107 protein-coding genes and 3 tRNA genes (2 of these 110 only partly in view) are annotated in these 113,523 nt (G+C 69.1%); 79 read left to right on the top strand and 31 right to left on the bottom strand.

Going from position 1 to position 113,523, the window contains the following annotated elements:
• On the bottom strand, positions 1–924 hold the beginning of the coding sequence (locus WFJ97_RS06595) for an efflux RND transporter permease subunit (protein WP_336640884.1). It extends 1,848 nt beyond the left edge of the window; 924 of the gene's 2,772 nt are visible here — the first part of the coding sequence; the start codon lies at positions 922–924; the stop codon falls past the left edge of the window.
• Between the two features lie 140 nt (positions 925–1,064).
• Here WFJ97_RS06595 and WFJ97_RS06590 point away from each other — a divergent pair, with 140 nt between their 5' ends.
• Positions 1,065–1,685 (top strand): TetR/AcrR family transcriptional regulator, encoded by a 621-nt coding sequence (locus tag WFJ97_RS06590; protein WP_336640883.1) that lies wholly within the window; start codon positions 1,065–1,067, stop codon positions 1,683–1,685.
• Between the two features lie 6 nt (positions 1,686–1,691).
• Here the strand turns inward: WFJ97_RS06590 and WFJ97_RS06585 are convergent, their stop codons facing one another.
• Positions 1,692–2,669 carry an o-succinylbenzoate synthase gene (locus tag WFJ97_RS06585; protein ID WP_336640882.1) on the bottom strand — a complete coding sequence of 326 codons (978 nt, stop codon included), beginning with the start codon at positions 2,667–2,669 and terminating at the stop codon, positions 1,692–1,694.
• 116 nt (positions 2,670–2,785) lie between these two features.
• Between WFJ97_RS06585 and WFJ97_RS06580 the strand changes: the two genes are divergently transcribed.
• The 9 genes from WFJ97_RS06580 (at position 2,786) to WFJ97_RS06540 (ending at position 11,223) form a co-directional block, all read left to right on the top strand.
• Positions 2,786–3,733 (top strand): 1,4-dihydroxy-2-naphthoyl-CoA synthase, encoded by a 948-nt coding sequence (locus WFJ97_RS06580; RefSeq protein WP_247632795.1) that lies wholly within the window; start codon positions 2,786–2,788, stop codon positions 3,731–3,733.
• Positions 3,734–3,742: 9 nt separating this feature from the next.
• Positions 3,743–4,885 carry an AMP-binding protein gene (locus WFJ97_RS06575; protein WP_336640881.1) on the top strand — a complete coding sequence of 381 codons (1,143 nt, stop codon included), beginning with the start codon at positions 3,743–3,745 and terminating at the stop codon, positions 4,883–4,885.
• A 32-nt stretch (positions 4,886–4,917) separates the two neighbouring features.
• Entirely contained in the window at positions 4,918–5,709 is a 792-nt protein-coding gene (locus WFJ97_RS06570) for a class I SAM-dependent methyltransferase (protein WP_336640880.1), read from the top strand.
• A 69-nt stretch (positions 5,710–5,778) separates the two neighbouring features.
• Positions 5,779–6,975: a sensor histidine kinase gene (locus WFJ97_RS06565; RefSeq protein ID WP_336640879.1), complete on the top strand. Its 1,197-nt coding sequence runs from the start codon at positions 5,779–5,781 to the stop codon at positions 6,973–6,975.
• Positions 6,972–7,607 (top strand): response regulator, encoded by a 636-nt coding sequence (locus tag WFJ97_RS06560; protein ID WP_247623233.1) that lies wholly within the window; start codon positions 6,972–6,974, stop codon positions 7,605–7,607. Before WFJ97_RS06565 ends, WFJ97_RS06560 begins: the two co-directional genes overlap by 4 nt.
• Before the next feature lie 130 nt (positions 7,608–7,737).
• Positions 7,738–8,499, top strand: coding sequence for an ABC transporter ATP-binding protein (locus WFJ97_RS06555; RefSeq protein WP_247632791.1), 762 nt, complete (start codon positions 7,738–7,740; stop codon positions 8,497–8,499).
• Positions 8,496–9,974 (top strand): ABC transporter permease, encoded by a 1,479-nt coding sequence (locus tag WFJ97_RS06550; protein WP_336640878.1) that lies wholly within the window; start codon positions 8,496–8,498, stop codon positions 9,972–9,974. The genes WFJ97_RS06555 and WFJ97_RS06550 overlap by 4 nt, the downstream gene beginning before the upstream one ends.
• 97 nt (positions 9,975–10,071) lie before the next feature.
• The gene (locus WFJ97_RS06545; RefSeq protein ID WP_336640877.1) at positions 10,072–10,698 is read left to right on the top strand and encodes a 2-phosphosulfolactate phosphatase; all 627 of its coding nucleotides are present in this window, start codon (positions 10,072–10,074) and stop codon (positions 10,696–10,698) included.
• A gap of 63 nt (positions 10,699–10,761) precedes the next feature.
• On the top strand, positions 10,762–11,223 hold the full coding sequence (locus WFJ97_RS06540) for a DUF3054 domain-containing protein (protein WP_336640876.1): 462 nt from the start codon (positions 10,762–10,764) through the stop codon (positions 11,221–11,223).
• Positions 11,224–11,234: 11 nt separating this feature from the next.
• Here WFJ97_RS06540 and WFJ97_RS06535 read toward each other — a convergent pair whose 3' ends face one another.
• From WFJ97_RS06535 to WFJ97_RS06520, 4 genes are all read right to left on the bottom strand, one after another.
• The gene (locus WFJ97_RS06535; protein ID WP_247623228.1) at positions 11,235–11,723 is read right to left on the bottom strand and encodes a SprT-like domain-containing protein; all 489 of its coding nucleotides are present in this window, start codon (positions 11,721–11,723) and stop codon (positions 11,235–11,237) included.
• Positions 11,724–11,777: 54 nt separating this feature from the next.
• Positions 11,778–12,305, bottom strand: coding sequence for a hypothetical protein (locus WFJ97_RS06530; RefSeq protein WP_247623227.1), 528 nt, complete (start codon positions 12,303–12,305; stop codon positions 11,778–11,780).
• Positions 12,306–12,397: 92 nt separating this feature from the next.
• Positions 12,398–13,258: a spermidine synthase gene (locus tag WFJ97_RS06525; protein WP_336640875.1), complete on the bottom strand. Its 861-nt coding sequence runs from the start codon at positions 13,256–13,258 to the stop codon at positions 12,398–12,400.
• Positions 13,259–13,290: 32 nt separating this feature from the next.
• On the bottom strand, positions 13,291–14,550 hold the full coding sequence (locus WFJ97_RS06520; protein ID WP_336640874.1) for an LCP family protein: 1,260 nt from the start codon (positions 14,548–14,550) through the stop codon (positions 13,291–13,293).
• Between the two features lie 180 nt (positions 14,551–14,730).
• Here WFJ97_RS06520 and WFJ97_RS06515 point away from each other — a divergent pair, with 180 nt between their 5' ends.
• The 12 genes from WFJ97_RS06515 to rpoC all read left to right on the top strand — a co-directional run bounded on the left by WFJ97_RS06515 (position 14,731) and on the right by rpoC (position 34,153).
• Entirely contained in the window at positions 14,731–16,020 is a 1,290-nt protein-coding gene (locus tag WFJ97_RS06515; RefSeq protein ID WP_247623224.1) for a sugar ABC transporter substrate-binding protein, read from the top strand.
• Positions 16,021–16,035: 15 nt separating this feature from the next.
• On the top strand, positions 16,036–17,010 hold the full coding sequence (locus WFJ97_RS06510) for a carbohydrate ABC transporter permease (RefSeq protein ID WP_247632785.1): 975 nt from the start codon (positions 16,036–16,038) through the stop codon (positions 17,008–17,010).
• Entirely contained in the window at positions 17,007–17,840 is an 834-nt protein-coding gene (locus WFJ97_RS06505) for a carbohydrate ABC transporter permease (RefSeq protein ID WP_247623222.1), read from the top strand. The genes WFJ97_RS06510 and WFJ97_RS06505 overlap by 4 nt, the downstream gene beginning before the upstream one ends.
• A complete protein-coding gene (locus tag WFJ97_RS06500) occupies positions 17,837–19,321 on the top strand; it encodes a glycoside hydrolase family 3 N-terminal domain-containing protein (protein ID WP_336640873.1) in 1,485 nt (494 codons plus the stop codon). Before WFJ97_RS06505 ends, WFJ97_RS06500 begins: the two co-directional genes overlap by 4 nt.
• A gap of 14 nt (positions 19,322–19,335) precedes the next feature.
• Positions 19,336–20,199: a MurR/RpiR family transcriptional regulator gene (locus WFJ97_RS06495; RefSeq protein ID WP_336640872.1), complete on the top strand. Its 864-nt coding sequence runs from the start codon at positions 19,336–19,338 to the stop codon at positions 20,197–20,199.
• 154 nt (positions 20,200–20,353) lie between these two features.
• The gene (locus WFJ97_RS06490) at positions 20,354–22,027 is read left to right on the top strand and encodes an ABC transporter substrate-binding protein (protein WP_336640871.1); all 1,674 of its coding nucleotides are present in this window, start codon (positions 20,354–20,356) and stop codon (positions 22,025–22,027) included.
• A gap of 118 nt (positions 22,028–22,145) precedes the next feature.
• The gene (locus WFJ97_RS06485) at positions 22,146–23,150 is read left to right on the top strand and encodes an ABC transporter permease (RefSeq protein ID WP_247623218.1); all 1,005 of its coding nucleotides are present in this window, start codon (positions 22,146–22,148) and stop codon (positions 23,148–23,150) included.
• A 34-nt stretch (positions 23,151–23,184) separates the two neighbouring features.
• Complete coding sequence (locus tag WFJ97_RS06480) at positions 23,185–24,135, top strand: ABC transporter permease (protein WP_247623217.1); 951 nt, start codon at positions 23,185–23,187, stop codon at positions 24,133–24,135.
• Complete coding sequence (locus WFJ97_RS06475) at positions 24,132–25,823, top strand: ABC transporter ATP-binding protein (RefSeq protein ID WP_336640870.1); 1,692 nt, start codon at positions 24,132–24,134, stop codon at positions 25,821–25,823. The genes WFJ97_RS06480 and WFJ97_RS06475 overlap by 4 nt, the downstream gene beginning before the upstream one ends.
• A gap of 47 nt (positions 25,824–25,870) precedes the next feature.
• The gene (locus tag WFJ97_RS06470; RefSeq protein ID WP_247623215.1) at positions 25,871–26,476 is read left to right on the top strand and encodes a hypothetical protein; all 606 of its coding nucleotides are present in this window, start codon (positions 25,871–25,873) and stop codon (positions 26,474–26,476) included.
• 219 nt (positions 26,477–26,695) lie between these two features.
• Positions 26,696–30,196: a DNA-directed RNA polymerase subunit beta gene (rpoB, locus tag WFJ97_RS06465; RefSeq protein WP_247623214.1), complete on the top strand. Its 3,501-nt coding sequence runs from the start codon at positions 26,696–26,698 to the stop codon at positions 30,194–30,196.
• Between the two features lie 81 nt (positions 30,197–30,277).
• Positions 30,278–34,153 carry a DNA-directed RNA polymerase subunit beta' gene (rpoC, locus tag WFJ97_RS06460; protein WP_247623213.1) on the top strand — a complete coding sequence of 1,292 codons (3,876 nt, stop codon included), beginning with the start codon at positions 30,278–30,280 and terminating at the stop codon, positions 34,151–34,153.
• Positions 34,154–34,232: 79 nt separating this feature from the next.
• Here rpoC and WFJ97_RS06455 read toward each other — a convergent pair whose 3' ends face one another.
• Positions 34,233–34,829 carry a hypothetical protein gene (locus WFJ97_RS06455; protein WP_336640869.1) on the bottom strand — a complete coding sequence of 199 codons (597 nt, stop codon included), beginning with the start codon at positions 34,827–34,829 and terminating at the stop codon, positions 34,233–34,235.
• Between the two features lie 75 nt (positions 34,830–34,904).
• On the opposite strand from WFJ97_RS06455, the gene WFJ97_RS06450 reads away from it, so the two are divergent.
• Entirely contained in the window at positions 34,905–35,831 is a 927-nt protein-coding gene (locus WFJ97_RS06450) for a carbohydrate kinase family protein (RefSeq protein ID WP_336640868.1), read from the top strand.
• A gap of 86 nt (positions 35,832–35,917) precedes the next feature.
• Positions 35,918–36,002 (top strand) — tRNA-Tyr (locus WFJ97_RS06445).
• A gap of 54 nt (positions 36,003–36,056) precedes the next feature.
• Here the strand turns inward: WFJ97_RS06445 and WFJ97_RS06440 are convergent.
• Positions 36,057–36,815 carry an SDR family NAD(P)-dependent oxidoreductase gene (locus WFJ97_RS06440; protein WP_336640867.1) on the bottom strand — a complete coding sequence of 253 codons (759 nt, stop codon included), beginning with the start codon at positions 36,813–36,815 and terminating at the stop codon, positions 36,057–36,059.
• A gap of 49 nt (positions 36,816–36,864) precedes the next feature.
• Here WFJ97_RS06440 and WFJ97_RS06435 point away from each other — a divergent pair, with 49 nt between their 5' ends.
• The 7 genes from WFJ97_RS06435 to WFJ97_RS06405 all read left to right on the top strand — a co-directional run bounded on the left by WFJ97_RS06435 (position 36,865) and on the right by WFJ97_RS06405 (position 41,714).
• Positions 36,865–37,356 (top strand): FBP domain-containing protein, encoded by a 492-nt coding sequence (locus tag WFJ97_RS06435; RefSeq protein WP_247623208.1) that lies wholly within the window; start codon positions 36,865–36,867, stop codon positions 37,354–37,356.
• 45 nt (positions 37,357–37,401) lie between these two features.
• Entirely contained in the window at positions 37,402–38,199 is a 798-nt protein-coding gene (locus tag WFJ97_RS06430; RefSeq protein WP_247632773.1) for an enoyl-CoA hydratase/isomerase family protein, read from the top strand.
• Positions 38,200–38,318: 119 nt separating this feature from the next.
• Positions 38,319–39,347: a hypothetical protein gene (locus tag WFJ97_RS06425; protein WP_336640866.1), complete on the top strand. Its 1,029-nt coding sequence runs from the start codon at positions 38,319–38,321 to the stop codon at positions 39,345–39,347.
• The gene (locus WFJ97_RS06420; RefSeq protein ID WP_336640865.1) at positions 39,344–40,147 is read left to right on the top strand and encodes an inositol monophosphatase family protein; all 804 of its coding nucleotides are present in this window, start codon (positions 39,344–39,346) and stop codon (positions 40,145–40,147) included. Before WFJ97_RS06425 ends, WFJ97_RS06420 begins: the two co-directional genes overlap by 4 nt.
• A gap of 201 nt (positions 40,148–40,348) precedes the next feature.
• Positions 40,349–41,464, top strand: coding sequence for a M23 family metallopeptidase (locus WFJ97_RS06415; RefSeq protein WP_336640864.1), 1,116 nt, complete (start codon positions 40,349–40,351; stop codon positions 41,462–41,464).
• A gap of 68 nt (positions 41,465–41,532) precedes the next feature.
• Positions 41,533–41,604: transfer RNA gene (locus WFJ97_RS06410), tRNA-Thr, on the top strand.
• Positions 41,605–41,640: 36 nt separating this feature from the next.
• Positions 41,641–41,714, top strand: a tRNA-Met gene (locus WFJ97_RS06405).
• 40 nt (positions 41,715–41,754) lie between these two features.
• Here WFJ97_RS06405 and WFJ97_RS06400 read toward each other — a convergent pair.
• The 6 genes from WFJ97_RS06400 to WFJ97_RS06375 all read right to left on the bottom strand — a co-directional run bounded on the left by WFJ97_RS06400 (position 41,755) and on the right by WFJ97_RS06375 (position 46,108).
• Complete coding sequence (locus WFJ97_RS06400) at positions 41,755–42,849, bottom strand: FUSC family protein (RefSeq protein WP_336640863.1); 1,095 nt, start codon at positions 42,847–42,849, stop codon at positions 41,755–41,757.
• On the bottom strand, positions 42,849–43,055 hold the full coding sequence (locus WFJ97_RS06395) for a CDGSH iron-sulfur domain-containing protein (protein WP_336640862.1): 207 nt from the start codon (positions 43,053–43,055) through the stop codon (positions 42,849–42,851). Before WFJ97_RS06395 ends, WFJ97_RS06400 begins: the two co-directional genes overlap by 1 nt.
• Entirely contained in the window at positions 43,052–44,089 is a 1,038-nt protein-coding gene (locus WFJ97_RS06390; protein WP_336640861.1) for an iron-containing redox enzyme family protein, read from the bottom strand. Before WFJ97_RS06390 ends, WFJ97_RS06395 begins: the two co-directional genes overlap by 4 nt.
• Before the next feature lie 99 nt (positions 44,090–44,188).
• Positions 44,189–44,626 carry an SRPBCC family protein gene (locus WFJ97_RS06385; RefSeq protein WP_336640860.1) on the bottom strand — a complete coding sequence of 146 codons (438 nt, stop codon included), beginning with the start codon at positions 44,624–44,626 and terminating at the stop codon, positions 44,189–44,191.
• A gap of 61 nt (positions 44,627–44,687) precedes the next feature.
• Positions 44,688–45,158 (bottom strand): heme-degrading domain-containing protein, encoded by a 471-nt coding sequence (locus WFJ97_RS06380; protein WP_247623200.1) that lies wholly within the window; start codon positions 45,156–45,158, stop codon positions 44,688–44,690.
• Positions 45,159–45,253: 95 nt separating this feature from the next.
• The gene (locus WFJ97_RS06375; RefSeq protein WP_336640859.1) at positions 45,254–46,108 is read right to left on the bottom strand and encodes an SDR family oxidoreductase; all 855 of its coding nucleotides are present in this window, start codon (positions 46,106–46,108) and stop codon (positions 45,254–45,256) included.
• A gap of 94 nt (positions 46,109–46,202) precedes the next feature.
• Here WFJ97_RS06375 and WFJ97_RS06370 point away from each other — a divergent pair, with 94 nt between their 5' ends.
• The 3 genes from WFJ97_RS06370 to truA all read left to right on the top strand — a co-directional run bounded on the left by WFJ97_RS06370 (position 46,203) and on the right by truA (position 49,148).
• Positions 46,203–46,568 carry a winged helix-turn-helix transcriptional regulator gene (locus WFJ97_RS06370; protein ID WP_247623198.1) on the top strand — a complete coding sequence of 122 codons (366 nt, stop codon included), beginning with the start codon at positions 46,203–46,205 and terminating at the stop codon, positions 46,566–46,568.
• A gap of 115 nt (positions 46,569–46,683) precedes the next feature.
• A complete protein-coding gene (locus WFJ97_RS06365) occupies positions 46,684–48,225 on the top strand; it encodes an APC family permease (protein ID WP_336640858.1) in 1,542 nt (513 codons plus the stop codon).
• An 80-nt stretch (positions 48,226–48,305) separates the two neighbouring features.
• Positions 48,306–49,148 (top strand): tRNA pseudouridine(38-40) synthase TruA, encoded by an 843-nt coding sequence (truA, locus tag WFJ97_RS06360; protein ID WP_336640857.1) that lies wholly within the window; start codon positions 48,306–48,308, stop codon positions 49,146–49,148.
• Positions 49,149–49,162: 14 nt separating this feature from the next.
• On the opposite strand, the gene WFJ97_RS06355 is transcribed toward truA, so the two are convergent.
• The 5 genes from WFJ97_RS06355 to WFJ97_RS06335 are packed head-to-tail and all read right to left on the bottom strand — an operon-like array spanning position 49,163 to position 52,341.
• A complete protein-coding gene (locus WFJ97_RS06355) occupies positions 49,163–49,690 on the bottom strand; it encodes a hypothetical protein (protein WP_336640856.1) in 528 nt (175 codons plus the stop codon).
• Positions 49,687–50,295 (bottom strand): hypothetical protein, encoded by a 609-nt coding sequence (locus tag WFJ97_RS06350; protein ID WP_336640855.1) that lies wholly within the window; start codon positions 50,293–50,295, stop codon positions 49,687–49,689. The genes WFJ97_RS06355 and WFJ97_RS06350 overlap by 4 nt, the downstream gene beginning before the upstream one ends.
• Positions 50,279–50,839: a hypothetical protein gene (locus WFJ97_RS06345; protein ID WP_336640854.1), complete on the bottom strand. Its 561-nt coding sequence runs from the start codon at positions 50,837–50,839 to the stop codon at positions 50,279–50,281. Before WFJ97_RS06345 ends, WFJ97_RS06350 begins: the two co-directional genes overlap by 17 nt.
• 9 nt (positions 50,840–50,848) lie before the next feature.
• Entirely contained in the window at positions 50,849–52,039 is a 1,191-nt protein-coding gene (locus tag WFJ97_RS06340) for a hypothetical protein (RefSeq protein ID WP_336640853.1), read from the bottom strand.
• Complete coding sequence (locus WFJ97_RS06335) at positions 52,036–52,341, bottom strand: hypothetical protein (protein ID WP_336640852.1); 306 nt, start codon at positions 52,339–52,341, stop codon at positions 52,036–52,038. Before WFJ97_RS06335 ends, WFJ97_RS06340 begins: the two co-directional genes overlap by 4 nt.
• A gap of 167 nt (positions 52,342–52,508) precedes the next feature.
• On the opposite strand from WFJ97_RS06335, the gene WFJ97_RS06330 reads away from it, so the two are divergent.
• The 5 genes from WFJ97_RS06330 to glmM all read left to right on the top strand — a co-directional run bounded on the left by WFJ97_RS06330 (position 52,509) and on the right by glmM (position 56,492).
• Positions 52,509–53,177 (top strand): endonuclease/exonuclease/phosphatase family protein, encoded by a 669-nt coding sequence (locus WFJ97_RS06330; RefSeq protein ID WP_247957582.1) that lies wholly within the window; start codon positions 52,509–52,511, stop codon positions 53,175–53,177.
• Positions 53,178–53,209: 32 nt separating this feature from the next.
• Positions 53,210–53,962 carry an MBL fold metallo-hydrolase gene (locus WFJ97_RS06325; protein ID WP_336640851.1) on the top strand — a complete coding sequence of 251 codons (753 nt, stop codon included), beginning with the start codon at positions 53,210–53,212 and terminating at the stop codon, positions 53,960–53,962.
• Positions 53,963–54,158: 196 nt separating this feature from the next.
• Complete coding sequence (rplM, locus tag WFJ97_RS06320; protein ID WP_102194388.1) at positions 54,159–54,605, top strand: 50S ribosomal protein L13; 447 nt, start codon at positions 54,159–54,161, stop codon at positions 54,603–54,605.
• Between the two features lie 27 nt (positions 54,606–54,632).
• Complete coding sequence (gene rpsI, locus WFJ97_RS06315) at positions 54,633–55,118, top strand: 30S ribosomal protein S9 (RefSeq protein WP_247623194.1); 486 nt, start codon at positions 54,633–54,635, stop codon at positions 55,116–55,118.
• Positions 55,119–55,133: 15 nt separating this feature from the next.
• Positions 55,134–56,492: a phosphoglucosamine mutase gene (gene glmM, locus WFJ97_RS06310; RefSeq protein ID WP_247623193.1), complete on the top strand. Its 1,359-nt coding sequence runs from the start codon at positions 55,134–55,136 to the stop codon at positions 56,490–56,492.
• Between the two features lie 71 nt (positions 56,493–56,563).
• Here glmM and WFJ97_RS06305 read toward each other — a convergent pair whose 3' ends face one another.
• Entirely contained in the window at positions 56,564–57,502 is a 939-nt protein-coding gene (locus WFJ97_RS06305) for a Ppx/GppA phosphatase family protein (protein ID WP_336640850.1), read from the bottom strand.
• Between the two features lie 36 nt (positions 57,503–57,538).
• Between WFJ97_RS06305 and coaA the strand changes: the two genes are divergently transcribed.
• The 5 genes from coaA to tsaE all read left to right on the top strand — a co-directional run bounded on the left by coaA (position 57,539) and on the right by tsaE (position 62,390).
• Complete coding sequence (coaA, locus tag WFJ97_RS06300) at positions 57,539–58,483, top strand: type I pantothenate kinase (protein WP_247623191.1); 945 nt, start codon at positions 57,539–57,541, stop codon at positions 58,481–58,483.
• Between the two features lie 62 nt (positions 58,484–58,545).
• A complete protein-coding gene (gene glmS, locus WFJ97_RS06295) occupies positions 58,546–60,393 on the top strand; it encodes a glutamine--fructose-6-phosphate transaminase (isomerizing) (RefSeq protein WP_336640849.1) in 1,848 nt (615 codons plus the stop codon).
• A gap of 52 nt (positions 60,394–60,445) precedes the next feature.
• Positions 60,446–60,805: a holo-ACP synthase gene (locus WFJ97_RS06290; RefSeq protein WP_247632760.1), complete on the top strand. Its 360-nt coding sequence runs from the start codon at positions 60,446–60,448 to the stop codon at positions 60,803–60,805.
• Complete coding sequence (gene alr / locus WFJ97_RS06285; RefSeq protein WP_336640848.1) at positions 60,802–61,908, top strand: alanine racemase; 1,107 nt, start codon at positions 60,802–60,804, stop codon at positions 61,906–61,908. The genes WFJ97_RS06290 and alr overlap by 4 nt, the downstream gene beginning before the upstream one ends.
• Positions 61,905–62,390: a tRNA (adenosine(37)-N6)-threonylcarbamoyltransferase complex ATPase subunit type 1 TsaE gene (tsaE, locus tag WFJ97_RS06280; protein WP_336640847.1), complete on the top strand. Its 486-nt coding sequence runs from the start codon at positions 61,905–61,907 to the stop codon at positions 62,388–62,390. Before alr ends, tsaE begins: the two co-directional genes overlap by 4 nt.
• Before the next feature lie 6 nt (positions 62,391–62,396).
• On the opposite strand, the gene WFJ97_RS06275 is transcribed toward tsaE, so the two are convergent.
• A complete protein-coding gene (locus WFJ97_RS06275) occupies positions 62,397–63,296 on the bottom strand; it encodes a tetratricopeptide repeat protein (RefSeq protein ID WP_336640846.1) in 900 nt (299 codons plus the stop codon).
• A gap of 80 nt (positions 63,297–63,376) precedes the next feature.
• Here WFJ97_RS06275 and tsaB point away from each other — a divergent pair, with 80 nt between their 5' ends.
• From tsaB to WFJ97_RS06245, 6 genes are read left to right on the top strand one after another with little or no spacing between them, the layout of a single operon-like run.
• Positions 63,377–64,000 (top strand): tRNA (adenosine(37)-N6)-threonylcarbamoyltransferase complex dimerization subunit type 1 TsaB, encoded by a 624-nt coding sequence (gene tsaB, locus WFJ97_RS06270; RefSeq protein WP_336640845.1) that lies wholly within the window; start codon positions 63,377–63,379, stop codon positions 63,998–64,000.
• Complete coding sequence (gene rimI, locus WFJ97_RS06265) at positions 63,997–64,488, top strand: ribosomal protein S18-alanine N-acetyltransferase (protein ID WP_336640844.1); 492 nt, start codon at positions 63,997–63,999, stop codon at positions 64,486–64,488. The genes tsaB and rimI overlap by 4 nt, the downstream gene beginning before the upstream one ends.
• Positions 64,485–65,552 carry a tRNA (adenosine(37)-N6)-threonylcarbamoyltransferase complex transferase subunit TsaD gene (gene tsaD / locus WFJ97_RS06260; RefSeq protein WP_336640843.1) on the top strand — a complete coding sequence of 356 codons (1,068 nt, stop codon included), beginning with the start codon at positions 64,485–64,487 and terminating at the stop codon, positions 65,550–65,552. The genes rimI and tsaD overlap by 4 nt, the downstream gene beginning before the upstream one ends.
• A complete protein-coding gene (locus tag WFJ97_RS06255; protein ID WP_336640842.1) occupies positions 65,549–66,043 on the top strand; it encodes a hypothetical protein in 495 nt (164 codons plus the stop codon). The genes tsaD and WFJ97_RS06255 overlap by 4 nt, the downstream gene beginning before the upstream one ends.
• A gap of 6 nt (positions 66,044–66,049) precedes the next feature.
• Positions 66,050–67,093 carry a hypothetical protein gene (locus WFJ97_RS06250; RefSeq protein ID WP_336640841.1) on the top strand — a complete coding sequence of 348 codons (1,044 nt, stop codon included), beginning with the start codon at positions 66,050–66,052 and terminating at the stop codon, positions 67,091–67,093.
• Positions 67,090–68,208, top strand: a complete 1,119-nt coding sequence (locus tag WFJ97_RS06245) for a hypothetical protein (protein ID WP_336640840.1) — start codon at positions 67,090–67,092, stop codon at positions 68,206–68,208. Before WFJ97_RS06250 ends, WFJ97_RS06245 begins: the two co-directional genes overlap by 4 nt.
• A 1-nt stretch (position 68,209) precedes the next feature.
• On the opposite strand, the gene WFJ97_RS06240 is transcribed toward WFJ97_RS06245, so the two are convergent.
• Positions 68,210–69,409, bottom strand: a complete 1,200-nt coding sequence (locus WFJ97_RS06240; RefSeq protein WP_336640839.1) for a class I SAM-dependent methyltransferase — start codon at positions 69,407–69,409, stop codon at positions 68,210–68,212.
• A 139-nt stretch (positions 69,410–69,548) separates the two neighbouring features.
• Between WFJ97_RS06240 and groES the strand changes: the two genes are divergently transcribed.
• Positions 69,549–69,845 (top strand): co-chaperone GroES, encoded by a 297-nt coding sequence (gene groES / locus WFJ97_RS06235; RefSeq protein ID WP_017203655.1) that lies wholly within the window; start codon positions 69,549–69,551, stop codon positions 69,843–69,845.
• A 54-nt stretch (positions 69,846–69,899) separates the two neighbouring features.
• Here groES and WFJ97_RS06230 read toward each other — a convergent pair whose 3' ends face one another.
• Positions 69,900–71,381 (bottom strand): polysaccharide pyruvyl transferase family protein, encoded by a 1,482-nt coding sequence (locus tag WFJ97_RS06230; protein ID WP_336640838.1) that lies wholly within the window; start codon positions 71,379–71,381, stop codon positions 69,900–69,902.
• A gap of 228 nt (positions 71,382–71,609) precedes the next feature.
• Here WFJ97_RS06230 and rarD point away from each other — a divergent pair, with 228 nt between their 5' ends.
• Entirely contained in the window at positions 71,610–72,545 is a 936-nt protein-coding gene (gene rarD / locus WFJ97_RS06225; protein ID WP_336640837.1) for an EamA family transporter RarD, read from the top strand.
• Positions 72,546–72,677: 132 nt separating this feature from the next.
• Positions 72,678–73,937: an ABC transporter substrate-binding protein gene (locus tag WFJ97_RS06220; protein WP_336640836.1), complete on the top strand. Its 1,260-nt coding sequence runs from the start codon at positions 72,678–72,680 to the stop codon at positions 73,935–73,937.
• A gap of 151 nt (positions 73,938–74,088) precedes the next feature.
• Here WFJ97_RS06220 and WFJ97_RS06215 read toward each other — a convergent pair whose 3' ends face one another.
• The 4 genes from WFJ97_RS06215 to WFJ97_RS06200 are packed head-to-tail and all read right to left on the bottom strand — an operon-like array spanning position 74,089 to position 78,074.
• The gene (locus tag WFJ97_RS06215; RefSeq protein ID WP_247623176.1) at positions 74,089–74,826 is read right to left on the bottom strand and encodes an ABC transporter ATP-binding protein; all 738 of its coding nucleotides are present in this window, start codon (positions 74,824–74,826) and stop codon (positions 74,089–74,091) included.
• Positions 74,823–75,839 (bottom strand): ABC transporter ATP-binding protein, encoded by a 1,017-nt coding sequence (locus WFJ97_RS06210; RefSeq protein ID WP_442928385.1) that lies wholly within the window; start codon positions 75,837–75,839, stop codon positions 74,823–74,825. The genes WFJ97_RS06215 and WFJ97_RS06210 overlap by 4 nt, the downstream gene beginning before the upstream one ends.
• Entirely contained in the window at positions 75,829–76,806 is a 978-nt protein-coding gene (locus WFJ97_RS06205) for a branched-chain amino acid ABC transporter permease (RefSeq protein WP_247623175.1), read from the bottom strand. Before WFJ97_RS06205 ends, WFJ97_RS06210 begins: the two co-directional genes overlap by 11 nt.
• Before the next feature lie 5 nt (positions 76,807–76,811).
• The gene (locus WFJ97_RS06200; protein WP_372491580.1) at positions 76,812–78,074 is read right to left on the bottom strand and encodes a branched-chain amino acid ABC transporter permease; all 1,263 of its coding nucleotides are present in this window, start codon (positions 78,072–78,074) and stop codon (positions 76,812–76,814) included.
• A gap of 390 nt (positions 78,075–78,464) precedes the next feature.
• Here WFJ97_RS06200 and guaB point away from each other — a divergent pair, with 390 nt between their 5' ends.
• From guaB to WFJ97_RS06160, 8 genes are all read left to right on the top strand, one after another.
• Positions 78,465–79,967, top strand: coding sequence for an IMP dehydrogenase (gene guaB / locus WFJ97_RS06195; RefSeq protein WP_247623174.1), 1,503 nt, complete (start codon positions 78,465–78,467; stop codon positions 79,965–79,967).
• A 200-nt stretch (positions 79,968–80,167) separates the two neighbouring features.
• Positions 80,168–81,211: a response regulator gene (locus tag WFJ97_RS06190; protein WP_247623173.1), complete on the top strand. Its 1,044-nt coding sequence runs from the start codon at positions 80,168–80,170 to the stop codon at positions 81,209–81,211.
• A gap of 1 nt (position 81,212) precedes the next feature.
• Entirely contained in the window at positions 81,213–82,199 is a 987-nt protein-coding gene (locus tag WFJ97_RS06185; protein ID WP_247623172.1) for an ATP-grasp domain-containing protein, read from the top strand.
• A complete protein-coding gene (locus tag WFJ97_RS06180; protein ID WP_336640835.1) occupies positions 82,196–82,909 on the top strand; it encodes a PHP domain-containing protein in 714 nt (237 codons plus the stop codon). The genes WFJ97_RS06185 and WFJ97_RS06180 overlap by 4 nt, the downstream gene beginning before the upstream one ends.
• Positions 82,906–84,396 carry a glycosyltransferase family 2 protein gene (locus tag WFJ97_RS06175; RefSeq protein WP_336640834.1) on the top strand — a complete coding sequence of 497 codons (1,491 nt, stop codon included), beginning with the start codon at positions 82,906–82,908 and terminating at the stop codon, positions 84,394–84,396. The genes WFJ97_RS06180 and WFJ97_RS06175 overlap by 4 nt, the downstream gene beginning before the upstream one ends.
• Complete coding sequence (locus tag WFJ97_RS06170; protein ID WP_336640833.1) at positions 84,393–84,536, top strand: hypothetical protein; 144 nt, start codon at positions 84,393–84,395, stop codon at positions 84,534–84,536. The genes WFJ97_RS06175 and WFJ97_RS06170 overlap by 4 nt, the downstream gene beginning before the upstream one ends.
• Positions 84,533–84,880: a response regulator gene (locus WFJ97_RS06165; RefSeq protein WP_336640832.1), complete on the top strand. Its 348-nt coding sequence runs from the start codon at positions 84,533–84,535 to the stop codon at positions 84,878–84,880. Before WFJ97_RS06170 ends, WFJ97_RS06165 begins: the two co-directional genes overlap by 4 nt.
• On the top strand, positions 84,877–86,676 hold the full coding sequence (locus WFJ97_RS06160; protein ID WP_336640831.1) for a sensor histidine kinase: 1,800 nt from the start codon (positions 84,877–84,879) through the stop codon (positions 86,674–86,676). The genes WFJ97_RS06165 and WFJ97_RS06160 overlap by 4 nt, the downstream gene beginning before the upstream one ends.
• A 63-nt stretch (positions 86,677–86,739) precedes the next feature.
• On the opposite strand, the gene WFJ97_RS06155 is transcribed toward WFJ97_RS06160, so the two are convergent.
• Entirely contained in the window at positions 86,740–87,870 is a 1,131-nt protein-coding gene (locus WFJ97_RS06155) for an FAD-dependent oxidoreductase (protein ID WP_336640830.1), read from the bottom strand.
• Positions 87,871–87,908: 38 nt separating this feature from the next.
• Between WFJ97_RS06155 and WFJ97_RS06150 the strand changes: the two genes are divergently transcribed.
• The 3 genes from WFJ97_RS06150 (at position 87,909) to WFJ97_RS06140 (ending at position 94,292) form a co-directional block, all read left to right on the top strand.
• A complete protein-coding gene (locus WFJ97_RS06150) occupies positions 87,909–89,024 on the top strand; it encodes a GuaB3 family IMP dehydrogenase-related protein (protein WP_247624720.1) in 1,116 nt (371 codons plus the stop codon).
• Between the two features lie 59 nt (positions 89,025–89,083).
• Positions 89,084–89,836, top strand: coding sequence for an SURF1 family protein (locus tag WFJ97_RS06145; RefSeq protein ID WP_336641862.1), 753 nt, complete (start codon positions 89,084–89,086; stop codon positions 89,834–89,836).
• Positions 89,837–90,035: 199 nt separating this feature from the next.
• Complete coding sequence (locus WFJ97_RS06140; protein WP_336640829.1) at positions 90,036–94,292, top strand: ExeM/NucH family extracellular endonuclease; 4,257 nt, start codon at positions 90,036–90,038, stop codon at positions 94,290–94,292.
• 80 nt (positions 94,293–94,372) lie between these two features.
• On the opposite strand, the gene WFJ97_RS06135 is transcribed toward WFJ97_RS06140, so the two are convergent.
• Positions 94,373–95,179, bottom strand: coding sequence for a DeoR/GlpR family DNA-binding transcription regulator (locus tag WFJ97_RS06135; RefSeq protein ID WP_247623164.1), 807 nt, complete (start codon positions 95,177–95,179; stop codon positions 94,373–94,375).
• 232 nt (positions 95,180–95,411) lie between these two features.
• Between WFJ97_RS06135 and WFJ97_RS06130 the strand changes: the two genes are divergently transcribed.
• The 11 genes from WFJ97_RS06130 (at position 95,412) to WFJ97_RS06080 (ending at position 107,180) form a co-directional block, all read left to right on the top strand.
• Positions 95,412–96,710: an ABC transporter substrate-binding protein gene (locus WFJ97_RS06130; protein ID WP_336640828.1), complete on the top strand. Its 1,299-nt coding sequence runs from the start codon at positions 95,412–95,414 to the stop codon at positions 96,708–96,710.
• Positions 96,711–96,792: 82 nt separating this feature from the next.
• Positions 96,793–97,716, top strand: coding sequence for a carbohydrate ABC transporter permease (locus tag WFJ97_RS06125; RefSeq protein ID WP_247623162.1), 924 nt, complete (start codon positions 96,793–96,795; stop codon positions 97,714–97,716).
• Between the two features lie 2 nt (positions 97,717–97,718).
• The gene (locus tag WFJ97_RS06120; RefSeq protein WP_247632737.1) at positions 97,719–98,564 is read left to right on the top strand and encodes a carbohydrate ABC transporter permease; all 846 of its coding nucleotides are present in this window, start codon (positions 97,719–97,721) and stop codon (positions 98,562–98,564) included.
• Between the two features lie 49 nt (positions 98,565–98,613).
• Positions 98,614–99,477 (top strand): ketose-bisphosphate aldolase, encoded by an 864-nt coding sequence (locus tag WFJ97_RS06115; RefSeq protein ID WP_336640827.1) that lies wholly within the window; start codon positions 98,614–98,616, stop codon positions 99,475–99,477.
• Positions 99,478–99,512: 35 nt separating this feature from the next.
• Positions 99,513–100,793 (top strand): ADP-dependent glucokinase/phosphofructokinase, encoded by a 1,281-nt coding sequence (locus WFJ97_RS06110; RefSeq protein ID WP_336640826.1) that lies wholly within the window; start codon positions 99,513–99,515, stop codon positions 100,791–100,793.
• On the top strand, positions 100,790–101,770 hold the full coding sequence (locus tag WFJ97_RS06105) for a class I mannose-6-phosphate isomerase (RefSeq protein ID WP_336640825.1): 981 nt from the start codon (positions 100,790–100,792) through the stop codon (positions 101,768–101,770). Before WFJ97_RS06110 ends, WFJ97_RS06105 begins: the two co-directional genes overlap by 4 nt.
• A gap of 64 nt (positions 101,771–101,834) precedes the next feature.
• Positions 101,835–102,347, top strand: coding sequence for a DUF3817 domain-containing protein (locus tag WFJ97_RS06100; RefSeq protein ID WP_247623157.1), 513 nt, complete (start codon positions 101,835–101,837; stop codon positions 102,345–102,347).
• Positions 102,344–103,930: a glutamine-hydrolyzing GMP synthase gene (guaA, locus tag WFJ97_RS06095; RefSeq protein WP_247623156.1), complete on the top strand. Its 1,587-nt coding sequence runs from the start codon at positions 102,344–102,346 to the stop codon at positions 103,928–103,930. Before WFJ97_RS06100 ends, guaA begins: the two co-directional genes overlap by 4 nt.
• A gap of 8 nt (positions 103,931–103,938) precedes the next feature.
• Positions 103,939–105,324 (top strand): glycosyltransferase, encoded by a 1,386-nt coding sequence (locus WFJ97_RS06090; protein WP_336640824.1) that lies wholly within the window; start codon positions 103,939–103,941, stop codon positions 105,322–105,324.
• A 130-nt stretch (positions 105,325–105,454) separates the two neighbouring features.
• Positions 105,455–105,880, top strand: coding sequence for a YciI family protein (locus tag WFJ97_RS06085; RefSeq protein ID WP_336640823.1), 426 nt, complete (start codon positions 105,455–105,457; stop codon positions 105,878–105,880).
• A 1-nt stretch (position 105,881) separates the two neighbouring features.
• Positions 105,882–107,180 carry an RNA polymerase sigma factor gene (locus WFJ97_RS06080; protein WP_336640822.1) on the top strand — a complete coding sequence of 433 codons (1,299 nt, stop codon included), beginning with the start codon at positions 105,882–105,884 and terminating at the stop codon, positions 107,178–107,180.
• Between the two features lie 60 nt (positions 107,181–107,240).
• Here the strand turns inward: WFJ97_RS06080 and WFJ97_RS06075 are convergent, their stop codons facing one another.
• On the bottom strand, positions 107,241–107,513 hold the full coding sequence (locus tag WFJ97_RS06075; RefSeq protein ID WP_247623152.1) for a GlsB/YeaQ/YmgE family stress response membrane protein: 273 nt from the start codon (positions 107,511–107,513) through the stop codon (positions 107,241–107,243).
• A gap of 152 nt (positions 107,514–107,665) precedes the next feature.
• Complete coding sequence (locus tag WFJ97_RS06070) at positions 107,666–108,577, bottom strand: Bax inhibitor-1/YccA family protein (RefSeq protein WP_336640821.1); 912 nt, start codon at positions 108,575–108,577, stop codon at positions 107,666–107,668.
• 89 nt (positions 108,578–108,666) lie between these two features.
• On the opposite strand from WFJ97_RS06070, the gene WFJ97_RS06065 reads away from it, so the two are divergent.
• From WFJ97_RS06065 to WFJ97_RS06050, 4 genes are all read left to right on the top strand, one after another.
• Complete coding sequence (locus tag WFJ97_RS06065; protein WP_336640820.1) at positions 108,667–109,653, top strand: glycerophosphodiester phosphodiesterase family protein; 987 nt, start codon at positions 108,667–108,669, stop codon at positions 109,651–109,653.
• An 85-nt stretch (positions 109,654–109,738) separates the two neighbouring features.
• Positions 109,739–110,704, top strand: a complete 966-nt coding sequence (locus WFJ97_RS06060) for an ABC transporter ATP-binding protein (protein WP_336640819.1) — start codon at positions 109,739–109,741, stop codon at positions 110,702–110,704.
• Complete coding sequence (locus WFJ97_RS06055; RefSeq protein WP_336640818.1) at positions 110,701–111,714, top strand: ABC transporter permease; 1,014 nt, start codon at positions 110,701–110,703, stop codon at positions 111,712–111,714. Before WFJ97_RS06060 ends, WFJ97_RS06055 begins: the two co-directional genes overlap by 4 nt.
• A gap of 83 nt (positions 111,715–111,797) precedes the next feature.
• Positions 111,798–113,523 carry the 5' portion of an ATP-dependent helicase gene (locus WFJ97_RS06050; RefSeq protein WP_336640817.1) on the top strand. The gene runs 737 nt beyond the window's last position, so only the first 1,726 of its 2,463 coding nucleotides appear in the window; its start codon is at positions 111,798–111,800; the stop codon falls past the right edge of the window.

Raw genomic sequence — 113,523 nt, 5'->3', positions numbered from 1 at the left:
CATCGTCGTCAGGAACGGGATGCCGGCGAAGCCGAGCCCGATCAGGGCGATGAGCACGGTGATCCCGGCGAAGACGACGGCCGAGCCGGCGGTGCCGACGGCCCGGGATGCCGATTCCTCGGGGTCGACGCCGGCGCGCACCTGATCCTGATGCCGGGCCATGATGAACAGTGCGTAGTCGATGCCGACGGCCAGGCCCAGCATGAGGGCGAGGAGCGGGGTGGTCGAGGAGACGGTGGCGAAGGCGGTGGCGGCGAAGATGCCCGCCATCGAGATCCCGACGCCGAGGATGGCGGTGAGCAGGGGGAGCCCGGCGACCACGAACGAGCGGAACGTGACGATGAGCACGAGGAGCGCGATGATGAGGCCGACCGCTTCGGTCGGCGTGATACCCGGGATCTCGGTCGCGAAGAGGTCGCCGCCGAGTGCGGTCTGCGAACCGTCCGGCAACGCCGCGCGGAGATCGTCGACCGCGGCGCTCAGCTCGTCCTTGGTCGCCTCCGAGACGTCGGTCGACTGACCGTCGAACTGCAGGCGCACGATCGCGGCGGTGTCGTCGTCGTTGATCATGCCGTCGACCATCTCGTCGTAGGGCGATGTGACGGCGAGCACGTCGTCGATGCCGCCGAGTTCGTCGACGGCGTCCTCGATGTGCGCGCGGTAGTCGTCGTCGGTGACCTGATCGCCGTCGGCGGCGACGACGACGAACTGCGCGTTCGTGCCGCTCACCTGCGGGAACGAACGGGAGAGCTGTTCGAGGCCGGCCTGCGATTCGGTGCCGGGGATCGAGAAGGTGTTGTCCGTGCCGGAGCCGAGCACGAGTGCCCCGGTGCCCGCGAGGCCGAGCACGAGCAGCCATGAGCCGAGCACGCGCCAGGGGTGCCGGAACGACCAGCGACCGAGTGAGGACAGGAGAGTGGACACGCGGGTTCCTCCGGAGGATGGGGGATGAGGTGGATACACAGGTGTATCCAATACATAGATGTATCGTAAGGTCGCCCGCATTCGGCAATCTGTGTGCGGGGTGTGAGAATCGTCACGATCGCGAACACCAGGAGGTTTCGATGTCGATACCGGCAACCCGGAGTCGTGAGAACACGCGCGCCCGCCTGCTCGAGGCGGCCGAGCAGCTCTTCGCGGAGGTCGGCCTCGACGGCGCCTCGGTGGAGGCGGTGTGCGAGCGCGCCGGCTTCACGCGCGGGGCGTTCTACTCGAACTTCGAATCGAAGGACGAGCTCTTCCTGATGCTCGCCGGACGTGTCGCCGAGACCCGTGTGAACGCGGTGCGCGAGCGCGTCACCGAGATCACCGCCGAGGGCGGCCTGGTTCCCGGCTGCGATCCGACAGACCTGCTGCAGAAGGTGATGGACTCCGGCAGCGACGACCGCATGGGCGTGATGCTCATGAGCGAGATCCGCATCCGCGCGCTCCGCGACGCCCAGTTCGGAGCGGCGTATCTGGCGCAGGAGCGCGAGATGGTCGGCAGCATCGCGCAGATCGTCACCGACATCGTCGACGCCGGGGAGCTGCGGTTGCGAGTGCCGGCCGAGGTCGCCGGCCGCATCCTCATGATCGTCTGGGAGGGAATGACCGTGCGAGGCGCGATGGCCGGGCAGGACGACGCCCAGCTGCGCAGCGCAGGCAGCGAGGAACTCGGCCGACTGGTCGATCTGCTCCTGGTCTGAGGCGCCTCAGCCCGCGTCGAGCACGCGGTAGCTGCGCTCGAGGCGCGCGAACCACCAGTCGCGGCGGTCGTCGTCGGCGGCGAGGCGGTCGAGCGCGGCACCGTCCGGGGTGACGCGGTCGGCGGGAATCACCCCGTCACGGGGGCGACGGTCGGCGACGTCGTCGAGGAAGAGCGATGCCGTGCCGAGGCCGCAGTCGTAGTCGAGGTGGGGAAGGGCGGCGGCGAGGGCGGCGCCCTGCGAGAGCCCGACGGCGGTGTCGAGGGCGCTCGACACGACCGCCGGAAGCCCGGTTGCGGCGATGAGCTGGAGGGCGTGGGTCACTCCGCCGAGCGGCTGCGCCTTCACGACGATGAGGTCGGCGGCCCCGGCGCGCGCCACGGCCAACGGGTCGGACGACTTGCGGATGCTCTCGTCGGCGGCGACCGGGATGCCCAGGTACTTCACGCGGGTGCGCAGCTCGGCGAGTTCCTCGACCGTCGCGCACGGCTGCTCGACGTACTCGAGGTCGAACTCGTTCAGCGCGTGCACGGCGTGCTCGGCCTCGTCGACGTTCCAGAGGCCGTTCGCATCGACGCGGATGCGGCCCTCCGGCCCCATCGCCTCGCGCACGGCGCGCACGCGGTCGATGTCGTCGGCGAGCATCTGCCCGGGTTCGGCGACCTTGACCTTGGCGGTCCGGCATCTGGAGAACCGCGCGAGCACGTCGGGCACGCGCGCGGCCTCGACCGCCGGGATCGTGGCGTTGACGCGGATGCCGTCGCGCAGAGGTGCGGGCTGCGGGCGCCAGGCGAAGTCGATCGCCGAGGCGAGCCAGGTGGCGGCCTCGGCATCCGCGTACTCGATGAAGGGCGAGAACTCGGCCCATCCCTCGGGGCCCTCGAAGAGGAGAGCCTCCCGGGTGTCGACGCCGCGGAATCGCGTGTGCATCGGCAGGGCGACCACGCGTGCGGTGGAGAGGATCTCGCTGAGTTCGGGCGTCATGGGTCTCATTCTCATCTCCCGCCGCCGTTCCCGTCGCACTTTCCGTCGGTCCGGCCGGATCTTTCCGACGGAAAGTGCGACGGGGGCGCAGCCGCGCGCGGGAATAGGGTGGAGAGGTGACCAGCGCATTCGTCTCCGACCTGTTCGACCCCGCCGAGTGGCAGCTCGCGCCCGGCGCCGAGGACTACACCGACATCACGGCCCACGTCTCGAACGACGGAGGCATCGCGCGCATCGCCTTCCACCGGCCGGAGGTGCGCAACGCCTTCCGCCCCCACACGGTCGACGAGCTCTACCGTGCGCTCGACATCGCCCGTCAGGACCCGCGCATCGGCGCGGTGCTGCTCACGGGCAACGGCCCCAGCGCGAAGGACGGTGGATGGGCGTTCTGCTCGGGCGGCGACCAGCGCATCCGGGGGCGCGACGGGTACAAGTACTCCGACCCTTCGACAGGCTCAGGGATCGAGGGGGGAGGCTCAGGGACCCCGGCTTCTCCGTCCCCCGCCTCGTTGGGCCGCCTGCACATCCTCGAGGTGCAGCGTCTGATCCGCTTCATGCCGAAGGTCGTCATCGCGGTCGTGCCCGGATGGGCGGCGGGAGGCGGGCATTCGCTCCACGTGGTCTGCGACCTCACGATCGCCAGCGCCGAGCACGGACGCTTCAAGCAGACGGATGCCGACGTCGGCAGCTTCGACGCCGGATACGGTTCCGCGTACATGGCCCGCCAGACCGGGCAGAAGATCGCCCGCGAGGTGTTCTTCCTCGCCGAGGAGTACTCGGCGCAGCGCGCCTATGAGATGGGCGCGGTCAATCGCGTGGTGCCGCACGCCGAGCTCGAGCGCGAGGCGCTCGCGATGGCCCGCACCGTGCTGACCAAGTCGCCGACCGCCATCCGCATGCTCAAGTTCGCGTTCAACGCCGTCGACGACGGTCTCGTCGGGCAGCAGGTCTTCGCGGGCGAGGCGACGCGTCTCGCGTACGGCACCGACGAGGCCGTCGAGGGGCGCGATTCGTTCCTTGAGAAGCGCGACCCCGACTGGTCGTCGTTCCCCTGGCACTACTGAGGCACCGTCATGACCGTGCTGATCCCGATCGAGGCCGATGATCCGCAGCCGCTGAGTGTCGCGCTGCGGCGGGCGCTCGACGGGGGTCCGGCGCTCGGCTTCGGGATGCTCGCCGACGTACCCGATCGGGTTCCGGTGGGCACGGCCGTCGTGATCGCGACCTCCGGGTCGAGCGGCATCCCCAAGCGCGTGGCGCTGAGCGCCGAGGCTCTGCGCACGAGCGCCGAGGCGACCGCCGACCGCATCGGATCGGGGCGCTGGCTGCTCGCCCTCCCGACGGGGTACGTCGCAGGTCTCCAGGTGCTCGTGCGTTCGATCCTCGCGGGCACCGAACCGGTGGCGCTGTCGGGCAGGTTCTCGCCCGAGGCGTTCGCGCACGCCACGCTGTCGATGCTGCGACACGGTGATGAGGCGCTGTACACCTCGCTCGTACCGGCGCAGGTGGCGACGCTGCTCGACGCGGCCGACGACGTCGCCGTGCGCGCCGCGCTGCAGGCCTACCGTTCGATCCTCGTCGGCGGACAGTCCCTGCCCGAGCCGCTGCGGGAGAGGGCATCCGATCTGGGCGTGCGCCTCGTGCGCACCTACGGCTCCACCGAGACCAGCGGCGGGTGCGTGTACGACGGGGTTCCCCTCGACACCGTCTCGGTGCGCACCGTCGACGGAGAACTGCGCATCGCGGGGCCCATGCTCGCCGACGGCTACCTCGGCGACGACGAGCTGACCTCGCGGGTGTTCGTGCGCGACGAGCACGGCATCCGCTGGTATCGCACGGGCGACCTCGGTCTGGTCGAGAACGGGGTCGTGCGAGTGCACGGTCGCGCCGACAACGTCATCGTGTCGGGCGGCATCAACATCTCCCTCGATCGCGTCGAGCGGATCGTGCGGCAGGTGCCGGGTCTCCATCAGGCCGTGGTGGTCGGCATCGACGACGAGCGGTGGGGCGAGGCATCCGTCATCGTCGCCGCCCGCGGCGAGGTGCTGCGCCGCAGCGAATCCGACCAGCTCGTGCACGCGCGCGACGCCGTCGCCGAGGCGCTCGGCAAGCACGCGCGTCCGGCGCGCCTGATCCTCGTCGACGAGATCGCGACGCTCGCCTCCGGAAAGCCCGACCGCGAGGCGATCCGCCGCATCGCCGCCGAGCTGCGCTGAGGGCGCCATCGCGGCCCGTGCCAGACTGGGGCATGGCCACGTACACGCACGGACATCACGAGACCGTTCTCCGTTCGCACAGTTCCCGCACGATCGCGAACTCCGCGGAGTATCTCCGCCCGCACCTGGATCCGGCCGCCCGCCTCCTCGACGTCGGCGCGGGCCCGGGCAGCATCACGGCCGAGTTCGCGACCGTCGTCGCGCACGTGACGGCGACGGAGATCGATGCGAACGCCCTCGCGCTCTCCCGGAACCTCGTCGCGGACCGCGGCCTCACGAACGTCGACTTCTCGATCGAAGACGTGCACGCGCTCTCGTTCGCCGACGACAGCTTCGACGTCGTGCACACGCACCAGGTGCTGCAGCACGTCGGCGATCCGGTGCAGGCCCTGCGAGAGATGCGACGGGTCACGGTGCCCGGCGGCATCGTCGCGGCGCGCGACGCCGACTACGCCGGATTCGTCTGGTTCCCGCTGCTGCCCGAACTCGACGAGTGGCTGCGGCTGTACCGCGCGGCCGCCCGGGCGAACGGGGGAGAGCCCGACGCCGGGCGACGCCTGCTCTCGTGGGCGCGCGCCGCCGGCTTCGACGACGTCACGGCGACGGCATCCACCTGGTGCTACGCGACCCCCGAGGAGCGCGCCTGGTGGGGCGGCATGTGGGCCGACCGCATCCTCGAATCGGCGCTCGCGCGCCAGCTCGTCGACAGCGGCCTCGCGGGCCCCTCCGAGCTGCAGGCGATCAGCGACGCCTGGAAGCGGTGGGCGGATGCCGGAGACGGCTGGTACCTCGTTCCGCACGGCGAGATCATCGCCCGGGCCTGACGGCCGGTCGCACTCGGGATACATCCCCAGACGGACGCGGGGCGCCCTCCGCTCGCGTAGCGTGAGAGCGTGTTCCGTCCCGTCTCCCGCACCTGGCTCGCCCTCGACATCGTCGGCGCGGTCATCGGTTTCGGTCTCACGGTCGGCATCCCCCTCGTGCCGGGCTCGGGCGGCCTCAGCGTCTGGATCGTCGACGGCGGGTGGTCGGTCACGGCCTACCTCGTCGTCGGAGCGATCGTCTGGGGCGCCGCCGCGATCGCCCGCCTGGCCCCGGCTCTGGCCCTCTGCGTCGCGTGGTTCGGTGCGCTCCTCCAGATGGCTGCGGGACTGCCACCCGTACCCTTCGACTTCGGCGTGCTGGTCGTGCTGTTCGCGACGGCGGCCTGGGGCAGCCGACGACTGCTGTGGCTCGGCGGCGCCTCGGCGCTCGGCGGCGGGATCGTCGGCGGCGCGTACTTCGGGCTGGCGTGGTCGGGCGAATTGATCACCGACGCCGCGAGCGTGATGCGCGCCGCGCTCACCTCCGTGCTGCTCGGCTCGCTGTTCGTGCTGGCGATGGTGATGGCATGGGGGGCGGGACTGCTCTGGCGGGTCATCCTCGCCGGTCGCGCCACGCAGGTGGCGCGCGCGCAGGCCGAGACCGTGGCCGCCGAGGAGCAGGAGCGCGTGCGCATCGCCCGCGACATGCACGACGTGGTCGCGCACTCGCTCGCCGTCGTGATCGCGCAGGCCGATGGAGCCCGCTACGCCGCCGCCGCGAAGCCCGAGATGGCGACCGAGGCGCTGGGCACGATCGCGCAGACCGCCCGCGGTGCGCTGTCGGACGTGCGGATGCTGCTCACCCAGCTGCGTCACCGCCAGGGCGACGGACCGCAGCCCACGCTCGCCGACCTGGAGACGCTCTTCGCGCAGGTGCGGCACGCCGGCATCGAACCGCGGATCACGGTCGACCCCGTGCCCCCGGGTGAGCCGCCCGCGGCCATCCAGCTCGCGGTCTACCGCATCCTGCAGGAGGCCCTCACGAACGCGATCCGCCACGGCGACGGAGCGGTCGACGTGCACCTGGCGTGGCTGCCCGACCGGGTCGAGATCCGGGTGGCGAACACCGTCGCGCCGGGGCCTGCTCCCGTGCAGCTGGGGCAGAGCGGGCACGGCCTGATCGGCATGCGCGAGCGCGCCCAGCTGGTCGGCGGTAGTCTGCATGCCGAGCGCCGGGGAGCGCAGTTCCACGTCTACGGCATGCTGCCGATCGGAGTCACGTCATGATCAGAGTCGTCCTCGTCGACGACCAGTCCCTCTTCCGTGCCGGTGTGCGGATGCTGATCGCCTCTCAGCCCGACCTCGAGGTCGTGGGCGAGGCCGGCGACGGGCGCGAGGCGCTCGACGTCGTACAGCAGACCCGACCCGACGTCGTGCTCATGGACATCCGGATGCCGGTCATGGACGGCCTCACCGCGACCGCCGAGATCCTCCAGCGCCCCGACGCGCCGCGCATCGTGATGCTGACGACCTTCGACCTCGACGAGGCCGCGGCCCGGGCCATTCGTCAGGGGGCGAGCGGATTCCTGTTGAAGGACGCCGACCCCGAGTTCCTGCTCGCCGCCGTGCGCACCGTGCACGCGGGGTCGAGTGTGATCGCAGCATCCGCCACCCGTGAGCTGTTCGCGCACTTCGCGGATGCGCCGACCCCGGTTCCTCCGCAGTTCGCCGACCTCACCGATCGTGAGCGGGAGATCTTCGCGCTCGCCGCACGCGGTCTGTCGAACGGTGAGATCGCGACGCGCGAGTTCCTCAGCGAGGCGACCGTCAAGACGCACATCAGCCGCATCCTCTCCAAACTCAGCCTGCGCGACCGCGTGCAACTCGTCGTGTTCGCGTTCGAGCACGGCCTCGCCTGAGATCCGCCTCGCCCGAGCACGGCCCCCCCGGCATCCTCCCTGCGGCATCGTCGGGATCATCCTCCAGGCGGAGGCGGATGCATCCGCCGGGCGACGACCGCCACGGCACCTGCTCCGTAGCGTCGGAGACATGGAGATCACGACCACCGACCTGGGCCTCGCCGCCCGCGTCCAGCACCTGAAGAAGACCTACGGCTCGGGCGAGGGAGTCGTGCGGGCGCTCGACGACGTCAGCGTCGGCATCCGCCGCGGTCAGTTCACCGCGATCATGGGCCCGTCGGGCTCGGGCAAATCGACGCTCATGCACATCATGGCCGGCCTCGACACCCCGACCGAGGGGCGCGCGTTCATCGGCGACACCGAGATCACGGGTCTCGGCGACCTCGACCTCACCATCCTGCGCCGCCGACGCGTGGGGTTCATCTTCCAGGCGTTCAACCTGGTTCCCACGCTCGATGCCCTCGGCAACATCCTGCTGCCGTTCGAGCTCGACGGGCGCCGGCCGAGCGCTTTGGAGCGTGCGCGCATCGACGGACTCGTCGAGACCCTGGGTCTGGGCTCGCGCCTGCGCCACCGTCCGCACCAGCTCTCGGGCGGACAGCAGCAGCGCGTGGCCATCGCCCGTGCTCTGGCCACCGCGCCGGACCTCGTCTTCGCCGACGAACCCACCGGAAACCTCGACTCGAAGACCGGACGCGAGGTGCTCCAGCTGCTGCAGGCCGCCAGCCGCGAGCACGGTCAGTCGATCGCGATGGTCACCCACGACGCCATCGCGGCCAGCCACGCCGACCGCGTGCTCTACCTCGGTGACGGTCGCATCGTCGCCGACCACCCGCGCCAGACCGCCGAGGAGATCTCGGCCTACATGCTCGCGGCCGAGGTGTCGGCATGACCGCCGTCGGCACGGCCTCGGTGGTCGGCACCGTCGTGCCCGAGACCACCGCCACGGCTCCGCGTCTCGCGTGGTTGCGCGACCGAGGCATGGGCGCCAGCATCCTGGTCGCGGCGCTGTCGGCGGCGTTCGGGGTGATCCTCGTCGAGGTGACGGCGTTCATCGGTGCGGTGCTGCAGGCCGACCCGTTCATCGGCGACAGCGAGACGCTCGCGATCGTCGTCGCCATCCTCTCGGTTCTGCTCACGGGGGTCGCGATGTACGTCGCCGCGATCGTCACCGCCAACACGTTCTCGACGATCATCGCCGGGCGCACCCGTCAGATCGCGCTCATGCGCCTGGTCGGTGCGACCGCGCGCTCGCAGCGTGCGGAGGTCGGGCGACAGGGCCTCGTGGTCGGCGTGATCGGCGCGCTCACCGGCGTGATCGTCGGTGTTGCGCTCGCCGCCGTCGGGGTGCAGATCGGGCGGATGCTGATCGCCAACGTGCCGGCGGACTTCACCCTCGCGCAGCCGTTCCTCGTGCTGCCCGCCGTGGGCGTCGCGCTCACGACCTGGGCCGCGGCGTGGGTCGGCTCGCGACGCGTGCTCACGGTGACGCCCCTGCAGGCGATCGGCGGATCGGTCGAGCGCGCCCACGACGAGGTGTCGGGCGGGGCCGGGCGCCATGTCGGCGCCTGGGTGCTGCTCATCGCCGGGGCCGCCCTGCTCGCGGGCGGGGTGCTGCTCGGACTCGTGACGCCGCTCGGGGTCGTCGTCGCGTTCGTGGGGGGCCTGCTCTCGTTCACCGGTCTCGCGCTCGGCTCGGTGCTGTTCATGCCGCCGGTGCTGCGCCTGGTCGGGCGGATGTTCGGGTCCAGCGCCACCGCGCGCCTCGCCGCCGAGAACGCGCTGCGGTATCCCGAGCGATCGTCGCGCATGGCGATCGGCGTCGTGATGGGCGTCACCCTCGTGACGATGTTCGCGGTCGCGCTGGAGTCGGCGAAGCGGTTGATGATGAACCAGACCTCCGAGGAGGTGCCGCCGGAGTTCTTCGCGCCGTTCGACGCCTTCGCCTCGATCATGATGGTGCTCGTCGCCGTCTCGGCCGTGATCGCCGCCGTCGGCCTCGTGAACCTGCTCACGATCGGTGTCGTGCAGCGGCGCCGTGAGCTCGGGCTGCTGCGGTCGATCGGGCTGTCGAACGCGCAGGTGCGCCGGATGGTGCTGCTCGAGGCGACGCACATCACGGTGGCCGCGACGCTCACGGGCCTGGTGCTCGGAGTCGCCTACGGGTGGATCGCCGCGCAGTCGTTGCTCGGCTCGGTGCCGGTGCTGCCGGACTTCACGCCCGCCGGGCTCGTCGCTCCGCAGGTGCCGTGGCTGCCGGTGGTCATCATCGTCGTCGCGACGGCGGTGCTGACGCTCGTGGCCGCCGCGACGCCGACCCGGCTCGCGACGCGGGTCGCGCCGGTCGAGGCGCTGGCAGCCGACTGACGGCGGGCAGGGCCCGCTGAGGGGTCAAGACACGCCGCGGCCGCGGCCCCGCGGGCGGCGTATCTTGACCCCTCACGGTGCGGAATAGGCTGGACGGATGCCGTCGCCGTTCGATCAGTCCACCTATCAGGTCCGCCTCGACTGGGGGCTCGCCGGCCTCGCACGACTCGCCGAGGCCGACGTGGTCGTGATCGTCGACGTGCTGCACTTCTCGTCGAGACTGGCGGATGCCGTCGCCGACGGTGCCGCGATCGATCTGGCCGAGGCGGCGGTGTGGTCGACGGACTCCGTCGCACCGGCGCTCGCGGTGACCGCCGCCGCCGGAGGAGCGACGGTGCTGGTCGGAGGCATCCGCAATGCCACCGCCGTCGCACGCACCGTGCAGGCCATCCAGGAGGAGCGTCAGGCGCGCACCTCGGTCGCCCTCATCGCCGCGGGGGAGCGCGACGGCTCGAACGACGTGCGCTTCGCGGTCGAGGACCACCTCGCCGCCGGAGCGATCATCGCGGCGCTCACCGACCTCGGCATCGATCACACGGCGCCCGATGCGGCGGTCGCGGCAGAGGGCTTCCGTGCTCTGCGCCGTGCGCTCGGGCACCTGGTCTCGGCGAGCGGTTCGGCGCGCGACACCGCCGATGCCGACGCGGTCGCCGCGGCATCCCGTCTCGACGCCGTCTCGGCGGTGCCCGTGCTCCGCGACCGGGCGTTCGCGGCCTTCGCCTGAGACAGCCGGCGGCACGCCCAGGGGCAGCGCCGTGTGCGCGGGGCACGAGCGTAGGGTCGGGGCATGAGGTTCCTCCCCGCAGTCATCGTCGACGCCGTGCTGGTTCTGATCTTCGCCGTGATCGGCCGCGCCTCTCACGACGAGAGCCCCGCCGGATTCCTGCTCACGGCCTGGCCGTTCCTGGTCGCGCTGCTCGTCGGTCACGCGCTCGCCGCATTGCTGCCCGGTCGCCCGCGCCGGCCGTGGTCGGTGCTGTGGGGCGTGGTCGTCTGGGTCGTGACCGTCGCCGGCGGCATGCTGCTGCGCGTGGCGACGGGGGACACCGCTCAGCTCGCGTTCATCATCGTCGCGACGCTGACCCTCGGCGCGCTGCTGGTGGGGTGGCGCGCGGTCACGGCTCTCCTGCGACGCGGGCGCGCCTCGCGGGCAGCAGCCGACGGTCAGCAGGGCGCGACCCTCTCGCACGACGACCCGGAAGAAACGGCCTCCTCGGAGAACGCGAGCGACGGCCCGCGCAGTCTCTAGAGCCCAGCGCCCTAGCGCGGTGACTGCGCGGCGAGCTTCACGTCGGCGGTGATCTCGCGCCGCGTCCAGGTGAAGAGGTATCGCTGATCGAAGGTGCGCGAGCACTGGGCGCACGAGGTGGCGCGGGTCGGGCGGCGATGCCGGAACGTCTCGTGCCCGGCGGGGCAGCGGCCGATCCAGGGCGCGAGCTCGACGGCGGTCTCGCCATGGTGCGTGGTGCCGCCGACGTAGCCGAGGTCGCGTGCCACGCGCTTCCAGGCCGGACCGTGCGCGGCGGCGTGCCCGGCGAGGGCATGGGCGACCTCGTGCAACAGCACCTGATGGATCTCGTCGTCGTCGAACCGTGCCGCGAGATAGCGCGACACGGTGATTCGCTTCTTCGTGTAGTCGCACTGCCCGGCGCGACGCTTGGCATGGTCGAAGCCGAACGACCAGGAGTCGTCGAGGTACATCGTCATGAGCGCCTCACCCCAGATGCGCACACGGTCAAGATCCGCCATGCGCTCAGGCTAAGCCATACCGCCGACACCGGGGTGAACGGCCGGTGCGCACGGTCAGCCGGCGACGAGCTGCGACGGGCGACGGCGCTCGGCAGCGTCGATCGCCAGCAGCGTGACCTCGAGCTCGCGATCTGCCGCGCCGGCCTCGCGGCGCAGGAACAGCGACTGCTTGAAGCTGTCGCGCGCGGTGTCGAAATCTCCGGCGTCGAAGGCATTCTTGCCGCGGTGCTGGTGGGCGAATGCGGCGATCGTGATCCAGCCCTGGCCTTCGGCCTCCTCCGCGCACGCGGCGAGCTCCTGCTCGGCGGCGGCGTGCGCGCCACGGAACTGCTGCACGGTCGCACGCAGCACACGGGCGCGCAGCACGTCCTTGCGCGTGCCCGCCATCCGGGCCTGTCGCACGGTCGTCTCCGCGAGGGCGAGCGCCTCGTCGAGGCGTCCCAGCACCTTCAGCAACCACACGCGCTCCAGCAGAGCGGGAAGGCTGCGCTGATCCTCGATCTCTTCGAGCCGTACCGCGCACTCGTCGATATCGACCAGCTCGCGGAGGTTCTCCCGGTCGTATCCCCGGATGAAACTCATTGCTCTCCTTCCGCAGCGTCCCCGTCCAGTCTGCATGCCGTTCACCCGGTCGTCGGGTCGGCACGCCCGCGCGCCCGCATCCCGGATGCGGATCAGCGCAGGAAGAGCGAGGCGTCGGGTCGCGGAGAGGCCACGGCATCCGCATCGGTGACGATGTGCGCGCCCTGCACGAACGTCTTCACCTCGGCGCCCTGCGCGATCTTCGCCGGATGCGGGCCCGCGGCGAGCAGGCGGGGGAGCCACTCGGTGGGCAGGGGAGAGGCGGATGCCGCGACCACGAGGTTGCCGAAGCGGCGTCCCTTGAGCACCTGCGTGTCGGCGAGCACCGCGACCTCGGGGAGCACCGCGGCGACGGTCGCGACCTGACGGCGGGCGAAGGCGAGTCCAGGGCCGTCGGCGACGTTGATGAGCAGTACCCCTCCCGGGGAGAGCAGCTGCGAGACCTCGCGGTAGAACTCGACGCTGGTGAGGTGCGCCGGGGTCTGCGCGCCGGAGTAGACGTCGGAGACGACGAGATCGCACGCGCCGATGAGGGCGGCGGGGAGCTTCTGCACGCCCGCGCGCGCGTCCCCGATGCGGAGGCGGATCGACGCGCCCTTCGGTAGGGGCAGGTGTTCGCGCACGAGCGCCGCGAGGGGCGCCTCCCACTCGATCACCTGCTGCCGCGATCCCGGACGGGTCGCATCGATGTAGCGCGGCACGGTCAGGGCGCCGGCGCCGAGATGTACGGCGGTGAGCGGTCCCGCGGGCAGCTGATCGATCACGGCGCCCATGCGCACGATGTACTCGAAGTGAAGGTGCGTCGGGTCGTCGAGGTCGACGTGCGACTGCGGGGTGCCGTCGACGATGAGTTCGAATCCGCTCGTGAACTCCGAGGGGGCGATAGTGGCGACGCCGCCGTGATCGAGCTTCGCCTGCGGATGCTCGGTGTCGCGTGCGCGCATCCGTCCCATGCCTGCGAGCCTACGCGCTCGTGCCGTGCCGATCAGCGCTGACGGCCGTTGGTGCAGGTCTCCTGTTCGGCGGTCTGACCCGAGATGCTCGGGTCGAGCGTGGCGCGGGGCGCCGGGGTCTCGGTCGTCGGTGCGTCGGTGGAGGGGGCGGTCCCGGGGTCGGTCGCCGTGCCCGGGTCGACGACCTCGACGCCGCCGTTGTTGGTCGCGTCGCCCGTGAGCTGCACCGGCTGACCGGCGGCGAGCGCCGACCACAGGGTCTCGGCGGCCTCGTAGTTCGGGACGACGCGGTCGCTGTCGTCCGGGTCCTCGAACACCGGGTACTGCGCGAAGACGAAGTCGCTGAACGGCACGTCCTTGATCGACAGGGCGAGCTGCGCGATGCGCACCGGGTTGCCGAGCTCGGTGCTCGGTTTGATGTTGTCGACGGCCGTGTTCGCGAGCCCGAGCACCTTGCTCGGGTCGCTGAGCACCTCGTCGCTGAGGATCTTCTTCACCAGTCGCGACATGTACTGCTGCTGGTTCGAGACGCGCGCCATGTCACTGCCGTCGCCGACTCCGTAGCGCGTGCGGATGAACTGCAGCGCTTCGTAACCCGAGACGGTCCGGGGTCCGGGGGCCCAATAGTCGATGCCCGCCTTCTCGTCGCGGATGCCGTCTCCGCCGATGCAGACCTCCACGCCGCCGATCGCGTCGGTGATGGCCATGACGCCGTCGAAATCGATCTTCGCGGCGAACGGGATCTCGATGCCGCTGAGGTCGGTGATGGTCTTGGCGACGCAGGAGAGCCCGGCGTTCTGGTAGATCGAGTTGATCTGCGTCTTGCTGGTGGCCGAGGCGATCGATCCGTCCTCGCGCGTGCACTCGGGCGTCTCGATCATGAGGTCGCGCGGCAGCGAGACGACGGTGACGTTGCGGGGTTCGGCCGAGACGTGCACGAGGAGGTTGACGTCGTTGAGGATGCCGCCGTCGGCCTCCGAACAGCGCTCGCCGAGGAGCCCGCCTGACACCTCGCCGCACTCGTCGGTGCCGATGAGCAGCACGCTGAACTCGCCCGGGAAGGCGCTGACCGACGGAGGTTCCACCTCCGGCGCGTCCTCGAGCGCCACCGCGTCGGCATTGAAGCGGTTGATGTAGTCGACGACGACGAAGGCGCCGACGGCGATGGCCGAGACCAGCACGACGCCGAGGGTGATCCCGGCGATCTTGAGGAAGCCCTTCATCGGTCCCGGGGTGGGGAGGGGAGCGTGGCGGGCGACGGTGGATCGGTCCTTGTGGCGGGCGCGAGGCATCTCGAGAGCATAGCCAGGGCCTCGGGAGGATGCCTGTGAAGGCCCCACGGAAACGATTGTCACAAGCATGTGACGATCGTGTGAAAAACTTGCAGGCAATTAGTTAGTCGTAGATACTTATTCGACAGGGCGAGCACCCACTCGTCCATCCCCAGGACGTTTCAAAGAGGAGATCCACTGATGCACAAGCGCATTCTTCCGGTCGTGGCGCTCGGCGCCGTGGCTTCGCTCGCGCTGGCCGGCTGCGCCGGCGGCGGCGACAACGGCGGAGCAGCAGACGGAGAGGGCCAGGAGCTCACCGTCTGGATCATGAAGGGCACGAACCCCGATTCCACCGCCTTCTACGACAAGGTCTCCGCGGCCTTCGAAGAGGAGACCGGAGCGACGGTCAACATCGAGGAGATCCAGTGGGCTGACGCGCACGATCGCTTCGTCACCTCGATCGCCGGCGGCACCACCCCCGACATCGCCGAGACCGGCACCACCTGGACCGCCGAGTTCGCCGACGCCGGCGCCCTCCTGCCGCTCGACGAGTACGTCGACGCCGAGGACGGCCTGCGCGACGACCTGGTCGAGGGCCTCGAGGTCGCGGGAACCTACGACGACGAGCTCTACGGCATGCCGTGGTACGCCGGCGTGCGTTCGCTCGTCTACCGCGCCGACGTGTTCGAGGAGCTCGGTCTCGAGGCTCCGAAGACGTGGGACGACATCATCGCCGCGGGCGACGCGATCAAGGCCGCCAAGCCCGACATGCTCCCGTTCCCGGTTCCCGGTGACGCCGAGTTCCAGGTCTACCCCTGGGTCTGGGGTGCGGGCGGAGAGATCGCCACGAAGGACGGCGACACCTGGACCAGCGAGCTCGACAGCACCGAGTCGCAGGCCGGCATCGAGTTCTACACCGGTCTCGCGACCGAGCACGGCTTCTCCTCCGCAGGTGCCACCACCTGGAAGGAGACCGACCTCCGTGACGCGTTCACGCAGGGCAACGTCGCCATGATGCTCTCGGGCTCGTGGACGCCGAAGTCGCTCATCGAGGCGAACCCCGACCTCGAGGGCAAGATCGGCGCGGCGGTCATCCCCGGCGAAGACGGCGGCATCGCCCCGTCCGTGCTCGGCGGATCGCACCTCTCGGTCTTCAACACGACCAAGAACGCCGACCTCGCGTGGGAGTTCGTCAAGCTCATGACCACCGGTGAGTTCGCCGAGCAGTGGTCGAACGAGACCGGCTACTTCCCGGGCGTCCAGTCCGCGATGGAAGAGGCCCTCGCCTCGACCGACCCGCTTGTGGCACCGTTCGCCGAGCAGATGGTCGACGGCGGAGCATCCGTCCCGGTCACCCCGAACTTCGGCGCCGTCCAGGCGAAGAAGACGACCAACTCCATGATCCAGGCCATCCTCAGCGGGCAGAAGGACGTCGCGACCGCGACGAAGGATGCCGCCGCTGAGATGACGGACCTGCTCAACCAGTAAGGAAGCACTCCTTCCATGTCGATGGTGCAAGCGCCACTGCCGGCCACGAAGGCGGAGTCCACCTCCGCCTCCGTGGCCGGCGGCCGGAAGCGTCGCGGTCTCTCGATCGTCACGGCCCGCCCCTGGCTCCTCCTCGCGCCCGGGCTGATCATCCTCGCGGTGCTCATGCTCTGGCCGCTCATCCAGGTGTTCATCTACTCGCTGCAGGACTACGGTCTGCGCGAGATCAACACCGGGGAGAACAACTGGATCGGCTTCGACAACTACGTCGAGGCGCTCACCAACCCGACCCTGTGGACGGTGGTCCTGCCCAACACCGTCGGGTTCGCCGCGGTGGCGGTCTTCGTCACCGTGGCGGTCGGCACGCTCGTCGCCCTGCTGCTCGCTCGCCTCGGCACCACGTGGCGCGTCATCGTCTCGAGCTGCATCATGGTCGCGTGGGCGATGCCCGCCGTGACCGGCACCTACGTCTGGACCTTCATCTTCGATGCCGACCGCGGCATCTTCAACTCCGTCCTGCGAGACCTCGGCCTCATGGACCAGTCGATCAACTGGTTCACGAACCAGTGGTCGTTCTACGCGATCGTGCTGCTGAACGTCGTGCACCACGGCTTCCCGTTCGTCGCGATCACCGTGCTCGCCGGACTCCTCGGCGTCTCGAAGGAGATGCTCGAGGCCGCGGCCCTCGACGGCGCCGGCGCGTGGCGCCGCTTCTGGAAGATCATCTTCCCGACCCTCAAGCCCGTCTTCTCGGTCGTCATCATCCTGTCGACGATCTGGGACTTCAAGGTCTTCGCCCAGGTGTACCTGATGCCCGGCGGTGGCGGCGGCAACCGCCAGGTGCTCAACCTCGGCGTCTGGTCGTACGTCGAGTCGTTCGGTCAGAACCGCTACGGCTTCGGTGCGGCACTCGCCGTGCTGCTCACCCTCGTGCTGATCGGCATCACGATCGTGTACATCCGATCCCTCATGAAGGAGGACGAGCTGTGAACCCGCGCGCATCCCTCCGCTCCCGCATCGGTATCGGGATCGCCGTCGCGGCCGTCCTGATCTTCACGCTGTTCCCCGTCTACTGGATGGTCTCCAGCGCCTTCGACAAGAAGGCCTCGAGCGGTGGGCAGTCGCTGCTGCCGCAGGAGTTCACCTTCGACAACTTCGCGTTCGTCCTCACCGAGGGCGGGTTCGGCACGTTCCTGCGCAACTCGGCGATCGTGGCGATCGTCACCGTCGTCGTGAGCGCGCTCGTGTGCCTCCTCGCCGCCGTCGCGGTCGCCCGCTTCAAGTTCAAGTTCCGCACCACGATCCTCATGATGATCCTCGTGGTGCAGATGGTGCCGCTCGAGGCGCTCGTCATCCCGCTGTTCCTCCAGGTGAAGAGCCTGGGACTCCTCAACAGCATCCTCGGCCTGATGGTCGTGTACGTGGCGCTCTCGCTCGCCTTCGGCATCTGGATGCTGCGCGGATTCGTCGCGGCCGTCCCGGTCGAACTCGAAGAGGCCGCCTACATCGACGGCGCGAGCTGGTGGCGCATGTTCCGCTCGATCCTGCTGCCGCTGGTCATGCCGGGCCTGGTCGCGACGAGCATCTTCAGCTTCATCACCGCGTGGAACGAGTTCATCTTCGCGATGACGATCCTCGGCGCGCAGACCGACCAGTACACGGTCTCGATCGGTCTCAAGTCGTTCTTCGGCCTGTTCGCCAACGACTGGGGCAGCATCATGGCCGCCTCGACGATCATCACCCTCCCGGTCATGATCTTCTTCGTGATCGTGCAGCGCCGTCTGGCCTCGGGCATGGTGGCGGGAGCCGTGAAGGGATGACCGACGACCTCGAGCGCCTCGCGAACGGCGTGCTCTGGCCGGGCTTCTTCGGCACGGAGGCGCCCGCCTGGCTGACCTCCGAGCTGCGCGACGGCCTCGCGGGTGTCGTGTACTTCGGTCAGAACGTGGGCGAGGGTCTGTCGGCGCTGAGCGCCGAGATCCTCGCCGCCAACCCGGACGCCCTGATCGGCGTCGACGAGGAGGGCGGCAGCGTCACCCGCCTCGAGTCGGCCACCGGGTCGACGCTCCCCGGAGCCGCGCAGCTCGGCGCACTCGACGACCTCGTCGCGACCGAGCGCACCGGTGCCGAGCTCGCCCGTCGCGTGCGTGCGGTCGGTGCGAACGTCGTGCTGGGCCCCGTCGCCGACGTGAACACCGATCCGCGCAACCCCGTGATCGGCGTGCGGGCGTTCGGTTCCGAGGAGGCGCTCGTCACGCGTCACGTGATCGCGGCGGTGGACGGCATCCAGGACGGCGCCGTCGCCGCGTGCATCAAGCACTTCCCGGGCCACGGCGACACGCATCTCGACTCGCACCACGCGCTGCCCGAGATCGCGCTCGACATCGACGAGTACGAGCGGGTCCACCTCGCGCCGTTCCGCTCCGCGGTCGAGGCCGGGGTCGACAGCATCATGACCGCCCACATCGTCGTCCCGGCATGGGGCGACCGGCCCGCCACCCTCAACCCGCGCGTGCTCGGCATGCTGCGCGAGTGGGGCTTCGAGGGCGTGATCATCACCGACGCGCTCGACATGGCGGCCATCCGGGAGACCGTCGGGATCGGCGGGGGAGCGGCGCAGGCCCTCGCTGCCGGCGCAGACCTGCTCTGCATCGGAAACCCGACGAACCCCGGCGAAGACGCCCTCCCCGACCAGGACGAGCGCGACTTCCGCGCCGCGCGCGACGGCATCGTCGCCGCGCTGCGCGACGGGTCGCTCTCCCGTGAGCGCGTCGAGGAGGCCGCCGGCCGCGTGGCGGCCCTCGCACGCAAGCTCCGTGCGGCCGTCGCCGCGGTGTCGAACGGCATCGAGGAGTTCGACGCGACCGACGTCGTGCGTCGTGCGATCAGCGTCGTCGGAGACGTCCCGGCCGCGGCATCCGCTCTGTCGGTCGTCGACGCGCGCCGCCGTTCGACGCTGGCCGTCGACAGCGCCTCGGCGTACGTCTCGGCGACGCTCGCCGACGACGGGCGCCGCGTGCGCCTCGACGTCGCGCACACCTCGGTCGAGGAGCAGGATCGGGTGCTCGACGACGCGGTGTCGACGGAGGGCACGACCGTGCTGCTCATCGACCGTCCCGATGCGGATGCCGCGCAGCGTGCACTCGTGGAGCGCGCGGCCGTGCGCGACCCCGATGCGGTCGTCGTCAATGTGGGTCTCGCCGCACGCACGGCGCTCCCGCTGACGACGATCGAGGTGGGAGCCGCCAGCAGGCTGGGCGCGCAGATGGCACGGGAGCGGTTGGTCGGCGCCGCCGGCTGAGACGGGTGCGCACGATGGACGACGACGTTCTCGCGCTGGTCCGCCGCTCGGTCCCCAAGTTGAGCGCGGCGGAGACGCGCGTGGCCGAGCGGATCCTCGACGACCCGATGCTCGTCGTCGAACTCGCGATCACCGACCTCGCCGAGCTGTGCGGCACATCGCTGTCGACCGTCGCGCGCTTCGCGCAGTCGCTGGGCTTCAGCGGCTACCGCGAGCTGCGCGTGGCGGTCGCGCGCTCGGTGACGCTGGCCCAGGCGCAGCAGGCGCGCTTCGGGTTGGATTCGACGACGATCTCGGCCGATGACGGCCCCGCCACGATCGCCGCGAAGCTCGCGGCCCAGCAGATCGACGCGATCGAGAAGACCGCCCACGGACTCGATGCGGCGACCCTGGATCGGGCGGCGCGGGCCATCGTCGACGCCCGCCACATCGACCTCTTCGGGCAGGCGGCTTCATCGCTCGCCGCGCAGGATCTGCAGCTGAAGCTCTCGCGCATCGGCAGCGCCGTCTCGCACTCGGCCGATCCCCATCTCGCGCTGACCGCGGCCGCATTGCGCACGTCGGACGACGTGGCGGTCGCCTTCTCGCACAGCGGCGAGACGGTCGAGACGCTGCGTGCGCTGGAGGTGGCGAGGGATGCCGGTGCGCTCACCGTCGCCGTGACCGGCGTCGCCGACTCCTCGCTCGCGCGGACCGCCGAGCTCGTGCTCCTCACGCATGCGTACGAATCGCCTTTCCGGATGGCGGCGATGTCGAGCCGGATCGCGCAGCTGGCCCTCGTCGACGTGCTCTTCGTGCGCGTCGTGCAGCACCGCGGCGAGCCCGTGGCGATCCCGCTTCGGCTCACGCACGACGCCGCGGTGCACCACCGGCGCTGAGACCCGGGTCCGGAGATCGCGATACCGGATCGCAACACTCTCGTAACGCGAGAGTCTTGGCATACCAACATCCACTGAGTAGCGTCGAGGGAATCACCATGCGGGCGACGATGCCCGCATGCGCAGCGAAACGCCCCACAGGGAAGGTTCATCCATGCACCAGTCACCACTTCGACGACGCGGTCTCGTCGCCATCACGGGGGCGACGATCGCCGCCCTCGCTCTCGCGGGTTGTGTCGCGAGCGAGCGCGGCGACAACGATTCGGAAGGGGCCGGCGACGTCGACGGCACCTTCGTGTTCGCCGCATCGTCCGACCCGGCCAGCCTCGACCCCGCGTTCGCGCAGGACGGCGAGAGCTTCCGCGTCTCCCGGCAGATCTTCGAGGGTCTCGTCGGCACCGAGCCGGGAACGGCCGACCCCGCGCCGCTCCTCGCCGAGAGCTGGGAGTCGTCGGAGGACGGCATGAGCCACACCTTCACTCTCAAGGAGGACGTGACCTTCCAGGACGGCACGCCGTTCAACGCCGAGGCCGTCTGCGTCAACTTCGACCGCTGGTACAACTGGACCGGCCTCGCCGCGTCCGAGGCCTTCGGCTACTACTACAACAAGCTCTTCAAGGGCTACGCCGACACCGCGGCGGATGCCGTCTACAAGTCGTGCACGCCCGACGGCGACTACTCCGTCACGATCGAGCTGAACAAGCCCTTCGCCGGTTTCGTGGCCTCGCTGTCGCTGCCGTCGTTCGCGATGCAGAGCCCCTCGGCGATGCAGGAGTTCGGCGCCGACGAGGTGGGCGGATCCGCCGAGGCTCCGCAGCTCTCGGAGTACGCCATGGGCCACCCGGTCGGCACCGGGCCGTACCAGTTCGAGGAGTGGGCACCGGGCGAGCAGGTCACGCTCAAGGCCTACGACGGCTACTGGGGTGACGCCGGACAGATCGACGAGATCATCTTCCGCACGATCGACGACCCGACCGCTCGCCGCCAGGCGCTCGAGTCCGGCTCGATCGACGGGTATGACCTCGTCGGTCCGGCCGACACGAAGGCTCTCGAGGACGACGGCTTCACCATGGTGTCGCGCCCGCCGTTCACGATCCTCTACCTGGCGTTCAACCAGGCGATCCCCGAGCTGCAGGACCCGAAGGTCCGCGAGGCGCTGTCGTACGCGGTCGACAAGGACGCGCTGATCAGCCAGGTGCTCCCCGAGGGCACCGAGAAGGCCATCGAGTTCGTGCCCGAGGTCGTCAACGGCTACAACCCCGATGTCACGACCTTCGACTACGACCCCGAGAAGGCCAAGGAGCTGCTGGCCGAGGCCGGCTACGACGAGGCCAACCCGTTGAAGCTCACCTTCAACTACCCGGTCAACGTCTCGCGTCCGTACATGCCGGACCCCGAGCAGATCTTCACGGTGCTCTCGTCGCAGCTCGCAGACGTCGGCGTCGAGACCACCCCGGTCTCGGAGGAGTGGGTCGAGTACCTCGACCGCACCACCGGCACCTCCGACCACGGCATCCACCTCCTCGGGTGGACCGGTGACTACAACGACACCGACAACTTCGTCGGCGTCTTCTTCGGCCAGCAGAGCTCCGAGTGGGGCTTCGACAACCCCGAGCTGTTCCAGAAGCTGAACGAGGCCCGCGGCGTCTCGAACCTCGAGGACCAGACGGCTCTGTACGAAGAGATCAACGAGATGGTCGCGCAGTTCATCCCCGGTGTTCCGCTCGCGCACCCGGCGCCCACGCTGGCGTTCGATCCGCGCGTCGAGAGCTACCCGGCCAGCCCGGTGAACGACGAGGTCTTCACGGACATCGTCCTCACCAAGTAGGCCCGACCGACGCGCACCCTTCGTCTCGTCGCTCCGCTCCTCGCTCAGGGACCGGCCTCCCGGTCCCTGAGCGAGCGGAGCGAGACGAAGGGTGTGCGCCCGATCTACGGAGATCTCTGTGCTGCGCACCATCGGCGGGCGACTGCTGTTCCTCATCCCCACTCTGATCGGCCTCAGCATCCTGCTGTTCGCCTGGGTCAGAGCCCTCCCCGGCGGCCCGGCCGTCGCCCTTCTCGGTGAGAAGGCGACCCCCGAGGCCATCGAGAGGGTCAACGAACTCTACGGATTCAACAAACCGCTCATCGAGCAGTACTTCGTCTGGGTGACGAGGCTGCTCCAGGGCGACTTCGGCACCTCGATCCAGACCAACCGGCCGGTCGTCGAGGAGTTCTTCCGCCGCTTCCCGGCGACCATCGAGCTCAGCGTCGTCGCGCTGATCTTCGCGGTAGGCGTCGGCATCCCGCTCGGCTACTGGGCGGCGCGCCGCCACGGCAAGTTCAGCGACCACGCCTCGGTCGTGCTGAGCCTGATCGGCATCACCATCCCGGTGTTCTTCCTCGCGTTCATCCTGAAGTACATCTTCGCCGTGCAACTGGGCTGGCTGCCCTCCGACGGCAGGCAGAATCCGAGGATCGACGCCACGCATCCCACGGGCTTCTACGTGTGGGACGGTCTCATCACGGGCGAGTTCGATGCCGCGTGGGACGCGATCCTGCACCTGATCCTCCCGGCTCTGGCGCTGGGCACGATCCCGCTCGCGATCATCGTGCGCATCACGCGGGCGAGCGTGCTCGAGGTGCAGAACGCCGACTACGTGCGCACCGGGCGGGCGAAGGGCGTCGGATCGTCGACGCTCCGCAACCGCTTCATCCTGCGCAACGCCATGCTGCCCGTCATCACGACGATCGGTCTGCAGACCGGTCTGCTCATCTCGGGGGCGGTGCTCACCGAGACGGTGTTCGCCTTCCCGGGGATCGGGTCCTTCCTGGCCCGGGCGATCTTCACCCGGGACTTCCCGGTGCTGCAGGGCTTCATCATCTTCATCGCGATCGCGTACGCGCTGATCAACCTCGCGGTGGACGTCTCGTACAGCTTCATCGACCCGAGAGTGAGGGTCCAATGACGACCATCACCGGCATCCGGAAGGGGGCGATGTCATGAGCGTCGCACTCCCACCCGCCCAGGGCGGCGGCGTGATCGACACCGTCGCGATCGCCCAGGCCGGCATCAAGGAAGGGCCCGGCGGGTTCTGGCGCGACGTCTTCCGACGTCTGCGCCGCAACCCCACGGCGTGGATCGGCGCGATCATCGTGCTGCTGTTCCTCCTCGTGGCGGGCCTCGCCCCGCTGCTCGCCCCGTATCCCGAGACCGCGCTCCCCGGGGCGAAGTTCATCACCCCGACCTACATCCCGGGACCGGGGGAGCTGCCGCAGTTCCCGCTCGGCCTGGATCGGTTCGGCGGCGACGTGCTCTCGAAGCTGATCTGGGGTGCGCGGGCGTCGCTGCTCGTCGGCGTCATCTCCACCGCGATGGGACTCGTCGGCGGCATGCTGCTCGGTCTCCTCGCCGGTACCTTCGGCGGCTGGGTCGACACCGTGATCATGCGCTTCGTCGACATCATCCTCTCGGTGCCGAACCTGCTCCTCGCGGTCTCGATCGCGGCGATCCTCGGCCAGACGCCGTTCGCGGTGATGATCGCGATCGGTGCCTCCCAGGTGCCGATCTTCGCCCGCCTGCTGCGCGCCTCGATGCTGCAGCAGCGATCGAGCGACTACGTGCTCTCGGCGCAGACCCTCGGTCTCGGTCGGGGGCGCATCACTATGTCGCACGTGCTGCCGAACGCGATCGGTCCCGTGATCGTTCAGGGCACGCTCACGCTCGCGACCGCGGTGATCGACGCCGCAGCGCTCTCGTTCCTCGGTCTCGGCGGCGGTCGCCCCGAGACGGCCGAGTGGGGTCGCATGCTCACCTACGCGCAGGCGGAACTCTCGATCGCGCCGTGGCTGGCCTTCCTGCCCGGTATCTGCATCGCGGTCACCGCGCTGGGCTTCACCCTGTTCGGTGAGGCGCTGCGCGAGGCCATGGACCCGAGGACGCGTGCCCGATGAACGCCCAGGAGAACACGATGAACGACACCCCGCTCCTCTCCGTCGAGGGGCTCGCGGTCGACTTCACCACCATGGACGGCGTCGTGCACGCCGTCGAGGGGGTCGACCTCGAGATCTCGCCCGGTGAGACGGTCGCGATCGTCGGCGAGTCCGGTTCGGGCAAGTCGACGACCGCGATGGCCATCATCGGCCTCCTCGCAGGAGGCGGCAGGGTCGCCAGCGGCAGCATCCGTCTCGACGGTCGCGACATCGCGCACGCCGGCGAGAACGAGCTCCGTACGATCCGCGGGCGCGACATCGGTCTCGTCCCGCAGGATCCGATGTCGAACCTCAACCCGGTCGCGAAGGTCGGCACCCAGGTCGCCGAGACGCTGCTCGCGCACGGTCTCGCCACACGGCAGAACGTGCAGCAGAAGGTCGTCGAGGCGCTCACCGCCGCGGGCCTGCCCGATCCCGAGAAGCGGGCGAAGCAGTATCCGCACGAGTTCTCGGGCGGCATGCGGCAGCGCGCGCTGATCGCGATCGGCCTCGCCTGCAAGCCGCGTCTGCTGATCGCCGATGAACCGACGAGCGCGCTCGACGTCACGGTGCAGCGCACGATCCTCGATCAGATCGGTGCGATGACGCGCGAGCTCGGCACCGCCGTGCTGCTCATCACGCACGACCTCGGTCTCGCCGCCGAGCGCGCGGAGCGCGTCGTGGTGATGCACCGCGGCAAGGTGGTCGAGCAGGGCCCCGCCCGCCAGATCCTCGAGGATCCGCAGCATCCGTACACGCAGTCTCTCGTGAAGGCCGCCCCCTCGGTGGCGGCCGCGCGCCTGCGTCCGGAGGCCTTCCAGGTCGAGGACCGAGCGGATGCCACGGCCGACGCGTCCGTGGATTCCGGTTCCGCTGCGAAGGCCGACCACATCGTCGAGATCGAGGGCCTCACCAAGGTGTACCCGGTGCGCGGACGCGGCGAGGACTTCGTCGCGGTCAACGACGTGTCGCTCGCGATCCCGCGCGGCGAGACGGTCGCGATCGTGGGGGAGTCGGGGTCGGGCAAGACGACGACGGCGCGGATGCTGTTGAAGCTGATCGAGCCGACCAGCGGTCTGATCCGCTTCGAGGGCAAGGACGTCGCGTCGCTCAGTCGTGCCGAGACGCGCGACTTCCGCCAGCGCGTGCAGCCGATCTTCCAGGATCCGTACTCCAGCCTGAACCCGATGTTCACGATCGAGCGTCTGATCGCCGAGCCCCTCGAGTTCTACCGCCGGGGGAGCGGCGCCGAGCGTCGTGCGCGCGTGCGCCAGCTGCTCGACGACGTGGCGCTGCCGCAGTCGATGCTCGGGCGGTATCCGTCGGAGCTGTCGGGCGGTCAGCGCCAGCGCGTCGCGATCGCCCGTGCGCTCGCGCTCTCGCCCGACCTCATCGTGTGCGACGAGCCGGTCTCCGCCCTCGACGTGCTGGTGCAGGACCAGATCCTCACCCTGCTCGGCGACCTCCAGAGCGAGTACGGGCTCAGCTATCTCTTCATCTCGCACGACCTCGCCGTGGTGCGTCTCATCAGCGATTACGTCTGCGTGATGAAGGACGGCAGCCTGGTCGAGGCCGCATCGTCGGAGGAGATCTTCACGAACCCGCGCGATCCGTACACGCGTCGTCTGCTCGCCTCGATCCCCGGGAACGAGCTCGACATCGCGTCGTGAGGGGCGGGCGGCCGGCGATGTCGCAGGCAGTGGATAGCATGTGACGCATGCGTACTCCTCTTCGATCCGCTGCCCTGCTCGTCGCCGCCGCCCTCACCCTCACCGGGTGCTCGACGCTCATCCCGACCCCGCAGGAGACGAGCGGGTCCTCGTCCGAGGTCGAGGCGGAGGAGACGACGGCGGGCGAACTCGACGCAGCGCCCGCGACGGGAGCCACGATCGCCGGTGACGGCTACACGTTCATCGCGCCCGCGGGGTGGGAGGACCCGCAGCAGGAGATCCCCGGGTTCGATCCCGACAGCTTCGCCGCCGATCTCCAGGACGCCGACGGGTTCGCCGACAACGTGAACGTGCTCAAGTCCCCGGTCGGCGTCGTCACGCCCGACCAGGTCGAGACGCTGGGGTTGAAGGAACTCGAGACGGTGGGCGCCACCGACGTCGTCGTGCACGACCGCGTCGTCGTCGCGGATTCCGAGTCCGCGCACATCTCGGCGGCCATGTCGAGTGAGGGCGTCTCCTACGTCGTCGACCAGTACTACGTCAGCAGCGCCGACCAGACCTACGTCGTGACGTTCTCCTTCAGCGACACGGTGCCGGCGGCCGAGCGCCAGCAGACCGCCGAGTCGGTGCTCGTCACCTGGACCTGGGTGTGATGCTCGCCACACCGCGCTGACGGATGCCAATACCGCAGCATCCGATATTGGTCAAGGACTCCACTTGCCATGTCGCAGATTCGTGTCTATAGTTAGTAGTTGCGCTCGCTTCTCCATGCCCTCATATGGTGGTCGGCATTTCGTTGAGCTTCTGAGCGCACACTCCACCTGACGACAAAGGAATCGAGAAGCCCTGCGGGGCTCACGGAGGTTATTCCCTTGGCTGCTGCTCGCAACGCATCCACATCCACCACCACCAAGAACGGACGCGGAGCTTCCCGCCTCTCGTTCGCCAAGATCTCCGACACGCTGACGGTCCCCGACCTTCTCGCCCTCCAGACCGAGTCCTTCGGCTGGCTCGTCGGCAACGACGACTGGAAGGCCCGCGTGGCCGAGGCCAAGAAGGCCGGCCGCACCGACGTCAACGAGATCAGCGGTCTCGGCGAGATCTTCGAGGAGATCTCCCCGATCGAGGACCTCGGCGAGACGATGCAGCTCTCGTTCACGAACCCGTACCTCGAGCCCGAGAAGTACTCGATCGAGGAGTGCAAGGAGCGTGGCAAGACCTACGCCGCTCCGCTGTACGTCGAGGCCGAGTTCATGAACCACCTCACCGGTGAGATCAAGACCCAGACGGTCTTCATGGGCGACTTCCCGCTCCAGACCGGCAAGGGCACGTTCATCATCAACGGCTCCGAGCGCGTCGTCGTCTCGCAGCTGGTGCGTTCGCCCGGTGTCTACTTCGACAAGACGCCCGACAAGACGTCCGACAAGGACATCGTCTCGGCGCGCGTGATCCCGAGCCGCGGTGCATGGCTCGAGTTCGAGATCGACAAGCGCGACCAGGTCGGCGTGCGCATCGACCGCAAGCGCAAGCAGTCGGTGACCGTCTTCCTCAAGGCCCTCGGCATGACGAGCGAAGAGATCCTGGCGGAGTTCGCCGGCTTCACCTCGATCGAGGAGACGCTCGCGAAGGACACCATCGTCACGAAGGAAGATGCGCTCCGCGACATCTACCGCAAGCTGCGTCCGGGCGAGCAGGTCGCCGCCGAGGCCGCCCGCGCGCTCCTCGACAACTTCTACTTCAACCCGAAGCGCTACGACCTGGCGAAGGTGGGTCGTTACAAGATCAACCACAAGCTCGGTCTCGACGCGCCGCTGACGGACTCGGTCCTCACGGTCGAAGACATCGTCGCGACGATCAAGTACCTCGTGCGCATCCACGCGGGCACCGAGACCTTCTCGGGCATCCGTGGCGGCAAGAAGGCCGAGATCCGTCTCGCGACCGACGACATCGACAACTTCGGCAACCGTCGCATCCGCGCGGTCGGCGAGCTGATCCAGAACCAGGTCCGCACCGGTCTGTCGCGCATGGAGCGCGTCGTCCGCGAGCGCATGACCACGCAGGACATCGAGGCGATCACGCCGCAGACCCTGATCAACGTGCGCCCCGTCGTCGCCGCGATCAAGGAGTTCTTCGGAACGTCGCAGCTGTCGCAGTTCATGGACCAGAACAACCCGCTCGCGGGTCTGACCAACAAGCGTCGTCTCTCGGCGCTCGGCCCGGGTGGTCTCTCGCGTGACCGCGCCGGCGTCGAGGTCCGTGACGTCCACCCGTCGCACTACGGCCGCATGTGCCCGATCGAGACCCCGGAAGGCCCGAACATCGGTCTGATCGGTGCTCTCGCGACGTTCGCGCGCATCAACTCGTTCGGTTTCATCGAGACCCCGTACCGCAAGGTCGAGGGTGGCGTCGTCACCGACCAGATCGACTACCTCACGGCTTCCGAAGAGGTCGACTTCAACATCGCGCAGGCCAACGCCCCGCTCGATGCCAAGGGTCGCTTCCGCGAGAGCCACGTCCTCGCGCGCCCCAAGGGCGGTAGCGGTGAGGTCGACCTCTTCCTCCCGGAGGAGATCGGCTACATCGACGTCTCGCCGCGCCAGATGGTGTCGGTCGCGACCTCGCTCGTGCCCTTCCTCGAGCACGATGACGCGCAGCGCGCCCTCATGGGCGCCAACATGCAGCGTCAGGCCGTGCCGCTGCTGCGCAGCGATTCGCCGCTCGTCGGAACCGGTATGGAGGGCTACACGGCCATCGACGCCGGTGACGTGATCACCGCCGAGAAGGCCGGTGTCGTCTCCGAGGTCTCCGCGGACCGCGTCGTCGTCATGCTCGACGAGGGCGGCACGCAGGAGTACCACCTGCGCAAGTTCGACCGCTCCAACCAGGGCACCTCCTACAACCAGAAGGTCGTCGTCACCGCCGGCGAGCGCATCGAGGTCGGAGAGGTCATCGCCGATGGCCCCGCCACCGAGAACGGCGAGCTGGCCCTCGGAAAGAACCTCCTCGTCGCGTTCATGACGTGGGAGGGCTACAACTTCGAGGACGCGATCATCCTGAGCCAGGACCTGGTGAAGGACGACACCCTCTCCTCGATCCACATCGAGGAGTACGAGGTCGACGCGCGCGACACCAAGCTCGGCAAGGAGGAGATCACCCGTGACCTCCCCAACGTCAGCCCGGAGCTGCTCAAGGACCTCGACGAGCGCGGCATCATCCGCATCGGTGCCGAGGTCCGCCCCGGCGACATCCTCGTCGGCAAGGTCACGCCGAAGGGCGAGACCGAGCTGTCGGCCGAGGAGCGTCTGCTCCGCGCGATCTTCAACGAGAAGAGCCGCGAGGTCCGCGACACGTCGCTGAAGGTTCCCCACGGTGAGCAGGGCACGATCATCGCCGTCAAGGAGTTCAACGCCGAGGACGGCGACGACGAGCTCGGCTCGGGCGTCAACCGCCGCGTCGTGGTCTACATCGCCCAGAAGCGCAAGATCACCGAGGGCGACAAGCTCGCCGGCCGTCACGGAAACAAGGGCGTCATCGCGAAGATCCTCCCGATCGAGGACATGCCGTTCCTCGCGGACGGAACCCCGGTCGACATCGTCCTGAACCCGCTCGGCATCCCGGGTCGAATGAACTTCGGCCAGGTGCTGGAGACCCACCTCGGGTGGATCGCCAAGCAGGGCTGGAAGGTCGAGGGCACCCCCGAGTGGGCCGTGCGTCTGCCGGAGCAGGCTTTCGAGGCTGCTCCCGGTACGAAGGTCGCGACCCCGGTGTTCGACGGCGCGTCGGAGGAGGAGATCTCCGGTCTCCTCGACTCGACGCTCCCGACGCGCGACGGCGTTCGCCTGATCGACTCGTCCGGAAAGACGCAGCTGTTCGACGGCCGCTCCGGTGAGCCGTTCCCGGCGCCGATCTCGGTGGGCTACATGTACATCCTGAAGCTGCACCACCTGGTCGACGACAAGATCCACGCACGTTCCACGGGTCCGTACTCGATGATCACCCAGCAGCCGCTCGGTGGTAAGGCGCAGTTCGGTGGACAGCGCTTCGGTGAGATGGAGGTGTGGGCCCTCGAGGCCTACGGCGCCGCGTACGCCCTCCAGGAGCTCCTCACGATCAAGTCTGACGACATCCTCGGCCGCGTCAAGGTCTACGAGGCGATCGTCAAGGGCGAGAACATCCAGGAGCCCGGCATCCCCGAGTCGTTCAAGGTGCTCATGAAGGAGATGCAGTCGCTCTGCCTGAACGTCGAGGTCCTCTCGGCCGACGGCACGCTGGTCAACCTCCGCGACACCGACGACGAGGCGTTCCGCGCCGCGGAAGAGCTCGGTATCAACATCTCCAGCCGCTTCGAGGCCGCCTCGATCGACGAGATCTAATCCTTCGGACGGGCCCGGGACGCAATTCCCGGGCCCCCCGAAGCAGACTTCTCAAAAAGAATTTCCGACACAGGAGAACTAGTGCTCGAGTCCACAACTTTCGATGAGCTTCGCATCGGCCTGGCGACCGCAGACCACATCCGCGCGTGGTCCTACGGCGAGGTCAAGAAGCCCGAAACCATCAACTACCGCACCCTGAAGCCCGAGAAGGACGGCCTCTTCGGAGAGCAGATCTTCGGACCGTCCCGCGACTGGGAGTGCGCCTGCGGAAAGTACAAGCGCGTCCGCTTCAAGGGAATCGTCTGCGAGCGCTGCGGCGTGGAGGTCACCAAGAGCTCCGTCCGTCGTGAGCGCATGGGTCACATCGAGCTCGCCGCTCCCGTCACCCACATCTGGTACTTCAAGGGTGTTCCCTCGCGTCTGGGCTACCTGCTCGACATGGCGCCGAAGGACCTCGAGAAGGTCATCTACTTCGCCGCGTACATGGTCATCTCGGTCGACGAGGATGCTCGTCACCGCGACCTGGGCACCCAGGAGAACAACGTCCGTCTCGAGCTGAAGACGCTCGGCGACCGCCGTGACTCCAAGATCGCCGAGCGCCTCGCTCGTCTCGAGGAGGAGCTCGCTGCTCTCGAGGCCGAGGGTGCCAAGGCCGACGCCAAGAAGAAGGTCAAGGACGCCGCCGAGAAGGAGATGTCGCTCATCCGCAAGGGTGCCGACGAGGCGATCGCCAAGCTCGAGCGCGTGTGGGAGGACTTCCGCACGCTCGAGGTCGGCGCACTGCGTCCCGAGGACGACGTCTTCCACGAGCTGCAGGACCGCTTCGGTCAGTACTTCGAGGCCTACATGGGTGCCGAGTCGATCCAGCGTCGTCTCGCCGCCTTCGACCTCCAGGCCGAGGCCGAGAACCTGCACCTGCAGATCGCCGAGGGCAAGGGCCAGCGCAAGATCCGTGCGATCAAGCGTCTCAAGGTCGTCAACTCGTTCCTCGAGACCGGCATGAGCCCGGCCGCGATGGTCCTCGACGTCGTCCCGGTGATCCCGCCGGAGCTTCGTCCGATGGTGCAGCTCGACGGTGGCCGCTTCGCGACCTCCGACCTGAACGACCTGTACCGCCGCGTGATCAACCGCAACAACCGTCTTCGTCGTCTGATCGACCTCGGTGCCCCCGAGATCATCGTCAACAACGAGAAGCGCATGCTGCAGGAGGCCGTCGACGCTCTGTTCGACAACGGTCGCCGTGGTCGTCCCGTCACCGGTACCGGCAACCGCGCCCTGAAGTCCCTCAGCGACATGCTGAAGGGTAAGCAGGGTCGTTTCCGCCAGAACCTGCTCGGAAAGCGCGTCGACTACTCGGGCCGTTCGGTCATCATCGTCGGACCGCAGCTCAAGCTGCACCAGTGCGGTCTGCCCAAGCAGATGGCTCTGGAGCTCTTCAAGCCGTTCGTCATCAAGCGCCTGATCGACCTGGGTCACTCGCAGAACATCAAGGCCGCGAAGCGCGCCGTCGAGCGCACCCGTCCCGAGGTCTGGGACGTGCTCGAGGAGATCATCCGCGAGCGTCCCGTGCTGCTCAACCGTGCGCCCACGCTGCACCGTCTCGGCATCCAGGCGTTCGAGCCGCAGCTCGTCGAGGGTAAGGCCATCCAGCTGCACCCGCTCGTCTGCGCGGCGTTCAACGCCGACTTCGACGGTGACCAGATGGCCGTGCACCTGCCGCTGTCGGTCGAGGCTCAGGCCGAGGCCCGCGTGCTGATGCTCGCGTCGAACAACATCCTGAAGCCGTCCGACGGCCGCCCGGTGACCCTGCCTTCGCAGGACATGATCATCGGTCTGCACCACCTGACCACGGTCAAGGAGGGCGCAGCCGGTGAGGGCCGTGCATTCGGTTCGGTCGGCGAGGCGATCCTGGCGAAGGACGAGGGAACCCTCGACCTGCAGGCCAAGATCCGCATCCGCATCCCGGGTCTGACGTTCCTCGAGGGCGAAGCGCCCGAGGGTTACGAGCGTCACGGTCTCGTGGACGCCTCGCTGGGTCAGGCGATCTTCAACGACGCGCTGCCGAAGGGCTACCCCTTCGTCCGCGAGCAGGCCGACAAGGGCAAGCTGTCGCAGATCGTCAACAAGCTGGCCGAGGAGTACCCGAAGGTCGAGACGGCTGCGTCGCTGGACCGCATCAAGGATGCCGGTTTCTACTGGGCCACGCGCTCCGGTGTGACCGTCGCCCTGAGCGACATCCTGACGCCGCCGAACAAGGCCGAGATCGTCGCGGGCTACGAGAAGCAGGCCGCGAAGGTCCAGTCCCAGTACGAGAAGGGCCTCACGACCGACGCCGAGCGTCGCCAGGAGCTCATCAAGATCTGGACCGAGGCAACCGACGAGGTGCAGGCCGCGATGAAGGCGCACTTCCCGGAGGACAACACCATCAACCGCATGGTGTCCTCGGGCGCCCGTGGTAACTGGCTGCAGATCCGCAACATCGCGGGTATGCGTGGTCTGGTGAACAACCCCAAGGGTGAGATCATCCCGCGTCCGATCATCTCCTCGTACCGCGAGGGTCTGTCGGTGGCGGAGTACTTCATCGCGACGCACGGTACCCGTAAGGGTCTGGCCGACACCGCTCTGCGTACCGCCGACTCGGGTTACCTGACCCGTCGTCTGGTGGACGTCTCGCAGGACGTCATCATCCGCGAAGAGGACTGCGGCACGTCGAAGGGCCTCGAGCTCCCGATCGCCGCTCCGAACTCGCAGGGTGAGCTCGTGCGCGATGCGAACGTCGAGAACTCGGTGTTCGCCCGTACGCTCGCCTCGGGTGTCGTCGACAGCAAGGGCGAGGTCCTCGCCGACGCCGGTGACGACGTGGGTGACGTGCTCATCGACAAGCTCGTCGCGGCGGGTGTCGAGACCATCAAGGTGCGCTCGGTCCTGACCTGCGACTCCGCCGTCGGTGTCTGCGCGCAGTGCTACGGCCGTTCGCTCGCGACGGGTAAGACCGTCGACATCGGCGAGGCCGTCGGCATCATCGCGGCCCAGTCGATCGGTGAGCCCGGTACCCAGCTGACGATGCGTACCTTCCACACCGGTGGTTCCGCGTCGGCAGACGACATCACGCAGGGTCTTCCCCGTGTGCAGGAGCTGTTCGAGGCTCGTACCCCCAAGGGTGCGTCGCCGATCGCCGAGGCCGATGGCCGCATCACGATCGACGAGACGGACAAGGCCAAGAAGGTCATCCTGACGCCCGACAACGGCGACGAGCCGGTCATCTACCCGGTTCTGCGTCGTGCGACGCTCCTGGTCGAGGACGGACAGCACGTCACGGTCGGTCAGCCGATCCTGGTGGGCACGCTCGACCCCAAGGAGGTCATGCGTGTCATGGGGGCCCGCGAGGTGCAGCGTTACCTCGTCAACGGCGTCCAGGGCGTGTACCGCTCGCAGGGTGTGCCGATCCACGACAAGCACATCGAGGTCATCGTCCGCCAGATGCTCCGCAAGGTCACCGTCGTCGATCACGCCGACACGACCCTGCTGCCGGGTGAGATGGTCGACCTCAAGCGCTACCAGGCGATCAACCGCGAGGCCGTGGCCGAGGGCAAGCGCCCCGCGTCGGGCCGTTCGGAGCTGATGGGTATCACGAAGGCGTCGCTCGCGACGGAGTCGTGGCTGTCGGCCGCCTCCTTCCAGGAGACGACCCGCGTGCTCACCGAGGCTGCGATGCAGGGCAAGCGCGACCCGCTGGTCGGTCTCAAGGAGAACGTCATCATCGGAAAGCTCATCCCCGCCGGAACCGGTCTCTCGAAGTACCGCGACGTCACGGTCGAGGCCACGGAAGAGGCCAAGAGCGAGCGCTACCCGAACCGGATCTTCGCATCCGACGGTGCGTACGCCGACGGTGACTTCGGTTACGTCGACTTCGACGCGTTCTCGACGGACGACATCACGCCCGGTACTTACAACTGAGTGTGAGTGAGTGAACGAAGGCCCCGGGGTTCTCCCCGGGGCCTTCGTCGTACCCGCCGGCATCCGAGCGGGCGGATGCCTAGTCGAAGATGCTCGCGATGATGCTGGCCGTGTAGCCGGTGGGCGCGAGGTTGGAGTACTGGGTGTCGATGAGGATGCCGTCGCGCCAGAAGAGGGTGCGCCCGTCGGTCACGGGGTATTGCTCGTTCTGCCAGGTCTTCTCGCAGCGGGTGCCGCCGTCGGGCGTGAAGCAGCTGAACCCCTCGGTGTCGGCGAGGTCGTTGAGCAGGTCGAGCGCGGGTCCGCGGTTCATGCGCTCGATCGTGGTGACGAGGCCGGTGGTGTCGGCGCCGGGGTCTCGCCAGATGCAGGTGAGGGTTCCGTTCGGGCCGACGCCCGACGGTCCGAACGCGGCGTCGTTGAGCGGCGTCTCGCCGAGCTGCGACAGCACGTCCTCCGAGAGGATCGCGCGGCAGTCGGTCGGCAGTGCTACGGCAGCGGCGGTGGGTGTCGGTGACGGGGTGGGGGAGGCGGATGCCGACTCGGTGGGCGATTCCGATTCCGAGGGCGACGGAGAGGCTGAGGAGCCCCCGTCGCCGTCGGAGGCGGCGCCGCAGCCCGTGAGGCCGGCGATGAGCAGGAGGGCCGCGACGGCGGCAACGGAGCGTGCCTTCATAGCCACACCGTACTCCTCGGTCATCCCGAGCCGTGCGAGCGGACGATGACGGCGGGGCGCGGTAATGTCGGGCGGGTGAGCACAGACACTTCTTCCCGATCCGCGGTCGTCATCGGAGACGCCCTGATCGACGAGATCCGCGACGAGACGGGCATCCGCGAACTGGTGGGTGGCGCCGCGCTGAACGTGGCCGTGGGCCTGCGCAGATTGGGCGTGCCGACGACGCTGATCGCGATGGTGGGCGACGATGCGGCCGGCGCGCACATCCGCGAGTACCTCGACGACCACGGAGTCACGCTGATCGCCGAGCCGGCCCCGCACGGATCGTCGCGCGCGATCGTGCAGCGCTCGGCCGGCGGCGAGCCGGAGTACGTCTTCAACGAGGCGGCGCGGCGGCGCAGCATCCGCTATTCGGATGCCGCGCGGCGGGCGATCGCCGACTCGGATCTCGTGGCGATCAGTTGCTTCCCGTTCGATGTTCCGGCCGAGGTCGACGCGCTGGCGGATGCCGTCGGCGACGCGCGCCTCGCGATCGATCCCAACCCGCGCTCGGGCATGCTCAGCGACCGGGAGGAGTTCGTGCGCGGCTTCGAGCGCCTCGCCGCGGCGACCGAGATCGTCAAGGTGGGCGCCGATGACGCGACGCTGCTGTACGACGGCGACCTCGACGCGCTGCGCGCGCGTCTGCGCGGTCTCGGCGTGCGCGCGGTGCTGGCGACAGCGGGCTCGGAGGGCGCGGTGATCGAGACGGATTCCGCGACGATCTCCGCGCCGATCGCGACGCTGCCGGGGCCGATCGTCGACACGGTCGGAGCGGGCGATGCGACCCTCGCCGCCGTCGCCGCGGGGCTGGTCGGAGCGCGTCCTGAGGCGGCGGAGGAGTGGCAAGCGCTGCTGCATCGGGCGATGGACATCGCGGCGGCCACGTGCCGCGCCGAGGGCGGTCTGCTGCGCACTCCCGAGTCGCTCGCGGAGTCGGCGCGCGGCGTGCAGGGCAGCTGACAGCTCGATTTCATCCACCGGCCTTCGACGGGTACTATAAATACTCGTGCCCCCGGTTGGCTGTTCAAGTTGGACGGGTGCGCTCTGGCGAGTTACCCAAGCGGCCAAAGGGATCTGACTGTAAATCAGACTGCACTGCATTCGGGGGTTCGAATCCCTCACTCGCCACCAGAAAGGCCCCGCGATCGCGGGGCCTTCTTCGTTTCCGGTTCACCCTCGCGGAGCTCACCGCAAGTAAGAAGCCCCGTTGAGATCGAGCACCGCACCCGACGCCCACTGCGCCTCGGGAGAGGTGAGGTAGACGACCGCGGCGGCGACCTCCTCGGGCGTGCCGACGCGGCCGAACGGGCTCTGCGCGCGCAAGAAATCACCTTCGGCGCCGGCGAGCTTCGACTGCTGCCGTTCGGTCCCGACGAATCCGGGGGAGACGGTCGCGACGGCGATGCCGTGCGGAGCCAGCGCGACGGCCAGCGACTGGCCGAGCGCGTGCAGTCCCGCCTTCGCCGCCCCGTAGGCGGGGAAGTCGGGCTCGCCGCGGTCGGCGCCGCGTGAACCGATGTTCACGATCGATCCGCCGGCACCCGCGCGGATCAACGCGTTGGCGACGAGATAGGAGACGTTGGCGGCGGCGCGGAGGTCGACGTCGAGCATCCGTGTCCATGCGTCCTGCCAGGTGGCGTAGTCCACGGCATCCACCCGATGGAAGGTCGCCGAGCTCGGCGCGATCGCCGCGTTGTTCACGAGCACGTCGATGACCCCGAGCGCCGCGATCGCCTCGTCGACGATGGCCGCTGCATCCGTCGGATCCGAGAGATCGCCGCCCACCAGGTGATGGCCGTCGCCGTGCAGCAGAGCGAGCGTCTCGGCGGCGGAGTCCCGGTCGCTGCCGTAGTGCACCGCGACGCGATCGCCGCGAGCGCTCAGCGCGATCGCGGTGGCCCGGCCGATGCCGCGGGATGCTCCGGTGACGAGTGCGTGTGCCATCCCGCCACTCTACGAGCCGTTCCCACCCGCGACTTCCTAGACTGGGACGATGCGAGCGCTCACCGAAGCAGACGTCCGGGCATCGTTCGTCAATGCGGATGCCGACGAACTCCGGGTCATGGAGATGCCGCACGACTTCGTGCTGGTCGACTGGGACTACCTCGACTTCTTCGCGTGGCGCGATCCGGGCGCCGGGCGCCGCGGGTACGTGCTGATCCCGCATGACGGCGAGATCGTCGGCATCGTGCTGCGCGCCTCCGATCCGGGGCGCGGCCGATCGGGCATGTGCGACATCTGCCGCACCATGCAGCCGGGCAACCAGGTCACGCTGTTCTCGGCGCGGCGGGCAGGGGAAGCGGGACAACGGGGCGACTCGTTCGGCACCTACATCTGCGCCGACCTCTCGTGCCACGAGAACGTGCGGCTCGCACACCCGCTCGCGCCGAACGAGGTCCTGGCCGACGGGCAGGTCGACTTCCGCCTCGACGGCACCCGCCGCCGCATGGAGGCGTTCGTCTCGCGGGTGTGGCAGTACGCCTGACCGCGATTACGCTGGACGCAACGTCCTGTGCTCGAAGGAGAAGCCATGAGCGATGCCATCCTGTTCTCGGTCGATGAGGGGATGGCTCGGCTCACGCTGAACCGCCCGGCTCGGCTCAACGCCTTCAATGCCGATCTCGCGCACGCGTGGCGCGACGCCACGGGCGAGGCGACGTCGCGTTCCGATGTGAAGGCGATCCTGATCGATGCGGCGGGGCCCGCATTCTGCGCCGGCGGTGACGTGATCGACATGGCGACCACGATGGGGTCGGGCGACGAGATCACGGCCCTGGCAGAGGTCATCAACACCGGCATCCGCTCGCTGACGGAGTCATCGGTGCCGGTCGTCGCGGCCGCGCACGGCACGACCGCGGGCGGAGGCCTCGGGATCCTGCTCAGCAGCGACTACGCGGTGGTCGGCTCACGATCGCGGCTCGGCAGCCTCTACGCGAACATCGGCCTCACGCCCGACCTGTCGGTCTCGGCGCAGCTCGCCCGTGCGGTCGGGCAGCGACGTGCACTGCAGCTGGTGCTGCAGGATCGCCTGCTCACCGCCGACGAAGCGGTGGAGTGGGGCCTCGCGGCCGAGACGGTGACGGGCGAGGACTCGGCAGCCGAGGCCGCCCTCGTGCGGGCTCGCGGCGAGGAGATCGCCCGCTTCTGGCTCGCCGGTGCCGCGGATGCCTACGGTCAGGCGAAGCACCTGGTGCGCGCGCAACCCGAGCGCACCTTCGCCGAGCAGCTGACCGCGGAGGCGCTCTCGATCGGCGCCGCGATGCAGACGCCCGACGCGCAGGCGCGGATCGCCGCGTTCGCCGCCGCGTCCGCGAAGAAGGCCGGCTGACCCGGACTGCACCGACGTCGACATTCGGATGCTTGTGCACATCCGGGGCGTCGGGGCAGTGCCCGCGCCTGCTCGCATGGCAGGATGAGGGGCAACGCCGCTAGAGGGGGAGGGTCGTCATGTCCCAGCCGGAGACCGTGACCGAAGAGAAGAAGAACATGTCGCTCCTGATCAGGGGAGCGATCTGGATCGCCATCGGGGCTCTGATCGCCGCAGCGCTCGTCTGCGTCGTGTGGGTGCTGATCGGTGACCAGGACGGCCTGATCGGCCGGGCATTCCTCACGATCCTGCTGTTCGCCGGATTCGCGGGCATCGCGATCCTCGAGGCGGGACTCGCGCCCAAGCGTCCCGACTGGCTGGCGCTCACCAGCATGGTCACCTGGATCATCGCGCTGATCGTCGGTGCCTTCAAGATCTGGCTGCCCGAAGACGACTACTACTTCAACGGAGCGGCGCGGTTCTTCCAGCTGCTCCTCGTGGTCGGCATCCTGCAGCTCGCGCTGCTGCACGTGCGCCTCTTCACCCCGGCGGCGCAGCGCCACCCCACCACGTTCAACCGGGTGATCTACATCATCACGGTCGTCTTCCTCGGCGGCCTCGTGGCGATGCTCGTGTTCTATCTGACCTTCCCCGACTCGTTCGAGTACGTCGAGCTCTACTGGCGCATCGTCGTCGCGCTGACGATCCTCGCCGCGGTCGGAACGACGCTCGTTCCTCTGCTCAACGCGCTCTTCGCTCCGAAGAAGCCGGCTCAGCAGACGCCTCCGGCGAGCGCGTTCCTCTCGTGGCCGACCTTCGCCGACGGTGTGACTCCGCTGCCCGCACTGCCCGACGGCAGCCCCGACTGGAACGCCTACTACACGGGACAGCCCACGGCCTACGTACCGCAGGCTGCGCTCCCGGCGACGTCGTTCCCGGTGGCTCCCGAGCCGCAGGCTCCCACGGTTCCCGGAGTTCCTCCGGTGCCGACCGCTCCCGCCGAACCCGGATTCGCGTACCCGAGCGCGCCCCCGCAGCCTGCCCCTCCGCAGGCAGCGCCGCCGCAGCCCGCGCCCCCTCAGTCCGCACCCCCGCAGTCGGCGCCCTCGGCTCCGCACACGCAGGAAGCCTTCCCGCCGCCGCCTCCCGCCCCGCGTCCTCCGCAGTGAGCGGCGAGATCGAGGTCGAGCTCGCCGAGCTCGCGCAGGAGATCGCACGCGAGGCCGGCGAGCTCGCGCAGCGCCGTCGCCGCGAGGGTGTCACGCTCGCGGCGACCAAGACCACGCTGGCCGACATCGTCACCGAGGCCGACCGCGAGGTCGAGGCCCTGATCCGCACCCGGCTCGACGCGGCGCGGCCGGGTGACGGGTTCCTCGGCGAGGAGTCCGAGGCGGCGCAGGGCGAGACCGGCATCACGTGGGTCGTCGACCCGATCGACGGCACCGTGAACTACGCCACCGGCATCCCCGCCTACAACGTCAGCATTGCCGCCGTGCGCGGAACGGCAGACCCGGCGAGCTGGGAGCATCTCGCCGGAGTCGTGTTCGCACCCGCGCTGGGTGAGCTGTTCTCCGCCGCGCGCGGGCACGGGGCCTGGCTGGGAGACGAACGACTCGCGGTGACCGACGAGACACCCGCAGGCGCGCTGCTGGCGACGGGCTTCGGATACGACCCGGCCACGCACGACGGCGACATCGAGACGGTGAGGCGCGTGATGCCGATCGCGAGGGACCTGCGGCGGATGGGAGCGGCGGCGCTCGACCTCGCCTATGTCGCCGCCGGACGCCTCGACGGATACTTCGAGCGCGGTCTGAAGCCTTGGGATTTCGCGGCCGGGGCACTGCTCGTCCGCGAGGCCGGAGGTGAGGTCTCCCGCTTCGACGTCGACACGGCGCGCCCCCTGATCGTCGCCGGCGGGAGCGCCGTCCATGCGCGCCTGATCGAGCGGATCGGCGTGAAAGATGAATGACTCATGGCTTTCCCAGCCGAGGCGAGGTAGTGTTTACGCGATCGTTATTTCCGCCGCCCGAAGGCGGAACATGAGTAAGCGCCCCCGAGCTTGATGTACGACCCCGAGAGAATCGTTTTGCCCTTCGAGAATCCCCAGGCTGAATCTGCGCCCACGCGCCGCTCCAGCCGACTCCGCACTCAGGCCCACGAGGCCACCGCGGTGGGAGAGACGGCGACAGCCTCTGCATCCCCCGCGGCCACCGAGACCTCCGCGCCCCTGTCCCGTCGCGCCGCCCGCATGCTGGTGGCCGAGGCCATCGCCGCCGACGAGTCCGTCGAGAAGATCGCCGCGCCCGACGAGGTCGTCTCCGAGCTCGGCGAATCGACGCCGAAGCCCGCCAAGGTCCCCCTCGTGGTGAGCGACGAGCCGATCATCATCGACGGCCCCGCCATCCCCGCGCCGACCGAGAACCTCATCGACGCGTTCGAGCAGGCCTCGCAGGCGTTCAAGGGATCGGCGTTCCACCGCGCGACCGCTTCGGTGCCCGTCGAGAAGTCGTCGATCGAAGAGATCGTGCACCTCGCCCCGCGCCGCTCCGGCCGCATCCGCAAGGTCGTCACCGTCGGGGCCTCCCTCGGTGTCATGAGCCTCGCCGGTCTCCTCGCGGTGTCGATGACGCTCCCCGCCGAGGCCCTCGCCGCCGTGCAGGGCACCTCGGCCGCCTCCGCGTCGCTGGTCGCCCCCGCTGCCGCCGACGAGAAGTCCGCGGCCTCCGATGAGATCCAGGCCTTCGTCACGTCGTCCGACGTGCAGAACGAAGCTCTCGACCGCGGCGACGACTTCAGCACGATCTCCCTCGTCGAGGTCGCCGCCGAACAGGGCATCAACTACTCCAACGAGGTCTTCACCAACGACCCCGAGGCCGCCATCCAGTGGCCGTTCCTCGTCGGCGTCGGCATGAGCTACGGCTACGGCATGCGCAGCGGCCGTCTGCACGAGGGCATCGACTTCGTTCCCGGCAACGGCGCTCCCGTCCAGGCCATCGCCGACGGCACGGTGCGCCTCGCGACCGAGCAGGGCGGCGCCTACGGCGTCACCGTGTACATCGACCACGTCGTCGACGGCGAGGTCATCACGAGCCACTACGCGCACATGCAGTACGGCTCGCTGCAGGTGAAGACGGGCGACAAGGTCACCGTCGGAACCGTGATCGGCAAGACCGGCAACACCGGCCGTTCGTACGGCGCGCACATGCACTTCGAGCTCATCGTCAACGGATCGACCATCGATCCGCTGCCGTGGCTCAAGGCGAACGCCGGTCGCTACGAGTATTGACCGGCTCGATTTCATGAGGACGCCACAGTAATGGTATTCTCGTGTGGTTGCCCCGCGAGGGGCAGCACGCCCCGATAGCTCAGTGGCAGAGCACTTCCATGGTAAGGAAGGGGTCGTCAGTTCAATCCTGACTCGGGGCTCGCAGCATTCGTCTCTGCAGAACGCGGATGCGTCGCGGCAGGGTAGCTCAGCTGGTCAGAGCGCACGACTCATAATCGTGAGGTCGCGGGTTCAAGCCCCGCTCCTGCTACAGGAATTCACCCCGGTCCTCGGACCGGGGTTTTCTGTTGCTACGCGACTTCCGCCGACGGAGAGTCGACGGGAGGGCGGCTGAGGATCAGGATTCGCCGCAAGTGCATCGCCGCCAACACCCCCGGGCCGATCGACTGCCGCACCTGCATCGTGCGGTCGTCGACGGTCTCGAGCAACAATCGCACGGCACGTGTCGCCGAGCCGCGGACGCGATGCGCCTCGGCCGACGTCGGATCCTCGAGGGCGATCACCTCGGCGACCGCATGGCAGGCGGCAGTCAGCGGAGCGGGGAGTTCGAGATCGAGGTCGATCGCCGCGGGGCGATCCCAGATCGTGTCCGCGAGCGAGTCCGCGATGTCCCTGATGTGCTGCGAGATCCGCTCCAACGCCTCCAGCTGTCGGTGCGCATCGTCGGTCTCCCCGCGTCGACCCCACGCGCGGGGATTGCCTCGGCGACTCTCGTCCGCCTCGACGAGAGCGAAGCGCAGCGAACGTGCCGTCTCCGCGAGCGAGGTCGCGTCGTCGGCCCACTGCTCCTTCTCGGGCGGCCATGAATCCGACACCGCCTCACCGATGTCGTGCAGGTGCGTCGCGAGTCGCTCGCGGAAGAGACGCAGGCTTGCCGTCGCCTCGGCGGTGAGCGGTGCCGGCGCGATAGCCAGATTCACGACGAGCCCCACGACGACCCCGACCGACATCTGGGTGAGGTATCCCAGGGAGTAGTCGTCGGCATTCTGCCCGCCGATGATCAGCACGAAGAGCGCGGCCATGGGCACGTACTCGCGCCCCACCCCGAACCACCCCGTGCCCGAGAGGAGCACGCCGAGCCCGACGACGATCGGGATGGACCACCACGTCGGACCCACCGTGAGCACGATGATCGAGGCCAGCCCGATGCCGGCGGCGAGTCCGAGCAGGGTCTGGAGCCCGGACTTCACCGATCCCATCAGCGTCGGGTACATGCTCACCAGCGCGCCGAGCGGCGCGTAGTAGGGGTACTCGTCGGTGACCCCCGGCATGTATCGGGCGATGAACCACGCGATCCCGACGGCCAGCGCGGTCTTCGCGACCAGCAGAAGTCGTGCGGGACGCGTCGCTGCCTGCAGCGCCGAACGGAAGGGCGGGCGACGCATCAATCCTCGGTGCGGAAGCCCGCGGGTTTGTGCGTGCCGTCGCAGAACGGCTTGATGGCCGAGAGGCCGCAGCGGCAGAGTGCGACGGTGCGCCGGCGCTGCTCGATGGCGTTGCCGTCCGCGTCGCGGAGGTCGATCGCGCCGCGCACCAACAGCGGCCCGTCGGGATACGCGGTGATCGTCGGATGCTCGTCGTGCATGCTCATACGTCCACCCGCTCTCGGAGCGAGGACTCGTTGCGCGACCAGGCCTCGAGGATGTGCTCCCCGACCCAGCCGTCCACCGCGAGGCATGCCGAGGCTCCGAACATGATGTCCGGCAGCAGATCCGGTCGGTCCTCGGCGAGTCCACCGGCGAGATCGCGCGCCGCGATCTGCTCGTGCACGGCATCCGCCTCGACGTGCTCGTCGAAGTAGTCGGTGACGTCCTCGCCGTAGCCGAGTCGGCGCAGGCCGTCGGCATAGAGCTTGTTCGGGATCGACGACGTCATCTCGAAGGCCGCCAGGTGACCGACGATCGCACCGACCAGTCGACGGTTCAGCCCGAACATCGACATCATGTTGTGCGACGCGAGAGTGATCGCCGGCACATCGTCGACGTAGGCGCCGTAGGTGTCATCGAGATCTGCACCGCGCATCGCGGCGGCGAAGATCTCCGCGTGCACGCGCTCGGGGCGCCCACCGCCGTACTCGTCGGACTGGATCTCGACGAGCGCCGCCTTCGCGCGGCCGGTGAGCCGCGGGATCGCCCACGAGTGGGGGTCGGCCTCGCGCAGCGTGTAGACGGAACGCTGCAGGAAGAACTCGCGTCCCTGCTCAGGCGTCGCCTTACGGGCGAGGTAGCGCGAGAGGCTGGGGCCGTCGTCTTCCGCGGCGAGGGCGAACAGCGCGCGCCCGACGGCATCGACGGTGGGCTCCGGCATCTCCGGAAGCGGAACGACCTCGCGCAGGCGCTGCTCGAAGGCCGCCTCCAGCACACCACGGACCGCGATCAGCTCGGGATCCCACTCCAGGCGAGGATCCAGTCCGGGGAGCGAACCGTACGCGGAGGCGTAGAGCAGGAAGAGCGCCAGCTGCACGTCGTCGTCGTGCACGAGATCGGATGCCTCGGCCACCGCGGCCTGAGCGCTCCGCACGGTCACGGCATCCGCTTCGCCGGTCAGGCGCTTCCGCACCGCATCGCCGAGTGGGCCGCGTGCGGAGGGGAGCGGGGCGGGGGACGTGAGGAGGGGGGAGGTCATGTGCTTCTCCGATCAGTGAGGCGGGTGCAGTCTTCCTCGGTACCGGTGAGGGCGTCAGGGTCTTGACGGTCGGTTCCCGAGGGCGCTAATGGCTGCCGGTCAGCGAGCGCGCCCCTCGGCGAGGTACGCCAGGCGGTGCAGGGTCTCTGCGTTGCGGAAGCGAAGGAGCGGCGTGGTGATCAGGCTCGGGAGCAGTGTCGCGGGCCCTTTCACCGGCTCCTCATCGATGCGCACCATGGCGCCGCCGTCCCACGCGCGGACCCTCAGGGTCACCCGAGCCTCTCCGATCGGCCAGCCCTTCGCACGGATGACCATGCGATTCGGGGGGGACCACTCCTCGACGACGGTGGTGTCGTCGAGGAGGGCGGGCCAGACACCGACCGAGTGATGCAGCTGGGATCCCTCGGCGGGCCAGGTCTCATCGACCTCGCGCATCCGCGAGGCGCCGACGACCCAGGCCGGGTACAGCCATCCGTTCTCGAGCACCTCGAAGACATCCGCCGGGGTGCAACGGAGCGTGCGCACATTCTTCGCCATGCGACCACCATCGCGCGTCGAGCGCCCCGGGCCCAGGGGGTTGACGCGGCGGAGGATCGTCTCAGCGCGAGAGGTGCGCGCGCAGCGCCTCCACGACCAGAGCGTGGTCGGCGTGCATCTCGAGGCCGCTCACACCGATCGCGCCCGCGAGCGTTCCGCCGATCCGGATCGGGAACCCGCCGCCCGCCGCCGCGTACAGCGCGGGGTCGAGACGGGATGAGCGCTCGAAGTCCTCGCCCCGGGAGAGGAAGTCGTAGTGCACGCCCAGAGAAGAGCGGCCGAAGTGCTCGACGACGCGGAACTTCCGCTCCAGCCAGGCGTCGTTGAGGGCGCTCGTGCCCGGCGCCGCCATGTGGAAGGCGCGTTGGCCGCCGAGGACCACCGACACGACGATCGGCAACGCGTCGGCGACGGCACGCGCGCGCAGCCAGGCCCCCACCTCCCAGGCATCCGTCACGGTGAAACGATCGACGTCCAGCTCCCGCTCCTCGGCGGTGATCGCGTCGAGGGCGGCCTGTGCATCGATGCTCATACTCGTGAGACTAGCGGCCTGCCTGCGCCTGGGCGCAGAAAAGCCCGGAATCCGCGAGGGACACCGGGCTTTTCGCGTTGGGAACGCCGTCGAGGTCACGCCAGCGGTCGGAGGCCCTCCACGAGAGGAGTGGTCGGGCGGCCGATCAGACGCGCGAGCGTGCCGTCGGTGTCGGCCAGTGCGCCGTCGCGGATGCCCGCGTCGAGCGCGGTGACGAAGCCGACGGTTCCCGCGTCGAGACCCGCGGACTCGAGAGCGGCGGCGTGCTCCTCGGCGGTCAGCGCGCGGTACTCGACGGGGCTGCCGATGACCTCGGCGATCGCGGCGGCGAGCTCGTCGTAGGTCCATGCGACGTCGCCGCCGAGCTCGTACGCCTGGCCGAGGTGGCCGTCTTCCAGCAGCACGACCGCCGCGGCATCCGCGAAGTCCTTGCGGCTCGCCGAGGCCACGCGGCCATCGCCGACGCTGGCCGCCACGACGCCGGTCTCGCGGGCCTGCGCGATGTTGCCTGCGTAGTTCTCGGTGTACCAGTTGTTCCGCAGGATCACGGCGGGGATGCCGGACGCGGCGATGAGCTCCTCGGTCGCCTTGTGCTCGGGGGCGAGCACGAGATCGCTCGTCGGGGCCTTCGGAGCACTCGTGTAGACGAGCTTGCCGACTCCGGCCGCCTTCGCCGCGTCGATGACGGCCTGGTGCTGCGCGGTGCGGCGACCGACCTCGGAACCCGAGATCAGGAGCACCGAGCCGACGCCCTCGAGCGCCACCGCGATCGTGTCGGCCCGGTCGTAGTCGACGACCGCGGTGCGCACGCCGCGGGCGGCGATGTCGGATGCCTTGGTGAGGTCGCGCACGCCCGCGACGATCGACGACGGCTCCGCGCCGCGCTCGAGGAGGCTGTCGATGACGAGGCGGCCGAGCTGTCCGGTGGCGCCGGTGACGAGAATGGTCATGAGGGTCCTTTCGTGGGAATGACACCTTCGACAACCCCGCGCTGGTTCAAAACCTTCCGACCTGCGGGTACCCACTTTGAAGTAAGGTACCTACATGACGGTGAGTTATGCGCAGATCCGGGAGAGCACCCCGCTCGTCTTCGAGCAGGGGTGCAGCACCCGCGTGATCCTCGACCACGTGATGAGCAAATGGGGCGTTCTCGTGCTCTCGTCGTTGTCGGACGGAACGCTGCGCTGGGGAGAGCTGCGCCGCGAGGTCGACGGCATCAGCGAGAAGATGCTCGCCTCCACGCTGCGCACCCTCGCCGACGACGGCCTCGTGCACCGCGAGTCGTTCCCGACGGTGCCCCCGCACGTCGAATACAGCCTGACCCCGCTCGGGCGCGACCTCATGGAGCGGATGCTGCCGCTGATGGCCTGGATCGCCGACCATGCCGACGGGATGCTCGGACGAAACTGAACTGCGGATTTCACTGAACTGCGGATTTCGTCGCGTGCGTACCCATTCGCGGATGGAATCAGTCGTTCGGAGAAAGTCATTGACGCGATAACCGCAATGGCCCTACTGTCTGACCATGGCAGCTACGACGCCCATCCACCTTGAACGGCCCGACGGCAAGGGGTTGGCGGCAGGCACACTCGGGCTCTGGGGTTCGACCGTCATCGGTCTCGCCTCCACCGCGCCCGTGTACTCGCTCGTCGCGACGCTCGGCTTCGTGGTCCTCGCGGTCGGCGCGCAGGCGCCCATCGCCTTCATCATCGCCTTCGTGCCGATGCTCCTCATCGCGTTCGCGTATCGAGAGCTCAACAACGCCGTGCCCGACTGCGGCACGACGTTCACCTGGGGCACCAAGGCGTTCGGCCCGTGGGTGGGCTGGATGGGCGGCTGGGGCGTCGCCGTCGCGGGCATGGTCGTGCTCGCCAACCTCGCGCAGATCGCCTCCGTCTACTTCTGGTCGTTGATCGGGCAGGACCTCGCCAACAACGACTGGCGCGTGGTCGTCGTGGCCGTCGTCTTCATCGCCGCGATGACGTGGGTGAGCTGGCGCGGGGTCGAGATCGGCGAGCGCATCCAGAACATCCTGCTCGGCATCCAGTACCTCGCCCTCGGCATCTTCATCGTCACTGCTATCTGGCAGTTCTTCGCGGGAACGGCGCCGAACCCGACGCCCTTCGACCTGGAGTGGCTGAACCCGTTCGCCTTCACCGACTGGTCGGGCTTCACCGAGGCCATCCTGCTCGCCCTCTTCATCTACTGGGGCTGGGACACCTGCCTCGCCCTGAACGAGGAGACCAAGGACCCGAAGCGCATCCCGGGCCGCGCGGCTCTGCTCACCACCGTCATCCTGCTCGTCACCTACGTCGCGGTCACGATCGCGGCCATGATGTACGCGGGCCTCGGCGAGACCGGCACGGGACTCGGAAACGAGGCCAACGCCGACGACTTCTTCCTTGCCATCAAGGACGGGCTGCTCGGACCGTTCGGGTGGGTTCTCGTGGTGTCGGTGATCATCTCGGCTATCTCCTCGACGCAGACCACGATCCTCCCGACCGCGCGCGGCACCCTCGCGATGGGCGTCTACCGTGCGCTTCCCGCGAAGTTCAAGGACGTGCACCCGAAGTACAAGACGCCGTCGTTCTCGACGATCGTCATGGGCGTGGTCGCCTCGGTCTACTACATCGGCATGACGCTCATCAGCGATAACATCCTGCAGGACTCGATCCTGTCGCTCGGCCTCGCCATCGCGTTCTATTACGCGATCACCGGCTTCGCCTGCGTCTGGTACTTCCGTCGCGACATCTTCCGCTCGCCGCGCGAGTTCTTCTTCAAGGGCCTCTTCCCCCTGCTGGGCGGACTGATGCTCACCGGAGCGTTCGTGCAGTCGGCGATCGACATGTGGGACGTCGACTACGGCTACACCGTGCTGTTCGGCATCGGCGGCACCTTCGTGATCGGCATCGGATCGCTCGCGTTCGGTCTCGTGCTGATGTTCGTCTGGTACCTGTTCCCGCGGTCGAAGCGGTTCTTCCGCGGCGAGAGCCTGAACCGCGACACCCAGGTGATGGTGCCGGATGAGCCGGCGACCACCATCCGTTCGATCGACGGCGGCATCTGACCCTTCCCGGATCGCGATGACGGCCCCGGCATCCGCGGATGCTCCGGGGCCGTCGTCGTCGGTGACCTAGGCTTGTCGACGTGCGCATCCGGCTCGACATCGCCTATGACGGAACCCACTTCCGCGGGTGGGCCCGGCAGCCGACGCTGCGCACCGTGCAGGGCACGCTCGAAGAGGCGCTGGCGCGGATCGTCGGTTCCGACGTGCGGCTGGTCGTCGCCGGGCGCACGGACGCCGGGGTGCACGCCTCCGGCCAGGTCGCGCACGTCGACCTCGACAACGCGCAGTGGGCGCGCATCGAGTCCCGGCACGGACGCGCCGCCCTCGACCCGGCTGCCTCGATCGCCGGACGGATGCGCGGAGTGCTCGGCGCCTACTCGGATGTGGCGGTGCACCGCACCTCGATCGCGCCCGAGGGGTTCGACGCGCGGTTCTCCGCGGTCTGGCGCCGCTATCGCTACCGGCTCGCGGATGAGATCGCCGGATTCGATCCGCTGCGCCGCCTCGACACGACGAGCGTGCGGGGCCGACTCGACGCATCGGCGATGGATGCCGCGGCGCAGACCCTCATCGGCCTGCACGACTTCGCCGCCTACTGCAAGCCGCGCGACGAGGCCACGACCATCCGTACGCTTCTCGACTACCGGTGGACCCGGGATCCCGAGGGAGTGCTGGTCGCCGAGGTCAAGGCCGACGCGTTCTGCCACAGCATGGTGCGCGCGCTCGTCGGTGCCTGCGTGGCCGTGGGGGAGGGGCGACTGGACGTCGGCGACCTCGTGGTGCTGCGCGACGCGCTCACCCGCACGAGCGAGTTCAAGGTGCTGGCGGCTCGGGGGCTGATCCTCACCGAGGTCGGCTATCCGGCCGACGATCTGCTCGCCGCGCGCGCCGAGCAGACGCGGGCGCGACGCGACAGCGAGTGACGGCGTCCGGCGGCTCAGTCGCCGGACGGAAGGCCCTCGGAGCCCGGGGGCGTGCCCCCGACGAGCGCGATCACGTCGTCGAGGATGAGACCGAGAACGGGGGCCGCATCGATCGCGTCCGCGACGAGCGTGCGGCCACCGTCCTGTCGCTGCGCACGCAGCAGCATCGCGACGGGGACGTGCTCGCGGGGCGCGACGAGGGAGAGCGCAGCCCGTCCTTCGAGGAAGACGACGGCGCGCTGGGGCACGGTGTGGGCGAAGGGCGAATCGGGGACGGAGCCAGCGCTCTCGACGACGCTGAGGTCGACGATCGCACCCGTCGCGTCGGGCCCGAGCACGTGCCACACGCGGCCGACCGTGCCCGCCGCGATCGGCGCGCGGGCGATCGTCGCGGCCATGGCGGTGCGCGCGTCGTCGCCGTCGATGAATCCGGGAAGAGTGTCGGCGGCGATCCGTGTGAGCGCGGCGGCGAGTGCGGGAGCCTCGGCTTCGTCCACGCCGAATGGAGTCGGCAGCCACCCCTCGGGGAGGCCGTCGCTCATTCGAACCTCCAGACCAGGGTCGAGGCGACGGCATCGGCGAGAGCGGTGAAGCCGTCGAGAGCCGGCCCCGCCTCCGCGATCCCGGGGTGCACGATCGATGCCATGACGAGGATGCCGCGCTCCGGAGCAGCACCGGGGAAGGGGCGGACGTAGCAGATCTCCCGGGCGAACACTCCCTCGGTCGCGCCGCGCCCCTCCCGCTCGGTCTCCCACCGGTACACCGAGGATCCGTCACCGGCATCCAGCGTCTCGACTGCTGCGCCGTTGGCGCGCCGCTGCACGTCCTCGGCGAAGGTGGCCTGCGCGATCCAGGGCACCGTGACGATGCTCATCGGCGTGCCGCCCTCGACGGGCGGCACCACGGGCATGTAGACCTCGATCGCGCCGCGCTGGCGCAGGCTCTCCCACTGCTGGTGCACGGCGGCTCGCGCCTGCCCGAACAGCTCGGGGCGATGCACTTCGAGGAACCGCGCTCGCAACAGGTTCACGAGTTCGTCGCGGCCCGAGTCGTCGGCGACGAAGCGCCCCCAGTCGGGCGGCACGAGCAACGTGTAGCCGCGCGGGGTCGAAACGACGCGACCCAGCAGCTCATCCCTGAGCGACATGACGTTCCGCTCTTCTCCGGCGTCGTTCGGCTCGCAGCCGCTTCATGCGCACGGAGGCGATGATGCCCGACGCGATCAGCACGATGGTGAAGGGGGCGACGATCCAGTGCCAGCCGATCGGGTACCCGTCAGCGCCGGGCGTCCAGATCACCCCGGTGGAGTCCTTCTCGAAGGCCGCGATGAAGATCGTCACATACCCAGCTAGGAGGGGCACGAGGGTCATGTAGGCGACATCATCGGCGATCTCCAGACCGCCGAGCAGGAGGTACGCGGAGGCACACCCGATGGCGATCAGGCCGGTGGTGATCGTCAGCCACGCGGGAACACTCAGTACCGGCCAGGGCAGGATCGGTCCCCAGAGATTGAAGTACTCGTTCGGGTAGTAGATGCGACCGCCGTTGAAGATGTATCGAGCGCCCACGGGCACGATCCACTGCGCCAGTGTCACGATCGTGGCGAGGATCGCGATGAGGCGCAGGATGCCGATCCGTCGCGGCAGACCGCTTCGGTTGAGCCCGAAGACGGGCATAGTGGAGAAGGGCACGTCGCCAGTCTACGGTCGGCCGAAGGAGTAGTAGAGAGGATTGATCGGGCTGCTGTAGACGCCGCCGGCGACGCCGGCGACCCAACTGCCGACCGAGGTCACGCCCGCGCCGCCGATTCTCGGCACGGCGCTGACCACGGCATCCGCCCAAGCGTCCGCTATCGTCGCGCTCCTCGGACCCGAGCGAGCGGTCCAATCGGCGAGCGCATTGCCCCACCGATTCAGGGACGCCCATTGCGAACCACGGGCCAGTGTCGAGAACGGGTTCACGAATCCGCCCAGACCCGGCATCGACGACGTGCGCACGCCGCTCGCGAACACCGGGAGCCGCGACGCGGACTGGGAGGCGTTCAACAGGGATTGCCCGCCGTTGGCGGCCGTGGCGAGGCGGATCGACCGGGCGGCGAGCCCGCCGACACCGGCGGTGACGAGGCCGAACGTGCTCCACAACACATCGGAGAGCGACGCTTTCCCGTTCGCGTACAAGTAGATCGTGCCAGCGAGGTGGATCGCCGAGAGCGCAAGCGTTGCGGCGAGGAGGATCGTCGACCACGGGCTGGAGACCACGAACAGCGCGACCACGGCGATCGCGATGATCGCATACCCGATCACCCCGAGCACATCTGCGATCGCGCCCCAGAACCCATCGTCGTTGTCGGCGGCGTCCATCGCGTCGGCCACGCCGTCGGCGGCGGTGTCGAAGGCCTCCTCCCACGCCGCGAACGCGCTGTCGTATGCGCGCCAGAGGTCTTCCCGCGCTTCGGATGCCGAATCCACGGCGTTCGCCGCATCGCGCAGGTCCTCGGAGTGCTGTTCGGCGTCGGCGGTCGGCGACCACATCGCCTCCTGCTGATCCGCGACGGCCGTGTTGTACGACGTCTCCGCGGCCTCGAGAGCCGCGTGATTGGTCGTGTACCAGAGGCGAGCCGTCTCGAGGGCGGTCGCGTACGGAGCGAGAGCCGTGCCCGTGCCCTCGTAGCGCACACCGGCCTGACGCAGGTCGGACTCGATGTTCTCGGCGTCCTCCCTGAGCTTCTCGGTGCCCTGGCTGATCTGCGAGGCGGCGATATCGCGCAGGGTGTCGGCCGTGCGCTTCATCGCGGCGCCCAGAGTCTTGTACTGCTCGGCGGTCGAGGCGATCGTCTCGGGCGTGCCATCGAACTGGCGCAGTTCGTTGCCGGTGAAGGGGGAGCTGCTCACGAGCCGTCCTCCTGACCCTCGATCTGCGCAGAGGCCTCGGCCTCCCACTCGTCCCAGCCTTCGATGATGCCGTCGAGCCGCTTGTAGACGTTCTCGACCGACTCCGTGAGTTCGTCGCGGTTCCCCGACCAGTTCGACTCGAACCAGCCCACCCGATCGCGCAGTTTCGACTTCCCCTGGGGCGTGCCGATGGCCTGCTCCAGGGTGTCGTTGATCGAGCCGGCGTTCTCGAAGTCGTCCTTCGCGGTCTTCAGGGTGTCTCGGGCGTCGCGCAGTCGTTCACGGTCGAGCAGTACGTCCACGGATGTTCCTTCGGAAGAGTCGAGTGGTGATCGGCGGTGCTCTCAACCTAACAACGCCCGTTCTGCACCGTCGATGGGGAGGTCTCCCCATCTCTCCTTAACAGAACCGCGCTGCCGGGACAACCCGGAGCCGACCCATAGCGGCCGGGGGTAGCGTGGCAACGATCATGAAGGTCATCTCGTACAACCTCCGCAAGCACCGGGCCGCCAGCGAGCTCGTGGCGCTCGTCGGCGAGCACGATCCCGACATCCTGTGCCTGCAGGAGTGCGACGTGCAGCACCTACCCGAGAGCATCGGCGGTCTCGTGCTCGCCGACGCGACCCAGGGGAACCGGCTGGGCCTGGCGCTGTACTACCGGTCGAGCACTTTCCGGTTGCGCGAGATCCGGGCGATCGGGCTCAAGAAGTCGCTGCACGACCGCATGCTCAAGCCCGCACACGAGCGCATCCTCGCCGCGCGATTGGTCGACATCGACGAGGGGCGCGAGATCATCGTGGGGTCCTTCCACGCCGCCCCGCTCACGGCGCTGAACTCACTGCGACGGCACCAGATCCGAGCGGCGCTGACGTCGCTGGCGGCCCTCGGCGAGGGGCTGCCGCAGCTCATGGTCGGGGACTACAACTACCCGGTGTTCAAGGAGAATCTCGGCCAGGCCGTGCGGGACCACGGGTACGCCCTGACCCTCAGCGACGATCACACCTATACGCGCTATCGCGTGTTCCGGGGTCACTACGACTTCGCGACGTCGACGGGTTTCGAGATCGAGCGGATCACGACCCTGCCGCAGGGCACCAGCGATCATCGTCCGATCCTCGTCTCGGTGCATCCGGACTGACGCCGCAGACCCGGATGCCGCAGACTCGAAGCATGACGACGATTCCCGCAGTCCTGGTCGGCGGGCCGACGCTGTACTTCACGTACGGCGGTTACGGCTTCCTGACCGATCCGACGTTCGACGAACCCGGTGTGTACGAGGGAGGATCACGCCTGCGCAAGCTGACGGGTCCGGCCGTGCGTCCCTCCGCGCTCGGCCCGATCGACGTGGTGCTGCTGTCGCACGACGAGCACGCCGACAACCTCGACAACGCGGGTCGCGCCCTGCTGCCCGAGGTGCCGCTGGTGCTGGGCACGGCGGAGTCGGCGACGCGGATCCCGCAGGTCGCGGGGCTCGTACCGTGGCAGGAGCATCGGATCGGCGATGTCACCGTGACGGCGGTGCCCGCGCTCCACGGGCCCGAGGGGGCGGAGGCCGTGGTCGGGTTCGTCACGGGTTTCGTGCTCGAGGCGCCCGGCGAGCCCACCGTCTACGTCTCGGGGGACAACGCCTCGGTCGATCTCGTGCGCCGCATCGGCGAGCGGTTCCCGGCGATCGCGATCGCCGTGCTGTTCACGGGCGCCGCGAACGTCGGTGCCTTCGACGACACCGATCTCACGCTGAACGCGCGGACGGCGCTCGAGGCGGCGGGCGTGCTGGCGGATGCCGTCATCGTGCCGGTGCACGCCGAGGGCTGGCTCCACTTCTCGGAGACCCTCGATCGTCTGATCGGGATCTTCGAGCACGCCGACCAGGGGCACCGGCTGCGTGTGCTGACGCCGGGGGAGCGTTCCGACCTCGCGTGAGCCCGGTTCGCGTGAGGCCGGTTTGAGGGACCGCGCTCGGTAGCGTATGCTGTCTCTTTGGTGCCCGTGCCGCTCGTCGGCGAGGTGCATCATCCGAACGTGAGCCCTCCACTGGCGTGTTCCTCCCTCTCGGGAAGAACCACCCCGGAGTGGGATTCACGAACTTCTCCGTTCGACACAAGAAAGCAGCACTATCGTGACGCGCACTTACACCCCGAAGGCCGGCGAGGTCCAGCGTGACTGGGTCGTCATCGACGCCACCGACGTCGTTCTCGGCCGTCTCGCCTCGCACGCGGCAACGCTCCTGCGTGGCAAGCACAAGCCCACCTTCGCCAACCACATCGACTCCGGTGACTTCGTCATCATCGTGAACGCAGAGAAGGTCGCGCTCACGGGTCAGAAGCTCCAGAAGAAGCTGGCCTACCGTCACTCGGGTTACCCGGGCGGCCTCAAGTCGGTCACCTACGCCGAGCTCCTCGAGAAGAACCCGGTCCGCGCCGTGGAGAAGGCCATCCGTGGCATGCTCCCGAAGAACAGCCTCGGCCGCCAGCAGCTGTCCAAGCTCAAGGTGTACGTCGGTGCAGAGCACCCGCACGCCGCGCAGCAGCCCCAGCCGTACACCCTCGACCAGGTCGCCCAGTAAGCGCCGTACAGACTTAAGGACATACTCGTGGCTGACATCCAGGACACCACCGAAACCCCCCAGAGCTTCTCGACCTCGACCCCCGAGACCGACGCAGTCGAGGCGGCTCCCCGCCCCGTGCTCAGCGTCCCGGGCGCCGCAGTCGGTCGTCGCAAGCAGGCCATCGCCCGCGTGCGTCTGATCCCCGGCTCGGGCACGATCACGGTCAACGGCCGTTCGATCGAGGACTACTTCCCGAACAAGCTGCACCAGCAGCTCATCAACGACCCGTTCACGGTCCTCAACCTCGCCGGCGGCTACGACGTCATCGCGCGCATCTCCGGTGGTGGCCCCTCGGGCCAGGCCGGTGCGCTGCGTCTCGGCATCGCCCGTGCCCTCAACGGCATCGACGAGGAGAACAACCGCCCGACCCTGAAGAAGGCCGGCTTCCTCTCGCGCGACGCTCGCGTCAAGGAGCGCAAGAAGGCTGGACTCAAGAAGGCCCGCAAGGCGCCTCAGTACTCGAAGCGTTAAGGTCCACTGCTTCCGATGCCGATCTTTGGCACGGACGGTGTGCGGGGGCTTGCCAATGGCATCCTCACCGCCGACCTCGCGCTCACCCTGGCCCAGGCGACTGCTGTCGTCCTGGGCCAGGGCCGTACTGCGGAGGCACGCAAAGCCGAAGGCAAGCGTCTGACCGCAGTCGTGGCTCGCGACCCCCGGGTCTCGGGACACTTCCTGACCGCGGCGGTCGCCGCCGGTCTCGCCTCCTCGGGCGTCGACGTGCTCGAGGCGGGCGTCATCCCGACCCCCGCGCTGGCGTTCCTTGTCGCCGACCGTGACGCCGACTTCGGTGTCATGATCTCGGCGTCGCACAACGCGGCGCCCGACAACGGGATCAAGATCTTCGCGCGCGGCGGCGTCAAGCTGCCCGACGTCGTCGAGCAGCGCATCGAGGCAGCCATGTCCGGCGAGATGCTGCGCCCCACCGGCGAGGGCGTCGGTCGGATCGACCGGTTCTCGGATGCCGAGGACCGGTACGTCGTGCACCTCCTGGGGTCGCTGCCGAATCGGCTCGAGGGCATCAAGGTCGTGCTCGACTGCGCCCACGGCGCCGCCTCCGGCGTCTCGCCCGAGACCTTCCGCGACGCGGGAGCCGATGTCATCGTCATCGGCGCCGAACCCGACGGTCTCAACATCAACGACGGCGTCGGCTCGACGCACCTCGACAACCTCGCGGAGGCGGTCGTGCGTCTCGGTGCCGACATCGGCATCGCGCACGACGGCGATGCCGACCGCTGCCTCGCCGTGGACGCGGCGGGCAACGTCATCGACGGCGATCAGATCATGGCGATCCTCGCGGTGTCGATGAAGGAGCGTGGTCATCTCACCGACGACACGCTCGTCGCCACCGTGATGAGCAACCTCGGCCTTCACGTCGCCATGCGCGAGCACGGCATCACGGTGCGTCAGACCGCGGTGGGCGACCGCTACGTGCTCGAAGACATGAACGCCGGCGGCTTCGCCCTCGGCGGCGAGCAGTCCGGTCACGTGATCATGAGCGAGTTCGCCACCACCGGCGACGGCCTGCTCACCGGTCTGCACCTGGTCGCCGAGATGGCGCGCCAGGGCAAGACGATCGCCGAGCTCGCGGCCGTGATGACCGTCTACCCGCAGGTGCTCATCAACGTGCGCGGTGTCGACAAGGACCGTGTCGATGACGACGAGGTCGTCCAGGCCGCCGTCCGCGCGGTCGCGACCGAGCTGGGTGACACCGGGCGCGTGCTGCTGCGCAAGTCCGGCACCGAGCCGCTCGTGCGCGTCATGGTCGAGGCCGCCGACGCGGAATCCGCGCAGGCGTACGCCGACCGCCTCGCCGATATCGTGCGCGAGCGCCTCGCGCTCTGAGGATCCCGGCTCTTCACCGAGCGCAGTCCCCGTCCTGAGCAGCCGCTCGCGCCCCTGCGGCCGACGCGAGCTCAGGTCGGGGACTGACCCAGCTGCTCGATGTAGCGCAGGAGCACTCCCTCGCGGAGCGCCCACGGCGAGACCTCGAGCTCGTCGACCTTCAGGGCGGTCATCGCCGTGTGCAGCGAGACCGCGGCGGCGACGATCTGGAACGTGCGATCCGGTGTGATGCCCGGCAGCTCCTGCCGGGCCGACGCGGGCAGGCGCGCGAGGCGAGGGATCCAGGATCCCAGCGACGCGCGGGGGAGCAGCATCCGCTCGGATCCCGACCATCCGGGCACCGGGTACCCGACGAGGCGCGCCAGGGAGCGGATGGCCTTCGACGATCCGACCACGTGGTCGGGGCGGGGGAGGTCCGCGAAGCGGGGCAGCACCTGATCGAGGGTGTCGCGGGCGTGTGCGCGCAGACGCTCGACGTCGTCCTCCCCGGGTGGGTCGTTCGGCAGGAACTGCACGGTCATGCGTCCGGCGCCCAGCGGAACGGATGCCGCGGCATCCGGGAGCTCCTCGCCACCGGCGGCGATCTCGAGCGAACCGCCGCCGATATCGAGGAGCAGGATCTGACCCGCCGACCACCCGAACCAGCGCCGCACCGCGAGGAACGTCAGCTCGGCCTCGGTCTCGCCATCGAGCACCTGCAGCGGCTGCCCGAGAGCGGCTTCGATCCGTGCGATCACCTCCGCACCGTTCGCGGCATCGCGCACCGCGCTGGTCGCGGTGGCGAGCAGGGCATCGACGCGCTCCTCCTCGGCGACCCGGCGGGCCTGCGCGACCGCCCGCTCCAGCGCGAGGACTCCCTCTTCGGAGATCGAGCCGTCGGGCAGCAGATACCGCATGAGGCGCAGCACCGAGCGATCGCTCGTCGTCGCGAGCGGACGCCCGCCCGGCCGCACGTCGGCGGCGAGCATGTGGACGGTGTTGGAACCGATGTCGAGGACTCCGAGGCGCACGCGTAGAGACTACCGTCGCCCCGATACGATGGTCGGGTGACCACCGTCGACCCCACGCAGCCCCTCTCGCCGTACCGAGAGATCGGGCGGGCGGAATGGGCGCGACTGGCCGCCGACCTCGATCAGCCGCTCAGCGAGACCGAGGTCGTGGAGATCCGCGGCATCGGTGATCGTCTGAGCCTCGACGAGGTGCGCGAGGTCTACCTGCCCCTCAGCCGCCTGCTCAGCCTGTACGCGACGTCGACCAAGCGCCTCGGCGCGGCGACCAGCTCATTCCTCCAGGAGGAGGACTCGACGACCCCGTTCGTGGTGGGTGTGGCCGGCTCCGTCGCTGTCGGGAAGTCGACGATCGCCCGTCTCCTGCGCGAGCTGATGAGCCGGTGGCCCGGCACGCCGCGTGTCGAGCTGGTGACGACCGACGGTTTCCTCTACCCGAACGCCGAGCTCGAGCGTCGCGGCCTGATGGAGCGCAAGGGCTTCCCGGAGTCCTACGACCGGCGCTCGCTCATCGAGTTCCTCACTGAGGTCAAGAGCGGGGCACCCGAGGTGCGCGCGCCCTTCTACTCGCACATGCGCTACGACATCGTTCCCGACGCGCACGTGGTGGTGCGTCGCCCCGACGTCGTCATCGTCGAGGGGCTGAACGTGCTCCAGCCGCCGGCGGCGCCGAACGACGTCGCGGTCAGCGACCTCTTCGACTTCTCGATCTTCGTCGACGCCGACAGCGACCACATCGCGAACTGGTACGTCGAGCGCTTCCTCGCCCTGCGCGAGGGTGCGTTCAGCAATCCTTCGTCGTACTTCAACGTCTTCGCTCACCTCACCGATGAGGAGGCGATCACGACGGCGCTCGGATACTGGAACGAGATCAACATGCCCAACCTCGTCGAGAACGTGATGCCGACCAAGCATCGCGCTCGTCTGGTGCTGAACAAGGGCGCGGATCACTCGGTCGAGAGCGTGCTCCTGCGCAAGCTCTGACCCCGTCGGGCGGGTTCGATTGTTCGGACGGCTCGCAAAAAAACGCGCCTATTCTTGACGGCATGTGTGGAATCGTCGGATACGTGGGCCCGCGCCCCAGCCAGGACATCCTTCTCGCCGGTCTCGCCCGCCTCGAGTACCGCGGATACGACTCCGCGGGCGTCGCGGTCATCGACGGCGACGGAGCGCTCGGCATGCGCAAGAAGGCGGGCAAGCTCAGCGCTCTGCGCGACTCGCTCTCCGACGCCCCGCTGCCCGACGGCACGACCGGTATCGGTCACACCCGCTGGGCCACGCACGGCGGCCCGACCGACGTCAACGCGCACCCGCATCTCGCCGACGACGACAAGCTCGCACTGATCCACAACGGCATCATCGAGAACTTCGCCTCGCTCCGCGATGAGCTGGTGGCCGCCGGCGTCGCGTTCCGCAGCGAGACCGACACCGAAGTGGCCGCAGCCCTGCTCGGCCGCGAGTACGCGCAGAACGGCGGCGACCTGCAGCTCGCGTTCCGCAGCGTCGTCAACCGCCTCGAGGGTGCGTTCACCCTGCTGGCCGTGCACCAGGACCACCCGGGGCTCGTCGTGGGCGCCCGCCGCAACTCCCCGCTCGTGATCGGCCTCGGCGAGGGCGAGAACTTCCTCGGTTCCGATGTGGCCGCGTTCGTCGAGCACACCCGCCACGCCCTCGCGATCGGGCAGGACCAGATCGTGTCGATCACGCCCGACGCCGTCACCGTCGTCGACTTCGCCGGTACCCCGGTCGAACCCGAGCCGTTCGAGGTCTCGTGGGATGCCGCCGCCGCCGAGAAGGGCGGATGGGCGAGCTTCATGGCCAAGGAGGTCTCCGAGCAGCCCGAGGCCGTCGCCAACACGATCCGCGGGCGCATCCACGACGGCCAGGTCGTGATCCCCGAGCTCGACGGACTCGACGACCTCTTCCTCGGTATCAACCGCGTCATCATCACCGCGTGCGGCACCGCCTCGTACGCGGCGCTCGTCGGCAAGTACGCGATCGAGCAGTGGGCCCGTGTCGCCGTCGACGTCGAGCTCGCCCACGAGTTCCGCTATCGCGACCCGGTGATCGGCGCCGACACCCTCGTCGTCTCCATCAGCCAGTCGGGCGAGACGATGGACACGCTCATGGCGGTCAAGTACGCCCGCGAGCGCGGCGCACGCACGCTGTCGATCTGCAACACGCAGGGCGCGACGATCCCGCGCGAGTCGGATGCCGTCGTCTACACGCACGCCGGCCCCGAGGTCGCGGTCGCTTCGACCAAGGCCTTCTCGGCGCAGATCACCGCCCTCCTCCTGCTCGGCCTGCACATGGGACGCGTGCGCGGCTCGGTCGCCGACGCGTCGACCGACGTCGACGAGCTCAGCGCTCTGCCCGGCAAGATCGCCCGGGTACTCGCCGATGAGAACGAGCACGTCTCCCAGCTCGCCGGTTGGATGGCCGACACCCGCTCGGTGCTCTTCCTCGGCCGCCACGTGGGTTACCCGATCGCGCTCGAGGGCGCGCTCAAGCTCAAGGAGATCTCGTACATCCACGCCGAGGGCTTCGCCGCCGGCGAGCTCAAGCACGGTCCGATCGCGCTCATCGAGCCCGGGCAGCCGGTGTTCGTGCTCGTGCCGTCGCCCCGCCACTCGGCGCTCGTGCACTCGAAGGTCGTCTCGAACATCCAGGAGATCCGCGCTCGCGGAGCCCGGGTCATCGTGATCGCCGAAGAGGGCGACGCCGCCGTGCTGCCCTTCGCCGACGAGGTCATCCGCATCCCGCTCGCCGGCGCGATGTTCGAACCGCTGCTCGCGGTCGTCCCGCTGCAGATCTTCGCGATGGCGCTCGCCACGGCGAAGGGGCTCGACGTCGACCAGCCGCGCAACCTCGCGAAGTCCGTCACCGTCGAATGAGCCGGGTTCGCGGTGCACGGGTCCGACCGTGCGCCGCGAGTAGGCTGGAACCGTGATCATCGGGACCGGCATCGACCTCGTCGACATCCCGCGATTCGAGCGGACCCTCGAGCGCACCCCTCGTCTCCTGGAGCGTCTCTTCGCGCCCGCGGAGCGGAGCCTCCGGCTTCCGTCGCTCGCTGCCCGGTACGCCGCGAAAGAGGCGCTGATCAAGGCGCTCGGCGGCTCGGACGGCGTGCACTGGACCGAGATCGAGATCGCATCGGAGGAATCGGGGCGGCCGTACTTCGTGCTGGCGGGATCGACGGCCGACGTGATCGTCGAGCGCGGGATCGCGACCCTGCACCTCACGATGAGTCATGACGCGGGACTCGCGACCGCATTCGTCGTCGCCGAGGGAGGCCAGCCGTGACCGTTCCGTTCCGCGAGGCATCCGTCGATATCGATGCGATCGCCGACAACGTCCGCCACTTCCGCCGTCTGACCGGTGTGGAGGTCATCGCCGTCGTGAAGGCCAACGCCTACGGTCACGGAGCGGCCGCTGCCGCCGTGGCTGCACTGGCCGGCGGCGCGACGAGGCTCGGCGTCGCCGAGATCCCCGAGGCGCTCGAGCTGCGCCGGCAGGGGATCACCGCCCCGATCCTCGCGTGGCTGCACGCGCCCGGCGAGCGTTTCGACCGTGCGGCGGCCGAGAACATCGAGCTCGGCATCTCCTCGTTCGATCAACTGGAGGCCGCCGCGGCGGTCGCGAGCGTCGATCGCCCCGTCGCCGTGCATCTGAAGTTCGAGACCGGTCTGTCGCGCAACGGCATCGCCCCGGCGGACTGGGGGCGGGTCCTCGCCGAGGCCGCCCGGCACGAACGCATCGGACGTCTGCGGGTGGTGGGACTCTTCAGCCATCTCTCCAACACGTCCCTCGACGACGATCGCGCAGCTCTGGCGAAGTTCGAGGAGGGGGTAGAGGTCGCGGCATCCTTCGGCATCCATCCCGAGATCCGGCACATCGCCGCCACGGCCGCTGCGATCGACCGACCCGAGATGCGGCTCGATGCGGTGCGCATCGGGGTCGGTATCTACGGGCTCTCGCCGTTCGACGACCGCACCTCCGCCGAACTGGGCCTGCGTCCGGCGATGACGCTCCGCGGAGCCGTCGCCGCCGTGCGCCGGGTGCCCGCCGGCACCGGCGTCTCGTACGGCTACGACCATCGCACCGACCGCGACACGACTCTCGCGCTCGTGCCGCTCGGATACGCCGACGGCGTGCCCCGGCACGCCTCGGGTCGGCTGCCGGTCTCGATCGGGGGGCAGCGCTTCACCAACGTCGGCCGCATCGCCATGGATCAGTTCGTCGTCGACGTGGGAGACACCCCGGTCTCGATCGGCGATGAGGTCGTGCTGTTCGGCGACCCCACGCTGGGTGTGCCCTCGGCCGCCGACTGGGCGGATGCCGCCGACACGATCAACTACGAGATCGTCACCCGCATCGGAGCGCGCGTTCCGCGGAGGACGACATGAGCGTCGATCCCGCCTTCCTCGGGCGCCGTGAGGTCGCCTCCTCCGACGACATGGAGCGCCTGGGCTTCCTGATCGGCGAGCAGCTCGAAGCCGGCGACCTGCTGATCCTCACGGGTCCCCTCGGTGCCGGGAAGACGACCTTCACGCGCGGCCTGGCCGAGGGACTCGGTGTACGGGGGCCGGTGCAGAGCCCGACGTTCGTGATCGCACGCACGCACCCGTCGCTGGTCGGCCGGGCGCCGCTGGTGCACGTCGATGCGTACCGGCTCGGCTCCGCAGCCGAGCTCGACGACCTCGACCTCGACCTCGCGCGATCGGTCGTCGTGGTCGAATGGGGACGCGGCATGGCGGAGGACCTCGCCGATGCCTGGTGGGACATCGAGCTCGAGCGTCCCGTCGGCGACGACGGCGGCGAGATCGATCCGGCCGAGCTCGACGCCGATGCGCCGCGCTACTTCACCATGACGCGCATCGAGGCCTGAGTCCTCTCATTCGGGGCGCGCCAGGCCCATCCCTTCGAGAGAGGCGTCGACATCGAAGCCGAGCTCGTCGGCCAGGGAGAACAGCTCGACCGCCGAGGCGGGATCGGGGTCAAGGCCCTCGTCACCGGTGAGGAGCATGAGGCCCGCGATGAACGCGGCGCGCGCGTTTCCCGCCTCACCTGCGCGGGCGTACCACTGCATCGCCTGCACGGTGTCCTTCGTCACGCCCCGGCCTGTCGCGTACATACCGCCGAGGTTCGACTGGGCGCGGTCGCTGCCGAGCTCAGCGGCCCGATGCGTCCACGCCACCGAGGCGTCGGTCACGCCGCCGTCCGACGTGAGGATGCTCAGCTCGAAGGCGGCGGCGGCGTCGCCTCGCGCGGCCGCCGCCTCGAAGAATCGCGTCCCGGCGGCGGCGTCCTCCGCGTAGCCGTAACCCTGGTGCAGGAAGTACCCGAGGAACAGCATCAGCTCCGCGTTCTCCGGATCCTGTGCGTGCAGGACGCCGAGGCGGGTGGCAGCGGCGGATGCCTCGCTCTCGTCGCGAGCGAAGTAGGCGGTGCGCACCCATCCGAGTGCGCCATCGCGGTCGCCGAGTTCGTCGGCGGCCCGATAGAGCGAGATCGCCGCGGCGGAGTCGTGCGCGGGAAAGGGCGCCCACGGCGCGATTCCGCCGCGTTCGTAGAGGAGCGCGAGATCGAGCAGCGCCGGTACGTTCCCGCGGTCGCCGGCCGCGCGGAGGGTCTGCACGAGGAGGTCCGGCGCGTCACCCGGGAGGAGCCCGATGGAATGCTCGTTGCGCACGAAGGCTTGGCAGAGCTCGACAGCCGCGGCGTGGAGCTCAGCAGGATCGACATCGGGCGTGCGCAGCACACGGGCGGCGTTCTCGTAATGGGGTGACGTCATGCCCCCCACCCTAGGAGGTGGCAGCCGAGCGGCGAGTGCCCCGCCGACGGCCACCCGTGAACGGCGACTACCCTGGAGAGGTGATTCTCGCCGTCGACACCTCCCTGGGCAGCGCCGTCGCGCTGATCGATCCCGACGGCGCGTGCCGCGCCGAGGCGGGCACGAGCGACCCGCTCGGGCACGCCGAGGTGATCGGCGACCTGCTCGTCGAGGCGCTGGCCGCGTCGGGTGGTGACGACGTCTCGCACGTCGTCGCGGGCATGGGCCCCGGCCCCTTCACCGGGCTCCGCATCGGGATCGCCGCCGCCCGGGCTTTCGCGCTCGGTCGTGGCATCCCGGTGATCCCCGTACCCAGCCATCACGCGGCGGCGCTCACGGCGATCGAGACGGATGCCGTCACCGGGCCGTTCGCGATCGTCACCGACGCGCGACGACGTGAGGTCGCGATCACGGTTTTCGACGGCGTCGATGCCGACGGACTTCCGCGCGTGCTCGTCGACACCGTGCTCGTTCCGGTCGTCGACGCTGACGCGCACCTCGACGGTATCCGCCGGATCGACGTCGCCGCGCTGTCGGCCGTCGATCTCGCTCGCGTCGGCGCCCGCGCTCACGCCGCCGGTCGCGAACTCGCAGGCGCCGAGCCCCTCTACCTCCGCCAGCCCGACGTCAAGCAGCCGGCCGCCCCGAAGCGGGTGGGGCTGTGACCCTGCGCGATGCGACCGCCGCCGACCTCGACGCGATCATGGGGATCGAGCGGCGTTCGTTCCCGACCGACGCGTGGAGCGCCGAGGCGATGGCCGCCGAACTCGTCAGCGAGCACGGGCGCTACCTCGTCGACGACGAGGAGGGCTCGGTCATCGGCTACGGCGGTGTGCGCGCGCTGCGCGGCAGTGCGGATGCCGACATCCAGACCATCGCGTTCGACGCCGACCATCGCGGGGTGGGGCGGGGACGGGCTCTGCTGCGCGCCCTGCTCGATGCCGCGCGCGAGCGCGGGGCGCGCGAGGTGTTCCTCGAGGTGCGAGCCGACAACCCGTCTGCGGAGGGGTTGTACCTCTCAGAGGGTTTCGAGGAGATCGGACGACGCCCCCGCTACTATCAGCCGGATGATGTGGATGCGATCGTGATGCGGCTCGTGCTGCGCAGGTCGCCGGGGAACGACTCCGGCATGGGGAGTGAGGTGAGCGCATGAGCGAACCGCTGGTGCTGGGGATCGAGACGAGCTGCGACGAGACGGGCATCGGGATCGTACGCGGACGCACTCTGCTGTCGAACACCATCGCCTCGAGCATGGACGAGCACGCCCGCTACGGGGGCGTCGTGCCGGAGGTCGCGGCCCGTGCGCACCTCGAGGCCCTGCAGCCGTCGATCGACGCGGCCCTGGCCGAGGCGGGCGTGGCTCTCGCCGACCTCGATGCCGTCGCCGTCACGAGCGGTCCCGGTCTCGCCGGCGCGCTCATGGTCGGTGTCGGGGCCGCCAAGGGTCTCGCGGTCTCGCTCGACAAACCGCTCTACGCGGTCAACCACCTCGTCGGGCACATCGCCGCCGACATCCTCACGGCCGATTCCGAACCTCTCGAGTACCCGACGATCGCGCTTCTCGTGTCGGGCGGGCACACCTCGCTCCTGCACGTTCGCGACCTCACGACCGACGTCGAACTCCTCGGGGAGACGATGGACGACGCGGCGGGAGAGGCGTTCGACAAGGTCGCCCGTCTGCTCTCGCTTCCGTACCCCGGTGGGCCCGAGATCGATCGGGCGGCCGTCGACGGAGACCCGAACGCGATCCGCTTCCCGCGCGGGCTGTCCCGCGCCTCCGACCTGGCGAAGCACCGCTATGACTTCTCGTTCTCAGGGCTGAAGACGGCGGTCGCGCGCTGGATCGAGAAATGCGAGGCCGACGGCGTCGAGGTGCCGGTGGCCGATGTCGCGGCGAGTTTCCGCGAGGCGGTCGTCGACGTGCTCGTCACGAAGGCGCTCGCCGCCTGCGCGGACCTCAGCGTTCCCCGACTGCTGCTCGGCGGGGGAGTGATCGCCAATCGCCGCCTGCGCGACGTCGCCCTCGAGCGCGCAGCCGCGGCGGGCGTGACGGTACGCATCCCGCCGCTCTCGCTCTGCACCGACAACGGGGCCATGATCGCGGCGCTCGCAGCCGAGCTGATCTCCTCCGGCAAGCAGCCGTCCACGCTCGCCTTCGGCGCCGATTCGACGCTCCCGGTGACCGAGATCCAGGTCGCGGAGGCGGTCGCGGTATGAGCGACCCCACGGAGCCGACGCCCGCACCGGGGACGCCCACGCCTTCACCGACTCCGCGCATCGACCGGTCGAGTGGCGAGGTCGAGAGTCCGGCAGGTTCCGCACGACTGCCCGGAGCGCGTCGCGACGGATACACGCGGCTGCCGACCGGCCCCGTGGGCATCGAACCCGTGGTCGTGAGCGGTCCGGATGCGGACGACCCCACGGGCCGCACCGCCTGGGCGCCCGCCGAGACCGAGATGGTCGTCGATGACGCCCGCCTCGCTCCGTGGGCGCTGCTCGCGGCGATCGTCGCCCTCGGCGCCTCGTTCTTCGTCGGCTGGGGCCTGCCGGTGGGGGTGGTCGCGATCATCGCGTCGATCATGTCGTTGCGCCGACCGGTCGAGAGTCGGGGGATGGGGCGCTGGGCGCTCGTGCTCGGGCTGACCGCGACGGTGTACAGCCTGGGCTGGCTCGTCTGGGCCGGCATGCAGTTCGAGAGACTGGGCTGACGCCGGATGCTCGACGCCGAGGAAGCCGTCGAACTGCGCGCCCTGCAGGCGCGCGCGTACGGGCGCGAGGGCGGGCTGACGACCGCTGAGCTGGAACGTCTCGAGGAACTCGGTTCCCGTCGTGACCGGGACCCGCGTGTCGAACATCCCTCCGGTCCGGATCCGGTCACGCCCGGCGGCGAGGTCGTTTCATCGGAGATCGACGCACGCCCGCACGACCAGGAGAGCGCGGAGAATCCGTCCATCGACCGGCCCCGTCGGTCGGCGATACGACGGGCGATCACGATCGCGGTCGCGATCGTCGTGGTGTTCGGGATCGGCGCGGTCGCCGGCTGGCTGCTCACGCGGCCGGCCGAACACGTCATCGTGATCAGCGAGGCGCAGCAGCAGTGGCAGCAGCGCCTCGTCGACGGCGGCGAGTACGACGCCGGTTCGATCCGAGTCATGGCGGTCGAGGCCGACGTGGTCGTGTGGGCCGCGACGAAGGGGGACGGGGCCTCCACATGCCTCGTGTTCAGCGATGGCGAAGTGTACCGACCGACGTGCAACGGCACGGATGCGGTGCGCTCCTCGGGGATGGATGCGGTGCTGACCGTCGACGTCGACGACGAGCTCAAGCGCCAGGTGTCGGCGCAACTGTTCCTGACTCTCGACGAACGCCCGGCGGTCATCGCGAACAGCTTCATCTACGGCGAGCCGGACGACTTCGGTACTTTCTACGACGCGGAAGAGACGAGGATCGCCGAGAACCTCGTGGCGCTCGGGTTCGAGCGGACGAGTCTCTGGATCACCGGGTACGACCGTGAGACTCCCATCTGGGCCGCCACGCGTACTGCAACCGGTGAGACGTGCGTGATCTACGACGGCTCCGACGAATCTCCGCTGTCGTTGTGCGATCCGATCCCGGCGGAGGAGACGGGCCCGCGGTCCCTGGTCTTCGAACGGCCCGACGAGGAGACCGGGGGCACGACCCGCATCTCGTACGCCTACGGGGCGGGGCCGTCGTATCTCGAGATCACCCGCGATCCCGCGCCGGGAAGCGTGGGATGAGCACCGACGAGGAACTGCGCCGTCTGCAGCGCAAAGCGTACGGACGTGCGGGGGGACTCACGTCAGAAGACGCTCGCCGCCTGCGCGACCTGGAGCAGGCGCACGCTGCGATCGTCCGTGAGGTCTCGCTTCCGATCCCTGACGCGAGGGAGACGGTCCCAGGTATGACGTCGCCCGCCCCGGCCCCGGCGTCCGATGGGCGGGCCGAGAGCGAACCGGCTCTCGAGGAATCCCTCGGACCCGGACCGGAAGACGCCGATGCTGCGGCGAAGGATTCCGCGGACGCACGAGAACCGGAGGCGGCTCCGGGGACGCGCGCGGTGCTGCGTCGGCACTGGCGGTTCGTGACGGTCTCCGCAGCGCTGCTGCTCGCACTGGGGATCGGCATCGGCTGGGCCGTCTTCGCGCCGCCGTCCGATGCGATAGCGCTGACCGCGGAGCAGCAGGAGCGGCGCGCTCTCCTCGAAGACGAATCCGACTTCGATCCCGGCACGCTGCGTGCGGTCGGGCAGGACGACGACTCCGGTGCGATCGTCTGGCTGGGCACCAAGGGAGAAGGGGATCTGACCTGCGCCGTCGTCGATGTCGACGAGGCGACGCAATCCCAGTGCCAGCGCACGTCCGATTTCCAGAACGTCGGAATCAACGTCGCGGTCATGCGCCCCGGCGAGACCGTCGACGAGGTGACCGCCGTCTTCACGACGATCAATGCGTACATCGTGGTCGCCACCGACGGCGATCCGATCGCATCGATCCAGCAGTGGGACTCGTCGTCATCGATCCTCGCCCAGTTCGTCGGCGACGAGCGCACGCGGGCGGAGGAACTCGTCGCGCAGGGCTTCGAGATGAACCTGAGCGTCGTCGGCTACTTCCGAGACGAGCCGGTCTGGATGGCGAATCGATACGGCGAGACGGTCGAGCCCGAGGCCTGCCTGATCGTCGATGCCGCACAGCTCGATGTGGTCTGCCTGCCCTCCACGACGGCGATCGACGTCGGCCTGTCCACTTTCGTGTCGGACGACGGATCGGGTTCCGGGCCCGGCTCGTCGCTCACTCTCGCCTTCACCGCGAGCCAGACGCCGTACCTGACGATCACCGAAGCTCGAGCGGGCTGACCTACTCGGCGGCGGACACCCGGTCGGCGAGGATCGCGCGGCGCTGGTCTCCGACCCGCACCAGGATCAGCGTGGCCGAGGCGGCACCGCGCAGCGTGAGCTTCTTGCGGAACTGCGCCGGGTCGATATCGACTCCGCGCTTCTTGATCTCCAGCGTGCCGATGTCGTTCGCCTTGAGCACGGCATTGATCGCCTTCGGGTTCGCGGCCATCGTCTCGCGCACCCGGAAGGACTGCACGAACGGGCTGGTGAGCGCGGCATCCGAGGTCAGGTAGGCGATCTTCTCGTCGAGCATGCCGGCATCGAGGCTGCGGGCGACGTCGCCGATCAGACGAGCCCGGATGACCGCTCCGTCGGGTTCGTGCAGGAAGGCGCCGAGCGGGCGCACCTCGGCGTCGACGGCGTCGGCGCCGGCGGTGAGTTCGTGCGAGCGCTCGCCGCGGATCACGAGCGCGGCGCGGCGCACGCCGGCCCGGGCCAGAGCCCCGGTCCAGAGCACGAGTTCGACCACGCTGCCGTCGGCGCTGACCCACTGGGCCTCGGCATCGGCCGGCAGCGCATCGCGATCGTGCGCGGGGCCGAGCTTGATCCCGGTCGGCACGCGGGATGCGAGCGCGAATGCCCAGTCCAGCGAGGGGGAGTAGTCGTCGGGCGAGACGCGACGGGTCTCGCTGTGCCCGGCCGTGCGCCGGGCGGGGTCCATCCACACCGCGTCGCGCCCGTCGAGGTCGGCGCTCTCGGCGGTGCCGTGCTGCACGGTCGCGCTCTCACCGAACGGGGCGAGGTTGTACGCTGCGATCGCCGCGGTCACCGGGTCGGCGTCGACCGCGAGCACATCGAGACCGGCTCCGGCGAAGGCGAGGGCATCGCCGCCGATCCCGGAGCCGAGGTCGGCGATGCGGGTCAGCCCGGCGCTGCGCATGCGCTGGGCGTGGCGGGCGGCGACGCCGAGACGTGTGGCCTGCTCGAGGCCCGCGCGGGTGAACAGCATCCGCTCGGCGAACGGTCCGAACTTCGCTCCTGCCTTCGCACGCAGGTGCGCCTGGCCGACCACGGCCGAGACGAGTTCAGGGGAGTGTCCGTCGGCCCGCAACCGCGACACCGCGCGCGCGACCTCGTCCGTCGACTCGACGCTGCCGAGCACATCCAGCAACTCCAGCCCGACGGGGGTCAGCAGCGCTTGCAGCTCGGACATCTCCACTCGCACAGCCTACGCGGGCGGCGGGGCTGGCACTCGCGTTGCATGAGTGCCAGCGAAGCGCCTACACTGGCGTTAGCACTCTCGGGTTGAGAGTGCGAACAAGTCTTTCGTGTCAGCGTCAAGAAAGAAGAGGTAGACCGTGTCGGTTTCCATCAAGCCGCTCGAGGACCGCATCGTCATCAAGCAGGTCGAGGCCGAGCAGACCACCGCGAGTGGCCTGGTCATCCCCGACACCGCCAAGGAGAAGCCCCAGGAGGGCGAGGTCGTGGCGGTCGGCCCCGGTCGCATCGACGACAACGGCAACCGTGTTCCGCTCGACGTCGCCGTCGGCGACCGCGTGCTCTACAGCAAGTACGGCGGCACCGAGGTCAAGTTCGGTGCGGACGAGTTCCTCGTCCTGTCGGCTCGCGACGTCCTGGCGGTCGTCGTCCGCTGATTCAGCGTTCCCGAGAAGGGGCCCGGATGCTTCGGCATCCGGGCCCCTTCTTCGTCAGGGCGCGTCGTCGCGCCCGCGCCGTCGGAGCGACGATGGTCGGGGAAGTCGCAGCGCACGCGCCACGGAGGTCAGGCGCGACCCGATCTTCCACGATGTGCTCGTCTCGATCTCCTGCAGTCGGGCGCGTGCCTGAGCGAGTTCGGTCTGCGCGGCGCGGCGCGCGCGACGCTGCTCGTCACGATCACCCGCCAGCCGGAGGGCCTCGGCTGCGCGCTCCCTGCCGGAGCGGACCGCCTCGGCATGCTCGTGCTCGAGTCGCATGGCTGCGATCTGGAGCTGCGCGACCTCATCGATGCGGATGGCGAGAGCGTCGCTCTCCGGCGCGTCGTCCGCTTCCGTGAAGACCGCCAGGGCGTCGACCACGCTCCTCCGCGCGGAGTCCGCGAGGGCCGTGGCATGCGCGGCGTCCGGCTCGTGCTCGAGCGCTGCGGTCACGGCGGCAGGGAGGCTGGAGGGTTCGATGCCGAACGGGAAGTCCGCGTCCCAGGTCTCAGCGTAGACGTCGACCTTCGGCTTGGCGATGCTGAGGCGCTTCGTGCCGTAGGCGCACGCGAGGATGCGGCCGTGCAGCGAACTGCCGATCCAGAGGGAGGCCGTGGCGATCTCGCGCACGCGGTCGTCGATCGAGCGTGCGTCGCTGAGGGCGATGTCCCAGTCCGGGCGCTCGGCCGAGACCCGGTCGATGAGCTCACGGTAGAGCTCGATCGAATCGTGCGCGGGCGCGGATCCGGCGACGAAGAGCCGGATGGGGTGATCCCGGAGTTCCGAGCACGCGACGATGGCGTCGGTCCAGGCCTCGATGCCGTACGTGCGGATGTGTCCTTCCGACAGTTGAAGGAGCACGGAGCTGTCGCGGGACGCGTCGATCGGCAGGACCGACGCGATCGTGTGGACGAGATCGGGCGCGAGACGGTGCGGGATGCCGAGGCGCTCGAGCAGTTCGGCGGACTTCGGATCGCGGACCGAGATGTAGCGCGCTTCGCGCAGGGCGCTCGTGGCGACGGCGGCACGCCAGGGAGTGAGGCCGCCGATGCCCGAGACCCCGACGGAGTTGAGCACCAGGCGCGCCCCGCGGTTGCGGGGGAACGCGCTCGGTCGCGGCACGTACGGCGACTCCATCCGTGCGTTCATCACCTCGTCGAGGAGCGCGTCCTGGTCGGCCGCGTCGAGCGACGAGAACCGCGTCCACTCGGCGTCGTCGACGGCCGTCCGGTAGACGTACTCGCGCTGCGTGGAGCCGACCTCGCCGCCGACGGTCCAGATGCCCGTGGCGGGCTTCTCGGTGAGGGTCGGGCCGGTCGCGGTGATCCGCCGCCCGAGGAGCGCGGACATGTCGACGGCGATCGGCGCGGTGTACTCGACATCGACGACGCCACGCGCGAAATGATCGGCGACGACGAGGAAGAGCAGGTCGCCGAGGTTGTCGCGTTCATAGGCGCCGCACGCGACGACCGGGGGGAGCGTGTGCGGGGGCACGGCACATCCTTCGGGAGACCACCGCCGTCGGGTGCGGAGGCGGGGTTGTCCGCGACGGGATCGCGGAATCGCGAGGGCTCAGGCGATGCCGATCAGTATACCGATCAGCCATTTTGGGCCCCGAGAGGGAAGCGCAGCATCCGCCACGCGGCATCCGATTCCTGCCGAAATCATCCGGCAGGCCACGGAACCGCCAGTGGACGTGCACCGCGGGCATAGTGTTGTGCGGTGAGTTCCGTCCCCCGCGCTTCGTCGAGCCAGACCTCCGGAGTCGCCTACGCGGGCGGTGCCTATCTGCTGTGGGGCGTGCTGCCGCTGTACTTCCTGCTTCTCGTGCCCACGGGGCCCTGGGAGGTCGTCGCCTGGCGGGTGCTGCTGTCGTTCGTCTTCTGCCTCCTGCTTCTCACCGTCATGCGCGGCTGGACGGCGTTCCTGGCGATCATCCGGCGGCCGAAGCTCCTCGGCTGGACGGCGCTCGCGGGTCTGCTCATCTACGTCAACTGGCAGGTGTTCCTCATCGGCACCCTCACGGGGAACGTGGTCGAGACGAGCCTCGGGTACTTCATCAACCCGATCACGACGGTGCTCCTGGGCGTGTTCGTGCTGCGCGAGCGGATCCGCCGGCTCCAGTGGGCGGCGATCGCGATCGCCTCGGTCGCCGTGGTCGTGATCATCGTGGCCCACGGCGAGTTCCCGTGGATCGCCCTCTCGCTGACGGCGTCCTTCGGTCTGTACGGCCTCATCAAGAAGCAGATCGGACCGGCGGTGGATGCCGTCAGCGGTCTGACCCTCGAGTCCTTCTGGCTGATCCCGATCGCCGTCGTGCAGCTCATCCTGGTGGCTCAGACCCCGGCGGGCCTCACGATGGGCGTCAACGGCGGATGGCACGCGGTGCTGTTGGCCTGCGCCGGAATCGCGACGGCCGTGCCCCTGCTGCTCTTCGCCGCCGGTGCGCGCCGGATCGATCTCACCGTCATCGGGATGATCCAGTTCATCACCCCGGTGATGCAGTTCGTCATCGGCGTCGTCTTCCTCCACGAGCCCATGCCGGCCGAGCGATGGGCGGGTTTCGTGATCGTCTGGATCGCGATCGTCGTGTTCGTCGTCGATCTGCTGCTCGCCGCGCGGCGAGGGCGAAGGACCGCTCCCACACCCATCGTCTGAAACCGGTATTCCACGGCGTAGCGGATCGTTAACGCACCGAAACACTTGCGACCCCTACGGAGCGCGTCCGCGCCCTAGGGTTAGAGCACTCGACTGTGGTCACGTCCACTCTCAGTTACGCAAGGGAGCATTATGAAGGCACTGAAGGGTTCGCGCACCGCGAAGATCTTCGCAGGCATTGCGCTTGTCAGCGCGTCTGCCCTCGTCATCGCGGGTTGCAGCAGCACCCCGTCGGATGACTCGTCCAGCGGTGGCGACAAGCCCGCCACCGATCTCACCCTCAAGCTCGGCTCGCTGCTGCCGAAGACGGGGTCGCTGGCATTCCTGGGACCGCCCATGGAGTCCGGTGTCGGACTCGCGGTCGAGGAGGTCAACGCGGCGGAGGCCGGCATCACCATCGACCTCACTGCCGAGGACGAGGGCGACACCGACACCAAGGCGTACGAGACGTCGATCGAGAAGCTGCGCAACGCCGACGTCAGCGCGATCGTCGGTGCGGCCGCCTCCGGTGTCTCGAAGCTGGTGCTCGACGGAAACGTGAGCGCGGGGATCCTCCAGATCTCGGCGTCGAACACGTCCCCCGACTTCACCGCCTGGGAGGATGACGGACTCTACTTCCGCACCGCGCCCAGCGACCTGCTGCAGGGCGAGGTGCTCGGCAACCTGATCGCCGAGGACGGCGCCAAGACGCTCGGCATCATCTACCAGAACGACGCCTACGGCACCGGCCTGAACGACGCGCTCACCACGACGTTCGAGGGCACCGGCGGCGAGGTCGTCGAGTCGGTCTCGTTCAACGTCGGCGACGCGCAGTTCGATGCGCAGGTCGAGTCGATTAAGGCGCAGAACCCCGACGCCGTCGCGATCGTGTCGTTCGAGCAGTTCAAGACCATCGCGCCGCTGCTGGTGAACGCCGGCATCTCGGCCGACAAGTTCTACATGGTCGACGGCAACCTGTCCGACTACGGCGACGAGATCTCGGTTTCGCTCGAGGGCGCGCAGGGCACGAAGGCGGGCCCCGCGCTCGAGGACGACTTCACGGATCGCCTGCAGGCGTCGTGGACGGCTGCCGGCAACCCCGAGGTGAAGGACTTCACCTACGCGGCCGAGGCCTACGACGCCGTGATCCTGGTGGCGCTCGCGTCGCTCGCGGCCGGTTCGACCGAGGGTGCCGACATCGCGGCCAAGATGCAGGAGGTCTCGGGCGGTTCGGGCGACGGTGAGAAGTGCACCAGCTTCGCCGAGTGCGCCAAGATCATCAACGACGGCGGCACGGCCGACTACGACGGCTACTCCGGCGACGTGACGTTCGACGAGAACGGCGACCCGCAGGGCGCCACGATCGGCATCTACAAGTACGTCGCGGGCAACACCATCGAGCGCACCAACTGATCGAATCGGTGAGTTGATCGACCGATCACTCGGAAGGCCCCGGATGCTCGCATCCGGGGCCTTCCTCGTGCGGGCGGGGACATGACTTCACCGCCGAGCGGCATGCAGAAAGGGGCGGGATGCCGAAGCATCCCGCCCCTCGTCGAAGCGCTCAGGCGACGTCGTCGGCGAGCGTCCCGAGGTACAGTCCGATGACCTTGGGATCGCTCAACAGCTCACGCCCGGTGCCCTCGTACGCGTCCTTGCCCTGGTCGAGCACGTAGCCGCGGTCGCAGATCTGCAGGCAACGGCGAGCGTTCTGCTCGACCATGATCGTCGTGACCCCCGCCTTGTTGATGTCGGAGACGCGGATGAACGCGTCGTCCTGACGCACGGGGGAGAGGCCGGCCGAGGGCTCGTCGAGCAACAGCACCGACGGATCCATCATGAGCGCCCGCGACATCGCGACCATCTGCCGCTCACCGCCCGAGAGGGACCCGGCGCGCTGCTTGAGACGCTTGCCGAGCTCGGCGAAGATGCCGGTGACGAACTCGAGGCGCTCCGCGTAGATCTTGGGGTTCTGGTAGAGCCCCATCTGCAGGTTCTCCTCGATCGACAGCGAGGGGAAGACGTTGTTCGTCTGCGGCACGAAGGCCACACCGCGCTTGACGAGCTTGTCGGCCTTGAGGCCCACGATGCTCTCGCCGTTCAGCGTGATCTCTCCACCGCGCACGTTGACGAGACCGAACATCGCCTTGAGCAGCGTCGATTTGCCGGCGCCGTTCGGGCCGATGATGCCGATCAGCTCGCCCTGACGCGCGACGAGATTCGCGCCGTTGAGGATGTTCACGCCGGGAAGGTAGCCCGCGTGGACGTCCGTGAGTTCGACGACCACCTTGTCTTCGCTCATGCGTTGTCCTTCTTGTCGGAGTCGACGGGATCCGTCGCCTCGAGCTCTGCCTCTGCCTCGGCCTCGATCTGTTCGCGGATGCGCGCAGCCTCGGCGTCGGCGACGACCGGAATGCGACCGGTGACGGCACCGAGGTCGACGTCCTGGTGGGCGCCGAGGTACGCGTCGATGACCGCGGGGTCGTCCATCACCTGGTCGGGCGGACCTTCGGCGACGACGCGGCCCTCGGCCATGACGACGACCCAGTCGGCGATGTGGCGCACCATGTGCATGTCGTGCTCGACGAAGAGCACGGTCATGCCCTGATCCTTGAGGTCGAGGATGTGGTCGAGCAGCGACTGGGTGAGGGCCGGGTTCACGCCGGCCATCGGCTCGTCGAGCATCACCAGCGTCGGGTCGCTCATGAGCGCCCGGGCCATCTCGAGGAGCTTGCGCTGACCGCCAGAGAGCGCGGCGGCGAAGTCCTTCTCCTTGGCGTCGAGCTTGAAGCGCGCGAGCAGCTCACGCGCCTTGCCCTCGATCTCGGTGTCCTGCGCGCGCCAGAGGAAGGGGAACAGGCTCGACCAGAAGCCCTCTCCGCGCTGCCCGGTGGCCCCGAGCTTCATGTTCTCGAGGACCGTGAGCAGCGACAGCGACTTCGTCAGCTGGAACGTGCGCACCTGACCCATGCGGGCCACCTTGAACGACGGGATGCCCGACAGGTTCTTGCCGTCGAACGACCAGGTGCCGCTGTTGGGCCTGTCGAAGCCGCAGAGCAGGTTGAAGAGGGTGGTCTTGCCGGCGCCGTTCGGTCCGATGAGCGCCGTGATGGCGCCGCGGGGGATCTCGAGGTGCTCGACGTCGACGGCGGTCATGCCGCCGAATCGCCGCTGCACCGCGTCGACGACGAGGATCGGGTCGACCTTGGCGACGCCGGGCTTGACCTCGCCCTTCGTCAGACCGGTGGTCTTCGGACGCTTGATGCTTCCCGTCGCCGGCGCGGCGGCCGGCTCGGGGGTCAGTTCACTTGACAAAGGTCATCTCCCTCTTGTCTCCGAGGATGCCCTGCGGGCGGAAGATCACGAGCAGCATGAGTGCGACGCCGACGACGATGTAGACGACGGTCGCCGCCTGCTTGTCGGTCATCGGCAGCAGACCGGCATTCGCCAGCTGCGGCAGGAGGCTCGCGAGGAACGCGTTGACCACCCAGAACAGGACCGCTCCGAGGGTCGGGCCGAACACGGTGGCCGCACCGCCGAGCAGGAGGATCGTCCAGAGGAAGAACGTCAGCGACGTCGAGTAGCTGCCGGGGACGACCGCCGACGGGAGGACGAAGACGATTCCGCCTGCCGCACCGAGCACACCGCCGACGACCAGCGCCTGCATCTTGTAGGCGAAGACGTTCTTGCCGAGCGAACGCACGGCGTCCTCGTCCTCGCGGATGCCCTTGAGTACGCGCCCCCAGGGGCTGCGCATCAGCGCCCAGACGAGGAGCACGGCGAGGGCGAGCACGATGAGCCCGAACACGCGGTTCCACAGGTCGTTGGCGGTGTACGTCCACGGGCCGAACCCGTAGGTTCCCGGGGGGAACGGGTTCGCATCGCGGAAGCCGCCGTTGTACTGCGCGAGGCCGTCGGCGGAGTTCGTGAACTCGTCGAAGACCTGCGTGGTGAAGAGCAGGCGCACGATCTCGCCGGCCGCGATCGTGGCGATGGCCAGGTAGTCGGCGCGCAGACGCAGGGTCGGGATGCCGAGGAGCACGGCGAAGAGCGCGCCACCGAGCAGGCCGATGAGCATGCCCACGAACCACGGCAGCCCGAACGAGAGCACGGAGATCGCGTAGCCGTAGCCGCCGATGGCCATGAAGGCCGCCATGCCGAAGTTGAGCAGTCCGGCGTAGCCGAAGTGCACGGCGAGGCCCGTGGCGGCCAGCGCGTATGCCAGCGTGATGGGGCTGAAGAGGTAAGCGGCCGTGTTGGTGAAGATGGATCCGAAGTCCATGATGATCAGCCCAACCTTTCCTTGCGGCCGAGCAGGCCCTGCGGTCTGACGAGAAGGATCACGATGAGGATGACCAGCGCGCTCGCGTACTTCAGGTCGGAGGGGATCCAGAGGGTCGACACTTCGACGGCCATACCCACGATGAGCGAGCCGACGAGCGCGCCGAAGGCGGTGCCGAGACCGCCGAGCGTGATCGCGGCGAAGATGAGCAGCAGCATCTGCATGCCCATGTTCCAGGTCACTCCGGGGCGGAAGTAGCCCCAGAGCACACCCGAGATCGCGGCGAGCGTTCCGGCGAGGATCCAGACGTACCGGACGACCCGGTCGACATCGATGCCGGATGCGGCGGCGAGCTGCGGGTTGTCGGAGATCGCCCGCGTGGCCTTGCCGACCCGAGTGCGAGTGAGGAAGAACGCCACCCCGATGATCACGACGATGCTGACGCCCATCGCGATCATGTCGATGTACGACAAGGAGATGGGTCCGAGCCGGATGGGCTCGGGGCTCGCGCCCGGGAGCTGGTAGGTGCCGCCACCGATCATGTACTGGAAGAGGTAGCGGAGCGCGAGCGAGAGGCCGATGCTGACGATCATCAGCTGCACGACTCCCAGCCCGCGACGCCGCAACGGACGCCAGAGACCGGCATCCATGGCCCAGCCCAGCAGACCGCCGGCGATCACGGCCGCGGCGATGCCGAGCCACGGAGGAAGCATCCAGAGGGAGGTCGTCACGACTCCGACGAGCCCGCCCCAGGTGACCATCTCGGCGTGTGCGAAGTTCGACAGTCGCGTCGTGCCGTAGATGAGCGCCGCGCCCATCGACGCGAGTGCGAGGAGCAGGCCGAAGTTCAGGCCGCCCACGAGGCGCGAGGCCAGCTGGTCGATGAAGCTGACGGTGATGCGCTCGCCCTCGCCGAGGAAGAGGTTGAGGATCTTGGTTCCGGTGAGACCGAACTCCACCTCGAACGACGCCGTCGTGCCGGAGATCGGCTGCGTGCCCTCGGGGAGGAGCGACGCGTCGACGATCACACCGTCGGGGAGCGTCTCCTCGTTCACCGTGATCGTGTACGTCTCCTTCTCGGGCACGTACAGGCGCCACTTGCCCTCGGCATCCGTCTCGGTCTCACCCTCGAAGCCGCTGCCGGAGACCGAGAGCTCGACGCCCTCGACCGGCTCGTCGTCGAAGGTGATGACCCCGCCGAAGTAGAAGTCGGTGACCTCTTGACCGTCGTCTGTCGTCTCTGCCGAGGCGGCGAGCGGCGGCTGCATGAGGATCGCGCCGAGTGCGAGCAGCACTCCGATGAACGCGACCAGCCACGGCTTCTTCCGGTGGACGGCGATTGTTGTGGATCCCACGCAACCTCCAGGGTGAGTGCACCTTCGCACAGACTTCGACCGTCTCGGGTTGGACGACGCACTTGACTGTAGTGGGCGATCTGCGTTTCGCCTACACCTTTAATCTGATCGAAATGAGAGCGGTACCAATACACGAAATGAGAGCGGTACCAATACACCGGTGGGCCGATCGGGGTCGTCACGGTGCCCGGCTCCGGGAATGTTCTCGGCCGCTCTCCGCTTAGAATCTTCATACGGTTTTCCGGCCGGATCCGGCCGGCCCCACGAACTCGGCGTCGCGCGACACGCGCAGGAGGAGCATCCATGGAACAGCACGATCCCTTCGGTTTCGTCGGACTGACGTACGACGACGTCCTGCTGCTTCCCGGGCACACGGATGTCATCCCCAGCGAGGCCGACACCTCCTCGCGAGTGACGCGTCGCATCTCGGTCGCCACTCCTCTTCTCTCCAGCGCGATGGACACCGTCACCGAGGCGCGCATGGCGATCGCGATGGCGCGCGAGGGCGGCATCGGCATCCTGCACCGCAACCTGTCGATCGCCGATCAGGCGTCGCAGGTCGACCGCGTCAAGCGCAGCGAGTCGGGCATGATCACCGACCCGATCACCACGACCCCCGACGCGACCGTCGAAGAGGTCGACGCGCTGTGCGCCCAGTACCGCATCTCGGGCCTGCCCGTCGTCGACGGCGACGGCCGTCTGGTCGGCATCATCACGAACCGCGACATGCGCTTCGTCTCGGGCTTCGAGCGCCAGTCGACCCTCGTGAAGGACGTCATGACGTCGGAGGGGCTCGTCACCGCATCCGTCGGCGTGGCCGCCGGCGAGGTCATCGCCCTCTTCGCGAAGCACCGCGTCGAGAAGCTCCCCCTGATCGACGCCGACGGCAAGCTCGCCGGACTCATCACGATCAAGGACTTCGACAAGAGCGAGAAGTACCCCCTCGCTACCAAGGACGACCAGGGTCGCCTGCGCGTCGGTGCGGCGATCGGCTTCTTCGGCGACGCGTGGGAGCGCGCCGAGGCGCTGCGCGACGCCGGTGTCGACGTTCTCGTCGTCGACACCGCCAACGGCCAGTCGCAGGGTGTCATCGATCTCGTCAAGCGCCTCAAGGCCGACGAGTCCTTCGCGCACATCGACATCATCGGCGGCAACGTCGCGACCCGCGAGGGTGCACAGGCGCTCGTCGACGCGGGAGTCGACGCGGTGAAGGTCGGCGTCGGCCCCGGCTCCATCTGCACCACCCGCGTCGTCGCCGGCGTCGGTGTGCCGCAGGTGACCGCCGTGTACGAAGCCTCCCTCGCCGCCCGCCCCGCGGGCGTGCCGGTGATCGCCGACGGCGGGCTGCAGTACTCGGGCGACATCGCCAAGGCACTCGTCGCCGGTGCGGATGCCGTGATGCTCGGATCGCTCCTCGCCGGCACGGACGAGTCTCCGGGCGAGATCGTCTTCCAGTCCGGGAAGCAGTTCAAGCAGTACCGCGGGATGGGTTCGCTCGGTGCCATGCAGACGCGTGGCAAGCAGACCTCCTACTCCAAGGACCGCTACTTCCAGGCCGACGTCCCCAGCGACGACAAGCTCATCCCCGAGGGCATCGAGGGGCAGGTCCCGTACCGCGGACCGCTCGGCGCCGTCGCGTACCAGCTCGTCGGCGGACTCCGTCAGTCGATGTTCTACGTCGGCGCCCGCACGATCGAAGAGCTCAAGACTCGCGGAAAGTTCGTGCGCATCACCTCGGCCGGGCTCAAGGAGTCGCACCCGCACGACGTGCAGATCGTCGTGGAGGCGCCCAACTACAAGAAGTGATCCGCTCGCGCGGATGAGGGGAGGGACGGATGCCGCGGCATCCGTCCCTCGTTCTCTGCGTGGCGTCGCGCGCCGTCAGGCGAAGGGCGTGTGCCACAATCGTGAGGAACCTGCTCGCCCTTTCCCGCGTGCTTCCGGTGGCGAACGCATCGGTGGTATACCGCCCCCAACGGTCGGGAATCTCCCCAAGGAGAGCCGAATTGTCCGTAGATGCCATCCGCGTCCTCGTCGTCGATGACGACCAGGACGTCTCCCTGCTCGTGAAGACGGTGCTCGAGCGACGGGCCGGGTGCGTGGTCGACCTCGCCCCCGACGGTCTCGTCGCGGTCGAGAAGGTCGCCGAGATCCGCCCCGACGTCGTCATCACCGACATCGAGATGCCCGGATTGAACGGACTCGAACTCCTGGCGGAGTTGCGTCGCAAGGTGCCGGCGGTGCCCGTCGTCGTCATGACCGCCCACGTCTCGGTGGAGTACGCGGTCTCGGCGCTCCGCGCCCAGGCCGACGAGTTCCTGACCAAGCCGCTCGACAACGCGCGTCTCGTCGAAGTCGTGCGCAACCTCGCCGAGGAAGGCCGCCGCCGTCGCGAGGAAGGGCGCCGCAAGGAGATCGTGCTCGCGGTCGGAGCCCATCCCGACGACGTCGAGATCGGCGTCGGGGGAGTGCTCGCGGCGCACGCCGCCGCGGGCGACGAGATCACCATCCTCACCCTGTCGCGAGGCGCGCGCGGAGGCGATGCCAACAGCCGTCAGAACGAATCGCTGGCCGCCGCCGAGCTGATCGGCGCCCGCCTGTTCCTCAAGGACCTGGTCGACACGGAGATCTCCGGTGGCGGGTCGACCGTGCGTCTGATCGAAGAGGTCGTCGAGCAGATCCAGCCCACGATCGTCTACACGCACTCCGCGCATGACCGGCATCAGGATCACCGCGCCGTGAACGAGGCGACCACGGTCGCCACCCGCCGCGTCGGCACGGTCGCCTGCTACCAGAGCCCCTCGTCGACGATCGACTTCCGGCCCACGCGTTTCGTGCGCATCGACGGCTTCGTCGACCAGAAGCTGCGCCTGCTCGACTGCTTCGGATCGCAGACCGCGAGCCGCGCCTACCTCGAGCCGGAGTTCGTGCGGGCGACCGCTCGGTACTGGTCGCGCTTCGGTGGCGGCGTGGCGGTGGAGCCGCTCGAGATCGTCCGCGAGACGGCGGCCTTCGTCGGCGCTCATGAGCTCACCCGACAGGAGGGCTGACGTGGCCCGCGTCCTCGTGACCGGAGCCGGAGGGCCCGCCGGCGTCGCCGTCATCCGCTCGCTGCTGCGCCGACCGGAGCTGACGGTCTTCGCAGCCGACATGGACGGCTGGGCGGCAGGTCTCTACCTGGTGCCCGCCGAGCAGCGGCGTCTGGTGCCGCCGGGCAAGGCCGACGACTTCGTGCCGGCTCTCGCGCAGTTGGTGGTCGACGACCGCCTCGACCTCGTGATCTCGACCGTCGACGTCGAACTCATCACGCTCGCCCGCCGGCGCGAGGAACTCGCCCCCGCCGTCCTCGCCGCGCCCTCGGCCGACACCCTCGACACCGCGCTCGACAAGCTGCTGCTCGCCGAGCGGTGCGCCCCCACCGGACGCGCACCGCGCACCGTGCTGGCCGGTCCCGACGCGCTCGCGATCGAGTGGGAGTTCCCCGTCTTCGCCAAGCCCCGCCAGGGTGCGGGGAGCCGCGGCATCCGCCTGGTGCCCGATCGGGCCGCGCTCGACGCGCTCCCGCTCGACGAGGGACTGATCGTGCAGGACTTCCTGCCCGGTGAGGAGTACTCGGTCGACGTCATCGCCGATGCCGCGGGGAGGGTCGTCGCCGCGGTGCCGCGCACCCGCGCGCGTGTCGACTCCGGCGTCGCGATCGCCGGGCGCACCGTGCACGATCCCGAGCTCGAGGAGACCGCCGCCGAGATCGCCCGGGCGATCGGGCTGGTGGGTGTCGCCAACGTGCAGCTGCGCCGCGACCGCACCGGAGCCGCCGTGCTGCTCGAGGTCAACCCGCGATTCCCCGGCGCGCTGCCGCTCACGATCGCGGCGGGCGTCGACATCCCCTCGCTCGTGGTCGACCTGTTCCTGGGGGCCGAACTGCCCGAGCGGCTTCCGTTCCGGGAGCTCGCCTCGGTGCGCTTCCTCGAGGACATCGTGGTCGAGATCGATGACGTGCTCGTCTCGGAGCACGCCGGTCACCAGGAGGAAGCGTGAGCATCGGCATCCTCCGCGGCGATCACCACGTCCACTCCACCTTCTCCGACGACGCCGTCTCGACTCCCGAGGAGAACGTCGCGGCCGCCGTCGTCGCGGGCCTCGAGACCCTCCGCATCGTCGACCACGTGCGCCGCGACACCACCTGGGTGCCCGAGTACCTCTCCGCGATCGCGGCCCTGCGCGTGCCCGAGGGGCTGACCGTGCTCACGGGGGTCGAGGCCAAGATCCTCGACACCGCGGGCACTCTCGACATCCCCGGACTGCCGGCGGGGATCGATCGCATCCTGATCGCCGACCACCAGTTCCCCGGGGCCGGCGGGCCCCTCGGCCCGACCGCCGTGCGCGAACGCATCGCCGACGGGTGGGCGACGACGGACGTGCTCGACGACTTCGTCGCCGGAGTCATCGCCGCGATGGAACGCCACCCGGGCAACCAGCTCGCCCACTGCTTCTCGCTGCTGCCGAAGATCGGTCTCGCCGAGAGCGACCTGGGCGAGGAGCGCCTCACGGCGTGGGCGCAGGCCGCCGCTCGCACGGGCACGCTCGTCGAGGTCAACGAGAAGTGGGGATGCCCCGAGCCCGCGTCGCTGGCCGCGCTCCGCGCCGCCGGTGCGGAGCTGGTGGCCTCCACCGACAGCCATGATGCCCGTGACGTGGGCCGGTACGCCCGCGTGCGCGGCCTGCTCGGGGCGGAGGCGCTGCCGTGATCGACCAGCTCGAATGGTGGCAGACGGCGATCGTCATCGTGCTCATCCTCTGCATCCTCGTCGGCACGCTGCCCGTCATCAACACGGGGCTGCAGTTCCTCTCGCTGCCGATGCACGCGTTCCGCAACCACTACGGGAAGGCGGCCGCGCATCACCCGAACGTCGCGGTGATCATCCCCGCGTGGAACGAGGGGCTCGTGATCGGGCCCGCGATCGAACGGCTGCTGCAGCTGCAGTACCCGGAGGAGCGGCTGCGGATCTTCGTCGTGGACGACGCTTCCACCGACGACACCCCCGACATCGTGCGGGCCAAGGCGGCGCAGCACCCCGGACGCGTGGAGCACCTGCGGCGCGAGGTCGGCGGCCAGGGCAAGGCCCACACACTGAACCACGGACTCGACATCGCCCTCGCCGACCCGTGGACCGAAGCCGTGCTGATCATGGACGCCGACGTCATCTTCGCCCGCGACGCACTGCGCAAGCTCACCCGGCACCTCGCCGACGAGAAGGTCGGCGCGGTGACCGCGTACATCGCCGAGGGCAGCCGCGATCGCAACTACCTCACCCGGTTCATCGGGGTCGAGTACATCATCGGCCAGCTCTCCGCCCGACGCACCCAGAACGTGCTCGGGGCGATCGCGTGCCTCGCCGGCGGGGCGCAGCTCCATTCGCGGGCGAACCTCGAGGCGATCGGCGGACGGATCCCCACCGGCACCCTCGCCGAGGACACCATGACCACCTTCGAGGGCCAGTTGAAGGGGCGGCGGGCGGTGTTCGAGCCCTACGCCGTCGTGCTGGCCGAGGAACCGCGCACGATCGACGCACTCTGGAAACAGCGTCTGCGGTGGGCGCGCGGCAACGTGCAGTTAACGTCGATCTACAAGCACCTGTGGTTCCGACCGAGCCCCGATCACCAGCTGGGCAGCTTCTCGTTCGGGCTCGCATGGTTCACGATCCTGCTGCTGCCGGCCTTCATGCTGGTCGCGGCGACCGCGCTCGTGATCCTGCTGATCTTCCACAGCGACATCGCGGAGTTCGTCTTCCGGTTCATGTGGATCGCGGCCGCGTGCATCTATCTGTTCTCGATGCTCTATTCCGTGCAACTCGACGGGCGCATTGGGCGGCACTCCTGGCGCGAGGCCATCATGTTCCCGGGCCTCGGCGCGCTCATCCTCATGGCCATCGCGCTGTTCCCCTGGGCGTTCGAAGACGCCGTGCTCGCCCTCGGCGGGTCGCTGAACGACGACACCCTCTTCGTCTGGGCCCTCGTCTTCTACCTCTGGGGCCCGATCTCGATGCTGGGCGTCTGGCTCGCCCGGGCCGTCGAGAAGCTGCCGGGCGGGCGGTTCTTCGCCGGCCTCCTGCTCTACATCTGCGGATACGGCTCGTTGCTGTGCGCCATCACCGTGGATTCCTACATCAAGGAGTGGCGTCGCGCCGACGCCTCTTGGATCAAGACCGAGAAGGTCGGACGGGTCGACTCATGACCGAGATGCCCACACCCCAGGCCGAGGCCGAGGAGATCGAGCAGGACGCACGCTCCGAGAAGCGGCTGGTCTGGCAGGCTCTCGCCGCTATCGTCGTCGTCGTCGTGGTGGTCGTCGTCCGCGAGATGTTCCTCCGATGAGCGCACGCCCGTTGGCCCTCGTGGTCGAGGACGACCTCGACCAGATGTCGCTGCTGCGTCGTCATCTCGACCGCGAGGGCTTCGAGGTGTTCTCCGCCGGTGACGCCGAGTCGGCGATCTCGGCCTTCCCGCACATCGACCCCTCGCTCGCGGTGCTCGATCTGCTGCTCCCGGGTATCTCCGGCACGGAGTGCGCGCGCCTGGTGCGGGAGACGTTCCCGCGGTGCTTCCTCGTGATCAGCTCCGTGCTCGACGTGGCGTCGTACCCGTCGGCGGATGCCGCGCTCCCCAAGCCCGTGCGCGGGGCAGCCCTGCGCCGGGCCGTCGCGGGAGTCGACCGATGAATCGTTACGAGTCCTTGGGCACGGCGGCCGCCCCCGCTCCCATGCAGCGCGGGTGGCAGCGGTACTTCGACGACCCGACACCGCTCATGAAGCAGGGCCCCACGGCCATCGCCGTCGGCGTCGCAGGGCTGCTCGTGATCGCGGTGCCCGGTATCCAGGCCACGAATCCGGCGGCGGCGATCGTCGGTATCGCTCTGGTGGGGCTCGTCACCGCACTCGCCGCGGTCCTCGCGGCACGGGGCATTCACGACGGCTGGATCGTGCTCCTCATCCCCGCGGTGGACATCCTGGCCATCGGAGTGCTGCGTGTCGGCACAGGGGGAACCGCGTCGCTGTTCTCGTCGTTCGTCCTGCTCCCGGTGATCTGGCTCGCCGCCTCACCGGGGTTGCGTCCGGTCTTCCTGATCGGGGTCTTGACGTCGATCGCCTTCCTGATGCCGATCGCGCTCGACTCGGCGGCCGGCGAGCTCGCCTGGCTCCGCGGCGTGATCAGCCCCCTCGTCTTCGCGGTGGCCGGGGCGATCGTCAACGAGCTCTCACGCCTCCAGCGTCTGCGCACCGCTCAAGCGGAGTCGCTCGTCGTCGAGCGCACGGCGGCGCTCTCGGCGAACCTTTCGATGGTCCAGCAGCTCCAGGCCAGCGAGAAGCAGTACCAGTTCCTCCTGGAGTCGTTCAGCAGCCTGTGGAGCTCGATCACCGCTCAGGCGGTCATCGCCACCGACCGCAAGGGCGTCGTGATCGCCTGGAATCCCGGAGCGGAGCGCCTCATCGGTCTGTCCGTCGACGAGGCGCTCGATGATGTGACCGTCGATCGCTTCTTCGATCCCTCGGCACTCGGCCTGTTCGCCGATCCCGCGACATCCCGCTCGCTCGACGACCCGACCGGGATGCGCGCCCTGCTCGACGAGGTCGACGAGGGCCGCACGGTCGAAGCCGATGTCGACATGACCACCGCCGGCGGATCCAGCGTGCCCGTGCGTCTCACGCTGTCGCTGTACCAGGGGACGGATGGCGCACAGCGCGGCTATCTGCTCGTCATCACGGACGAGACCAAGGCCGTCGAGGTCGCACGCCTCAAGGACGAGTTCGTCGGCATGATCTCGCATGAACTGCGCACGCCGTTGAGCGCGATCATCGGGTTCCTCGACCTGCTGCAGAACGATCCGGAACAACCGTTGACCGCTGACCAGCAGGACTTCGTGGCCGTGATCGAGCGGAACGCGAAACGCCTTCTGAACCTCGTCGGCGACCTGCTCTTCACCGCGCAGGCGGAGTCCGGCCGATTCCCACTCGAGAAGGCGGAAACCGACCTGTCCGCTCTCGTGCGATCCGCCGTCGAGTCGTCCGGGCCGAACGCTCAGAAGAACGGTGTGGAGCTCCTCTCCGACATCCCGGCGGAACCCATCCGTCTCCTCGTCGACGCCGGCCGAATCGGTCAGGCGATCGACAATCTCCTGTCGAACGCGATCAAGTTCACGCCGAGCGGCGGACGAGTCACCGCACGCCTGGAGATGCGCGAGGGCGAAGCACGCATCTGCATCGAGGACACCGGTTTCGGGATCCCGGAGGAAGAGCAGGGGATGCTGTTCACTCGCTTCTTCCGCGCCTCGACGGCGACTCGGAACGCGGTGCCCGGGGTGGGGCTCGGGCTGACGATCACTCGCGCCATCGTTCAGGCGCACGGCGGGACCATGAGCATGAGCAGCGAGGTGGGGAAGGGAACCGAGTTCTGGTTCACTCTTCCGGTCGAGCTGCGCACGGAAGCGCTGCGTCTCGAGGGCCTGCGCAACGTCTGACATCCCGGTGAGGGGTCACGACTCGCCGCGTGCGTACGCCGTCGTGCGGCGTGTTCCGACCTCTCAGCTCACGTGGGGGAGCCGGAACGGCTCGGCGGCGCGCGCCGACTCGTCGAGCGCGAGATCCGCGAGCGTCGCCCCGATCCCGGTCGCGAACTTGAACCCGTGGCCCGAGAAGCCCGCTCCGACGACGATCCGGCCGCGTCGGTCGAGGACGAACACGCCGTCGTCGGTCGAGGTGTACGTGCAACTGATCGGCACCGCGCTCGTCGCGTCGAGTCCCGGCATCCACTCGCGCACGTAGCCGGCGAGAGTGTCGAGATGCGTGGGGACGTGCGGGCGGGCGTCGGGGTCGACCTCGTCGCCCACGCGGTGGAAGCCGACCTTCACGCCCTCCTCGGGAGTGGGCATGCCGTAGACGGTCGCCGGGTACTCCGCCGGATCGACGTAGTGGTTGAACGAGGGCCAGCCGGCGTCATCGACCGGCGCGAAGTGCGCGGGCGTCTCCTCGGTGACCGTGAGGCGGGGGAGTCCGAGCTCTCCGACCAGGTTCCGGCTCCAGGCGCCGACCGTGACCACCACGGTCTCGGCGCGCAGGTGCGAGCCGTCGGCGAGAGCGATGTCGATGCCCTCCCCGCGGTCGTCGATCGCGGCGACCGGCGTGCTCCATCGCACGTCGCCGCCCGCGGCGAGGATGCGGCGCTCGAACTCGATCAGGGCAGCGGACGCCCGCACGACGCCGGCGTCGGGCGACCACAGCGCGTCGCCGTCGAAGCGCATGCCGGCCCAGCGGCGGGTCGCCTCGCCTGCGGAGAGCACCTCGGCCGGGATGCCGCGCGCGGCCAGGCGCTCGTGGATCCGCCGCAGGTCGACATCACCGTGCGTGACGAGGCCGTGCAGCCGTAACAGGGGAGTCCCGCCGACGTCGCCGAGCGAGTCCCACCCCTCCCGCGCACGCACGAGGAGGTCGAGGTAGTGATCCTCGTCGTAGGCGTTGTTGAAGTTGCGCGTGGCTCCGTGCGACGCCCCCTCGCGGTGGCCGCGGGCGAATCGCTCCAGCACGACGGGACGCTTCCCGCGTCGTGCGAGCTCCCAGGCGGTGGCGAGTCCCATGACCCCGCCGCCCACGACGACGACCGCTGCGGCATCCGCTCCCATGCATCCTCCCGATGTCGCTCCCAGTCTCCCAGCCATCGACCGCCTCCGCGCCCGGGTAGTCTGGAGTGGTGACCATGGAGATCGAGCTCGGCCGAGGAAAGCGCGCGCGTCGCGCGTACACGTTCGATGACATCGCGGTGGTGCCCTCGCGGCGCACGCGCAACCCGGAGGACGTGTCGACCGCCTGGACGATCGACGCCTTCGGCTTCGGGATCCCCGTGCTGGGGGCGCCGATGGATTCCGTCGTGAGCCCGCAGACGGCGATCATGCTCGGGCAGCTCGGCGGCCTCGGCGTGCTCGACCTCGAGGGCCTGTGGACCCGGTACGAGAACCCCGAGCCGCTGCTCGCCGAGATCGCCGGCCTCAGCGACTCCCAGGCGACCGTGCGCATGCAGCAGCTGTACTCGGAGCCGATCAAGCCCGCGCTCATCACGCAGCGTCTCGCCGAGATCCGCGAGGCTGGCGTCACCGTCGCCGGCTCGCTCACGCCGCAGCGCACCCAGGAGTTCTACGACACGGTCGCCGCGGCCGGGGTCGACCTGTTCGTGATCCGTGGCACCACGGTGTCGGCGGAGCACGTCTCGAGCGACATCGAGCCCCTCAACCTCAAGAAGTTCATCTACGACCTCGACGTGCCCGTCATCGTCGGCGGCGCAGCCACCTACACGGCCGCGCTGCACCTCATGCGCACGGGCGCGGCCGGTGTGCTGGTCGGCTTCGGCGGGGGAGCGGCGTCGACCACGCGCGCGACCCTCGGCATCCACGCGCCGATGGCGACCGCCGTCTCCGACGTCGCGGCGGCGCGTCGCGACTACCTCGACGAGTCGGGCGGACGCTACGTGCACGTCATCGCCGACGGCGGCGTGGGCACCTCCGGCGACATCGTGAAGGCACTGGCGATGGGAGCGGATGCCGTCATGCTCGGCGTCGCGCTGGCCCGCGCCACCGATGCGCCCGGTCACGGCTACCACTGGGGCCCCGAGGCCCACCACCCGAAGCTGCCGCGCGGTCGTCGCGTGCAGGTCGGAGGGATCGGCACGCTCGAGGAGATCCTGTACGGCCCCGCTCCCGTGGCCGACGGCACCGCGAACCTCATCGGCGCGCTGCGCAAGTCCATGGCGACCACCGGATACTCCGACCTCAAGGAGTTCCAGCGGGTCGAGGTCGTCCTCGCCCCGTACGAAGCCTGATCCTCCGTATCGCCGCCGTGTCGTCCGCCTCGCTGTTCCCGCCGACCCTCCGTGAGGTGATGCTGCGCGGGCGATGGATCGGCATGCTGCTGTTCTGCCTGCTGGTGGCCGGCGTGTTCGCCTGGCTCGGCCAGTGGCAGCTCGAGCGTGCGATCGAGACCGACCCGCCCGAGCCGGGCGCGACGGAGCAGGTGCAACAGCTCGATGAGGTCGTGGAACCGGGGCAGTACCTTCCCGAGCCGCTCGTCGGTCAGCGGGTCGAGACCTCGGGCACCTGGGTGCCCGGCGACTTCCTCGTCGTCTCGCAGCGCTACAACGACGGCGTCGAGGGCTACTGGGTGACCGGTCAGCTGCGCGTCGCCGAGCGCACCTCGATCGCCGTCGCGATCGGATGGGCACCCGACCGCGAGAGCGCGGACGCGGCGATCGACGAGCTGAACGCCGATGACGGCGGCACCGTCGAGATCGCCGGCCGCATCATCTCCGACGAGGGACCGGTCCCGCCGCCGCACGACGAGCCCGACCGGATGAACCGGATGTCGACGGCCGCACTGCTCAGCTTCTGGCACGACACCGACCGGCTCGACGTGTATCGGCCGTATCTCGCCGCCATCGAGGCATCCGCCGGGCTCGTCGACATCGACTCTCCGGCGCCGAACGAGATGTCGCCGGTCAACTGGCTCAACGTGTTCTACGCCGTCGAGTGGGCGATCTTCGCGGGCTTCGCCTTCTACCTCTGGTACCGCCTGGCGAAGGACGCGTGGGAGCGCGAGGTCGAGGAATTCGAGGACGCCGCCGCGGCGTCCGCCTGACACGCGCACCCCGGGAATGCGGCCGTGCGCGGCCGGTGAGCAGTCGGTGACCAAACGGCGAACACCATTGAGGATGTCGGACCCTCTCCGTAGGGTCGAAGACATGCGCGCGTCCGGACACACGCTCCGGGCGCTCGCACGACAGGCCCCACAAGGGCCCGACGTCACCGAAATCCACAATGTCGAGGAGACCGTTCGCATGTCAGCCCCCCACGACGACGCCCGCACGGGAGTCGATTCGTCAGAATTCCGGAAGCGGGGGCGCACCGGCGCTCTCGCTCTGACCACCGCCGTCGCGCTGACCTTCGGGTCGCTCGCCGCGGCCCCCGCTTTCGCCGAGGAGCCCGTCGATGCCCCCGCATCGTCGAGCACCGAGACCGAGGCTCCGGCGACCCCCGCGCCGGACGACACCGCATCCCCCGCACCGGAGGAGGCCCCGTCGACGCAGCCGGACACCGAGGACGAGGCGGACGACGCGGCAGCGGCGCCCGCGCCCGAAGAAGCACCGGCGGCCCCCGCGGAGGATGCCGCGGTCGCGAGCACGCCGACCACCCACACGATCGCCGAGGTGCAGGGCACCGGCGACGTCTCTCCCGTGAACGGTCAGACCGTCACCGTCGAGGGCATCGTCACCGCCGACTATCGGACCGGCGGCTACAAGGGCATCGTGATCCAGACGCAGGGCTCCGGCGGCGCCGAGGACGCGACGCCCGGTGCCTCCGACGGCGTGTTCGTCTTCTTGAACGCCCTCGCTCCGACTCTCGAGATCGGCGACCTCGTCTCGGTCACGGGCCGCGTGAGCGAGTACTTCGGCCAGACCCAGATCTCGCCCACGGCTCTCGCGGGTGTCGAGGTCGTCACGGCCGATGCCGGTCTGCCCGAGGTGACCCCTCTCCCCGACACCGTCGTGGGCGCCGACCGCGAGCAGTACGAGAACATGCTCGTCGCCCCGGCCGGTACCTACCGTCTCGCGTCGAGCCACCAGCTCTACAACTTCGGCACGCTGTGGCTGAACGCCGGGGAAGATCTCAACGTCAAGAGCACCGAGACGACGCGTCCGGGTGATGATGCGGCCGCGATCGCGGCCGCCAATCGGGCGAACCGCATCCTGCTCGACGACGCATGGTCTCTGCAGGTCAACAACAACAACCACCCGGGCCAGCAGCCGTACTTCACGACCGACCAGGTCGTGCGCACCGGCGACGTCGTCGACTTCAGCGACGCCGGCTACATCCTGCAGTGGGGCTTCGACGACTGGCGGCTGCAGCCGACCGTGCCGATCGACGACTCCTCGCCCGCCGAGCTCAAGGTCGGCTTCGAGCAGACCAACCCGCGCCCCGAGACCGCTCCGGACGTGGGCGGCGACGTGCAGGTCGGGTCGTTCAACGTCTTCAACTACTTCACGACGTTGAAGAGCGAGAACCCCGACGCCCGCGGCGCGGCGAATGCGGAGCAGTTCGCGATCCAGAAGTCCAAGATCGTCGCGGCGATCAACGGACTCGACGCCGACATCGTCTCGCTCATGGAGATCGAGAACTCGGTCAAGCTCGGCAAGCCGATCGACACGGCGCTCGCCGACCTCGTCGACGGGCTCAACGACGCGGCGGGCGGCGAGGTGTGGGCGTTCGTGCCGACGCCCGACGCCCTGAACGACGCGGCGACGACCGACTACATCACCAACGCGATCATCTACAAGAAGGATGCCGTCTCACCGGTCGGCGACAGTGCGACCGTGACCGACGAGTCGGTGTGGGGCAACGCCCGTGAGCCGATCGCCCAGGCGTTCGACATCGACGGACGGGTCGTGACGGTCGTCGCGAACCACCTCAAGTCGAAGTCCCCGCCCACCGGCGCGGGTGCCGAGCCGGCCGACGGCCAGGGTTTCTTCAACGCCGACCGCGTGGCGCAGGCCGAGGCGATCCTCGACTTCGCCGGCGACCTCGAGCAGTCGACCGGGAGCAGCGACCTGCTGCTGATCGGCGACTTCAACGCCTACGGCAAGGAAGACCCGATCGACGTGTTCACGTCGGCGGGCTGGAGCGATCTCGTCGCGGACAAGACCGACGGACAGTACACGTACTCGTTCGACGGCGAGCTGGGTTCGCTCGACCACGTGATCGCGTCGCCGTCGCTCGCCTCCTCGATCACCGGAGCCGGCGTCTGGGGCATCAACTCGCCCGAGTGGAGCGACCGCGGCTACGCGTTCGGCGCCACCGAGGCGGGTACGCCCTACCGGTCGAGCGACCACGACCCGATCATCGTCGGCGTCTCCTCGGAGATCCCGCCGGTGAGCATCGACGTCGTCACGGTGAACGACTTCCACGGACGCATCGAGGCCGACGGTGCCGCCGCCGGTGCCGCGGTGCTCGCGGGAGCCGTGCAGCAGTTCCGTTCCGAGAACCCGAACACGATCTTCGCGGGAGCGGGAGACCTGATCGGTGCATCGACGTTCACCTCGTTCATCAACGACGACAACCCCACGATCGATGCGCTCAACGCGGCCGGTCTCGATGTGAGCTCGGCGGGCAACCACGAGTTCGACCAGGGCTGGGAGGACCTGCGCGATCGCGTGCAGGACCGCGCGGACTGGGAGTACATCGCGTCGAACGTGTTCGTGACCGAGACCGGCGAGCCCGCTCTGGCCCCCGCCTGGGTCAAGGAGCTCGACGGCGTCAAGGTCGGCTTCATCGGAGCCGTCACCGAGGATCTCGACTCGCTGGTCTCCCCGGAGGGGATCGCCGACCTCGAGGTGCGCAGCATCGCCGACTCCGTGAACGCGGTGGCCGACGATCTGCGCGACGGCGACGAATCCAACGGCGAGGCCGACGTCATCATCCTGCTCGTGCACGAGGGCGCCGAGAGCACCGATGTCGCGGCGGTCACGCCCGACTCGCCGCTCGGTGAGATCGTCTACGGCGTGGACGCCGATGTCGATGCGATCGTCTCGGCTCACACCCACCTCGCCTACAACCACGTCATCGACGGCCGCCCGGTCGTCTCGGCAGGTCAGTACGGCGAGAACCTGGGCCTGATGAACATCCAGGTCGACCCGACCACGAAGGACCTGATCTCGATCACCAACGAGATCAAACCGCTCACCGCCAACGGACAGCCGCTCTACCCGGCCGTGCCCGAGGTCGCCGAGATCGTCGCGAAGGCGAAGGCCGAGGCCGACGTGCTCGGTGCGGTCGAGGTCGGGCAGATCACGGCGGACTTCAACCGGGCGCGTCAGGCGAACGGTTCGGAGAACCGCGGTGGCGAGTCGACGATCGGCAACTTCGTCGCCGATGTGCAGAAGTGGTCGACGGATGCCGACATCGCCCTGATGAACCCCGGCGGTCTGCGCGCGAACCTCGCGTACGCGTCGAGCGGGGCATCCGATCCCGACGGCAACGTCACCTATCGAGAGGCGGCGAACGTGCAACCGTTCGCCAACACGCTCGTGACGCTCACCCTGACGGGGGAGCAGCTCAAGGGCGTGCTCGAGGAGCAGTGGCAGCCCGCGGGGGCGGCGCGTCCGTTCCTGAAGCTCGGCGTCTCGGAGGGGCTCGTCTACACGTACGACCCCACGGCGGCGCAGGGAGCGCGGATCACCTCGATCACGCTCGACGGAACCCCGATCGACCCGGCGGCCGAGTACACCGTCGCGGCGAACTCGTTCCTCGCGGCGGGCGGCGACAACTTCGTCACCTTCCGAGAGGGCACCGGCAAGCGCGACACCGGCAAGATCGATCTGCAGTCGATGGTCGACTGGTTCGACGCGAACGGCACCGCGACGCCCGATCAGGCGCAGCGCGCCGTCGGCGTCACGGTCAGCCCGGCGGATGCCGACGGGTACAGTGCGGGCGATCAGGTGACCGTCGCGCTGTCGTCGCTCGCGTTCAGCGCGGGAGAGCCGGCGCCTGGCGAGGTGACGCTCTCGCTGGGCGACACCCAGCTCGCCGCGAGCGCGATCGACCCGGCGATCGTCGACACGACCGACGAGGCCGGACGTGCGACGCTCACCTTCACCGTCCCTGCGGGAGCGACCGGTGAGCAGGCGCTCACCGTCTCGGTCCCCGCGACGGGCACGACGGTGCAGGTGCCGTTCACGATCACGGGTGAGGCGGAGTTCGCCGGCACGATCGACCTGGCCTCCTCGAAGGTGACGGCAGGCAAGAAGCTGCAGATCACCGGTGAGGGTTATGCACCGGGCGAGACGGTGACCGTGCAGCTGCGACCGAAGAAGGGCGCGCCGATCGAGGTCGGCACGATCCAGGTCGCCAGCGACGGCTCGTTCGACGGCTCGGTGACGGTTCCGAAGAACACCAAGGCCGGCGATTACACCGTCGCGGTGTCGCAGTCGGACGGAGACGAGGCCACGGCATCCGTCACCGTCAAGAAGGCGAGCACGATCGGCGGGATCATCGGCGGCATCATCGATTGGATCCTCGATCTGATCGGCGGATGGTGGTGACCCCACCCCGCTGATCGAAGCGGAGGCCGCCGGGAGCGATCCCGGCGGCCTCCGTCGTCGTTCAGGTCGCTGTCAGGTCGTCAGGGGACGAGAACCTGCACGTCGGCCTGCGCAAGGGCTGCGGCGATGTGCGGGGGCGGCGGAGCATCCGTGATCAGGTAGTCGGCCCGGTCGAGCTGCGCGATCTGCGCGAAGAACCGGCGCCCGATCTTCGAGGAGTCCGCCAGGATAGCGGTGCGCTCGGCGCGCTGCATCATCTCGGACATCATCGCGGCGTCGCCGAGGTTCGAGGCCGAATACCCGCCCTCGTCGACGGCCCCGACGCCGATCAGCGCGAGGTCGCAGCGGATGTCGACCTCCGGGCCGCCGGGCGTCATCGTGAACGTCACGGGTCCGGTCGTCGCCTGGGTGATCGAGCGCACCGCACCGCCGAACACGTACAGGTCGCGGAATGCGGTGGGGGCGAGCTCGGCGGGGATCCGCAGGTTGTTCGTCGCGATCGTCAGATCCTGATGATTGCGAAGCGCGCGAGCGACCGCCAACGTCGTCGTCCCGGCGTTCAACATCACCACCGAGCCGTCCTCGATCAGACCGGCGGCGAGGCGGGCGATGCGCTCCTTCTCCTCGGTCTGCACGCGCATGCGCACGTCGAGGGCGCGGTCCTTGAGCGGCCCGGTCGCGGAACTCACGGCACCGCCGTGGGTGCGCACGAGCACGCCTTCGCGGTCGAGTTGATCGAGATCGCGGCGGATCGTGTCGATCGAGACGCCGAAATGCTCGGCGAGATCGCCGACCGTGACCTGCCCCGTCTGCTCGACGTAGCTGGCGAGATCGGCCTTCCTGCCCGCGGGGAGGCGACGACGATGTGCCGGTGCGGATGTTTCCATGCAGACATCTCTAGCACACGAAAGCGACGAACACCGCAGACTTGTGCAGAAAACGGCATATCGCGTGCATGAGTGATTATCCGCGGAATATTCGCCCCCGGTCGCGGGAATCTGTAACGACATCTCCAGATTGACGCTTGACGCCGCGGCAAATCCGGGCATAACATGGCTCAAAACCGCATGAACAAGCATTGAAGCGCGTGATGCGGCACGATCTCGAAGAGGAGAAGTGATGAGCACAGTGCGACTGGGGCAGCGACGCACCCGGAACATCGTCGGAGCCGCCGCGGCGGCCGTGACCCTTCTGGCGGTGGCGGGCTGCGCGCCCAGCACCGGCGGCGACAGCGGTGGAGACGGCGGCGACGTGACGATCGAGTTCGCCCAGTGGTGGGAGCCGGAACTGCCCGACGGCGAGTTCCGCGCCCTCATCGACGAGTTCGAGGCGGCGAACCCCGGGATCACGGTCGATCTCGTGAGCGGGCCGTACGCCTCCACCAAGGAGCAGCTGTTCGCGGGAGCCGCGTCCGGCACCATGCCCGATGTCGTCGGTCTCGACGGCGCGTGGGTCAACGACTTCGCCTCGCAGGGAGTCATCGCCGACCTCAGCGCGCTGATGGAGGAGTACGACTACGACGACAGCGAGCTCGCCAGCCAGATCCAGGTCGACGGCAGCACGTACATGATCCCGGTCGTCAACTTCGTGTATCCGATGTTCACGAACGACGCGCTCCTCGCCGAGGCCGGTGTCGACGCTCCGCCCGCCACCCGCAGCGAGTTCGCGGATGCCGCGGAGAAGGTCTCCGCCCTCGGGGGCGACGTCTCCGGGTGGGTCCTCCCGCTCTCCCTCGAAGCGCCGAACGGTGTGCAGAACGACGTCATGTCGTGGGTCTGGGCATCCGGCGGCTCGATGCTGAAGGACGGTCAGCCCGATCTCACCAACGACGACGTGACCTCCGCGGTCGAGTACATCGGCGAGCTGTGGGACGCGGGAGTGATCGCCTCCGGTTCGTTCACGATGAAGGAGCAGGACAAGGTCGAGGAGTTCACCAACGGCCGGGCCGGCATGATGATCGACTCGCTCGCGCACATCAACCTCATCCGCGAGACGAACCCCGACCTCGAGTTCTCGATCTCGGCGATCCCCGCCGAGGACGGATACGAGGGCGAACGTGGCATTCCCTACGCCTCGTGGGGCATCGGCGTGGCCGAGAACTCCGAGCACAAGGAGGCGGCGTTCAAGCTCGTCGAGTTCCTCATGAGCCAGGAGACCAACTCGACTCTGTCGACGATGGCGAAGGCCTTCCCCGGCAACTCGACCTCGGTTCCCGACTTCGTGAACGACGACGAGCTGTTCAAGACCGCGTTCGACATCTACCAGGCCGGCTACCCCGCCAATGAGTTCACCGGGCTGCCGGTGGCGGAGGAGCTGATGCGCCAGTTCGGCGAGCAGCTGCAGTCCGCACTCGACGGGCAGCAGTCGATCCCCGACGCGCTCAAGGCGGCGCAGACGTCCTGGGAAGCGGAGTTCTGAGCTCCTCGCCTCCCGCCTGAACGGGGTGCCGCATCGCCGATGATGCGATGCGGCACCCGACCAACCTAGGAGCCCGCACCTCATGAGCCTGAGAACGACCGACGACACCGAGGTGATCGTCACCGGGGTGCCGCACTCGCGGCGCCGACGGCAACTGCGCAAGACCACCGAGTCGTACGCCTTCCTCTCGCCGACGATCATCCTGCTGTTCGTCCTGATGATCGTGCCGATCGTGATGGTGATCGGATACTCGTTCCAGGACAACGTGATCCTGAACAAGTCGCCCGAGTTCGTCGGGATCGCCAACTACGTCGAGGTCCTCTCCGACCCCCGCTTCTGGAAGGCCACCGGCAACACGATCCTGTTCACGGTCGCGAGCGTGCTGGCGCACCTGGTGCTCGGTCTCGCGTTCGCGATGATGCTGAACAGCCCGCTCCTCGGCCGGGTCTCGCGCTCCCTGTTCCGGGCCCTCTACGTTCTGCCGTGGCTGTTCACGGTCGCGGTGATCGCGGTGCTGTGGCGCATGCTCCTCGCCCCGAACGGCGTGATCAACTTCCTGCTCAACACCGACATCGAATGGCTCGCCTCTCCGCAGCTGGCGTTGGGCACCATCATCTTCATCAACATCTGGGCGGGGTACCCGTTCTTCATGGTCAGCCTGCTCGCCGGCCTCCAGGGTGTCCCGGCCGAACTGCACGAGGCGGCCACCGTCGACGGCGCCAGCAACGTGCAGCGCTTCTGGAACGTGACGATCCCGCAGCTGCGGCCGATCATCGTGAGCCTCGTGCTGCTCGACCTGATCTGGACCTCGCAGCAGTTCGCCCTCATCTGGATGACCACCGGCGGCGGTCCGATCGACGTCACGGAGGTGCTCAGCACCTTCACCTACAAGCTCGCCTTCGCCAAGTACGACTTCTCGCTCGCCGCCACCTCGGCCGTGCTCGTGCTGCTGATGTCGATGGTGCTCGCCGTGTTCTACGTCCGTCACCAGAAAGCGAGGGACTGATCATGGCGCTCACCGTCAAGAACCGCCGCGTCGTCGCGAAGGGTTCGCTGATGATCGGACTGATCATCGGAGCCGTCTTCGCCGCCGGACCCGTGCTGTGGATGCTCTCGAGCTCGTTCAAGTCCAACACCCAGATCTTCGAGCTGCCCCCGCGGCTCATCACCGACACCTTCTCGTTCGACGCGTACATCGCGATCTTCACGAACGCCGAGACGGTGCGGTTTTTCCTCAACAGCTACATCGTCGCGGGGTCGGTCACGATCCTCACCCTGATCGTCGCGATCCAGGCGGCCTACGCCTTCAGCCGCTTCGACTTCCGGGGCAAGCGCATCCTCAACGTGGTGATCGTGAGCGTGCAGGCCGTGCCGCCCATCACGCTGCTGATCCCGTACTTCGGCCTGATGGTCGGCCTCGGCCTCTACAACTCCTACGCCGGGCTGATCCTCACGTACATGGTGTTCACGCTGCCCTACGCGATCATCATGATGACCGGCTACTTCAACACCCTGCCGCGCGAGCTCGACGAGGCCGTCCGCGTCGACGGCGCGGGGTCGTTCACGGCGCTGTGGCGCATCCTCGTGCCGATCTCGGTGCCGGGCATCGTGTCGGTGGGCATCTACACGTTCATGATCGCGTGGAACGAGTACCTGTTCGCGCTGACGCTCACACGCACGATCGACATGCGTACGGTGCCCATCGGCATCCAACTCCTGATGGGGCAGCACTCCTACGAGTGGAACCAGATCATGGCCATGAGCGTGCTCGGGTCCATCCCCGTGCTCATCCTCTTCCTCTTCTTCCAGCGCTACTTCATCAGCGGCCTCACGGCCGGCTCGGTGAAGAGCTGACCGCCACCCCGCCCGGGGCCCTCGACCATCACGAAAACAGGAGAAACACGTGCTCTACACCGGAAAATCCATCCTCGACGTCGCCAACGCGCACAACTTCGCGATCCCGGCGTTCAACATCAGCGATTGGGCGATGTTCAACGGAGTCATGGACATCAGTGAGGAGAAGAACGCGCCGGTGATCATCGCGATCCACCCGGACGAGGTCTCGCACATCACGACCGACCTGATCGCGGCGATGCACTCCCGCGCGCACCGCTCGAGCGTCCCCGTGGCGATCCACTGGGACCACGGCGGCAGCTACGAGCAGATGATCACGGCGATCAAGGCCGGGTTCACCTCGGTCATGATCGACGCGTCGCTGCTGCCGTTCGACGAGAACGTCGCGCTCACGCGCAAGGTCGTCGAGGCCGCGCACGCGGTGGGCATCCAGGTCGAGGGCGAGCTGGGCACGATCGGCGCGAACGACAGCTACGGCGAGTCGGGTGCCGCGGAGATCATCTACACGAACGTCGACGACGCCGTGCGCTTCGTCGAGGAGACGGGCGTCGACAGCCTCGCGATCGCCATCGGCACCTCGCACGGGCTGTACCCCGCCGAGAAGAACCCCGAGCTGCGCCACGACCTGCTCCAGGAGATCAAGGCCGCGGTCGGCATCCCGCTCGTGCTCCACGGCGGATCGGCGAACCCGGATGCCGAACTGCGTCGCGCCGTCGAGCTGGGCATCAACAAGATCAACATCTCCAGCGACATCAAGGTCTCGTACCACAACCGCATGCGCGAGATCCTGGGCACCGACGAGCGTCTGCGCGAGCCGAACGCGATCCAGCCCGAGCCGATCGCCGCCCTGAAGGCGACCGCGGCTGAGAAGATCGAACTGTTCGGTGCGGACGGCAAAGCCGACCTGTACTGACCGGCACGGATCTCGACGGGGAGGACGATCGACGGATGACACGTGATGTGGGCGGTCGGCTCGTGCTGGGGCTCGGCGGAACGGTCGACTTCGAACTGCGGTGGGACTCCGCCGTCGTGGGCCGGCTGGCCCGGGAGCATCGCATCCGGCGGCACGAGCTGACCGCCGCGGCGTCGATCGTCGACGAGCGCTCGCTCCTGGTGGCCGTGCTCGCGTTCGTCGCAGCCGGGACCGGGGCCGAGCGCTTCGTCGAGTCCTCCGAGGTGATCGAGCGCTTCGCCGCGCACTTCGACGTGGCCGTGACGCTCGGCGGCACGGGGGTGCGGGCGGGGCTCGTGCTCGACAGCCTCGGCATCCCGAGCGTGCAGCATCTGGTGAGCATCGACGACAACGTCCGCCGTCTGCTGCCGGAGCGCGTCTCGTACGTGTCGTCGGCCGACCGCGACACCCTCGATCCGCACCTGATCGTGCAGTACCCGGTCGGGGCGCACGTGCGGCTGATCGACGGTGACATCGTCTCCCCGAGCGCGAACCGGCTGATCTTCGCGAACGACCCGCCCAATCGCGAGATGCGTCTCGCCGACGATCTGCCGGCGGCCCTGGCCGGAGCATCCGTCTTCCTGGTGTCTGGCTTCAACACCATGCAGGACCACGACCTGCTCGAGCGCCGGCTCGACGAGCTGCTCGTCGCGCTCGCGTCGCTGCCCGACGAGGCGCTGGTGTACTACGAGGACGCGGGTTTCTACACGCGGGCCTTCTCTCACACCGTCCGCGACCGGCTGCTCTCCCGCATCGATGTCTACGGCATGAACGAGGACGAACTGCAGGAGTATCTGGGCCGATCCGTCGATCTGCTCGATCCGGCCGACGTGATCGCCGCGCTCACCGCGATCGCCCGGCTGATCCCCGCCCCCGCCCTCGTCGTGCACACCCGGCACTGGGCGATCGCCGTCGGATCGGATGCCGCGCGCCACCGCGCAGCACTCGAGAGCGCTGTCCGGGTCGCGGCGACGCGCTACCGGCTCGGCGATGGATTCTCGTCGTCGGATGCCGAGGAGACGGCCGCGATGGCGCGGAACCGCCGCGGCGCCGAGCTCGTCGCCGCCGTCGAGCGCGGCATCCCCGGAGCGGTCGGCGTGCCGGCTTTCGCCCTCGATATCCCGGAGCCGACGACGATCGGTCTCGGCGATACCTTCGTCGGCGGGTTCCTGGCTGCGCACGCCGATGCGGATGCTGCGCACGCCGATGCGGATGCTGCGCACGCCGATGCGGATGTGAATGCTGCGCACGCCGATGCGAACGGAGCTGCCCGATGAACCCGATCGCCCTCGCCCCGAACCGACCGGCCGAGCGCTTCTACCGCGGCGGAGAGCGCCTCCGCGCGTTCCGCGGCGATCCGGGGTCCGCGCCCCGCGAACCCGAGGACTGGATCGGATCGGTGACGACGGTCCGCGGCGAGGAGACCCTCGGCCTCAGCACCCTGCCCGACGGGCGGCTGCTGCGCGAGGCGATCGCCGAGGATCCGATCGCCTGGCTGGGGGAGGAGCACGTCCGCCGTTGGGGTGACGACGCGCGCCTGCTCGTCAAGCTGCTCGACGCGGGGGAGCGGTTGCCGGTGCATGCGCATCCGCACGACGACTTCGCGGCCGGGCATCTCGGCCGCGCGCACGGCAAAGCCGAGGCCTGGTACATCCTCGAGGGCGGGACGGTGTACGTCGGCCTGCGGGAGGAGGTGACGGCCGATGCTCTCGCCGATCTGGTCGCGCGCCAGGACGTCGCCGCGCTCCTCGGTCTGCTGCACGCGATCGAGGTCGGGCCCGGCGATGTGGTGTGGGTGCCGCCGGGGGAGCTGCACGCGATCGGCGCGGGTGTTCTCCTGCTCGAACTGCAGCAGCCCGAGGACCTCTCGATCCTGCTCGAGTGGGAGGGATTCGCGATCGACGGCGCCGGGGAGGGGCATCTGGGTCTCGGGTTCGAGCTGGCCCTGACGGCGGTGAACCGCACCGGACGTGACCGGGCACAGCTCGACGCCCTCGTCCGCACGGCACCGCGATCGGGGTCGGCGTTCCCGGCCGCCGCCGACGAGTACTTCCGCCTCGATCGGGTTCCGGTCGACGGAGGGCCCGTGATGCTCGATCCCGGGTTCGCGATCGTCGTCGTGGTCGATGGCGAGGTCGCTCTGGGAGGACAGGGGTTCCCCGCGGGGTCGACCGTGCTCGTTCCCGCCGCGGCATCCGAGCGCGCGCTCACGGGTCACGGTGAGGCGCTGGTCGCCCGGCCGCCCGCACCGTGAGGGCGTCGAGCGCGGGCTATCCGCGCCGGATCGAGCGGTGCGGCGCGCCGACTAGACTGGACGCATGCCCGAACCGAAAGTCGCCAGCTTTCCGGCGATCCGCGGTGCGCTGAAGTTCTACCAGATCGCGTCGATCATCACCGGAGTCATGCTGCTCCTGCTGCTGACCGAGATGGTGCTGAAGTACACGCCGATCCACCTCGAACTGTTCCTCGGAGGATCGGGCGGACCGCTCTGGTTCGCCGGCGTGCTCGCCGGCGCCGACTGCGAGTGGTGGTCGCTGTTCGCCCCCTGGACGAACTCGTGCGAGATGACCTCGCTCGGCGACGGCTTCAACGTGTCGCTGGCGATCCTCGTCGCGCACGGCTGGTTCTACGTCGTGTACCTCTTCGCGTGCTTCCGCATGTGGAGCCTGATGCGCTGGCCGTTCCCGCGCTTCATCCTGCTCGCCCTCGGCGGCGTGATCCCGCTGCTGTCGTTCTTCATGGAGGCCATCGTGGCCCGTGAAGTCAAGACCTACCTCGCCACCCGAGAGGCCTCAGAGGTCTCCGCTCCCGCCCCGGAAGGTGCCCGTTGACCGAACAGTCCGAGACCCAGCAGCGCCCCGCGCTCGTCGTCGACTTCGGCGCGCAGTACGCGCAGCTGATCGCCCGTCGCGTGCGCGAGGCCGGCGTCTACAGCGAGATCGTGCCGCACACCGCGACCGCTGCCGAGATCGCCGCCAAGAACCCGGTCGCGATCATCCTCTCCGGAGGGCCCTCGTCGGTGTACGAGGAGGGAGCGCCGCGCCTCGACCCCGCGGTGTTCGACCTCGGCGTGCCCACGCTCGGCATCTGCTACGGCTTCCAGTACATGGCTCAGACGCTGGGCGGCGAGGTCGCGAACACCGGCCTGCGCGAGTACGGGGCGACGGATGCGGTCATCACGGGTGACGGTGGAACGCTGCTCGGCGGCCAGCCCGTCGAGCAGAACGTGTGGATGAGCCACGGCGACCAGGTCGCGCGTGCTCCCGAGGGCTTCGACGTGCTCGCGACGACGGACGCGACCAAGGTCGCGGCGTTCGCGAACGAGGACCGCGGCTTCTACGGCGTGCAGTGGCACCCGGAGGTCAAGCACTCCGATCACGGCCAGCGCGTGCTCGAGAACTTCCTGCACAAGGGTGCGGGCCTCGCGTCCGACTGGAACAGCGGCAACGTGATCGCCGAGCAGATCGAGCGCATCCGCGAGCAGGTGGGCGACGCCCGCGTCATCTCGGCGCTCTCCGGCGGTGTCGACTCCGCGGTCTCCACCGCGCTCGTGCACAAGGCGATCGGCGACCAGCTCACCGCCGTATTCGTCGACCACGGGCTCCTCCGCAAGGGCGAGCGTGAGCAGGTCGAGAAGGACTACGTCGAGTCCACGGGCGTACGTCTGATCACGGTCGACGCCGCTGACACCTTCCTCGGCCACCTGAAGGGTGTCACCGATCCCGAGGAGAAGCGCAAGATCATCGGACGCGAGTTCATCCGCGCGTTCGAGAAGGTGCAGCTCGACCTGGTCGCCGAGGCGAAGGCCTCCGGCGGTGCCCCGGTCAAGTTCCTCGTGCAGGGCACGCTCTACCCCGACGTCGTCGAGTCCGGCGGCGGTGCGGGCACGGCGAACATCAAGTCGCACCACAACGTGGGCGGTCTGCCCGACGACCTCGACTTCGAACTGATCGAGCCGCTGCGTGCGCTGTTCAAGGACGAGGTCCGGGCGATCGGGCGCGAGCTCGGCATCCCCGAGGCGATCGTCGGCCGACAGCCGTTCCCCGGCCCCGGCCTGGGCATCCGCATCATCGGCGAGGTCACGGCCGACCGTCTGGAGATCCTCCGCGAGGCCGACGCCATCGCCCGTGAGGAGCTCACCAAGGCCGGGCTCGACCAGGAGATCTGGCAGTGCCCCGTCGTGCTCCTCGCCGACGTGCGCTCGGTGGGTGTGCAGGGCGACGGCCGCACCTACGGCCATCCGATCGTGCTGCGTCCCGTGTCGAGCGAAGACGCGATGACGGCCGACTGGACGCGCCTGCCGTACGACGTGCTCTCCAAGATCTCGAACCGCATCACCAACGGCGTGCGCGACGTCAACCGCGTCGTGCTCGACGTGACGTCGAAGCCGCCGGGGACGATCGAGTGGGAGTAGGGGAGACGATGCTCCCCGCGTCGGCGCCGGCCCTGCCGGACGCCGAGTACCTGGTGCTGTCGAGCAGGCTCATCCCCGACCTCGACGGCGGCTACACGATCGCGACGCTGTCGCGCGCCCGGCAGCTGGCCGGTGCGGGCGTGGCCGAGGGGCGTGGGCCGCAGCTGCTCACCTTCGACCCGGGCACCGCGGCCGACCACGCGCAGCACCGGGAGACGTTCGTCTCGCGCGGTGCTCTGGTCGACGCCTCTCGCCTGCGCAATCTCTTCGACGAGGCCGTCGCTGCCGAGGGCGGAGGGGTCGCATGGCTGCGAGCGGTCGCCGACCCCGCCCTCGCCGCGAACCCGGGGGTCGAGTACCGCACGATCGCGGATGCCGAGGGGCGGCCGTTCGTCGCGCTCCCGGTGATCCCGGGCAATCCCGACTGGCACCTGAGCGTCGAGCCGGTGCAGATCTTCGACGCGAACGGCGAGGTCGTAGGCGGCGTCGCCGGTTTCGGCGGACTGTACCGCGCGTGGCTGTCGCACCTGGCCGCGGGCCTCGGCGACCGCCCGATCGTCGTCATCTGCGAATCGCGCCAGCTCGGCGAGCTCATCGTGGGATGGCAGGACCCGCGCGTGCGCATCCTCCACACGATCCACACCATCCACCTCGAGGCTCCCTACACGGCGGATGCCCCGACCAACGCGCTGTGGACGCGCTGGTTCGCCCTCTCCGACCGTTTCGACGCCGTGATCTGGCCGACGGCGACGCAGCGCGACGACGTCGTGGCACGCTTCGGCACGGCGGCGCGGAACGAGACCGTGCCGAACCCGATCGCGGCCGTCGCGCGCCGCGACGACCTGCGGGAGCCGGGACTGGTCGTGGTGCTCGGACGCCTGGCTCCGGGCAAGCGCGTCGATCAGGCGATCCGTGCGTTCCTCGCGGCCGACGTGCCCGACACTCGCCTCGAGATCTGGGGCGGCGGACCGGAGCAGGAGCGCCTGACCGCCCTCATCGCCGAGCTCGGTGCGGCAGATCGCGTCGTGCTCGCCGGGTACACCGACGACCCGGGGCGCGTTCTCGACCGGGCCTCGGTCGTGCTCACCGCCACCGCCTTCGAGGGGCAACCGCTGTCGATCGTCGAGGCGCTGCTGCACGGCGCGCCGGTCGTGTCGTACGACGTGCGCTACGGCATCCGCGACGTCCTGGGCGCGGGCGGGGGAGTGCTCGCTCCGAGCGGCGATGTCGATGCGTTGGCCGCCGCCCTGCGCGGCGTGCTGGCCGACCCCGCGCTGCTCGCGCGGCTGAGTGCCGAGGCCCCCGAGGTGGCCGCGGCATGGAGCCCCGAGAAGTCGCTGAGCGCGCTCACCGCCGTGATCGATGCGGCCGTGCGTCGGCCGCCCCGGCGCTGAGAACACGCTCGAGAGAGCGCTCGAGAAGAAATCTCGGAGAATTCCGGATCGCATGTCGATCCGACGCGTTCCCGTTCGACGTCTTTGATGAGAGGGTCGAGACACGATCCCATCGATCAAGGAGAACACCATGAATTACATGCTCATCATGCGCGCGACCGACGAGGCCGTCGATGCGTACAAGGAGATCCCCTTCGAGCAGGTCATCGAGGCGATGGGGAAGTACAACGAGTCCATGATCAAGGCCGGCGTGCTGGCAGCGGGCGAGGGACTCACCGATGCCGCGGAGGGCTTCGTCGTCGACTTCAGCGCCGAGACCCCGCTCATCACCGACGGCCCCTACGGCGAGACCAAGGAGCTGTTCAACGGATTCTGGATCCTCGAGGTGTCGAGCCGCGAGGAGGCCGCCGAGTGGGCGAGCCGTGCACCGCTCGGACCCGGATCGTTCCTCGAGGTGCGCCGGGTGACCGACGCCTCGGACTTCCCCGCCGACAATGAGTGGATCGAGAAGGAAGCAGGCTGGCGCGAGGAGCAGGCGCAGCGCGCCCAGCAGTGAGATGACCCCCTCCTCCGACGACGCGGCGGTGCGTCCCCTTCCCCCACCGGGGACGGTGGAGCGCACCGTCGCCGCGGTCTGGCGCATCGAGTCGGCGAAGATCGTCGGCACGCTCGCCCGCATGGTCGGCGACTTCGGGTGGGCGGAGGACCTCGCCCAGGAGGCGCTGCTCGATGCGCTGCGGCAGTGGCCGGTCGAGGGTGTGCCCCGCAACGGCGCCGCCTGGTTGACGGCCGTCGCGAAGCGCAGAGCGATCGACGGATGGCGGCGGCAGGAGCGCTTCGATCATCGCATCGCCGTGCTCGCTCACGACCTGGAGCGCGAGCAGGCCGAGGGGATCGACGCCGTGCCCTGGGATCCGGACGCGGTCGACGACGACGTGCTCCGGCTGATGTTCATCGCCTGTCACCCCGTGCTGTCACGCGAAGCCCAGGTGGCTCTCACCCTGCGCGTGGTCGCGGGGCTGTCGAGCGAGGAGATCGCTCGCGCGTTCCTGGTTCCCACGGCCACCGTGCAGCAGCGCATCGTGCGGGCGAAGAAGACGCTGGCCGCGGCGGGGGTTCCGTTCGAGACTCCTCCGCGCGAGGAGCACACCGCCCGTCTCGGGGCGCTCCTCGGCATCGTGTACCTGATCTTCAACGAGGCCCACGCGGCGAGCAGCGGGCCGGAATGGATGCGGCCGGACCTCGCCGACGAGGCGATCAGGCTGGGGCGTGTGCTGGTCGGGCTGATGCCGCGCGAGCCGGACGCCCTCGGGCTGCTCGCTCTGATGGAGCTCACCGCGGCGCGGTTCCCGGCGCGGACCGACGCGCAGGGAGATCCGGTGCTGCTCGGCGACCAGGACCGACGGCTGTGGGACCGCAGCCGGATCACGCGAGGACGCGCCGCACTCGCGCGGGCGGATGCCGTCGGCCGAGGCCGTGGCGCCTATGGACTGCAGGCGGCTATCGCCGAGTGCCATGCGCTCGCTCCGTCGATCGAGGAGACCGACTGGGAACGGATCGTCGTGCTCTACGAGGCGCTCGGGCGGCTCGCCCCGTCACCCGTCGTCGAACTCAACCGCGCGGCCGCCGTCGCGATGGCGACGGGGCCGGCCTCGGCGCTGAAGGTACTCGATCAGCTGGAGGCATCCGGAGTTCTGCGCGGGTACCACCTGCTGCCGGCGACACGGGCCGAGATGCTGCGCCGCCTCGGGAGGGAGGACGAAGCGCGCAGCGAGTTCGCGACGGCCGCCGCCCTCACCGGCAACGACCGTGAACGTGCGCTGCTCGAGGCGAAGTCGCGCGGCGAGCGGACATGACTTCGCCCCCACCGGGGGCCGGAGGGGGCGAAGCGCCGCGATCAGCGCACGGAGCGGTGATCAGGCCTTGCTGCGACTGCCACGACCGACGATGAGGCCGTAGATCAGCAGCACGATGATCGATCCGCCGATGGCGAGGAGCCACGTGCCGAGATCCCAGAACTCGGTGAGCGGGCGGTTGAGGATCAGCGAGCCGAGCCACCCTCCGAGCAGGGCGCCGACGACGCCCAGCAGAAGCGTGATGAACCATCCACCGCCCTGCTTGCCGGGCAGGATCAGTTTCGCGATGGCCCCGGCGATGAGACCGAGAAGAAGAAAGCCGAGAAAGCTCATGATGACCTCCTGTGTGCAGACGAGTTTCGTCTGATCGCTCGATTCTGCGCTCTCAGGAAGCTTTCAGGAAACCCCTTGCGCCGCGGGGCGGAACATGCAGGAGGCCCGCCTCCGAAGGGAGACGGGCCTCGTGAGCGACAGACGACGGATCGTCAGTTGTTGCCGCGGACGATCGCGATGATGCGCAGGATCTCGACGTACAGCCAGACGACCGTGACCATGATGCCGAAGGCGCCGAGCCAGCCGTAGACGCGGGGAGCGCCGTTGCGCACACCCTGCTGGATCTGGTCGAAGTCGAGCACCAGCGAGTAGGCGGCCATGATGACCACGAGCACGCCGATGATCAGTCCGAGCGGAATGCCCATGATCTCGGCGCTGTAGAGGCCGAAGGCCTGGCTGGCGGGCAGGACGCCGGTCCACATGAGCACGAGGTTCAGCAGCGAGAAGACGAGGTAGCCCACCATCGCGACCATGAAGATCTTGGTGGCCTTCTTCGACGCGCGGATCTTGCCGCTGGCGAAGAGGGCGAGGGTCACGCCGACGACCGAGATCGTCGCGAGCGTGGCCTGCAGCACGATGCCCGGGTAGAGGACCTCGAAGAACGCCGAGATGCCACCGATGAACAGACCCTCGAGGGCGGCGTAGGCGAAGATCAGCGCCGGACGCACCTTCTTGCGCGAGGTGAAGGTGATGATCATCGCGAGGACGAAACCGCCGAGCGCACCGATCATCCACGGCACGAGCGAGACGGTCGAGAACGAGGTGATGTCGGTGCCGCCGAGCGTCCACACCCAGCCGATGGCCGCGGTGACGAGGAGGATGCCGAACAGGCCGGCCGTCTTCCAGACGGTGTCCTCGACGGACATGCGGTCGGTCTCGATCGAGCCCGCCGGCGGAGCCGCGTACATGCCCTCGAGCTGCGCGTTGGCCGCGGCGTCGACGGTGGCGTGCTGGAACGATGCGGCCTGGGCTCCCCGAGCACCCTGCGGTGCGCCGGGGTAGGTCGCGACATTGCGCGGATCCTGCCGCTTGAAAGCAGGGTTGTTGAATGCGAAGTTGCTCATGGTGGGCCTCACTCCAGAAGGGTGTCGTAGGTCGCTTTCCTCCACGATACCGGCGTGGGGCGCGCGATGGGGTGTTCTACGCTGAGAGCGTGCCCAGGAAAACTCCCCTCGTCATCGGACACCGGGGCGCGCCCGGGTATCGCCCGGAGCACAGCCGCTCCTCGTACGAGCTGGCGCTCGCGATGGGGGTGGATGCCGTCGAGCCCGATGTCGTCGCGACGAAGGACGGCGTGCTGGTCGTGCGCCACGAGAACGAGATCTCGGGCACGACCGATGTGGCGGAGCATCCGGAGTTCGCCGATCGCCGCACCACCAAGCGGGTCGACGGGCAGGCGCTGACGGGCTGGTTCACCGAGGACTTCACCTGGGACGAGCTCTCGACGCTCCGCGGGCGCGAGCGTCTGCCCGAGGTGCGCGCCACGAGCGCCAGCTTCGACGGCGGGCAGCCGATCCTGCGTCTCGTCGATCTGCTCGACCTCGTGCGGCGCGGGTCGGTCGAGCACGGGCGCGAGATCGGCGTGGTGCTCGAGGTCAAGCACGCCACGTACTTCGCGAGCATCGGTCTCGACCTCGCGCCGCTGATCGAGCGCGATCTGCGGGCCGCCGGCTGGGCCGACGGAGAACTGCCGCTGATCATCGAGTGCTTCGAGCAGACCGTGCTGGGGCAGCTCCGGGCCCGCGGCATCCCGGCCTCCTACATCTACCTGATCGAATCGTCCGGCCGCCCCTACGACCAGCTCGTCGCCCACGGCAAGAGGGCGCTCACCTACAAGGCGACAGTCGCACCGCGGGGCCTCAACGGCCTGATCGGCGCGGTCGACGGCATCAGCGTGAGCAAGAAGATGCTGCTGGCGCACGGCAACACGATCGTCGCCGACGCGCATGCGCGCGGCCTCAAGGTCTTCACCTGGACGTGCCGACCCGAGAACGCCTTCCTCGCGCCCGAGTTCCGCGGCGACGGGGGCAAGGGCGCCTTCGGCGACTACGAGGCGGAGTGGGGCGTGATCGCGCGGCAGGGGATCGACGGCGTCTTCGTCGATCACCCGGACCTGGGCGTGGCGTTCTTCCGCGGCTGAGGGATCGGGCACAGGCAGAGCCGGCGTCGGCGCGACCCGGCGGTGCGCGGCGGGAGCGTCGGAGCCGAATGCCAGACTGGCTCGCATGAGTGGAATCGTCGTGGAAGACGTCAGCCGGGCGTTCGGGACGGTGCAGGCCGTCCGGTCGGCCACACTGCGCGCGGAACCGGGGCGGGTGACCGGACTCGTCGGGCCGAACGGCGCGGGCAAGACGACCCTGCTCCTGATGCTGGCCTCGCTGCTCGCCCCCGACACCGGCACGATCCGCATCGGCGGGGTCGATCCGATGGTCGATCCGCTGGCCGCCCGCCGGCTGCTCGGGTGGATGCCCGACGCGCTCGGCGCTTGGCCCTCGCTGACGGCCCGCGAGACACTCGTGACCACGGGCCGTCTGTACGACATCGCACCGACGGATGCCGCGCATCGGGCCGCCGCGCTGCTCGACCTCGTCGGGCTCACCCCGCTCGCCGATTCCCCCGCGAAGGTGCTCTCCCGCGGGCAGAAGCAGAAGCTCGGGCTCGCCCGGGCGCTCGTGCACGACCCCCGGGTGCTGCTGCTCGACGAGCCCGCCTCGGGACTCGATCCCGAGGCCCGTGTGCAGCTGCGCGTGCTGCTGCGCCGTCTCGCCGCCGAGGGGCGCACCGTGCTCATCTCCAGCCACATCCTCTCGGAGCTCGAGGAGGTCGTCGACGACGCCGTCTTCCTCGTCGCGGGAGCGGTGGTCGACGCGGCGCCGGCCCAGGCATCCGTCCGCGCCTGGCGGATCCGGCTGCTCGGCGCCTCGACCGATCGGTTGGCCGCCGACGCCTGGCAGGTCGCGTCGACCCTCGGGGTGGCTCCGGAGTCGCTCGGCGCCGACCGCGGAGCCGTACTGATCGGCTTCGAGACCGAGGAGTCCGCCGCGCACGCGCTGCAGAGGCTGGTCGCCGCGCAGCTCCCGATCTCGGAGTTCGCGCCGGCGCAGAGCGCGCTCGAACACACGTTCCTGCATCTGAATCCGACGGTCGTACCCCCGCCCACGGCTCACCCCGGAACGGAGGCCGGAGCATGAGCATCGCCCATATCGGCACCATCGCCCGTCTCGAACTGACCCAGCGCCTGCGCAGTGTCGGTTGGTACGTGCTGCTCGGCGTCTTCGCCGCGGTGCTCCTCGGGGTCACTGCGCTGTCGTCCGCCGTCTACTCCTACGGCGACGCCCCGGGGGCGGGGATCTTCTCGATCGTCGTGAACATGGTGCTCCTGCTCGTCGTGCTGGTGTCGCCCACGCTGAGCGGCAACGCCATCAACGGCGATCGCGAATCGGCGACCCTCGCCGCGATCCAGGTGACCGCGGCTTCGACGGGTGACATCATGCTCGGCAAGCTCGTCGCCGCGATCGCGACGGGCGGGGCATTCCTGCTCGTCGCGCTGCCCTTCCTCGCCTTCTCGCTGCTCGGCGGGGGCGCGGACCCGCTGGTGCTGCTCATCTCGATCCTCGTACTGGCCGCGGAGATCGTCATCGTCGCGGCCATCGGGGTGGGGCTGAGCGGTCTGATCGCGCGTCCGCTGTTCTCGGTCGCCACGACGTACCTCGTGGTCGCCGGTCTCGTGATCGGCACGCTCATCGTGTTCGCGCTGGGCGGGCTCGCCATGCGCGGCGAGGCGACGAACTACAGCCGTCCCTACGACGAGAACGGCCCGATCTGCGACCAATGGGAGGAATACACCTACGAGGTGCCGCGCTTCGATCTCGTGTGGTGGGCGCTCGCCGCGAACCCCTTCGTCGTGCTGGCCGACGCCACGCCCACCGAGTACGGAAGCGGCGGGTATCCGGTCGATCTGTTCGGGCAGATCAAGTACGGGGTGCGCAGCGCGCAGCTGTCGCCCCTCGAACAGCGCTGGGACGACTGCGCGGTGGGGAGCCCCGGTCCGACTCCGCGCGAGGTGATCGACTCCACGGTGCCGAGCTGGTTCGTCGGGCTCGGAGTGCAGGTCGTGATCGCCGGGTCGCTGTTCGCCGGGGCGTGGTCGCGCACGCGCACGCCCGCACGGATGCTGCCGCCGGGGACGCGCATCGCCTGAGCTCCGGTCGCGGATGCCGGACCGTGCGCGGGAGGGAAACGGGCGGCGGTGGTGTCGGTGGCGCCGCCTAGACTCGTAGAGCCATGACCGAAGCTCCTCTCATCGTTCCCGGAACCGCCGGCCCGCAGGGTCAAGACGACCTCCTCGCCGGCCTCAACCCGCAGCAGCTCGAAGCCGTCACCTACCGCGGTCCCGCGCTGCTCATCGTCGCGGGGGCCGGATCGGGCAAGACGAGCGTGCTCACGCGTCGGATCGCGTCGCTGCTGCGTAGCCGCGAGGCCTGGCCGAGCCAGATCCTCGCGATCACCTTCACCAACAAGGCGGCGGGCGAGATGCGCGAGCGCGTCGAGGGCCTGATCGGCGATGCGGCACGCGGCATGTGGATCTCGACCTTCCACTCGGCATGCGTGCGCATCCTGCGGCGCGAGGCGCAGCAGTTCGGGTTCACCAAGTCGTTCACGATCTACGACTCGGGTGACTCCCGCGCGCTCATCAAGCGTCTGGTCAAGGAGCACGAGGCCGACGCCTTCGGGCTGACCCCGGCATCCGTGCAGTCGCGCATCTCGAAGCTCAAGAACGAGCTGTCGGATGCCGAGTCCTATGCGCGGCAGGCCAACATGTCGGACCCCGCCGAGCGGATCTTCGTCGAGGTCTTCGCCGACTACCAGCGTCAGCTGCAGAAGGCGAACGCCTTCGACTTCGACGACCTGATCGGGCAGACGGTCTATCTGTTCCGCGCGTTCCCCGAGGTGGCCGACACGTATCGCCGTCGGTTCCGGCACATCCTCGTCGACGAGTACCAGGACACCAACCACGCGCAATACGCGCTCATCCATGAGCTCACGCGGCCCCTCGCATCCTCGTCGGCACCCGACCCGTATGCCTCGAACGGCATGATGATCTTCGAGCCGGAGCCCGAGCCGAAGAACGCCGAGACCGCCGGAGCCTCGCTCACCGTCGTCGGCGACTCCGACCAGTCGATCTACGCGTTCCGCGGTGCCGACATCCGCAACATCAGCGAGTTCGAACGCGACTTCCCCGGGGCGCGCGTGGTGCTGCTCGAGCAGAACTACCGCTCGACGCAGAACATCCTCTCGGCGGCCAACGCGGTGATCGGCAACAACTTCGACCGCAAGGAGAAGAAGCTCTGGAGCGACCGGGGCGAGGGCGACAAGATCATCGGCTTCACCGGGTACTCGCAGCACGACGAGGCGCAGTTCGTGGCCGACGAGGTCGAGGCGCTGCACCGCGCCGGCATGCCGTACTCCGAGATGGCGGTCTTCTACCGCACGAACTCCCAGTCGCGTGCGCTCGAGGAGATCTTCATCCGTTCGGCGGTGCCGTACAAGATCATGGGCGGTACCAAGTTCTACGAGCGCGCCGAGATCAAGGACGCGCTGGCGTATCTCGTGGCGGTCGCGAACCCCGCTGACGAGATGGCGGTGCGCCGCATCCTCAACAAGCCGCGTCGCGGCATCGGCGATGTGACCGAGACGGCCATCGCCCGCTTCGCCGAGGAGCACGGGATCACGTTCCGCGATGCCCTGTCTATGCCGGCACAGCTCGGCTTCGGCCCCAAGATCCAGGCGGCGATCGCGCAGCTCGACGCCGTGCTCACCGAGGCGACGGCCATCATGCTGCCGCCGACGGGCGAGGTGCCGGCTCCGACGACCGTGGCCGACGGCCTGAGCCTGCTGCTCGCCAAGAGCGGTTACCTCGATGCGCTGCGCGCCAGCCGCGACCCGCAAGACGAAGCGCGCGTCGAGAACCTCGACGAGTTCGTCGCCGTCGCCCGCGATTTCGCACGCA

Source organism: Microbacterium sp. USHLN272 (genome assembly GCF_037149655.1).
GTDB classification, from domain to species: Bacteria; Actinomycetota; Actinomycetes; order Actinomycetales; family Microbacteriaceae; genus Microbacterium; species Microbacterium galbinum.
Note: the sequence above shows the minus strand (reverse complement) of the source record. Positions and strands in the feature narration are given on the sequence as shown.

What these genes read in the sequence shown, in the direction of transcription:
- WFJ97_RS06155 (WP_336640830.1), bottom strand. Translation starts at nt 87,870, where the DNA reads ATGGCTGGGAGACTGGGAGCGACATCGGGAGGATGCATGGGAGCGGAT.
- WFJ97_RS06125 (WP_247623162.1), top strand. Translation starts at nt 96,793, where the DNA reads ATGAGCCTGAGAACGACCGACGACACCGAGGTGATCGTCACCGGGGTG.
- WFJ97_RS06060 (WP_336640819.1), top strand. Translation starts at nt 109,739, where the DNA reads ATGAGTGGAATCGTCGTGGAAGACGTCAGCCGGGCGTTCGGGACGGTG.
- WFJ97_RS06330 (WP_247957582.1), top strand. Translation starts at nt 52,509, where the DNA reads ATGAAGGTCATCTCGTACAACCTCCGCAAGCACCGGGCCGCCAGCGAG.
- WFJ97_RS06375 (WP_336640859.1), bottom strand. Translation starts at nt 46,108, where the DNA reads ATGACCATTCTCGTCACCGGCGCCACCGGACAGCTCGGCCGCCTCGTC.
- WFJ97_RS06100 (WP_247623157.1), top strand. Translation starts at nt 101,835, where the DNA reads ATGCCCGAACCGAAAGTCGCCAGCTTTCCGGCGATCCGCGGTGCGCTG.
- WFJ97_RS06350 (WP_336640855.1), bottom strand. Translation starts at nt 50,295, where the DNA reads ATGTCGCTCAGGGATGAGCTGCTGGGTCGCGTCGTTTCGACCCCGCGC.
- WFJ97_RS06380 (WP_247623200.1), bottom strand. Translation starts at nt 45,158, where the DNA reads ATGAGCATCGATGCACAGGCCGCCCTCGACGCGATCACCGCCGAGGAG.
- WFJ97_RS06215 (WP_247623176.1), bottom strand. Translation starts at nt 74,826, where the DNA reads ATGAGCGAAGACAAGGTGGTCGTCGAACTCACGGACGTCCACGCGGGC.
- WFJ97_RS06510 (WP_247632785.1), top strand. Translation starts at nt 16,036, where the DNA reads ATGTCGATGGTGCAAGCGCCACTGCCGGCCACGAAGGCGGAGTCCACC.
- WFJ97_RS06560 (WP_247623233.1), top strand. Translation starts at nt 6,972, where the DNA reads ATGATCAGAGTCGTCCTCGTCGACGACCAGTCCCTCTTCCGTGCCGGT.
- WFJ97_RS06545 (WP_336640877.1), top strand. Translation starts at nt 10,072, where the DNA reads ATGCCGTCGCCGTTCGATCAGTCCACCTATCAGGTCCGCCTCGACTGG.
- guaB (WP_247623174.1), top strand. Translation starts at nt 78,465, where the DNA reads ATGGAACAGCACGATCCCTTCGGTTTCGTCGGACTGACGTACGACGAC.
- WFJ97_RS06325 (WP_336640851.1), top strand. Translation starts at nt 53,210, where the DNA reads ATGACGACGATTCCCGCAGTCCTGGTCGGCGGGCCGACGCTGTACTTC.
- WFJ97_RS06145 (WP_336641862.1), top strand. Translation starts at nt 89,084, where the DNA reads ATGCTGCGCGGGCGATGGATCGGCATGCTGCTGTTCTGCCTGCTGGTG.
- WFJ97_RS06055 (WP_336640818.1), top strand. Translation starts at nt 110,701, where the DNA reads ATGAGCATCGCCCATATCGGCACCATCGCCCGTCTCGAACTGACCCAG.
- WFJ97_RS06400 (WP_336640863.1), bottom strand. Translation starts at nt 42,849, where the DNA reads ATGCGTCGCCCGCCCTTCCGTTCGGCGCTGCAGGCAGCGACGCGTCCC.
- WFJ97_RS06540 (WP_336640876.1), top strand. Translation starts at nt 10,762, where the DNA reads ATGAGGTTCCTCCCCGCAGTCATCGTCGACGCCGTGCTGGTTCTGATC.
- WFJ97_RS06070 (WP_336640821.1), bottom strand. Translation starts at nt 108,577, where the DNA reads ATGAGCAACTTCGCATTCAACAACCCTGCTTTCAAGCGGCAGGATCCG.
- WFJ97_RS06165 (WP_336640832.1), top strand. Translation starts at nt 84,533, where the DNA reads ATGAGCGCACGCCCGTTGGCCCTCGTGGTCGAGGACGACCTCGACCAG.
- WFJ97_RS06555 (WP_247632791.1), top strand. Translation starts at nt 7,738, where the DNA reads ATGGAGATCACGACCACCGACCTGGGCCTCGCCGCCCGCGTCCAGCAC.
- tsaD (WP_336640843.1), top strand. Translation starts at nt 64,485, where the DNA reads ATGAGCGAACCGCTGGTGCTGGGGATCGAGACGAGCTGCGACGAGACG.
- WFJ97_RS06520 (WP_336640874.1), bottom strand. Translation starts at nt 14,550, where the DNA reads ATGCCTCGCGCCCGCCACAAGGACCGATCCACCGTCGCCCGCCACGCT.
- WFJ97_RS06245 (WP_336640840.1), top strand. Translation starts at nt 67,090, where the DNA reads ATGAGCACCGACGAGGAACTGCGCCGTCTGCAGCGCAAAGCGTACGGA.
- WFJ97_RS06440 (WP_336640867.1), bottom strand. Translation starts at nt 36,815, where the DNA reads ATGGCACACGCACTCGTCACCGGAGCATCCCGCGGCATCGGCCGGGCC.
- WFJ97_RS06365 (WP_336640858.1), top strand. Translation starts at nt 46,684, where the DNA reads ATGGCAGCTACGACGCCCATCCACCTTGAACGGCCCGACGGCAAGGGG.
- WFJ97_RS06075 (WP_247623152.1), bottom strand. Translation starts at nt 107,513, where the DNA reads ATGAGCTTTCTCGGCTTTCTTCTTCTCGGTCTCATCGCCGGGGCCATC.
- WFJ97_RS06110 (WP_336640826.1), top strand. Translation starts at nt 99,513, where the DNA reads ATGACACGTGATGTGGGCGGTCGGCTCGTGCTGGGGCTCGGCGGAACG.
- WFJ97_RS06435 (WP_247623208.1), top strand. Translation starts at nt 36,865, where the DNA reads ATGCGAGCGCTCACCGAAGCAGACGTCCGGGCATCGTTCGTCAATGCG.
- WFJ97_RS06495 (WP_336640872.1), top strand. Translation starts at nt 19,336, where the DNA reads ATGGACGACGACGTTCTCGCGCTGGTCCGCCGCTCGGTCCCCAAGTTG.
- WFJ97_RS06500 (WP_336640873.1), top strand. Translation starts at nt 17,837, where the DNA reads ATGACCGACGACCTCGAGCGCCTCGCGAACGGCGTGCTCTGGCCGGGC.
- WFJ97_RS06090 (WP_336640824.1), top strand. Translation starts at nt 103,939, where the DNA reads ATGCTCCCCGCGTCGGCGCCGGCCCTGCCGGACGCCGAGTACCTGGTG.
- WFJ97_RS06170 (WP_336640833.1), top strand. Translation starts at nt 84,393, where the DNA reads ATGACCGAGATGCCCACACCCCAGGCCGAGGCCGAGGAGATCGAGCAG.
- WFJ97_RS06080 (WP_336640822.1), top strand. Translation starts at nt 105,882, where the DNA reads ATGACCCCCTCCTCCGACGACGCGGCGGTGCGTCCCCTTCCCCCACCG.
- glmS (WP_336640849.1), top strand. Translation starts at nt 58,546, where the DNA reads ATGTGTGGAATCGTCGGATACGTGGGCCCGCGCCCCAGCCAGGACATC.
- WFJ97_RS06385 (WP_336640860.1), bottom strand. Translation starts at nt 44,626, where the DNA reads ATGGCGAAGAATGTGCGCACGCTCCGTTGCACCCCGGCGGATGTCTTC.
- tsaE (WP_336640847.1), top strand. Translation starts at nt 61,905, where the DNA reads ATGAGCGTCGATCCCGCCTTCCTCGGGCGCCGTGAGGTCGCCTCCTCC.
- WFJ97_RS06395 (WP_336640862.1), bottom strand. Translation starts at nt 43,055, where the DNA reads ATGAGCATGCACGACGAGCATCCGACGATCACCGCGTATCCCGACGGG.
- WFJ97_RS06160 (WP_336640831.1), top strand. Translation starts at nt 84,877, where the DNA reads ATGAATCGTTACGAGTCCTTGGGCACGGCGGCCGCCCCCGCTCCCATG.
- WFJ97_RS06220 (WP_336640836.1), top strand. Translation starts at nt 72,678, where the DNA reads ATGAAGGCACTGAAGGGTTCGCGCACCGCGAAGATCTTCGCAGGCATT.
- WFJ97_RS06480 (WP_247623217.1), top strand. Translation starts at nt 23,185, where the DNA reads ATGAGCGTCGCACTCCCACCCGCCCAGGGCGGCGGCGTGATCGACACC.
- WFJ97_RS06525 (WP_336640875.1), bottom strand. Translation starts at nt 13,258, where the DNA reads ATGGGACGGATGCGCGCACGCGACACCGAGCATCCGCAGGCGAAGCTC.
- WFJ97_RS06585 (WP_336640882.1), bottom strand. Translation starts at nt 2,669, where the DNA reads ATGACGCCCGAACTCAGCGAGATCCTCTCCACCGCACGCGTGGTCGCC.
- WFJ97_RS06550 (WP_336640878.1), top strand. Translation starts at nt 8,496, where the DNA reads ATGACCGCCGTCGGCACGGCCTCGGTGGTCGGCACCGTCGTGCCCGAG.
- WFJ97_RS06275 (WP_336640846.1), bottom strand. Translation starts at nt 63,296, where the DNA reads ATGACGTCACCCCATTACGAGAACGCCGCCCGTGTGCTGCGCACGCCC.
- WFJ97_RS06370 (WP_247623198.1), top strand. Translation starts at nt 46,203, where the DNA reads ATGACGGTGAGTTATGCGCAGATCCGGGAGAGCACCCCGCTCGTCTTC.
- WFJ97_RS06255 (WP_336640842.1), top strand. Translation starts at nt 65,549, where the DNA reads ATGAGCGACCCCACGGAGCCGACGCCCGCACCGGGGACGCCCACGCCT.
- WFJ97_RS06475 (WP_336640870.1), top strand. Translation starts at nt 24,132, where the DNA reads ATGAACGCCCAGGAGAACACGATGAACGACACCCCGCTCCTCTCCGTC.
- WFJ97_RS06355 (WP_336640856.1), bottom strand. Translation starts at nt 49,690, where the DNA reads ATGAGCGACGGCCTCCCCGAGGGGTGGCTGCCGACTCCATTCGGCGTG.
- WFJ97_RS06205 (WP_247623175.1), bottom strand. Translation starts at nt 76,806, where the DNA reads ATGGACTTCGGATCCATCTTCACCAACACGGCCGCTTACCTCTTCAGC.
- WFJ97_RS06130 (WP_336640828.1), top strand. Translation starts at nt 95,412, where the DNA reads ATGAGCACAGTGCGACTGGGGCAGCGACGCACCCGGAACATCGTCGGA.
- WFJ97_RS06455 (WP_336640869.1), bottom strand. Translation starts at nt 34,829, where the DNA reads ATGAAGGCACGCTCCGTTGCCGCCGTCGCGGCCCTCCTGCTCATCGCC.
- WFJ97_RS06105 (WP_336640825.1), top strand. Translation starts at nt 100,790, where the DNA reads ATGAACCCGATCGCCCTCGCCCCGAACCGACCGGCCGAGCGCTTCTAC.
- WFJ97_RS06570 (WP_336640880.1), top strand. Translation starts at nt 4,918, where the DNA reads ATGGCCACGTACACGCACGGACATCACGAGACCGTTCTCCGTTCGCAC.
- WFJ97_RS06250 (WP_336640841.1), top strand. Translation starts at nt 66,050, where the DNA reads ATGCTCGACGCCGAGGAAGCCGTCGAACTGCGCGCCCTGCAGGCGCGC.
- WFJ97_RS06085 (WP_336640823.1), top strand. Translation starts at nt 105,455, where the DNA reads ATGAATTACATGCTCATCATGCGCGCGACCGACGAGGCCGTCGATGCG.
- WFJ97_RS06140 (WP_336640829.1), top strand. Translation starts at nt 90,036, where the DNA reads ATGTCAGCCCCCCACGACGACGCCCGCACGGGAGTCGATTCGTCAGAA.
- WFJ97_RS06135 (WP_247623164.1), bottom strand. Translation starts at nt 95,179, where the DNA reads ATGGAAACATCCGCACCGGCACATCGTCGTCGCCTCCCCGCGGGCAGG.
- WFJ97_RS06425 (WP_336640866.1), top strand. Translation starts at nt 38,319, where the DNA reads ATGTCCCAGCCGGAGACCGTGACCGAAGAGAAGAAGAACATGTCGCTC.
- WFJ97_RS06490 (WP_336640871.1), top strand. Translation starts at nt 20,354, where the DNA reads ATGCACCAGTCACCACTTCGACGACGCGGTCTCGTCGCCATCACGGGG.
- WFJ97_RS06515 (WP_247623224.1), top strand. Translation starts at nt 14,731, where the DNA reads ATGCACAAGCGCATTCTTCCGGTCGTGGCGCTCGGCGCCGTGGCTTCG.
- WFJ97_RS06470 (WP_247623215.1), top strand. Translation starts at nt 25,871, where the DNA reads ATGCGTACTCCTCTTCGATCCGCTGCCCTGCTCGTCGCCGCCGCCCTC.
- WFJ97_RS06590 (WP_336640883.1), top strand. Translation starts at nt 1,065, where the DNA reads ATGTCGATACCGGCAACCCGGAGTCGTGAGAACACGCGCGCCCGCCTG.
- glmM (WP_247623193.1), top strand. Translation starts at nt 55,134, where the DNA reads ATGCCGATCTTTGGCACGGACGGTGTGCGGGGGCTTGCCAATGGCATC.
- WFJ97_RS06200 (WP_372491580.1), bottom strand. Translation starts at nt 78,074, where the DNA reads ATGCAGCCGCCGCTCGCCGCCTCGGCAGAGACGACAGACGACGGTCAA.
- WFJ97_RS06575 (WP_336640881.1), top strand. Translation starts at nt 3,743, where the DNA reads ATGACCGTGCTGATCCCGATCGAGGCCGATGATCCGCAGCCGCTGAGT.
- WFJ97_RS06535 (WP_247623228.1), bottom strand. Translation starts at nt 11,723, where the DNA reads ATGGCGGATCTTGACCGTGTGCGCATCTGGGGTGAGGCGCTCATGACG.
- WFJ97_RS06120 (WP_247632737.1), top strand. Translation starts at nt 97,719, where the DNA reads ATGGCGCTCACCGTCAAGAACCGCCGCGTCGTCGCGAAGGGTTCGCTG.
- WFJ97_RS06390 (WP_336640861.1), bottom strand. Translation starts at nt 44,089, where the DNA reads ATGACCTCCCCCCTCCTCACGTCCCCCGCCCCGCTCCCCTCCGCACGC.
- WFJ97_RS06430 (WP_247632773.1), top strand. Translation starts at nt 37,402, where the DNA reads ATGAGCGATGCCATCCTGTTCTCGGTCGATGAGGGGATGGCTCGGCTC.
- WFJ97_RS06530 (WP_247623227.1), bottom strand. Translation starts at nt 12,305, where the DNA reads ATGAGTTTCATCCGGGGATACGACCGGGAGAACCTCCGCGAGCTGGTC.
- WFJ97_RS06150 (WP_247624720.1), top strand. Translation starts at nt 87,909, where the DNA reads ATGGAGATCGAGCTCGGCCGAGGAAAGCGCGCGCGTCGCGCGTACACG.